Source organism: Acidovorax sp. GW458-11-26-14-TSB4, assembly GCF_059423865.1.
In genome coordinates, this window is sequence record NZ_JBWKYR010000011.1 from 1 (window position 1) to 111,691 (window position 111,691).

The window sequence follows — 111,691 nt, forward strand, 5'->3', positions numbered from 1 at the left end:
GCAAAATCGTGCCAAAGCGAGCGGCAATTAGTGCCAAAGCCTGCGTAAATCGGTGCCAAAGAGGTCGGCGCGCAATTGGTGTTGCCTTCGTGCGACAGAGCCCACAAGGAGGGGATGCCATTTCTAAAATGGGAATCGTTATCAATCTCATTTTACAAATCATGGCAATCGAATACCGACAGACGGCCCTCAGCGTGGGCATTGCGCTGGCATTTGGCCTGGCATCGCAGGGGGCGATGGCCCAAGCTGCGGCCCCCACCCTGGGTGAGGTGCGCGTGGACGCCAGTGCCGAAAAGGAATCGGCCACGGCCCCGGTGGTGGGCTACCGCGCACGCAACGCTGCCACGGCCACCAAGACGGATACCCCGCTCTCGGAAACACCGCAGTCCGTCACCGTGGTCACCCGCGACCAGTTGGTGGACCAAGGCGCCTCCAACCTGCAGGATGCACTGGTGTATGCGGCTGGTGTGCGCAGCGACGCCTATGGCCTGGACAGCCGCTCCGACGGCATGCGCGTGCGCGGCAGCTACCCGGACGTCTACCTCGACGGCCTGCGTCAGAACTACAACTGGTACACCAGCGTCACGCGTTCGGACACCTACACCCTGGAGCGCATCGAGGTGCTGCGTGGCCCGTCGGGCATGCTGTTCGGTGCCGGCACGGTGGCCGGCGTGATCAACATGGGCAGCAAGCGCCCCCTGCAGGAGGCGCAGCGCGAGGTGGGCGTGCAGCTGGGCAGCTGGAACCGGCGCCAGGTCCAGGCCGACCTGACCGGCCCGCTGACGCAGGACGGAGAATGGTCCTACCGCCTGGTGGCCCTGGCCCGCACGGCCGACACCCAGGTGGACCACGTGCCCGATGACCGCCGCCTGATCGCGCCCTCGCTGGCCTGGCGGCCCAATGCCGCCACCTCGCTGGTGCTGCAGGCGCACTGGCAGCAGGACCGCAGCGGCAGCACCTCGCAGTTCTTCCCCTGGTCGGGCACCCTGCTGCCCAACCCCAATGGCAAGCTGCCGTTGTCGCGCTTCATCGGCGAACCGGGCGACCACTACGACAGCGACCGCGAGTCCATCGGCTGGCTGTTCGAGCACCGCTTCAACGACAGCTGGACGGTGCGCCAGAACCTGCGCCTGGCGCGCAACGAAAACCGCGGTGTGTACCACTGGGGCGATTTCTACACGACCATCGGGGGTTTCGGATCCGACCCCGTGAACCAGCGCGTGCTGGGCCGCTTCTACGATGACTCCCTCACCCGCACGCGCATGGCCGCGGTGGACACGCACCTGCAGGGCAACCTGAGCACAGGCGCACTGCGCCACCAGGTGCTGCTGGGCGTGGACTGGAACCGCCAGACCGAAGACAAGGCCACCGCCAGCGCCTTCAGCACCATCGACGCCTACGCGCCGGTGTACGGCAAGCTGGTGACGGCGCCCCTGGAGGCCAGCCCGCGCAATGTGCAGCGCCAGAGCGGCATCTACCTGCAGGACCAGATGAAATGGGGCAACTGGATCGCCGTGGCCGGGCTGCGCCATGACCGCGCGGTGAACAGCCTGGACGGTTCGGCCGACGACCGCACCAGCGACACCACCAAGCGCCTGGGCGCGATGTACCAGTTGCCGGGCGGCTGGACGCCCTATGTGAGCTACGCCGAGTCGTTCAGCCCCGTGAGCGGTACCAACAAGCAGGGCCAGCGGTTCAAGCCGCTCGAAGGCGAGCAGATCGAGCTGGGCGTGAAGTACGTGCCCGAAGGCAGCGGCACCCAGTTCACGGCCGCGGTCTACGACCTCAAGGAAAAGAACCAGAAAGTCGCCGATCCGGTGAATGCCGGCAACACGCTGCAGATCGGGCAGACGCGCAACAAGGGGCTGGAGCTGGAGGTCAAGAGCCGCGTGGCCACGGTGTTCGATGTGATCGCCCACTACAACTACACCGATGTGGACGCCCAGCTGGAAGGCCTGCCCCGCCACCAGGCTGCGGCCTGGGGGGTGTACCGCTTCGCCATCGGCGATGTGCGCGGCTTCTCGGTCGGGGCGGGGTACCGCTGGCTGTCTTCGTTCCGTGATGGCTCCGGTCCCAGCATCCCTTCGGCCGGGGTCGTGGACGCGCTGCTGGCCTACGACAGCCCGCAGTGGCGCTATGCGCTCAACATCAGCAACCTGGGCGACAAGCAGTATGTGAGCACCTGCCTCGCGCGCGGTGACTGCTGGTGGGCCACCCGGCGCAACGTGGTGCTGAGCGCTACCTACAAATTCTGACGCGCCAACGAGAAAGCCCCGCAGGCCTTGCAGCCTGCGGGGCTTTTTTTTCATGGCGATCACAGGAGCCGCCGTGCGGCCTGCTCCTGTGCGCTGCCGGCAATTACATGCCCATGCCGCCCATGCCACCCATGCCGCCCATGTCGGGCATGCCGCCGCCGGCAGGAGCGTCGTCCTTCGGGGCTTCGGCAACCATGGCTTCGGTCGTCAGCAGCAGCGATGCCACGGAGGCAGCGTTCTGCAGGGCCGTGCGGGTGACCTTCGTGGGGTCCAGAATGCCCAGCTCGAGCATGTCGCCGTACGTGTCGTTCGAGGCGTTGAAGCCGAAGTTGCCCTTGCCGGCCAACACAGCGTTCACCACCACCGAGGCTTCGCCGCCGGCGTTGTTCACGATTTCGCGCAGGGGAGCTTCGATGGCCTTCAGCACCAGCTTGATACCGGCTTCCTGGTCGGCGTTGTCGCCCTTGACCGAGTCACCGACAGCTTGCTTGGCACGCAGCAGGGCCACGCCACCACCGGCAACCACGCCTTCTTCCACGGCAGCGCGGGTAGCGTGCAGGGCGTCTTCCACGCGGGCCTTCTTTTCCTTCATTTCGACTTCGGTGGCAGCGCCGACCTTGATCACGGCCACACCGCCGGCCAGCTTGGCCACGCGCTCTTGCAGCTTTTCGCGGTCGTAGTCGGACGTGGCTTCCTCGATCTGCACGCGCACTTGCTTGACGCGGGCTTCGATGTCAGCGGCAGCGCCGGAGCCGTCGATGATGATGGTGTTTTCCTTGCCCACTTCGATGCGCTTGGCCTGGCCCAGGTCGGCCAGGGTCACCTTCTCGAGGGTCAGGCCCACTTCTTCGGCGATGACCTTGCCGCCCGTCAGGATGGCGATGTCTTCCAGCATGGCCTTGCGGCGGTCGCCGAAGCCTGGGGCCTTCACAGCCACCACCTTCAGGATGCCGCGGATGGTGTTGACCACCAGCGTCGCCAGGGCTTCGCCTTCGACTTCTTCGGCAATGATCAGCAGGGGACGGCCGGCCTTGGCAACTTGCTCCAGCGTGGGCAGCAGGTCACGGATGTTGCTGATCTTCTTGTCGAACAGCAGCACGAAGGGGTTGTCCAGAATCGCGGATTGCTTTTCGGGGTTGTTGATGAAGTAGGGCGACAGGTAGCCGCGGTCAAACTGCATGCCTTCCACGACGTCCAGTTCGGAGTCGAGGGACTTGCCGTCTTCCACGGTGATCACGCCTTCCTTGCCGACCTTGTCCATGGCGTCAGCGATCAGCTTGCCGATGGTTTCGTCGGAGTTGGCGGAGATCGAACCGACCTGGGCGATTTCCTTGGAGGTGGTGGTGGGCTTGGAAGCCTTCTTCAGCTCGATCACCAGGGCCGTCACGGCCTTGTCGATACCGCGCTTGAGGTCCATCGGGTTGATGCCGGCGGCCACGTACTTGAAGCCTTCGCGCACGATGGCCTGGGCCAGCACGGTCGCGGTGGTGGTGCCGTCACCAGCGTTGTCGCTGGTCTTGGAGGCCACTTCCTTCACGAGCTGGGCGCCCATGTTCTGCAGCTTGTCCTTGAGTTCGATTTCCTTGGCCACGGACACACCGTCCTTGGTCACGGTAGGGGCGCCGAACGAGCGCTCCAGCACCACATTGCGGCCCTTGGGGCCCAGGGTCACCTTGACCGCATTGGCCAGGATGTTCACGCCTTCAACCATGCGTGCGCGGGCTTCGCCGCCGAAAACTACGTCTTTTGCTGCCATTTGGAGCTCCTGAAAATTAACTGAATCAATAACGACTGTCTTGGGGGAGAGGGGAAAGCGTAGCGAGCAGGTGCCAGGCTAGGCGCACGGAGCACAGCAACCGGAACGTACTTCCTGTACGTGAGGATTGCGAGCACCGCGCAACGACGCATGGCGCCTGCGCAGTAGCTTTACTTCTCCACCACGGCGAACAGGTCGTCTTCCTTCATGACCAGCAGCTCGTCACCCTTGATCTTGACGGTCTGGCCCGAATACTTGCCGAACAGAACGCGGTCACCGACCTTCACGTTCAGGGCGATCAGCTCGCCCTTGTCGTTCTTCTTGCCGGGGCCGACGGCCAGCACTTCACCTTGATCGGGCTTTTCAGCGGCGTTGTCGGGGATCACGATGCCGGAGGCGGTCGTGGTTTCGCTTTCGATACGCTTGACGATCACGCGATCGTGCAGGGGGCGAAGGTTCATTGCATTGCTCCTGGTTCAAAAATTACCGACAGTACGCAGCGCCTGGAAAGGCCAGGCGCCACCAAACTACATCCGGCAAGGAGTGTTAGCACTCCATTGCGGTGAGTGCTAATGATACGGGCATTTGTTGCCGTTTCAAGACATGGGGATGATTGGAAGGTGTCAAACACGCATCCATTTGTGGGATTGCGCCCCAGGACTGTCCTTCGTCCTTGGCATTCTTGGGTCTATCCACTTCTGGGGTTATATGTAACTAATGGTTTTTTTTGGTGCGTCCGGTCGCTTCTTTCTCGCACTGTGCAAGCCAGCGGCGCACCGCGCTGTCCAACGGTTCCGGATCCTTGCAGACCCGATCAACGCCCAGCTTCTGCCCTCGGATCACCTGTCTATGGCCCATGGCAATCCTGCCTCACCCCCTCGGGGTGGGGTGCAGGCGGTCAAACCTGGATACCTTGCGCTGTCTTGACGTTCATCACCGCCCTGCCGTGCACCGCGCGCAGGCGGTCCCTCGGTGCGCGGTCCGCAGCGGCCTGCCGATGTCTGCGGCACGGGCCTTGCGCCGGCTGCGGCGAGGCGCCGAACGTCCAGTCCGTCCTGTCTTTTTTATTCTTGTTGAGGGAACCGATGAAACAACCGATGATGAAGCGCAAGTCTTTGCGCACGATGGCAGCCCTGGGCGCGGCCGCACTGTGCGGTGCCTTTGCCATGGCCTCCGCGCACGCGGTGCAGCCAGCCATCTCGCTGGGCTATGACCATGCGCTGGTGCTGCGCGCCGACGGCACCGTCTGGTCCTGGGGCTACGGCAGCGGGGGCCAACTGGGCCTGGGCAACACCACCACGCGCACCTCGCCCACGCAGATCCCCACCTTGCAGAACGTGGTGCAGGTCGTGGCGCGGGGCAGCTTTTCCCTCGCGCTGAAGGCCGACGGCACGGTCTGGGCCTGGGGCGACAACTCGGGCGGGCGCACCGGCGGAAGCGGCACCATCGTGCCCGTGCAGATCAACGGCCTGTCCAACATCGTGAGCATCAACGCCGGCACCAACACCGCTGCGGCGTTCGCCACCGATGCCTCCGGCCAGGTGTACGCCTGGGGCAGCAACAGCGCTGCGCAACTGGGCACCGGGCAGACCAGCCCGGGCGGTAACCCCGTGCCGCGCCTGGTGCCCGGTGCCGAGGGCGCCGTTGCAGTGAGCGCGTCCGACGCGGCCGTGCTCTCGCTGCGCCAGGATGGCAAGGTGGTCGCCTGGGGCTCCAATGCCAACAAGGCCCTGGCTCCGGTGGCTGGCACCGCCACCGCGCCGGTGGTGATCGATGCCCTGAGCGGCGTGCAGGCCGTTGCATCCACCTCCATCAACATTGCAGGCCAGTACTACGCCCTCAAGAGCGACGGCACCGTTGTCGCCTGGGGCCAGGCCTCGACCAACGCCCCCTTCTGCGGCCAGAAAGGCCAACCCATTGCGTCGGGTTACGCGCTGATCGACATCTCCCTCATCCAGGGCCTGACGCGCATCCAGCAGATCGAGCCCGGCGAAGGCCACACCCTGTTCGTGGATGCCGACGGAGCTGTGCACGCCTGCGGCGTCAACGCCGCGGGGCAACTGGGCGACGGCACCCTGGTGAATCCTTCCAGCGAGGTGCCCAAGATCGCCCGCGTGGCGGGCCTGCCGCCCGTGGTGGCTGCGGCCGCCGGCTCGGCGGTTTCCGCAGCGATCGGCACGGACGGCAGCGTCTGGGTCTGGGGCAAGACCACCAACCTGGTCCCGGGTGGGGATGCCAAGGCCACCGCTCCTGTGCGCGTCATGGGCGCCAATGGCGCCGCTTTCAATGCAGGCCGGGTGGGAGACGCCGCTGGCACCTTCAGCGGAACCCAGACTGGACCGCTGTCCAACGTGACACTGGACGCGGCGGCCGCCATATCGCCCCTGCACCGGGGCAAGACGGGCCGCGTGTACGTGGCTGCGTTTGCAGGCTCCGCCGTGGTGTTCCTGGGACCCAACGGCTGGGTACCGTACACGGGAGGGGCCTTCCCGGCCTACCTGAGCGGCGCACTGCCGCGGTCGGTACCGGTGCGCATGGCCTCGGGTCTGAACCTCAGCGGCCTGGAGGGCGTGAACCTCGTGGTGGGCTACGGCGTTGGCGACGACACGGCGGCGGTTGCGGAGATGGTGCGCGCCGGGCGCTTCCAGGTCGTGCACACGCTGCACTGATCCACGGCTGCCGCTTTCTTCAGCACGGCGTTGCCAGCCGCGCCAGCGCTGGGTCCGGCCCCACTCTCCAGGACTTTTCCACAGCCTCATCCACACAGGCTGTGGACTGAGGCAAGGGCTGGCACCTTCTCAGAAGCTGTAGCGAGCCGAGGCGTAGAGGTTGCGCTCCTGCCCCGGCGTGAGGTAGCTGGCCAGGTGCAGATGGCTGGATACGAAGTAGGTCTTGTCGAACACGTTGCGCAGGGCCAGTTGCAGTTCCAGCTGGCGCCCGCCGTCGAGCGGCATGCGCCAGGTGTGCGACAGGTCCAGGCGCGCATAGCCCGGCAGCACCGTGGTGTTGTAGATGTCGGCATAGCGCGCGCCCTGGGCGTACAGGCCTGCGCCGGTGGCGTGCTCGGCGTTCCAGCGGTACTGGCCCCACAGGCTCAGGGCGTGGCGTGCCACGTTGGGGATGGTCTTGCCTGGGTACTCGGTGTTGTTGGTGAACTTGGCTTGCGTGTAGGCGTAGGCGACCTGCACCCGCACAGCGCGCGTGAGGTCGCCGCCGAGGCTCGCCTCCAGGCCCTGGGAGCGGCCGCGGCCGGCCACGGTCTTGTCGAACATGCTGGGTGTGGAGAGATCGCCCGAGAGCAGGTTGGTCTGCTCCAGCCGGTACACGGCCAGGTCGGATTGCAGGCGGCCGCCGTTCCACAGCGACTTCCAGCCCGCCTCGTATTGCCGGCTCTTGCGCGAGGGCAGCGACTGGCCCGATGCAGACGAGGCCTGGTTGGGCGCGATGCCGGTGCCGTAGCTGGCGTAGACCGAATCCGCGCCCGACAGCTTGCGCAGCACGGCCAGTTTGGGCGAGGTGTTGCTCTCTTGTACGCCGCGCGTGCCTGCAGGCCCGTAGAGGAAATCCTGCCGCGTGTGGCGCAGCCCGGCCACGATGCTCCAGTCGCCCCATTCGATGCGGTCTTGCAGCGACAGGGCCGTGCTGGCCAGGTCCTGCGTGGTGGTGGCGAAGGCAAAGCTGGCCGGCCGGGTGGTCAGTCCGTAGACGGGGTTGAAAACGTTGATGTTGGGGTTGTTGGCACTGGCCACGCCGGCCGAAGGCTGGTCCAGCGTCTCGGTCTAGCGGTCCAGCCCTGCGAACAGGTGGTGGCGCGTGGCGCCCCAGGTGTGCTCGTGGGTCAGGCTGGTGGCCAGGGCGTTGATGCGGCGCTGCGTGTCCGGCTCGTAGGCCAGCCGGCGCGCGAAGGTGCCCAGGGGCGCACCTGCCACGGCAGCGCCCACCGACTGGCGCACGGAGGTGCTGCTGCCGCGCAGGTGCGTGTAGTCCAATGCCAGGCGGGTGTCCGGCGCGATCGCCACATCGCCATGCAGGTCGACCAGGGTGTTGCGCGTGGTGGAGTTCGCCCAGGGCTCGCCGAGCTGCCGGTCCATCGGCACGGCCGCGGGGCGGCCGTTCACGCCGGGCAGGCCGTAGTCGGGCTGGTAGGCCTGGTCCGTGGCCTCCACGCCCAGGCGCAGGTGGTAGCGCTCGCCATCGCTCTTGGAAATACCGAGTTTGGCTCCGTCCAGCCGGTCCGGCACATGGCGCCATTCGCTGGCGGTGGAGCGGGTCACGACGAGCCGCGCAGCGAGCTCCTGTTCGGCCGAGAGCACGCGGTTGATGTCCACAGTGGCATCGAGCGCGCTGTGCGCGCCGCCGCCCAGGCTGGCCGAGCCGAAGTTGGCCAGCTCCGGCTGTCGCGTCACGATGTTGACGCTGCCGCCCGGCTCGCTGCGCAGACCCAGGGCCGCGCCGGGCCCGCGCAGCACGTCCACGCTCTCGGTGAAGGCGGGCACGAAGGCGTAGTTGGACAGGCGCACGCCATCGCGCAGCACGCGGCTCGATCCGGTGCCGCTGTCGGCCACGGCACCGCGCAGCACGAAGAACTGGCTGTGGCTGCCGTTGAAGCCCGAGTCGGCCTGAGCGCCGGGCACGTTGCGCAGCGCCTCCTGCAGCGTGGTGACCGACTGGGCACGCATCAGCTCGGCCGGCAAGGTGGAGACGGAGGCGGGCACTTCCAGCAGCGGTGCTGCGGTGCCCGTGGCCAGGCTGGCGGCACGCTGCTGCGCATCACGCGTGGGGGACGCGGTGACGGTGATGGGTGGCAAGGAAGCATCTTGCGCCGTGGCTTGCGATGCCGCCAGCAGGGCGACCATTGCATGCACGGCGTGCGCCGTGGCGCGAAGGGTGGAGGACATGGCCATGGCGTTCAGTGCTTGTGTTCGCCGTGGGCCACCGGTGCCGCCGTCGCGTTGAGCGGGCGCACGGGCGCCTGCACCTGCACCGATTCGCGCTTGCCGTCCTTGCCCTCGAAGACCAGGGTGATCGGCACGGTGTCGCCGGCCTTCACCTGCTGCGTGAGGTTCATCAGCATCACGTGGTAGCCGCCAGGCTTGAGCTCCACGGGCTTGCCCGCGGGCAGGTCCACACCGGGCACCTGGCGCATGCGCATCACGTTGTCCTGCATGGCCATCTCGTGCACCTCCACGGCCGGGGTGAGGGGTGAGCTGGCCGAGACCAGGCGCGTGTCCCGCGCGGCTTGGAGCTGCATGAAGGCGCCGGTGGCCTGCTGCTGGGGCACGGTGGCGCGCACCCAGGCGTCCTTGATGGTGACCTGGGCCTGGGATGCCGATGCCAGTGCGGCGAGAACGAGGGCGAGGGCGGCGGAGCGGGGAATGGAATGCATGGAGATGTCCTGGATGCGATGGTTGTGGGTTCAGGCGGATTGCTGCAGCAGCTGGCGCAGATCGTCGGCGCAGTCCTTGGCGCTCTGCTCGTGGCGCAGCACGAGGCGCGGCTTGCCTTCGGGATCGAAAACATAGCTGAAGGCCGAGTGGTCCATGGTGTAGGAGGCACCGGTGGGCACCTTCTTGTAGTAGACCTTGAATTCCTTGGCCGTGGCCTCGGTCTGCGCGGCGTCGCCGTGCAGGCCGATGAAGCTGGCGTCGAAGGCCTGGGTGTAGGACGCCAGCACGGCAGGCGTGTCGCGCTCGGGATCGATGGTGATGAACAGCACCTGCAGGCGCTGGCCATCTGCGCCCAGCAGTTGGCGTATCTCCGTGGCGCGGGTCAGGGCCGTGGGGCACACGTCGGGGCACTGGGTGAAGCCGAAGAACAGCATCACCGCCTTGCCGCGGAAGTCTGCCAGCGTGCGCACCTGGCCTTGGGCATCCCGCAAGGTGAAGCCGCGTGCGTACTCGGCGCCGGTGATGTCCATGCCCTTGTAGGCCACGGGAGCCTTCTTGCACGCGGCGAGCGTAGCCGCCAGCAGCGGCGACAGGGCCAGGGCCAGCAGGCCGCGGCGCCGAGGTGAAGGGCGCGCCGCTGTAGCGGCCGGGCGCGGTGGGGACGATGGAATGCGCATGGTGAAGATCTGTTGGGGAAGCGGGCGGCGACCTGCCGTGGGGCAGGCGCGGCGCACATCAGCGCTGTGCGCCGGCGGCTCAAGGCGTGCGCACGCATGCCCGCAGCGGGCACGCGAAAGCACAGGGTCAGGCGAGGGTGGCCGGGGGCCCGCGGGCGGGCAGGGGGGCGCCGACGATGGCCGCCAGGGCGGCTGCCACAGTGGGCGTGAGCGCATGGGCCAGGGCCTCGTGGCGCTGTGCAGGCAGTTGCGCGGCAGGAGGCGGTGCGCTGGCGCCCAGGCACATGGCGCAGTCCAGGGTGTGGTGTCCCAGGTCGGTGGCGGCGCCGTCCTCGCCCACCATCAGTTTCACGGTGGACCCCGTGGTGCAGACCAGTTGCAGGGCCTGGGGGTGGACTATGGGCGATGCGATGGCCGCGCCCACGGTCAGCACGAACCACGCCAGAACCAGGCGGGCCAGCAGGGACGAGGTGCGCAGCGCGTGCATGGCGGCATTATCGCCGCAGCCCTGTGCGTCCGGTGAGGGGTGGGGCAATATGTCCCACCCCCACGGTCATGGCTGTGCAGCGCGGCCGCGTCCTGCGGCCAGCACCATCAGCACGGCGGCCAGCACCAAGGCGCCGCTCAGCAGGTACAGGCTGAGCGTGAAGCCGCCCGTCGCCGTCTTGATGGCGCCCACCGTCACAGGCGCCACCACGCCGGCCATGCCGCCCAGGGTGGTGATGAGCGCGATGCCCATGGCTGCGGCATTCTTGCTGAGCAGGCTGCCCGGCACGGCCCAGAGGATGGCGAAGGCGCTGGAGATGCCGACCGAGGCCAGCGACAGGCAGGCCACGGCCGCCACGGGGCTGTGCATGAACAGCGTGGTGAGCGAGAGCCCGGCGGCGCCGATGCAGGCCGTCACAGCGAAGTGCCAGCGCCGCTCCTGCCTGCGATCGGAATGTCCGGCGATGAGCAGCGTGGCCACGATGCCGGTGGCGGCGGGCACCACCGAATACAGCCCGATCTGCATCACCGACAGGCCCATGGACTGCAGCATGGTCGGCTGCCAGAACGACATGGCGTAGATGCCCAGGATCACCAGGAAGGAGATGAATCCCAGCAGCCACACCTGGCCGTTGCGCAGCGCGCTGCCGAAGCTGCTGCGCGCGCCGGTGCCGCTGGCCGCCTGGTCGCGCGCCAGGTCATCCTGCACCTGGCGCTTTTGCGTCGGGGTGAGCCAGCGGGCGGCCTCGGGGCCGTCGTCGAGCAGCCGGTAAGCCAGCACGGCCAGCAGCACGCAGGGCATACCCTCCACCAGGAAAAGCCACTGCCAGCCGTGCAGCGACCCCACGCCATCGAGCCAGGTCATGGTCGCGCCCGCCAGCGGGCCGGCCACGATGGGCGCCGCCCCATAGGCCATGAAGAACAGGGCCGTGACCTTGGCCCGGCGCTGCGACGGAAACCACAGCGTGAGGTAGAACAGCACACCCGGCGCAAAGCCCGCCTCGAACACCCCCACCAGAAAGCGCAGCACATAGAACTGCGCCGGCGTGGTCACCCACAGCGTGGCCGCCGAGGCCAGGCCCCACAGCCCCATGATGCGCAGCAGCGTGAGCTAAGAACCTGTTCAAGGTCTTTTTGAAGCCGCGCAAGTCCCTTTTCGGGATGGGATGCTAGGCGCGGTGCGCAGTTGATAGCCCCGCTATCAACAAGCGCCGCAACGCCGCAGACCGCCCGAAAAGGCACTTGCCCTTCGGGTTGGAGTGAAATCGGGCGATTGGACGCCCCGGCTGCTTGCATGGGCACGAGCCCATGCGGCGCATCCGAAGCATCCACTCATCCCGATTGCACTCCAACGCGGCTGCAAAAAGACCTTGAACAGGTTCTACGGCCCACGCGCGCCAGCAGCATGTTGCTCGGTATCTCGAACAGCGCATAGCCGATGAAGAAGATGCCCGCGCCCAGGCCGAACACGGCATCGCTGAATCCCAGATCCGTTTTCATCTGCAGCTGGGCGTAGCCGATGTTGGTGCGGTCCAGGTAGTTGAAGACGTAGCAGGCAAAGAGGATGGGGATCAGCCGCCAGGCGATCTGCCGGTAGGTGGTGTCGTCGGCGGCGGTGGGGGCTGTGGCAGTGCCCGCCGGGGTGGGAAAGAGGGCGGTGGGGGAGTTCATGGCGTTTGTCTCGTGTCGTTGGTGTTGGAAAGCCGCGCAAGGAACCGCCCGGGGATCACCCGGGCTGCTGCAGCACGCCTGAGGTGGTGGTGCCCCAGAGGTGGCTGGTGGGCGCCCCCGGGAACAGCCAGTGCGGCGAGCATTCGCTGGACGGCACCACGTTGCTGAAGCCATGCGTGGCCGAGGTGCCCGCGATGGTCTTCTCCAGCACCATCGACAGGTACTGGTCCACGCTGCCCTCCTGGGTGTTGCCGTTCAGGATGACTTCGGAGCCGGTGGCCCGGGCATAGCGGCGGATGCCGTTGTGGCGCGAGGCCTCGGGCGCCCAGCTGTCGGCGCTCACGCCGTTCTCGCTGCTCACACGGATGCCATCCTGGGTGCGGTAGACCAGCGAGTGGTTGCCCTCGGTATGGCCCGGCGTGTGAACCAGCGCGATGCCGCGCCCGAGCAGCACGCTGCCGTCGAAGGGCACGATGCGTTCGGGCGCCACGCCCTGCAACCCCTCAGGGCAGTACCAGTCGGCCTGCGTGGGCAAGAGACCCGCCACGCTGGCCAGCTCCTGGCGGTGCACCAGCAGGCGGGCATTGGGCAGCAGGCCGCGCTCGCTGCCCGTGCCCAGCCAGCGGCGCAGGTTCTGGGTGTGCAGGTGGTCGTAGGTGATGAAGTCGATCTGCTCCGGCGCCACGCCCACCGAGGCCAGGGCCTGCAGCACGGTGCCGTGCACGGGCGCGATCACGCCGTGCAGGAATTTGGGCGTCTGCTCGCTCAGGCGCTTGAAGTACGGCGTCTCGCTGCCGGTTTCGAAGTCGGCGGGGGTGAACAGCAGGTGTTTGAGGCGCCCTTCGAAGTCCTCGAACTGCACCAGCAGCGTGCGCGCCAGCAGGTGCACCATGTGCGGCTTGAGCAACTGCTGCGAGTACACGCCGTTGAAGGCATACCAGGCCGGGTAGGGGATGCGCAGCAGGTCGAAGCTGCGCGCGTAGCGCACGGCCGGTTCGGCCAGGAAGCGCTCGCGGAACTGTTCGCCTGCGCGGCGCAGCGCGCGCAGCCGGTCATGCGGCGTGGGGGCGCTGCGTGCGCCGTCGAAGTCGGGGACCGGCTGCAGCAGGCGGTCCGGCGTGAGGGGTTCGGTCATCATGTTGATGGGGTCTCCTCAGTACAAAGAGCGGCCGCCCGAGATGTCGAAAACGGCGCCGGTGCTGAACGAACAGTCGGCAGACGCCAGCCAGGCCGCCATGGCCGCCACCTCGGCCGGCTCCACGAAGCGCGCCATGGGCACGCGCGACAGCAGGGCCTGGTGCAGTTGCGCACGGTGTTCCTCGGGAACACCGTCGAACACCCCGGTTTCCGCGGCAGAGGGTGTGATGCAGTTCACCAGCACGCCTGCGCCGGCCAGCTCCTTGCCCAGCGATTTGGTCAGCGCGACCAGCCCGGCCTTGGAGGCGGAGTACGCGGCATTCAGGCCATTGCCCTCCTTGCCCGCGACCGAGGCGATGTTGACCACGCGCCGCCCGAGCGCGGGGGCGCGTTGCCCGGCCAGGTCGGCCAGCATCTGCGGTACCAGCGCCCGGCAGCACAGGAAGGCGCCCGTGAGGTTGATGTCGAGCACCTCGCGCCACTGGACGGCGCTGTGCTCCCAGGTGGGCACCAGCGGGCCCAGCACGCCCGCGTTGTTCACCAGCACGGTGGCCGGACCCAGCGCGGCGGCGCTGGCCTGCGTGGCGGCGTTCACGGCGCCCTCGTCGCGCACGTCGGTGACGGCGGTGAACACGCGCCCAGGTGCGTCCAGCGCCTCTGTGGCAGCCCCCAGGGCGCGGGCGCCGATGTCCCACAGCGAGACGGTCGCGCCTTCGTCCAGATAGCGGCGGGCAATCGCCAAGCCGATGCCCTGGGCCCCTCCGGTCACCACCGCGTGGTGGCCCTGCAGGCGCCCGGTCATGCCGTGGCCTGCTCCGGTACCGGGGCTTTGCCCGCGGTGGCAGCCTGCCCGCCCAGCAGCGAGCCGATGATGCCCGGCAGCGCCGCAGGCGGCACGCCCACCAGCAGCTGGCGCAGCATGGTCAGCGTGTCGAAGTACACGCGCTCGCAGACCAGGTGCTCGGCCTCGTCGAAGAGGAAAAGCGCGATCATGCGGCAGCGAAAGCTGTTGCCTGTGGGCGGCAGCGCGCCCAGCGGCCCCTTGTGCGTGCCCAGCAGCCAGAACTCCACGATGACCGAATCGCCCGCATGGCGCAGCTGGATGATCTCGTGCCGCTGGTCGGGAAAGGCCTGGCGCGTGGCCGTGTAGTAGCGGCGCACGTCCTCGTTGCCGTCGTGCACCTCGCCGGTGGGGATCAGTTCGTAGTGCGGGTGGGGAAAGGTGCTCAGCACGGCATCGAAGTCTTGCCGCGTCTCGTCGGCAAAGTGGTCGAGCACGGTCTTCTCGCGGCGGGCGTTGCGCTCTGCGACGGGGGTGGCAGTGTTCGTCATGGGGATCCTTGGCGTGGGTTGTGGTGCAGGGATGCAGCGGTGCGCTGCAGCAGGCCCACTATCCGCAGAGCGCCGCGGCAAGACTGTCCGGTCTTGGCAATTGCGGCTTGGTACAAACCCGCGGGTGTCCGCCAGGCGTCGCCCGGGTGACCCATGCGCCCGCACAATGGCGGCGCCAGCCACCTCCTTCCCAGCGAGCGCACGCCATGCCATCCCTGCCTGAACCGGCAAGCACCGCCGGACTGCCGGCCCACCTCGGCCCCCGGGCCGACGAGCAGCTACGCTTGCCCGAGGAGGTGCAGCACGCACTGCTGCAGGTGGCCCACCGCCGGCAGTTGCAGCGCGGCGATTCGCTGTTCCTCAAGGGCTCGGCGCCCGACGCGCTCTTCGGCATGGTGCAGGGCGCGCTGCGCGTGAGCGTGGCCGCGCCGGACGGGCGCGAGGCCGTGATCGCCGTGCTCGAGCCCGGCCACTGGTTTGGCGAGGTCTCGCTGTTCGTGGGCCAGGAGCGGGTCTACGACACCTGCGCGGTGGAGCCGTCCGAGGTGGCCGTGGTGCAGGCGGCGGACTTCCACCACCTCATCGCCACGCAGCCGGCGCTGCACATGGCCTTCACGCGCCTGGTGTGCCTGCGCCTGCGCCAGGCCCTGGCCTGGATCGACGACGCCATCCTGCAGCCGCTGCCCGTGCGGCTGGCCCACCGGCTCATGACGCTCGATTCGCGCCCAGCCGGCGACGGCGCCAGCACCGTCCTGGCCGTCTCGCAGGAGGACCTGGCCTTCATGCTCGGCGTCTCGCGCCAGAGCATCAACCGCCAGCTCAAGCAGTGGGAGGAGGAAGGGGTGCTGCGCGTGGGCTACCGCGTGGTCGAGTTGCTTGACCGCGACCGGTTGGCGCGATGTGCGCAGCCCGGGTGATCAATCCGTCTTGGTCTCGCGGTCGTCCTGCGCCGTTGCCTCGGGCTCCAGCGCCTTGATCACCATGCGGCAGATCAGCTCCTCGGCCTTGGCATAGTCGCGCTCGGTCAGCGCGGGCTTGCCCAGCAGCAGTGCGAACTGGGCCTCCTGCTCGGCGTAGGCCTGGGTGACGGACCAGATGATGAACATCAGGTGCGTGAAGTTCACGCGCGCGATGCGCCCCTCGCGCGCCCAGCGCTCGAAGGTGCGCACCTCGGCCTTGAGCAGCGGGCCTACCCGCGCGGCGATGGCTTTGCCATACCGTGGTGCACCGGCAATCACCTCTTTGGTGAATACCTTCGCACCATTGGGGCGCTCGCGCGAGTAGCGCAGCTTGGCGCGGATGTAGCGGCGCAGCGCCTGCTGCGGGTCGTCGCCGTGGGACAGGTCGTCCATGCCGGCCAGCCACTGGGTGAGGATGTCGTCCAGCACGCGCTGGTACAGCGCTTCCTTGTTCGGGAAGTAGTACAACAGGTTGTGCCGGCTGATGCCGATGGCGGCCGCGATGTTCTCCAGGGAGGCGCCTTCGAAGCCGAACTGCGCGAAATGGTTCTCGGCCTCGGTCAGGATGCCCTGTTCCTTGAGCAGGCGCGACGCTGTGGGCGCCTTGGCGGCGGTTTCCGGGGCGGGCAGGCCGGTGGCGTCCGGGCGCCGCCGAGGTGGGGCGGAAGGGGGCTGTCGGGCATCGGTCATTGCACCATTGTGTGTCAATGTGGCTGGCAGAAAGCTGGCATGCGGTTTGCTGTAGGGATTTTACTAATTGGTAAATTTTTACTGGTTGGTAAATTGAATGGCAAACGCGGGGCACCGGCGCCGAGCAAGGCCCGGGCACCCGCACCCCTAGCGAGGCCCACGATGAAACCTCCGGAATTTGCGGCGGCATGCCCTGGTGCATTCCGCGCGCGCCCTGCATTGGCAGGCGCCGCGCACACCCCGTGCGCAGGATCCTGGCGCTGGCGGAGCACCCGCCCGGCGCCCGCACGGCACGGCCATGCCCCGGCCGCACACCCCACCCCGACCCTTCCGGAGGAAACCTGATGGACACACCCGCAAGCCATGCCTGCGGCATTCATGCCGCACGCCTGAACCTGGCCGACTATGCCGTGCGCTTCGGCGACGCCCACCCTCCGCTGACCCGGCCGCAGGCGCTGATCGAGGCCGAGCGCTGCTACTACTGCCACGATGCGCCCTGCGCCACGGCCTGCCCCACGGGCATCGACATCCCCTCCTTCATCCACCGCATCGCGCAGGACAACAACCGTGGCGCGGCCCGCGCCATCCTGGAAGCCAACCCCCTGGGCGGCATGTGCGCCCGCGTCTGCCCCACCGAGGTGCTGTGCGAGCAGGCCTGCGTGCGCAACACCAACGAGGACAAGCCGGTCGAGATCGGCTCGCTGCAGCGCTACGCGACCGACGCCTTCTTCGCCAAGCCCGGCGCTCCGCTGTTCCAGCGCGCGGCGCCCACGGGCAAGCGCATCGCCGTGGTCGGTGCCGGCCCTGCGGGCCTGGCCTGCGCCCACGGTCTGGCCGTGCGCGGGCACGACGTGGTGCTGTTCGACGCCCGCCCCAAGCTCGGCGGCCTCAACGAATACGGCCTGGCCAGTTACAAGACCACCGGCAACTTCGCCCAGAAGGAGATCGAGTGGCTGCTGTCCGTGGGCGGCATCGAGGTGCGCACGCACCAGCTGCTGGGCCGCGACATCACGCTCGACAGCCTGCTGGCCAGCCACGACGCGGTGTTCCTGGGCCTGGGCCTCGCGGGCGTCAATGCGCTGGGCATTGCCGAACCCACGGCCACGGGCCTGCGCAATGCGGTGGACTTCATTGCAGAGCTGCGCCAGACGGCTGACCTCTCCACCCTGCCCGTGGGGCGCAGCGTGGTGGTGATCGGCGGTGGCATGACGGCGGTGGACGCCGCCGTGCAGGCGCGCAAGCTCGGTGCCGAAGAGGTGACCATTGCCTACCGCCGCGGGGCGGACGGCATGTCCGCCTCCCATGTGGAGCAGGAATGGGCGCAGACCAATGGCGTCACCATCCGCCACTTCGCCGCGCCCAAGGAGGTGCTCAGCGCCGATGGCGCCGTCACCGGCGTGCGCTTTGCCGCCACGGCGATGGAGGGCGGCCGGCTGGTGGAGACGGGCGAGACCTTTGTGATCCCGGCCGACATGGTGCTCAAGGCCATCGGCCAGACCTATGTGCCCGAGCCCGTGGGCCAGGCCATCCAACTCACGGGTGGCCGCATCGCCACCGACGACGAGGGCCGCACCAGTCTGGCGCGTGTATGGGCCGGCGGCGACTGCCGCGCTGGCGGGCGCGACCTGACCGTGGAGGCCGTGGAGCACGGCAAGGTGGCCGCCGTCTCCATCCACACCACGCTGATCGGCGCTTGAGCCTTTCCTCCCCCATCGCTATCCATCGGAGCACCCCACCATGGCCGATATCCGCAGCAACTTCCTGGGCATCACCAGCCCCAATCCTTTCTGGCTGGCCTCGGCGCCGCCCACCGACAAGGAGATCAATGTCACCCGCGCCTTCGAGGCCGGCTGGGGCGGCGTGGTCTGGAAGACCCTGGGCGAGGACCCCTCGGTCGTCAACGTCAACGGCCCGCGCTACTCCACGCTGATGTCGCAGGACCGGCACGTGATCGGGCTGAACAACATCGAGCTCATCACCGATCGGCCGCTGCACACCAACCTGGAGGAGATCAAGCGCGTCAAGCGCAACTGGCCCGACCGCGCCATGGTCGTCTCGCTCATGGTGCCCTGCGAGGAGCAGAGCTGGAAGAACATCCTGCCCATGGTGGAAGACACCGGGGCCGATGGCATCGAGCTCAACTTCGGCTGCCCGCACGGCATGAGCGAGCGCGGCATGGGCGCCGCCGTGGGCCAGGTGCCCGAGTACATCCAGATGGTCACGGCCTGGTGCAAGCACTACAGCCGCCTGCCGGTCATCGTGAAGCTCACGCCCAACATCACCGATGTGCGCCACCCGGCACGCGCTGCCAAAGCCGGCGGGGCCGACGCGGTCTCGCTGATCAACACCATCAACTCCATCATGGGCGTGGACCTGGACCGCATGGTCATGAGCCCCAGCACCGACGGCTGGGGCTCGCACGGCGGCTATTGCGGCCCGGCCGTCAAGCCCATCGCCCTGAACATGGTGGCCGAGATCGCGCGCGACGCGCAGACCGCCGGCCTGCCCATCAGCGGCATCGGCGGCATCACCACCTGGCGCGACGCGGCCGAGTACATCGCGCTGGGCTGCGGCACGGTGCAGGTGTGCACGGCGGCCATGGTTTACGGCTTCAAGATCGTGCAGGACATGTGCGACGGCTTGTCCAATTTCATGGACGAGCATGGCTACGCGACCATCGCCGACTTCCAGGGGCAGGCCGTTCCCACTGTCAAGGACTGGAAGAACCTCAATCTCAACCACATCGACAAGGCCGTCATCAACCAGGACGCCTGCATCCAGTGCGGCCGCTGCCATGTGGTCTGCGAGGACACCTCGCACCAGGCCATCACTTTCAGCAAGGAGGGCGGCGTGCGCAGGTTCGAGGTCAACGACGCCGAGTGCGTGGGCTGCAACCTGTGCGTCTCCATCTGCCCCGTGCCTGAATGCATCACGCTGCGCAGCCTGGAACCGGGCGAGGTCGATGCGCGCACCGGCAAGGTGGTTACGGGCGAGTATGCGAACTGGACCACGCACCCGAACAATCCCCAGCGCGTGGCGGCTTGAAAAGAGGGACGGGGCGGTGTGCGCAATCGCAACGCGGTGTTGCATTGCATCTGGCGCGGCATGCTGCCCGCCGATAGCATCGCTCGCTTCTCCCGGAGCGTGGTGACCCCGTTCCCGTCCGCCATCTGCCCGGACCCGGAGTGCCGGAACTGGCAATGGCTTGTGTGCAACCCCCCCGAAGTAAATCTTTCACAGAGGAGTACAGGCATATGAACCACAGTACCGGCAGCGCCGCCCATATGGCGGGGCATCCGCCCGGCGCAGCGTCCAATCCGCTCGCCAACGAGGATCTGCTCCCCACCACGGCGGCCCAGCGCCACTGGACGTGGAAAGACTATGCCGCTCTCTGGGTGGGCATGGTGGTCTGCGTTCCCACCTACACCATGGCCAGTTCCATGCTGGACCAGGGCTTCACCTGGCAGATGGCGGTGTGGCTGGTGTTCCTGGCCAACTGCATCGTGCTCATCCCCATGGTGCTCATCGGCCGCGTGGGGCCGCGCTACGGCGTGCCCTTCCCGGTGCTGGCGCGGGCCTCCTTCGGCGTCAAGGGTGCCAACCTGCCGGCTGTGCTGCGCGGCCTGGTGGCCTGCGGCTGGTTTTCGATCAACTGCTATTTCGGCGCGTTGGCGCTGCACGGCTTTCTCAACATCCTGGGCATGGGCCTGGCGGGGCCGGCCGATGGGCAGACCATCAGCACCTCGCAGTTCATGTGCTTCCTGGCCTTCTGGGCGGTGCACATCTGGTTCATCTGGAAGGGGCCCGAATCCATCCGCCTGCTCGAAGTGATCGCCGCGCCGCTGATGATCGGCGCCTCGGTGCTGCTCGTCGTGGTGCTGATGATGAAGGTGCCTTCCGGCCAGCTCTTCAACCTGCCGGCCAAGGTGGTGGAGGGCGGGCCCAAGACCTGGGCGGCCCTGACGGGCCTGGTGGGCTTCTGGGCGACGCTGGCGCTCAACATCCCCGACTTCACGCGCTTTGCGCGTTCGCAGAAGGACCAGGTCATCGGACAGGCCATCGGCCTGCCCATTCCCATGGCCCTGTTCTCCATGGTGGGCGTGATCGGCTTCTCCGCCTCTGCCATCCTCTACGGCAAGGCGCAGCTGTTCCCCGACGGCCTGCTCACCCAGATGGGCAGCGTGGCGGCCGGCATCGGCCTGCTGGTGATCCTGCTGGCCAACCTTACGACCAATGTGGCTGCCAATCTGGTGTCTCCTTCGTACGATTTCAGCCAGATCGCGCCGTCGAAGATCAGTTTTCGCATGGGGGGGCTGATCGCAGCGCTCATCGGTCTCTTGTTCATGCCCTGGAAGCTGCTGGCCACTTCGGGCGGCTACCTGTTCACCTGGCTGGGCGGCTACGGCACGCTGCTGGGGGCCATCGCCGGCATCCTGCTGGTCGATTACTACCTGGTGCGCAAGACCGACCTGAAGGTAGACGACCTGTACCGCCGTGGCGGCGAGTACGAGTACAGCAATGGCTGGAACGTGCATGCGCTGGTAGCCTTCTTTCTGGGCGTGCTGCCCTGCCTGCCTGGCTACCTGGCGGTGTCGGGCGTTGTGGACAAGGGCTCGGTGCCCGGCCTGCTGCAGTCGCTGTTCGACTTTGGCTGGTTTTTCAGCCTGGCCGTCGCCGGTGCCTATTACTACCTGACCGCGAAGAAGCAATGACGTGATGACCGGCCCCGCCCGCGTGGCGGGGCTTCCTGCAACCCTGAAGGAGAGTCCCCATGAGCCAAACCCTTGTCATCCGCGGTGGCACCGTGGTCAACGCCGACCGCGAACAGCGCGCCGATGTGCTGTGCGTGGATGGCCGCATCGTGGCCGTCGGGGAGGACGCGGCTGCGCAGGCCCCGGCAGGCGCGCAGACGCTGGACGCCAGCGGCCAGTACGTGCTGCCCGGCGGGATCGACCCGCACACCCACATGCAGCTGCCGTTCATGGGCACCGTCACCATGGACGACTTCTTCACCGGCACCGCCGCAGCCCTGGCGGGCGGCACCACCAGCATCATCGATTTCGTGATCCCCGACCCGCAGGAGCCCATCATGGATGCCTACCGCAAGTGGCGCGGCTGGGCCGAAAAATCCGCGGCCGATTACAGCTTCCACGTCGCCATCACCTGGTGGAGCGAGCAGGTGCGCGCCGACATGGGCACCCTGGTGCAGGAGGAGGGCGTGAACAGCTTCAAGCACTTCATGGCCTACAAGAACGCCATCATGTGCGACGACGAGACCCTGGTGAACAGCTTCAAGCGCGCGCTGGAGCTGGGGGCCATGCCCACGGTGCACGCCGAGAACGGCGAGCTGGTGTACCTGCTGCAGCAGGAGGTCGCCAAGATGGGCATCACCGGGCCCGAGGGCCACCCCCTGTCGCGCCCGCCCATGGTCGAGGCCGAGGCCGCCAACCGTGCCATCGCGATTGCTGACGTGCTGGGCGTGCCCATCTATGTGGTGCATGTGAGCTGCATGGAGTCGGCCGACGCCATTGCCCGCGCCCGCGCGCGCGGCCAGCGCGTGTACGGCGAGGTCCTGGCGGGGCACCTGCTGGTGGATGAGAGCGTGTACCGCGACCCCGACTTCGCCACGGCCGCCGCCTACGTGATGAGCCCGCCATTCCGCCCCAAGGGCCACCAGGAGGCCCTGTGGCGCGGCCTGCAGTCGGGCCAGCTGCACACCACCGCTACCGACCACTGCACCTTCTGCGCCGCGCAGAAGGCCATGGGGAAGGAAAGCTTTGCCAAGATCCCCAACGGCACGGGCGGCGTGGAGGAGCGCATGGCGGCCATCTGGGACGGCGGCGTCAACACCGGGCGCCTCACGCCCAGCGAGTTCGTGGCCATCACCTCGGCCAATGCCGCCAAGCTGTTCAACATCTACCCGCGCAAGGGCTTCATCGGCGAGGGCGCCGATGCCGACCTGGTGCTGTGGGACCCCGAGGGCACCAAGACCTTCTCGGCCAAGACCCAGCACAGCAAGGGCGACTTCAACATCTTCGAGGGTCGCACCGTGCGCGGCATCCCCAGCCACACGGTAAGCCAGGGCCGGGTGGTCTTTGCCAACGGAGACCTGCGCGCCGAGCAGGGCAAGGGCCGTTACCTCAAGCGCCCGGCCTTCGGTCCCCAGTTCCAGGCTGTGCAAAAGCGCGCCCAGGACCTGGCCCCCACCGCAGTCGCCCGCTAACCGATGGAGAGCACCATGGATACCAAAGTCAAGACCGACATCGACAGCCTGCGCATCAACGGCGAGCGCCTGTGGGATTCGCTCATGGAACTGGCGCAGATCGGCGCCACGCCCAAAGGCGGTGTGTGCCGCCTGACGCTGACCGACCTGGACAAGCAGGGCCGCGACCTGGTGACCCGCTGGGCACGCGAAGCGGGCATGAGCGTGACCATCGACCAGATCGGCAACGGCTTCATGCGCCGCCCCGGGCGCAACAACAGCCTGCCGCCCATCATGACCGGCAGCCATATCGACACCCAGCCCACGGGCGGCAAGTTCGACGGCAACTATGGCGTGCTGGCCGGCATCGAGGTGGTGCGCACCCTGAACGACCATGGCATCGAGACCGAGGCACCGATCGAGGTCGCCTTCTGGACCAATGAAGAGGGCTCGCGCTTCGTGCCGGTGATGATGGGCTCGGGCGTGTTCGCCAAAGCCTTCACGCTGGAGCATGCCTATGCCGCCACCGACACCGAGGGCAAGACCGTCAAGGGCGAGCTCGAACGCATCGGCTACATCGGTGACCAGGTGCCGGGCGACCACCCCATCGGCGCCTACTTCGAGACCCACATCGAGCAGGGCCCGGTGCTGGAGGACCACGACAAGACCATCGGCGTGGTGACCGGCGTGCTCGGCATCCGCTGGTACGACTGCACCGTCACCGGCATGGAGGCCCATGCCGGCCCTACGCCCATGGCCTTGCGCAAGGATGCGCTGCAGGTCGCCACTCACCTCATGCAGGAGGTGGTGGCCTGCGCCCACCGCCACCCGCCGCACGGGCGCGGCACGGTGGGCATGGTGCACGTGCACCCCAACAGCCGCAATGTCATCCCGGGCCAGGTCAAGTTCAGCATCGACCTGCGCAACGCCACCGATGCACTGTGCGAAAGCATGGACCAGGACATCCGCGCCGTGGCCGCCAAGCTCAGCGCCGACACGGGCCTGGCGATCAAGATCGAGCAGGTCTCGGCCTACCCGGCCCAGGTGTTCCATGCCGACTGCGTGGATGCCGTGGCGCGCGCTGCGGCCAAGCTGGGCTATTCCAACATGCCGGCCGTTTCCGGCGCGGGGCATGACGCGGTGTACATGGCGCGCCTGGCGCCCGCCGGCATGGTGTTCATCCCCTGCAAGGACGGCATCAGCCACAACGAGATCGAGGACGCCAAGCCCGAGCACATCACCGCGGGCTGCAATGTGCTGCTGCATGCGATGCTTGAGCGGGCGGGTACCTGATCCCACCCAATGCCCGCCGGCGTTGTGGCTGCGCGACACGCCAGGCGGGCTTTACATTTGCCACTTTTACTGAGGCTGGGGAAGCCGTCCTGGCGTCGCCGCTTTTGTGCATGCGGCCTTGCAGGCTGCTGCGCCTATCGTTCAAATATGACAAAGCCGTGACAGACCGGGGTTTTGATTAAAAATTGGGCAATGCGGGTGTATCTTCTGGTTACGTCTTGTTCCGTATCCTGAAAGAGAGCGCCCGTCCATGAAATTGCGAACCCGGATTCTTTGGCTGTGCGCGGCCACCCTGCTGGGCCTGGTCGTGCTGTCCGCCGTGGCCCTGACCACGTTGTACCAGTCGATGATGAAAGAGCGCACCGCACAGTTGTCCAACCTGGTGGTGCTGGCCCACGCTGCAGCGCAGAAGTCCTACGAGCAGGAAAAAGCCGGGGCGCTGTCGCGCGAGGACGCGCAGAAGCAGGCCCGCAGCAACATCGGCAGCTTTGTCGAGAAGGACAAGTATTTCTTCGTGCGCGGCTTCACCAACGACGTGAACTATGTGCACCCCAATCCCAAGCGCATCGGCATCGTCGATGAAAAGGGTGGCAAGGAAGCCGGCGTGCGCTACCGTGCCGCGCTGCAAGGCAAGACCATCGGCACCGTGATCGCCAAGGGCACGCGCCCGGGCGCCAAGGACGAGGTCGAAAAGCTCTACGCCATCATCAAGTTCGAGCCCTGGGACTGGACTATCGGCTTTGGCGACTACATCGACGACATTGACCAGGCCTTCTGGCGCAACACCGCCATCCTGCTGTCCATCGGCGCCGTGCTGATGCTCATCGTCGCGCTCATGGCCTGGCAGATGCTGCGCACGCTGGTGCACCAGCTCGGCGGCGAGCCCCAGTACGCAGCCGAGGTGGTCACCCAGATCGCCGAGGGCAACCTGGCCGTGGAGGTGGTCACCCTGCCGGGCGACGAGACGAGCATCCTGCATGCCATCCGCGCCATGCGCGACAACCTGGCCCACCTGGTCCGCCAGGTGCGCGACAGCACCGATTCGATCAACACCGCCTCGGCCGAGATCGCAGCCGGCAACGGCGACCTGTCGGGCCGCACCGAGTCGCAGGCCAGCGCGCTGCAGGAGACGGCAGCTTCCATGGAGCAACTGACCTCCACCGTGCAGCAGAACGCGGCCAACGCGCGCCGCGCCGACGAACTGGCACGCGCCGCCTCCGACATGGCGGTTCGCGGCGGCGACGTGGTGCAGCAGGTGGTCGGCACCATGGGCTCCATCGACCAGTCCTCGCGCAAGATCGTGGACATCATCAGCGTCATCGATGGCATCGCCTTCCAGACCAACATCCTGGCGCTCAACGCCGCGGTGGAAGCGGCGCGTGCCGGAGAGCAGGGTCGCGGCTTTGCCGTGGTGGCCAGCGAAGTGCGCAGCCTGGCGCAGCGCAGTGCCGCCGCCGCCAAGGAGATCAAGGGTCTGATCGACGATTCCGTGGCCAAGGTGGGCATGGGCACCCAGCTCGTGGAGCAGGCGGGGTCGACCATGCGCGATGTGGTCGAGGGCGTGAAGAACGTGACCACCATGGTCGCCGAGATCAGCGCCGCCAGCGGCGAGCAGAGCGCCGGCATCGCCCAGGTCAACCAGGCCATTTCGCAGATGGACCAGGGCACGCAGCAGAACGCCGCGCTGGTCGAGGAGGCCCTGGCGGCGGCCCAGTCGCTGAGCCAGCAGGCGGTGGCGTTGGCGCAGACCGTGGGGCAGTTCCGCGTGGCTTGATCCCGCTCGGGCCTTTACAGCGGCAGGGCTCGCCCTGCCTTTGTCGTTTCCAGGTGCTATGCGGGCTGGGCGGAGCCGGTGAGCCCCAGGAAGTGGTCCAGCATGTGGAAGTGGTCCTCGAAGAATGCCTCTTCCATGCTGGCCAATTCGCTGATCGGCGTCCATTGCACCTGCTGCGCATCGTCATCGGCCTGTACCTTGGGAAACGGGGCGCTGCCCAGGTCGAAGTAGTGCGCATGCGTGAGCGTGCGACCGCGCTGGCTGCGGTCCGGGTGGTCGAACACGGCCACGGCCTGCAGCGCGGCGCGCATGGTGGCCTCGGGCAGGTTGCAGTGGGTTTCTTCCACCAGCTCGCGCAGGCAGGACTGCCACACTGTCTCGCGCTGCTCGATGAAGCCGCCGGGCACGGCCAACTGGCCTTTGCCGGGGGCGTGGGCGCGGCGGATCAGCAGCACATGGTCCTGGCAGCGCAGCACGGCGTCCACCGTCACGAACACCGGCGGGTAGGGCGCTGCGGACCAGGCTTCGCGGTAGCGGCGCAGCATGCGCCATTCTTCCTGCAGCGCCGGGAAATGCGGCGTCTGGGCAAAGGCTTCGAGAAAAGCCAGGGTGCTGGCAGGCATCTCGCCCTGCAGATCCGCCAGGCCCGCACGCGCCGTGTCGGGCGTGGCGCCAAAGTAGGCGTCGCGGATGGCGGTGGCGTCGATGTTGCCCTGGCGCTCCATGTGGATCAGCTCCCATCCCGGGAAGGCGCTCAGGTAGCTGCTGGTCGCGTCCTTGAAATGGCCCACCAGGCCGATGCGGCCGGCCTCGGGTGCGATGCGGGCCACGCCCTCGAGCACGGCCTGTACCCATATGGCTTCGTTGTAGTAGTCGCGCACGGGCAGCACCTGGAGGCGGGCGCGGTCGGCCTCGGGCAGGGCCGCCCGCAGCATCTGTTCGCGCTCGGCGGCGGTGAAGGGGTTCTTGGGTGAGCGGGCCTGCCAGGCCGAGCCCATGACCACGATGACGTGGCGTGCGCTGTCCAGAGCACGTTGCAAAAGTGCCATGTGGCCCTGGTGGACCGGCTCGAAGCGGCCGATGTAAATGGCGGTGTCGTACATGGGGCTCTATTGGATCAGACGTAGCGGGCCGCTATCGGCATCTGCCGACCGCTGCCGAACGCACGGGCGCGCACGCGCACGATGGGTGGTGCCTGGCGGCGCTTGTATTCGTTGCGGGCGACCATCATACGCACCCGTTGAACCAGGGCGCGGCCATCGGCCTGCTGCTCCAGCTGCTGCAGGAAGGCGCGTGCGGCATCGTACTCTGAGGGGGCCAGGCGGTCGCCCTCGATCAGCAGCTTGAGCACTTCGTCCAGCACAGGATAGGGAGGCAGGCTGTCCACATCGCGCTGGCCGGGGGCCAGCTCGGCCGAGGGCTCCTTGCCGATGATGGCCTCGGGGATCAGTTCGCGCCCGGCGTGGTCGTTGATGTGGCGCGAAAGGGCGAACACCTCCGTCTTGTACAGGTCGCCGATCAGCCCCAGGCCGCCGTTGGTATCGCCGTACAGCGTGCAGTAGCCCACCGAGATTTCCGACTTGTTGCCCGTGGTGAGCAGCAGGTGCCCGAATGCGTTGGAATACTCCATGAGGATGGTGCCGCGGATGCGCGCCTGCAGGTTCTCGAGCGGCAGGCCCTGCAGCGCCTGGCCGAAGCTTGCCTCGAACTGCTGCGCATAGCCCGCCACCAGCTCGGCGATGGGATGGGTGTGCAGCCGCACGCCCAGTTTGCGGCACAGGGCCACCGAGTCGTCGACCGATCCGCTCGACGAAAAGCGCGAGGGCATGGTCACACCCACCACATTCTCGGGGCCCAGCGCCTGGGCGGCCAGCGCCAGGGTCAGGGCGCTGTCGATGCCGCCCGAACTGCCCACCACCACCTGCCTGAAGCCGCAGCGCCGGGCGTAGTCCGACAGGCCCAGCACGATCTGCTGGCGGTAGAACTCCATCGTGGGCAGGCCCTGCGCGGGCACGGGTTCGGGCTTGTCACCTTCGGCCGTGAGGAAGCGGCCGTTGTCGAACTGCAGGGTGCGCACGTCTTCCACGAAGCGCCGGGCCTCGAAGACGAGGCCGGCCTCGGGCTCCACCGCGAACGAGGCGCCGTCGAACACGATCTGGTCGTGCCCGCCGATCTGGTTCACGTACAGGATGGGCAGGCCGTTGCGGCGCGAGGCGTCGCCGAAGATCTGGTGGCGCTGCTCGCGCTTGGCGATGTGGCTGGGGCTGGCGTTGATGCTCACCACCAGATCGGGTGCGGCATCGCGCATGCGGTCGAAAGGGTTGGTAGCGTAGTCGGCGCCGCTGTCGTTCCAGCCGTCCTCGCAGATCAGCAGGCCCACCTGGGCATTGCCGATGCGCAGCACCTTAGCAACGTCGGGGCCTGGCTCGAAGTGGCGGCGTTCGTCGAAGATGTTGTAGGTGGGCAGGAGCTGCTTGGCGTAGCGCAGGCGCACCTCGCCGGCTTGCAGCACCAGCAGGCTGTTGTGCAGGCGTTTGCCGGGCCCTTGTGCGGGCGTGGGCGCACCCACCACCCAGTGCAGGCCTGGCAGCTCGGCCGATGCCTGCTGCAGCGCGGCCAGCCCGGCGGCCACGCGCTGCTGGAAGGCGCTTTCGTCGAGCATGTCGCCCGGGTAGTAGCCGCACAGCGCGAGTTCGGTGAAGACCACCAGATCGGCCTGCTCGCTGGCGGCCTGGCGCGCGGCAGCGACCATGCGCGTGACGTTGCCTTCAATGTCGCCGACGGTGAAGTTGAGTTGTGCAAGGGTGATGCGGAGCATGGAAATCCTCGGGATTGCTTACGCCTTCACGTTGAAGACCTGGCGGAGATAAGCAAGGAAGGTCTCATCGTCGCACAGCGTCTTGCCGGGCGTATCCGAGAGCTTGGCCACGGGCTGGCCGTTGGCGCGTGTGAGCTTCATCACGATGTTCAGTGGCGTCTGCCCCATGTCGTTGGTGAGATTGGTGCCGATGCCGAAGCCCAGTTGCGTGCGGTCGCCGAAGTGCTGGTACAGCGCCAGCGCGCGCGGCAGGTCCAGCCCGTCGGAGAACACCAGGCGCTTGGTGTGCGCGTCGATGCGCAGGCGCGCATAGTGGGCCAGGGCCTTCTCGCCCCAGGCCACCGGGTCGCCCGAGTCGTGGCGCAGGCCGTCGAACAGCTTGGCGAAGTACAGGTCGAAGTCGGCCAGGAAGGCGTCCATGCCCACGGTGTCGGTCAGCGCAATACCGAGGTCGCCCCGGTATTCCTTTACCCATTCTTCCAGCGCCGTGTTCTGGAAGTCGCGCAGCCGCACGCCCAGGGCCTGGTAGGTCTGCAGGTATTCGTGCGCCATGGTACCGATGGGCACCAGGCCCAGGTCGCGCGCCAGCAGCACGTTGGAAGTGCCCTTGAACCACTGCGGAGTTTCCTGGGCGAAGGCCTGCACCACCTCGCGCTGCCAGGCACCGCTGTAGCGGCGGCGCAGGCCGAAGTCGAACAGCTCGAAGGGGTGGCGGTGCGTGGCCTGCCGTGCCAGGTCCTTGAGCGTCTGTACCTTCATGGCGAGGCGCCTGCGCCCTTCGGCAAGCGCCGTAGCGGGGTCGAAGCGACGGAAGTACAACTCGTTGACGATGGCCAGCACGAAGATCTCGAAGCCCATCACATGCACCTGTGGGCCGCGCGCCACGATGTGCAGCTGACCGTCTTCGGCCGATGCCTCGATGAAGCCGCGCTGGAACTGGAAGATGCGCAGGAAGTCGATGAAATCGCTCTTGATGTAGCGCAGGGCGCCCACGTAGGCCAGTTCATCGGGCTTGAAGCGCAGCGTGCACAGGTGGTCGAGCTCTGCATTCACCTCTTCGAGCAACTCGGTGAGCGGGTAAGCGCTCTGGTTGCGGCAGACGAAACGGTATTCGCTCTGCGTCTGCGGGTGGCCGTGCAGCAGGGCCTGCCACATGGTGAACTTGTAGAGGTCGGTATCGAGCAGGCTGTGAATGACGTGGTCGGACATGGAAGCTCCTTAGAACGTGTTTACGATCTTTTCGCGGCTTCGAAAAGATCGTAAACACGTTCTAAAAATCGTCGGTGCTGCGGGCCAGTTGCACGCCTTGGGCGCGCATGGCATCGAGAAACGCGGTGTGCTGGGCCTCGAAGCCGCCCACGGGGCTCATGCAGTCGGTCAGCAAGGTGATGCGCGCAGGCGTCCAGCCCGGTTGCAATCGGGGCAGGTGCTGCACGATGTGCTCGGTGGTCGCGCGCACGCAGTGGCTGCTGGCCTCGCCGGCGATGAACAGCCGGTCGGCCGTGCCCAGGGCCGCCAGGAGGCGGGTGTTGAGGGCCGTGTCGGGGTCGTCCGCATCGGGCACCTCGGCCTCGATGGCGCTGTAGTGCTCGGTGAAGGGGTTGGTGCCCTTGAAGACATTGCGTACCGCGCGCTGGCGCTGCTGCTGCCATGCACCGCAGGCGTCCAGCACCTCGGCGTGCACGCCCTGGCCCCAGCTGCCGACCTCGCAGTGCACCGGCCACACCATCAGGGTATAGCGGCCTTGCTGCTCCAGCGTGTCGAGGTACTTCAAGGTTTTTGGCAGCAGGGCGCCGTTGCGGGGCGCGAAGGCGCCGGCGCGCACCTGCGCCGCAGTGATGGGGCTGAAGGCCGACACGGCCTGCCCGTCGGCCTGCTGCCAGTAGCCAGGGTGGGCGATGTCGAACTGCTGGTGCGAATCGAGGGTGATGGTGATGCCGTCCAGCACCGCGCCGTGGGCGCGGATGAAGGCTGCTGTTCGCTGCATGTCGGCATGGGCGCCCGCGACCGGCAGCGAGGGCGCCGTGCGCAGGCCCGTGGCCGGATTGGTGGGTTGCCACGCGATAGGCAGGTCGCAGAAGTCGTTTTGCGGGTCGATCACCAGAAGCTGGGTGCTTAGTGCCATGGCTCTTCTCCTTGTCGATTGCTGCAGTGTAAATCAGTTAATTTAATTATGCAACTAAGATGGTTGGCGCCAGGTGGAGGACTGGCGGGCAGGGCATGCATCGCCGGTGGGCCAGCGCCGCCGCTGCACCTGCCGGGCTTAATTCATTGGACCGCTTGGGAGAAATCTGGCACAAACGAAAACTTTGTGCCTTGCTGCAACGGACCTTGGGGGGCTGGAGTAGGCAGCACACGACCACGATGGGGTGCGCCGCTGGCTGCCAAGGTTTGCTTGCCATCCGTCACACATGCTGACTACATTCGGCTACGGGGGATATCCATGTCATTGCGGCTCAAATTCAATCTGGTGCTGGCCTGCGTGCTGCTGGTGGCGGCGGCAGGCACGGGCCTGTACGTGCACCGCTTCCTGCAGAAAGCGGCGATCGAGGAGGTGCAGCACAACTCGCAGCTCATGATGCATGCGGCCATGGCCATCCGCGACTACACCACCGAGCTGGTCAAGCCGCACCTGGACGTGACGCTGGCGGAGCAGTTCCTGCCGCAGACGGTGCCGGCCTATGCGGCCACCGAAACGCTGCGCCGGCTGCAGAGCCGCTTTCCGGGCTATGAATACAAGGAGGCGGTTCTCAACCCCACCAACCTGCGCGACCGGGCCAACGAGTGGGAGGAGCGCATCGTCAAGGACTTCCGCGAGGGCCGGGCCGACCTCAAGAAGGAAGTCACGGGCGAAGTGGGGGAGGGCATGCACCGCACGCTGTACGTGGCACGCCCCATCACCATCAAGCAGACGCAGTGCCTGGCTTGCCACAGCACGCCCACTGCTGCGCCGCCCACCATGCTCAAGATCTACGGCGACAAGAACGGCTTTGGCTGGAAGATGGATGAGACCATTGGCATCCAGGTGGTGCGGGTGCCCATGTTCTACCCGCTGGAGAAGGCGCGCACAACCTTCAACACCGTGATGACGGCCTTGGCCGGCAGTTTTCTGCTGCTGTTCGCGGTGCTGAACCTGTCGCTGTCCTCGTTGGTGATTGAGCCCATGGCGCGCCTGAACCGCAAGCTCGAAGACCTGGCCACCAAGGACTTCCTGACCGACCTGGTCAACCGCCGCAAGTTCTTCGAGCGGCTGGAAACCGAGATGGCCGACACGCGCATCAAGAAGAGCAGCCTGTCGGTCGTGATGTTCGACATCGACTTCTTCAAGCGCATCAACGACACTTTCGGGCACGATTCGGGCGACGTGGTGCTCAAGGCCACCGCCCTGCGGGTGCGCGAGTTGCTGCGTTCTTCCGACTGCGCGGCGCGTTTTGGTGGCGAGGAATTCATCCTGCTGCTCAAGGAAACGCCGGTGGACGCCGCCATGGCCATGGCAGAAGCGGTGCGCGCGCGCATCGCCAGCGTGCCGTTTGATGCGGTGGGCCATGTGAGCGCCAGCTTCGGCGTGGCCACCTGGAACCAGGTGGAAGATGCGCACGCGCTGATCAAGCGCGCCGACACGGCGCTGTACGTGGCCAAGTCGAGCGGCCGCAACTGTGTGGTGCAGGCCAAGGACGCGGTCTGAACCTGCCGCCTGCAACGCCACGGAACGGTCAGGCCGTGGCAGCCTTGGCCTCGTCGTAGTCGGTCAGGTAGTCGCGGGCCAAAGAAGTCTTCTGCTTGTCCGTCAGCAGCTTGCCGGCCATCTGGAAGAAGCGATGTTCTTCTTCCTTGAGGTGGTGCTCCACCTTTTCGGCCAGTTTTTTCGCCAGGGGCAGCCAGGCAGGGGTGGCAGGGTCAGCCTTTTCCAGTGATTCCACCAGCTCATCGATCTGGTGGTGCTCCGAAATCGCGTGGCGCGACAGGTCCATGCCGGCGTCTAGCTGCATCAGCGGTGCATAGAAGTTGCGGTCTTCGGCCAGTTCATGGGCTGCCAGCTCGGTCTTGAGCTGCGTGAACAATTCATGCCGCTCGGGCGTATCGCCACTGGTCTCGGTCAGGCGGCGGTACAAATCGCGCTGGAGCTCGTGGCTTTCGCGCAGGGCTTCGAAGATGTTCGGGTCGCTCATGGTGCAAGTCCCCGGGCTCTTATTTCAGTGCCTTGCGTGCGGCGCCCACGCCGATGGCGGCCAGCACCACGAACAGGATGGCCAGCACCAGGAACAGCACGAACAGGACCTTGGCAATGCCGGCAGCGCCTGCCGCCACGCCGGTGAAGCCCAGGGCGCCGGCGACCAGCGAGATCAGGGCAAAGATGATGGCGTACTTGAGCATGGTGGTTCCTTGCAGTGGATGCAGCGGTGGCTGCGGAAGGGTGTGACTGAACGATACCGGGGTGCCCAGGGTGGATTCGTCGGCTGGGAGGGAGTGAGGATGTAGGAGGGCGCCGATGCTGCTGCCTGGCAGTGGGTTTGCCTGCATGGGAATGAAAAAAGCCGCAGCGCGGAGCGCTGCGGCTTTTGATGAATGGGTTGCGCTGGTCGCGCGGAGGGCTTACCGCCCTGCTGCTGCACGCAGTGCCGCCGCTTTGGCGCGACCCTTTGGGCCTTCACATCGCTGCGCGATATGAGCCTGCGCCGAAGAACTGCCAAACCGCGCTGGCCGCGCGGCAGGCCTTACAGCCCGGCTGCGGCACGCAGTGCCGCAGCCTTGTCAGTTCTTTCCCAGGTGAACTCGGGCTCTTCGCGGCCGAAGTGGCCGTAGGCGGCGGTCTTTTCGTAGATCGGGCGCAGCAGGTCCAGCATCTGGATGATGCCCTTGGGGCGCAGGTCGAAGTGTTCCTGCACCAGTGCGGCGATATTGTCGTCGGGGATCACGCCCGTGCCTTCGGTGTAGACGGTCACGTTCATGGGGCGGGCCACGCCGATGGCGTAGGCCACCTGGATCTGGCACTGGCGTGCCAGGCCGGCGGCGACGATGTTCTTGGCCACGTAGCGGGCGGCATAGGCGGCCGAGCGGTCCACCTTCGTTGGATCCTTGCCGCTGAAGGCACCACCGCCGTGGGGGCAGGCACCACCGTAGGTGTCGACGATGATCTTGCGACCGGTCAGGCCGCAATCGCCTTGCGGGCCGCCGATGACGAAACGGCCGGTGGGGTTGATCAGGTACTTGGTGTCCTTGAGCCACTCGCTGGGCAGCACGGGCTTGATGATCTCTTCGATCACGGCCTCAACGAAGCTCTTCTTCATCGTCTTGGCGGTTTCGCTCTGGTCGGGGTGGTGCTGGGTGGAGAGCACCACGGTGTCGATGCTGTGGGGCTTGCCGTCCACGTAGCGCATGGTGACCTGGCTCTTGGCATCGGGGCGCAGGAAAGGCAGGCGGCCGTCCTTGCGCAGCTGGGCCTGGCGTTCCACGAGGCGGTGGGCGTAGTAGATCGGCGCGGGCATCAGCTCAGGCGTCTCGTCGCAGGCGTAGCCGAACATCAGGCCCTGGTCGCCGGCACCGGTGTTCAGGTGGTCGTCGCTGGCCTGGTCCACGCCCTGGGCGATGTCGTTCGACTGCTTGTCGTAGGCCACCAGCACGGCGCAGCCCTTGTAGTCGATGCCGTAGTCGGTGTTGTCGTAGCCGATGCGCTTGATGGTGTCGCGCGCCACCTGGATGTAGTCCACATGGGCGTTGGTCGTGATTTCGCCCGCCAGCACCACCAGGCCGGTGTTGGTCAGCGTTTCGGCGGCGACGCGGCTGCGCGGGTCCTGCTTGAAGATGGCATCGAGGATCGCGTCCGAGATCTGGTCGGCCACCTTGTCGGGGTGGCCTTCCGAGACGGATTCCGATGTGAAGAGAAAGTCGTTCGCCATTTGAATAAACTCCTGTGTTCCGGCATTTGGGGCGTTGCCCTCACCCCGAAGGAGCTTTGGCGAACGCTTTAGCAGAAATATTTAACGTCGCCCTGCAAGTTGCTCATTTAACTCAGCGACCCCGTCATTTTAATGCCATCTTTGTTCCGTCTGTTTTCCGTGTTTCCACTGTGGCTGCTCCATGGCCTGGGCGCAGCCATGGGCTGGGTGGCATTTCTGGCCTCTCCGATCTACCGCGGCCGCTTTCGCGCCAATGCCGCGCTGGCCGGTTACCGTTTTGGTGAGGTGAGCGCCGCCATCGGCCATGCGGGCCGCATGGTGGCCGAGCTGCCGCGCCTGTGGCTGGGGGCACCGCTGCCGTTTCGCATCGAGGGCGGTGCCTGCGTGGAGGCGGCCTACGCCCAGGGCCGTGGCATCCTGTACCTGACGCCGCACCTGGGCTGTTTCGAGTTCTCGGCCCAGGCAGCCGCGCAGCGCTGGAGTGCCGAGCATGGCCCGATCACCGTGCTTTACCGTCCTGCGCGTCAGCCCTGGCTGGCCAAGGTGATGGAGACGGCGCGCAACCGGCCCGGCATGCTGGCCGTGCCGACCAATCTTTCGGGCGTTCGCCAGATGATCAAGGCGCTGCGCCGGGGCGAGGCCGTGGGCCTGCTGCCCGACCAGGTACCGCCCCACGGGCAAGGCCAGTGGAGCCCTTTCTTCGGCAAGGATGCCTACACCATGACGCTGGCCGTGCGCCTGGCCCACCAGACGGGGGCGGCCGTGGTCCTGGTGCGCTGCGAACGCCTTTCCTGGGGCCGTGGCTACGTGGTGCATTTCGAACCCCTTCCCGCCGCGCCGCTGGCGCAAGACCCCGACACCGCATTGCTGCAGATCAACCAGGCCATGGAACATTTGATACGACAGTCGCCCGACCAGTACCTGTGGGGCTACGGCCGCTACAAGGAACCCCGTGGGGAGGCTGTAGCCCCTGCTGTCGGAGAGGGCGCATGACGGGCCGTCTCGGGGTGTGGTTCATGCGCGTGCTGGCCTTGCTGCCCCTGCGCGTGCTGCGGGGCATGGGCTGGCTGATCGGCCAGGCGCTGTACCTGCTGGCGGCGCCGCGGCGCAGGGTGACGCTGCGCAACCTGGAGTTGTGCTTCCCGGAGTTCACCGAGGCCCAGCGTCGCCGGTGGGCGCGCGAAAGTTTTGTCGGCTTTTGCCAGACCTGGCTGGACCGCAGCTGGCTGTGGTTCGCGCCGCGCGAGACGGTGCTCCAGCGCGTGAAGCTGCTGGGTGCGCTGGACGAATTGCTGGGCGATACCCCCACCATCATTTTTGCCCCGCATTTCTATGGCATGGACGCGGGGGGATCGGCCCTCACCCTGCACACCGACCGGGCCTTCACCTCCATCTTCACGCCGCAGCCCGACCCGGCGGTGGACATGTGGATCCGCAACGGGCGCCAGCGCTTTGGCAACGTGCGCATGCTCAACCGGGGCGATGGCGTCAAGCCTATCCTGAGCGGTCTGCGCAAGGGCGGCCTCTTGTACCTGCTGCCCGACATGGATTTCGGGCGCAACGATTCGCTGTTCGTGCCGTTCTACGGGGTCACCGCGGCCACCGTGCCCTCGCTCTCGCGCTTTGCCCGGCTGGGCCGAGCCAAGGTGATCTCCATGGTCACGCGCATCACGCCCACAGGCTATGTGGCCGAGATCTCGCCAGCCTGGCCCAACTACCCTACCGAGGATGCCGAGGCCGATACGGCCTTGATGAACCGCAACCTGCAGTCGTACATCGACGTGTCGCCGGGGCAGTACTACTGGGTGCACAAGCGCTTCAAGACACGTCCCGAGGGCGACCCTTCCATGTACTGAGCGCTGAGTCAGCCCGCGCCCAGAAAGCGCGCCAGCGCGCTTTTCACGCGCTCGGGCTGCTCGTGCACCACCCAGTGGGAGGCACCTTCCACGCGGTCGATCTGCAACCGGGGAATCCAGTCTCCCAGGCCATCGAGCAGGCCGGGCAGCAGGGCGGGGTCCTGCATGGCCCAGACCACCAGGGTGGGCAGCGCAATGGTCAGCATGCTGTCGGGCAAGCTGATGCTGGCGATGGTGTTGTCTTCGCCGCGCGGCGGGCGCAAAGGGCTGGCTCGGTAGTAATTGCAGGCGCCCGTCAGGCCCTGCTGCCACAGGGCGCGGTACTGGGCGCGCATCTCTTCGGTCAGCCAGGCGGGCGCGCGGCCCTCGGGATCGTCGAAGAAGGCGAACAGGCGCGCAAAGTCGTTCTCGGCCAGCAAGGCCTCGGCGTCGGGCCTGCACAGGAAATGCATGTACTGGCTGTTGGCCTGTTGCGCCGGGTTGTGCTGCAGCTCTCGCAGAAAGGTGCCGGGGTGCGGCGAATTGACAATGGCCAGCCGCTTCATGAGCTGCGGCTGCTGGTTGGCCAGGTTCCAGGCCACGGCGCCGCCCCAGTCGTGGGCCACCAGGCATTCCAGCGGCTGGCCGGGGCTCACGGCCGCGACCAGGGCGACCAGGTCCTGCACCAGGTATTTGGCCCGGTAGGCCTCTACCTCGGCGGGGCTGCTGGACTGGCCGAACCCGCGCAGGTAAGGTGCCAGGCAGTGGTAGCCACCATGCTCAGGCCGGGCGAAATGGGCCAGCAGGGTGTCCCAGATGAAGGCACCTTCGGGAAAGCCGTGCAGGAACAGCAGGACCGGCCGGCCGGCGGTGCCGCTTTCGCGGCACTGCAGGGTGGTGCCATGGGGCAGGGTGATGGTGCGGGTCTGGATCATGGTGCTGTTGCTATCATTGGTGTAGCAGCCAGCGCGCATGGGCCCGACGCTGCTGCTCAGTCTTCCTCGGGTTCCTGGGCGTCGGCGCTGGCAGCGTCGGGCACAGGGTTCGCATCGCCGGCGGCCGGCTCGGCACCCGGCACCGGGTGGGCCCATTGCCACAGCAACTGGGCCACCTCGTCCACGCCCTGTTTCTTCAGGGCCGAGAACATCTTCACCTCGCCACCGCCAGCATGCAGTCGCGTAATCGACAGCACCTTGGCCTGCTCGGCCCGCGTGAGCTTGTCGGCCTTGGTGAGCACGATGAGGAATTTGAGCCCTTCTTCAACGCGGGGGCGCACCACTTCAAGCAGGGCTTCGTCGAGTTCGGTGAGGCCCAGGCGCGGGTCGCACAGCAGCACGATGCCCGTGAGGCCGGGGCGGCTGACCAGGTAATTGACCATGACCTGCTGCCAGCGCACCTTGTCCGAGCGCGAGACGGCGGCATAGCCATAGCCGGGCAAGTCGGCCAGCACGGCGTCCATCACGCCCTGTTTTCCCAGAGAGAACAGGTTGATGTGCTGGGTGCGGCCGGGTTTCTTGGAGGCGAATGCGAGCTGTTTTTGCTGGGTCAGCGTGTTGATGCAGGTGGATTTTCCGGCATTGGAACGGCCCACGAAGGCAATCTCCGGCACCGTGATGGGGGGCAGGTGGTGCAGTTGCGCCGCCGTGGTGAGGAATCTGGCCGTGTGCATCCAACCCATGGCGATCTTGGCGTCGGGTGCGGGCGGAAGAGAGCCAGCAACTGGCGCGATAGGGGTGGTCGTCATGAGTACTTGAGATGCGAGTGGGGCCTCATTGTAGAATCGCGGAGATTTGCGCACATAAACACACAGACCCTCGATATGAAGTTGCTCGCCTCTATGCTGATGGCTGCCGTGCTGGCAGCACCTGCTTTTCCGGCCTTTTCCGCGGGCGAGACACCCGCTGCGCCGCCCAAGGCGGCAGCCAAGCCTGACCTGGTCAAGGGCGAGGCGAGCTTCACCGCGGTGTGCGCTGCCTGCCACGGCGCAGACGGCAACTCGGCCATCGCGGCCAACCCCAAGCTGTCGCAGCAGCACCCCGAGTACCTGGTCAAGCAGCTGCAGGAGTTCAAGTCGGGCAAGCGCAACGACCCGGTGATGAAGGGCTTTGCCATGGCCCTGTCGGACGAGGACATGAAGAACATCGCGTACTGGGTGACTTCCAAGGCGGCCAAGCCCGGCTTCGCCAAGGACAAGGCCCTGGTCTCGCTGGGCGAGCGCATCTACCGCGGCGGCATTGCCGATCGCAATATCGCGGCCTGCGCTGGCTGCCACAGCCCCAACGGTGCCGGCATTCCAGCCCAGTACCCGCGCCTGTCCGGCCAGCACGCCGACTACACGGCCACGCAGCTCGTCGCTTTCCGCGATGGCAAGCGCGCCAACAGCCTGCAGATGACCCAGGTGGCTGCCAAGCTGAACGACCGCGAAATCAAGGCCGTGGCGGACTACATCGCCGGCCTGCGCTGATTGACTGATCCCCATCAAGTGCGGCCCGCATAGCACGGGCTGTACGGAACCAACCGCCAAGAACAAACCCAAAAAGGGCGGGTCCATCGAACCGATGGTCCCGTCCTTTTTTATTTGCGGGCCTAGCGTCCCCTCCCCCATGTCTGACAACACCCAGGGCGTTAGCGTCCAGTACGGCTCCAAGGCCCTGCGCGCAGGGATCGAGTTGCTGTCCTCGATGCGGTTCGCGATCTCGCTGCTGACGGTGATCTGCATCGCTTCGGTGATCGGCACCGTGCTCAAGCAGCACGAGCCTGCGGCGAACTACGTCAACCAGTTCGGTCCCTTCTGGGCCACCCTGTTTGGCGCCATCCAGCTCAATGCGGTGTACAGCGCCTGGTGGTTCCTGCTGATCCTGGCGTTCCTGGTGCTGAGCACCTCGCTGTGCATTGCACGCAACACGCCCAAGATCCTTGTGGACCTGCGCGTCTACAAGGAAAATATCCGCGAGCAGAGCCTCAAGGCCTTTCACCACAAGGCCGAGGCCGAGCTGCCCGAAGGCGCCGAGGCCGAGGCGAAACGCATCGGTACCCTGCTGGCCGGCGGTGGCTGGAAGGTGCGCCTACAGCAGCGCGACACCCCGGCGGGTGCCGGCACGGGCTGGATGGTGGCGGCCAAGGCGGGCGCGGCCAACAAGATCGGCTACATCGCGGCGCACAGCGCCATCGTGCTGGTGTGCGTGGGCGGGTTGCTCGATGGCGACCTGATCGTGCGTGCGCAGATGCTGCTGGGCGGCAAGACGCCGTATGCCGGTGGCGGCCTGATTGCCGACGTGAAGTCCGAGCACCGCCTGTCCGAGCGCAACCCCACCTTCCGCGGCAACCTGCTGGTGGCCGAGGGCACGCAGTCGAGCATCGCACTGCTCAACCAGTCCGACGGCGTGCTGCTGCAGGAGCTGCCGTTTGCCATCGAACTCAAGAAGTTCATCGTGGAGCACTATTCCACGGGCATGCCCAAGCTGTTTGCCAGTGAGATCATCATCCACGACAAGGCCACGGGTGAGAAGACGCCGGCCCGGGTGGAGGTGAACCACCCGGCCAGCTACAAGGGCGTGGAGATCTACCAGTCGAGTTTCGACGACGGCGGCTCGCACCTCAAGCTGCGCGCCGTGCCCATGGCGCTGGGAGCCAAGGCCTTCGATGTAGAGGGCGTGGTCGGGGATTCGACCCAGCTGACCAACAAGGGCGGCATGCCGGGCAGCGATGTGATGACCCTGGAATTCACGGCGCTGCGCACCATCAACGTCGAGAATTTCGGCGGTGCCGGGCCTGGCGCCAGCGGGGTGGATGTGCGCAAGGTGGATTTGCGCGAGGCGGTGGAGTCGCGCCTGGGCGCGGCCAACAAGACCGTGACCAAGAAGGAACTGCGCAACGTGGGCCCGAGCGTGAGCTACAAGCTGCGCGATGCAGCAGGCCAGGCGCGCGAGTTCCACAACTACATGCTGCCCGTGGACACGGGTGATGGCGTGCCGGTGTACCTGCTCGGTGTGCGCGAAATGCCGGCGGACCCGTTCCGCTACCTGCGCATACCGATCGACGACCAGGGCAGCATGGAAGGCTTCCTGCGCCTGCGCAACGCCCTGGCCGACCCGGCGGCGCGCGAGCAGGCGGTGCGCAGTTATGTAGCGCAAGCCATCGACCCGTCGCGCCCCGACGTGGGCGAGCAGTTGGCACAGTCGGCGATGCGCGCGCTGACCTTGTTTGCCGGCAATGGCATGGTCGATGGCAAGCCCACGGGCGGGCTGCAGGCGATCTCCGACTTCATGGAGGCCAACGTGCCCGAGGCCGAGCGCGGCCGGGCCGGCGAGGTGCTGATCCGCATCCTGAACGGCAGCCTGTTCGAGCTGGCGCAGCTGTCGCGCAAGAAAGCCGGCCTGGAGCCTTTGGCTCCGGACGACAAGACGCGCGGTTTCATGACCCAGGCCGTGCTGTCGCTGAGCGACGCACAGATCTACCCGGCACCCGTTGCCTTCGAACTCAAGGACTTCACCCAGGTGCAGGCCAGCGTGTTCCAGGTGGCGCGCGCCCCGGGCCGGAACATCGTCTACCTGGGCTGTGCCTTGCTCATTCTGGGCGTTTTTGCGATGCTCTACATCCGCGAGCGCCGCATCTGGGTCTGGGTAGCACCGCAGGATGGCAGGACACATGCCACCATGGCCTTGTCGAGCAACCGCAAGACCATGGACGGAGACAACGAGTTCGTAGCACTCGCAGAAAAACTGATCGGGGCCAAGCCCCTGCAAGGCAACCCATGAACACGGCCACCCGCAACACCACGATCACCCTGAACGAGGGGTATTTTTCGCGCCGCAACTGGCTGGACTGGGCATTTGCCGCCATCGTGGCGGCCGGCGGCCTGTTTGCGCTGCAGCGCTATGGCAGCTTCATGGATGGCTACGAGAAGGGCATTCTGCTGGGCACGATTCCCAGTGCCATCTGGCTGGGCTGGTTCTGGCGCCCGTTGCGCACCCTGATGCTGGTGGTGTCCGCGGTGGCGCTGATGGCGATCGGGCTGTACCAGGTCGATGGTGCCGGCAGCCTGGCGCGGGCCGACACGGTGTTCGGCCTCAAGTATTTTCTGTCCAGCCAATCGGCCATCCTGTGGATGAGCGTGCTGTTCTTCATGAGCACGGCGTTCTACTGGATCGGCATGTTCGCGCGCGGCGAGGGGCATGCGATGAACCTCATCGGCTCGCGCCTGGCCTGGGTCGCGGTGGGCATGGCGCTGATCGGCACCCTGGTGCGCTGGTACGAGAGCTACCTGATCGGACCGGACATCGGCCACATCCCGGTGAGCAACCTGTATGAGGTGTTCGTGCTGTTCTGCTGGATGACGGCAGCCTTCTACCTGTACTACGAGGCGCAGTACAAGACGCGCGCGCTGGGTGGCTTCGTGATGCTGGTGGTGAGCGCGGCGGTGGGCTTTCTGCTCTGGTACACGGTGGTACGCGAGGCGCACGAGATCCAGCCCCTGGTACCCGCGCTCAAGAGCTGGTGGATGAAGCTGCATGTGCCGGCCAACTTCATCGGCTACGGCACCTTTGCGCTGTCGGCCATGGTGGCCTTCGCCTACCTGATCAAGCAGCAGGCCACCGAGACGCGCTGGTACAAGCTGGCGCCGCTGTGGCTGTTGGGCGTGGTGCTGTGCTTCGAGCCCATCGTGTTCCGCCAGGGTGCCACCGAGAACGGCGGCGGTTACTGGATGGTGTACTTCGGCATTTCGGCGCTGATCGTGGCGGGCATCCTGTTCGGACGCAAGCGCATCGCAGAGCGCCTGCCTTCGTTCGAGATCCTGGACGATGTGATGTACAAGGCCATTGCCGTGGGCTTCGCGTTCTTCACCATTGCCACCGTGCTGGGCGCCCTGTGGGCGGCCGAGGCCTGGGGCGGCTACTGGAGCTGGGATCCCAAGGAGACCTGGGCGCTGATCGTCTGGCTCAACTACGCGGCCTGGCTGCACATGCGCCTCATGAAGGGCTTGCGCGGCACCGTGTCGGCCTGGTGGGCGCTGGTGGGCTTGGCGGTCACGACCTTCGCCTTCCTCGGGGTCAACATGTTCCTGAGCGGACTGCACAGCTACGGCACGCTGTAGGACAGGAGTGCGAGGGCAGGGGCATGGGGCGCCGGTACTGCAAAGATTGCATCCGCGGTGTAACCTGATCCGTATCTGGAACGAACTACGGGTAGTACCGCTCTACCCGTGGACGCATCCCCTACTGCCTGACCGGAGCCCTTATGCCTTTCCATTCCCGCCATTCGGGTTTCAACCACCCGCTTTCTTCCGAGATCACGCCGCGCGCCGCCTATGAAGGACGCCGCGACATGCTGCGCCTGATGGCCGGGGGTGCCGCAGGCGCCGCCCTGGCCGCCTGGGCCGGGCGCGAGGCCCTGGCGCAGGCGGCCGCTGGCGTGACGCCTCGGCCGGGCAAGCTGGCAGCGCTGCCGGGTGCCAAGTCGACCGTGGCGGGTGCGGTGTCGTTGGAAAAGCTGACCGACTACAAGGACGCCAGCACCTACAACAACTTCTACGAGTTCGGCACCGACAAGGCCGATCCGGCGCGCAATGCCCACACGCTCAAGACATTGCCCTGGACGGTGGAGGTCGAGGGCATGGTGAAGAAGCCGGGCAAGTACGGCATCGAGGACTTGGTCAAGCTCAGCGCCCAGGAAGAGCGCATCTACCGCCTGCGCTGCGTGGAGGGCTGGTCCATGGTGATCCCCTGGGTGGGCTATTCGCTGGCCGAACTCATCAAGCGGGTGGAGCCGCAGGGCAGCGCCAAGTACGTGGAGTTCGTGACCCTGGCCGACAAGGCCACCATGCCCTTCGTGGGTTCGCGCGTGCTGGACTGGCCCTATGTGGAAGGCCTGCGCATGGACGAGGCCATGCACCCGCTGACCCTGCTGGCCTTTGGCATGTACGGCGAGGTGCTGCCCAACCAGAACGGAGCGCCCGTGCGCCTGGTGGTGCCATGGAAGTACGGCTTCAAGAGCGCCAAGAGCATCGTCAAGATCCGCTTCACCGACAAGGAGCCGGGCACGGCCTGGAACAAGGCGGCGCAGCAGGAGTACGGCTTTTATTCCAACGTGAACCCCAATGTGGACCATCCGCGCTGGAGCCAGGCGACCGAGCGGCGCATCGGCGAGGATGGTCTGTTCGCCAAGAAGCGCAAGACGTTGATGTTCAACGGCTATGAGGCGCAGGTGGGCCAGCTGTACGCGGGCATGGACCTCAAGAAGTTCTACTGACCTCACAGCCGGGCCTGCCGCCGTGCGCAAACTGCTGCTCCACTCCTTGGCCAAGCCGGTGGTCTTTGTGCTGTGCCTGCTGCCGCTGGCATGGCTTGTCTATGCTGCGCTGTCCAACCAGTTGGGTGCCAACCCTGCCGAGGCGCTGATCCGATCCACCGGTGACTGGACGCTGCGCGCTCTGTGCCTGGTGCTCGCAGTGACGCCGCTGCGGGTCGTGACGGCCACGCCGCAGCTGGCGCGCTTTCGGCGCATGCTGGGCTTGTTCGTGTTCTTCTACGCCCTGCTGCACCTGCTGGGCTATGGCTGGTTCGACATGGGTTTCGAAGTGGCCGACATCGCAGTGGACATCGCCAAGCGGCCATTCATCCTGGTGGGCTTTGCGGCCTTCGTGCTGCTGCTGCTCATGGCGGCCACCTCCTTCAACCGTGCGATCCGCGCGCTGGGCGCCAAACGCTGGCAGACGCTGCACCGCACGGTGTATGCCGTGGCGGGCCTGGCGCTGCTGCACTTTTTCTGGATGCGCGCGGGCAAGAACGATTTTGGCGAGGTGGCGGTGTATGCGGCTATCCTGTCCCTGCTGCTGGGCTGGCGGGTGTGGCAGGCCGCGCGCAGGCGGGCGGTGAAGGCGGGCTCCGCCGCCGCCGCGTCGCGCTGAACCCGTGCTTCGTCGTCAGCCCACGGTGCGCAGGGCGGGGCGCATCTGGCGCGTCACAGGGTCGATATGGGCCGTGGGGACCTGGTAGGCGCGGTCGTCAAAGAGGTCGATGCCGCACATCAGGTTCTCGATCCAGTCGAAGAAGTCGTGGATGGCCCGCTTGCCGAGGATGGGTGCGCCGTGCTGCGGAACGAGCATGGAGATATCGAGCTGCCGTGCCATGCGCACCCACAAGCGCAGGATCTTGTTGGACACCATGTAGCGCCGGTGGAAGCCTTCCATGCGGGGAATGTGTGCAGCCAAGTCCGTGACGGGGATTCTGGCCTCGCTGCCTGACATCATCGAAACCGCCAGGTCGCCGGTGAACAGGATGCGGCTCACCGGGTCGTAGAAGTGGAAGTTGCCCTCCGAGTGCAGGAAGTGCGCGGGCAGCAGCACCAGCTCGTTGCGTCCCAGCGGCAGGTGGCCGCCACTGTCGGGCACGCCGATCACGCGGTTCTCGGTCTTGCCGACCTTGGTGAAGTGGGGCGCGAAACGCTCCCAGACGCGCGAGATCACCAGCGATGCCTTGGTGCTGGTCATCCAGCGGTCCAGCGAGGCAATGATGTCCGGATCGGCATGCGAGGCGATCAGGTAGGACAGCTTGTGCGGCGCGAAGTGCTTGGTCATGCCGATGAACAGCTCATTGAACGCGAGGTTGCCACCCGGGTCGATGATGGCGCCGGTGTCGTCGTCCACGATCAGGAACTGGTTGGCCTGCACTGCCTGCCCATCCTCCTCGATCAGGTCGGTGAACATCAAGCAGGCGTGGTTCTTGTCTCGGTACAGTTCGATGGCCATGGCAATGCTGCGGTGCTAAAGCCGCGACTGTAGGCCGGCGTTGCCGGGCACTGCTTGATGGAGATCAAGCGGTGGGCAATCAGGGGCTCCTCCGGGAGGGAGCCGAAAGGTCAGCGTGCCGTGGAGGCAGGCGCCTGGGGGGGCGACGTGGCTGTAGAAGGTGCCGCTCCCGGCGTGAGCGTTTCGGGCAAGGTGGCGCGCTGGGCGGCCGCGGGGCCGGAGGGCAGGTACAGCGGGCCGCGTTGGCCGCATCCTGCAAGGGCTGCCGCACTGGCAGCAAGGACAACGGTCCTGACTAGAATTTGGAATGCTTTCAACATGCGCAAATTGTAATGACTGACCTTGAATTCCAGGACCATGCCGAGAAACTGCTGGCGGCTGTCGAGCGCAGTTGCGATGAACTCAACGACACGACGGACGCGGACATCGACAACCAGCGCTCGGGCGGGATGATCACGCTGAGCTTTGCCAACCGCAGTCAAATCGTCATCAACCTTCAAAAGCCGCTGCACGAGGTGTGGATGGCTGCCAAGTCGGGCGGCTACCACTACAAGTTCGATGGCTCGACCTGGCGGGATACCAAGGGAGGCGGTGAGTTCTTCGCGCGCCTGACCGAGGATGCGCGGACGCAGTCGGGGATGCCGCTGGTCTTCTCGGCCTGACAGGCCATCGGGCAAAAGACAAGGGCCGCGCAAGGCGGCCCTCGATTCCTGCGCTCTGACCGTCAATTCCTGAACAGGTCGAGAATGCGGTTGCGCTCTTCTGTCGGCGGCGGCGCATGCGGAGCCACATCAGGGCCACCGGTGCTGCGCTGCTGTTCCTCCAGCCCGACGCTGGCGATGCCCGCATTGCGTGCATATTCCTCGTAGAACCATTCGCCGCCGACATTGACCACTCCGGGCGGTACGACGGGCTCGCTCACGGGGACTCCCTTGAGCGCACGCTCCATGAAGCTGATCCAGACCGGCAGGCTCAGGCCGCCGCCGGTTTCCCGGCTGCCCAGGTTGCGCGGCGTGTCATAGCCGATCCAGGTGACAGCAGCGATGGTCGGCTGGTAGCCGGCAAACCAGGCGTCCACCGAGTCGTTGGTGGTGCCGGTCTTGCCGGCCAGGTCCGGCCGCTTCAGGGTGCCTTGTGCGCGCGCGGCCGTGCCAGAGCGGGTGACTTCCTGGAGCAGGCTGTTCATCACGAAGGCATTGCGCGCGTCGATGGCGCGTGGCAGATCCGTGACGGCGGGTGGCGTGACTTCGGAGATGACCCGGCCCTTGTGGTCGGTGACCTTGGCGATGAGCCAGGGGTTGACGCGGTAGCCGCCGTTGGCGAACACGGAATAGGCCGAGGCCATCTGCAGCGGCGTGACCGATCCCGCGCCCAGCGCCATGGTCAGGTAGGCGGGGTGCTTCTCGGCATCGAAGCCGAAACGTGAGACCCATTCCTGCGCGGTCTTGGGGCCGACGGCCTGCAGGATCCGGATGGAGATCATGTTCTTGGACTTCGCCAAACCCGTGCGCAGGGTCATGGGGCCGTCGTACTTGCCGTCGTAGTTCTTGGGTTCCCAGGGTTGGCCACCGGTCGTGCCGGCGTCGAAGAACAGCGGGGCATCGTTGACCACGGTGGCGGGCGTGAAGCCTTTCTCCAGGGCCGCCGAATAGATGAACGGCTTGAAGCTGGAGCCCGGCTGGCGCCAGGCCTGCGCCGCATGGTTGAACTTGTTCTTGTCGAAGTCGAAGCCACCCACCAGAGCGCGGATCGAGCCGGTGCGGGGATCGAGTGCAACGAAGGCGCCTTCGACTTCGGGCAACTGGGTGATCTCCCAGGCGCCCTTGGGCGTCTTGACCACGCGGATCACGGCGCCGCGGCGGATCTTGATGTTGGGCGGTGCCTTGTCGCTCAGCCCGGACTGGGCAGGCTTGAGGCCATCGCCCGTGATCTCGAGGTTGTCGCCATTGGCGCGGGCGGCAACGATCTTGCGGGGGCCGGCTTCGAGCACCACGGCGGCCATCACGTCGCCGTTGTCGGGGTGGTTGGCCAGGGCGTCGTCCACCGCTTCTTCCACTTCCTGGGCTGCAGTGGGCAGCACCACGAACTTTTCCGGGCCCCGGTACTGCTGGCGGCGCTCGTAGTCCATGATGCCGCGGCGCAGTGCGGTATAGGCGGCTTCCTGCTCCCCGGCATTCAGCGTGGTGTAGACATTCAGGCCGCGGGTGTAGGCCTCGTTGCCATACTGCGTGAAGATGAGCTGGCGCGCCATCTCGGCCACATACTCGGCATGGATGCGCGTGTTGTCCGGACCGCTGCGGATCTTGAGGTCTTCCTTCTTGGCGGCAGCGGCTTCCTGGGCGGTGATGAAGCCGTTCTCTTCCATCCGCTCGATGATGTAGAGCTGGCGCGAGCGCGCGCGCTTGGGATTGCTGATCGGGTTGTAGGCCGAGGGGGCCTTGGGCAGGCCGGCAAGCATCGCTGCCTCGGCGATCGAAATGGATTTGAGCGGCTTTCCGTAGTAAGCCTCTGCCGCCGCAGAAAATCCATAGGCCCGGTTGCCCAGGTAAATCTGGTTCATGTAAATCTCAAGGATCTGGTCCTTGGTCAACATATGCTCCAGTTTGAATGTCAGTAATATTTCGTAAATTTTGCGAGTAAATGTTTTCTCTGAGGACAGATAAACATTGCGCGCCACCTGCATTGTGATAGTTGAGGCGCCCTGGCTTTTGACGCGGCCCAGATTGGCCAGGCCGGCGCGAATCACGCCCTTGTAGTCGACGCCGCCATGCTGGAAGAAGCGCGAGTCTTCGATCGCCAGCACCGCGTCCTTCATGACCTTGGGGATCTCCTGGATGGGTGTCAGGTTGCGCCGTTCTTCGCCGAATTCGCCCAGCAACGCACCTTCCGAGGAATAGACGCGCAGGGGCAGCTTGGGACGGTAGTCCGCCAGATCCGAAATGTCGGGCAGGTTGGGGTAGGCCACCGCCAGTGCCACGGCAATGGTCAGCAACAGGCCGAGCGCACCTGCGACCGCAAGGCCCGTGGTCCACAGTACGAAGCGAAGCAGCCAGCGAAGCCAGGTGGGGCGGGAGGGGGCGGAAGCGGCGGTCGAAGAGTCGGTTGGCTTTTGCTGGGGAGAAGTGGGCGGCGGCATATCGCTCCGATTGGTGGAGACACCATTATAAAAATCTCGGACCTCTTTCAGTGGAAACGGCCCGAGGGCTCCGACCAACGGTCTCGGCGGCCGCTTTACGGCCTTGCAATTGCGCAGAAGCCACTGAAGAGATCGTGTGGTTTTGGCAACGCTTCGAACGGTTCAGATGGGGAAAATTCTTTGCCGGTGAAGTACCTTACTGATAGCATTCATGTGAAGTGTTAAGTTTTGTTGCGTCATTTAGACAAGTTACAGGGGACCCATCTTGATCTCAACGGGATCTTTGTTCAGTCGCCAGTCTGCGCCTCTGCTGGGTATCGACATCAGCTCATCCAGCGTCAAGTTGGTCGAGTTGGGGCGGGACAAGGCGGGAGGCCTGGTCCTCGAGCGCTGCGCCATCGAGCCGCTGGAACGCGGCTGGATCACCGATGGCAATATCGAAAAGTTCGACGAAGTGGCGGAAGCCCTGCGTCGCCTCGTCAAGAAGAGCGGCACGCGCACCAAGAACGTGGCGCTCGCTTTGCCGCCTTCGGCCGTGATCACAAAGAAGATCACCCTGCCCGGTGGCATGACCGAGCAGGAGCTTGAAGTCCAGGTCGAGTCTGAAGCAAATCAGTACATTCCTTTCTCTCTGGACGAGGTGAGCCTGGACTTTTGTGTCATAGGCCCCAGCAAGAGTTCCCCGGGTGATGTGGAAGTGTTGATTGCGGCTTCTCGCAAGGAGAAGGTGCAGGATCGGCAGGGCCTTGCGGAAGCTGCCGGCCTCAAGCCCGTTGTCGTGGACATCGAGTCCAATGCCTCGCGTCTGGCTGCGGGCCGCCTGATCGAGGCCTTGCCCAACAAGGGCGTAGACGCCCTGGTGGCCCTGTTCGAGGTCGGTGCCGTCACCACCAGCATGCAGGTCATCCGCAATGAGGAAGTGGTCTATGACCGCGACCAGGCATTCGGTGGTGCACAACTGACCCAACTGATCGTTCGCCAGTATGGTTTCTCGGTGGAGGAGGCCGAGAACAAGAAGCGCAATGGCGATCTGCCCGAGGATTACCAAGCGGCCGTGCTGCGTCCCTTTGTGGACAACATGGCCCAGGAAATCGGCCGTGCTCTGCAGTTCTTCTTTACCAGCACACCGCACAACCGCATCGATCACATCGTCCTGGCGGGAGGGTCCGCTCCGTTGCCTGGGTTGACGGAAGCGGTCACGCAGCAAACAGGTTTCGCCTGCAGCCTGGCCAATCCTTTTGACGGCATGGAAATCGGCAACTCGGTGCGGCTCAAGAAGATGGTGCGTGAAGCACCTTCCTATCTGACATCGTGCGGCCTTGCCATGCGGAGGTTCCTGCAGTGATACTGATTAACTTACTTCCCCATCGGGAAGCCGCCAGAAAACGCCGCCGTGAAGGATTTCAGGCAACGATGATGGCTTCTGCCATTGTCGGCCTGCTGGTTGCGGGCCTGATCTACTGGGTCTTGCAGACCCTGATTGCAGACCAGCAAGCCAAAAATGGTGTCCTGAAATCTGAAATTCAAGTGCTTGAAGGCCAGATCAAGGAAATTGCGAATATCGAAGAAGAAATCGCTGCGCTGCGTGCACGTCAGAAGGCAGTGGAAGATCTTCAGGCGGACCGCAATCTGCCGGTCCACTTGCTGACGGAACTGGTCAAGCAATTGCCTGATGGCGTGTACATCACTACGCTGAAGCAAACGAATCAGTCGATCGCTTTGCAGGGCGTTGCCCAATCCAACGAACGGATTTCTGAGTTGCTGCGCAACCTGTCCAACAACACGCCATGGCTTTCAAAGCCAGAGCTTGTAGAAATTGTTGCCACCAATGTGAACCTGAGTGCCAGGGATGTACGTCGTGTCGCGTCTTTCAACCTTCGTTTTCAACTGGTAAAGTCCAGCGAAGCGCGTAAAGCGATGGAGGCTGCTGCAAGTGCGGCGGGAGGCTGAAATCATGGCAACAAAAAAAGCCCAAAAAATTGACGTTTCTGAGAAATTTGCCGATTTTCAACGCCAGTTCTCCAACCTGGATACCAAGGACCCATCGCTTTGGCCGCCAGTACCCCGGTATATATTGTGTGTCTTCATCGCAGTGGCCGTGGCCGCTGCATTGTGGTTCATCAAATTGACGGACTACGAAGCCGAGCTGAGGACCGAAGAAGCGACTGAACTGACGCTGCGCGAGGACTACAAGAAAAAGTTGCAAAAAGCCGTCAGCCTGGATGCGCTGAAAAAGCAGCGTGAACAAGTCCAGCAGTACGTTATCCAGTTGGAAAAGCAACTGCCCAGCAAAGCGGAAATGGCGGCACTCCTGTCCGACATCAACCAATCAGGCCTGGGCAGAAGTCTGCAATTTGAACTGTTCAGACCAGGCCAAGTGGTTGTGCGTGAGTATTATGCTGAACTGCCGATCGCTGTGCGTGTAACCGGGCGCTACCATGATATGGGGGCCTTCGCTTCCGATATCGCTCATTTGTCTCGGATCGTGACTTTGAACGATGTGGCAATTTCGACGCCCGCCCCCCAAAGCAAGGAGGCCGCCAACGGTAATCTGATAATGGATGCTACAGCGCGCACCTTCCGCTACCTTGATTCAGAGGAAATCCAGGCGCAACGCAAGACTGCAGGGGCGGGGGCTGCAAAATGAACTACATAAAAGGCACTCTTGCTCTTGCGTGCGTTGCTGTCCTGACCGGCTGTATTTCTTCCGGGGAAGATGAGATTCGCCAGTGGATCAGCGAAGAGCGCGCGCAGGCCAAGCCGCGCGTGACCCCACTGTCCGAGCCCAAGCAGTTCAAGCCGGAGCCTTATGGTTCGGATAATCAGCTTGAACCATTCAATCCGCTGAAGCTGACACAGGCGTTGCGGCGGGATTCGGCACAACTTGCCTCCAATGCGGCTTTGATTGCTCCAGAAATGGCACGCAGAAAAGAGCCATTGGAAGCGTACCCATTGGATGCCATTGCCATGGTCGGCAGCCTGCAAAGCAAAGGCAAGCCTGCGGCTTTGGTAACTGCCGACAAGCTGCTGTACCAGGTGGCGGTCGGGCAATACCTTGGCCAAAATTACGGGCGTATCACGTCCATTACCGAAACGGGCATCCAGCTGCGAGAAATCGTTCAGGACGCAACAGGTGATTGGACTGAAAGAACAACGTCGCTTGAGTTGCAAGAAGGGGTAAAAAAATGAAGCGAAACACATTTTGGACGATGCGGTTTTTCAATCGGAGCATGCTTCTCGCAACCTCGCTTGCAGCTTCTTCTGTTGTTTGGGCGCAAGGGGCAATTGAAAATATTTCTGGCGCGATGCAGGGGGGGGTGGAGATCGTCCGTATCGATTTTTCGGAGCCTGTCTCCGCCTTGCCCACTGGGTTTGTCACCCAGTCGCCCGCGCGCATTGCCCTTGATTTTCCCGACACTACCAGTGGCTTGGGTAAATCAGTGGTTCAAATCAATCAGGGGAACATCCGGTCGGCCAACCTCGTGCAGGCTCCGGGTCGTTCGCGGGTGGTTTTGAATTTGAAGCAGGCCGCGTCCTACCGCACGGAGCTGCAAGGCAAATCCGTGCTGGTGTATTTGGATACCACCATGGCGCCGGTGGTGGCTACAAACGGCTCGCAGACTGCGATTTTTTCAGAGAGCACGAATGCCGAAATAATGCCCATCAAGGACATTGATTTTCGCCGCGGTGCTGATGGGTCTGGGCGGGTCGTTATCACGCTGCCGAACAACCAGGTAGGTGTGGATCTGCGTCCTGTCGGCAAAGGTCTGACGGTAGACTTTTTGAAATCCTCCCTGTCCGAGGGGTTGCGCCGTCGCTTGGATGTCACGGACTTCGGAACTCCCGTGCAGATCATCTCCTCCACCCAGCAAGGGGACAGGGTTCGCATGGTGATCGAGCCGGTGGGCGAATGGGAGCACAGCGCCTACCAAAGCGATAATCAATTCGTTGTGGAAGTGCGTCAGAAGAAAATTGACCTTACCAAGCTGACGCAAGGACCCGGTTACAGCGGTGAAAAGCTGTCGCTCAATTTCCAGAACATCGAAGTGCGGTCCCTTCTGCAGGTGATCGCCGACTTCACCAACTTCAACATCGTGACTTCGGATACCGTCACAGGCGCGTTGACTCTGCGCCTGAAGGACGTGCCTTGGGACCAAGCGCTGCAGATCATCATGGATGCCAAGGGCTTGGGCATGCGCAAGAACGGCTCGGTGCTCTGGATTGCTCCCAAGGACGAGATTGACGACAGAACCAAAAAGGATTTTGAAGCGGCCTTGGCCATTCAGAAGCTGGAGCCATTGAGGACCCAGGCGTTTCAGATGAACTATGCCAAAGCCACGGATATGGTGGTGCAACTTTCCTCAACATCGAGCGGAAGTACTTCGAACCGCTTTCTAAGTGAGCGTGGTAGTGCCATAGCGGAGCCTCGGACCAATCAGTTGTTTGTGACGGATACTGCAGCCAAACTCGAAGAGGTGCGTCAGCTTCTATCGACCCTGGATGTGGCGGTTCGGCAGGTGATGATCGAAGCGCGTATTGTGGAAGCCTCCGATACATTTGGTCGCTCCCTGGGTGTGCGCCTCGGCGCAACAGACTTGCGCGCCGGGCGAGGCGGAGACGGTGGCTACTCCTTGGGAACCAGTGGAAATCGACTTGCTTTCGGAACCAATTACAGCAATGCAGTTGCTTCCACCTCTGCCGGGGGCGCGGTCAATACAAATGGTAACTTTGTCAATTTGCCGGCAACTGCGATCGGGGGCTACGATCCATCGAGCTTTGCAATTTCCATCTTCAATTCGGCTGCGAACCGATTCTTGAATCTTGAAATCTCGGCGCTTGAAGCGGACGGCAAAGGCAAGATTGTGTCCAGCCCTCGGGTGGTGACAGCAGATCAGACCAAGGCATCGATTGAGCAGGGGACGGAGTTTCCTTATCCTGTGACTGCGCCGAATGGTGGTACCGTGATTGCATTCAAGAAAGCTGTTCTCAAGCTGGAAGTGCTTCCACAGATCACTCCGGAAGGAAATATCATTCTTGATCTGGATGTCAATAAAGACAGCCCTGGCGAGGTATTGAACAACGTGCGCGCAATCAACACCAAGCACATCAAGACCCAGGTCCTGGTGGAAAATGGTGGGACCGTCGTAATTGGCGGTATCTTCGAGCTCTTTGAAGACAACAACGAGACCAAGGTTCCAGTACTTGGCGATATTCCAGGTGTTGGAAATCTGTTCAAGACGCGTACGAAATCAGCCAACAAGCAAGAGATGCTGATTTTTATCACCCCGAAGGTGATTACTGATCGCTCTGCATTCCGTTGAAGTTTTTTGAAATGGGAAAGAAAATGAAAAAATTATGGAAGAGCCTTCTCCTTGCTTCCGCAGCAGCGCTGGCGGCATGCGGCGGTGGAGGTGGCAGCGGAGGAGAATCCAATCTCCAGTACCGCATTACGTTGACCACGGCAAAATCGCAATTGCCTCTTAACATCGGAGGTGTTGGGGCCGGGTCAGGTGCTTCTGCACCCTTTACCACCACCTTGTATGTGGATGCGAGAGTCGGTTCCAACCCCATTCCTGGTGGCGATGAAATTTTTGGGTGCAATATTGTCCAGGGCTTGGATTCTGGTTCCCTTTACTATCTCGATGGTAATGAGGAGCACGAGGATGACAATGGCAATCCCTTGGCATACCGTTCGATTACGCTTGGCGCAAACTCTGGTGGTGCGTCCTTTCACTTCCATGCAGATGACCAAGCGGGCACGGCCCGCATCGTGTGCTCGGTGACCGATCCGCGCGACTCCAAGGTGTATACCGCGAGTGTGGATATTGTCGTGGGCGCCGCCACCGGCAAGGTCGCCAGCGTAAAGGGTGTGGTAGACGCGCCCCAGGTCCTGCTGTCCCGGGATGCCACTCCTCGGACCCCTTATAGAAACAATATCGGTATCCAGGCTTTTGTCAGGGATGACGCGAACCAGCCCATTCCTACGCCATCTGCCCCGAATCTCCAGGTCAGCATTCGACCGATTGGCCAGGCTGCAATCGGCGCGCGATTGCTGCAAGCAAACCAGTCGGGCAGCGTATTACAACTGCGCACAGTGGGCGGCATCGGCACGTTCGCGCTGAACAGCGGGCTTAACACTGGAGCCATTGTGCTGGAGTTTGTTACCGACCGGTTTGACAACGACATCACCAACGGTATTCAGGACCCGATTACCTCCCTGTATGCGGTACCGGTTGTCGACAATGTTGCTGCGGCACCATTGGCCCTGACCACGTTGGCTGACCAGGACGCGACTGCTTTCATACCATTTGCGACCGTATTCACTGTCCAAGGCGGCGTGGGTCCCTATACGTGGAGTGCCATTGGATTGCCTGGCGGCTTGAACATCAGCAGCGATGGCATCGTGAGCGGCGCACCCCAAGGCCCAGCCGGTGTTTACAGTGCAGTGATCACCGTGGTGGATGCGTTAGGCGCCAAGGTGTCCGGCAACGTGAAGTTCACGGTGTCAGGTGGAGCGACGGTTCCCAACCCTCTGAGCTTGAACGGTTGCGTGACCAACGGGACCGCCGCGTGCGCGCTGCCTCCGGCGAATGTCGGCGAGGCGTACCTGTACAGCTTGTCGGTCTCCGGTGGAAATACAGCGGATCCGGTGGTCTGGACCTTTGCTCCGACACCTCTGCCTGCGGGCCTGAGAGGCAGCAGTACCGGCAACAGCGGCGTGATCAGCGGCACCCCCACTGCATCGTGCAACGCCAGGTTCCTGGTAACGGCGACCCGCGGTACCGTGACCGTGACCCAGCAGGTGTCTGTGCAGATCGGCGCCAACACTGCGGCCTGCCCCTGATAGTCCAAGGGGCGCTTGGCGAGATTCGAAGTTCTCGGATCAGCTGAGCGCCCTGGCAGAAGAATAGAAACCCCGTGGATCCTTGGATCCACGGGGTTTTCTATTGACAGAGCTTGCAATGTCGTTCTGCGGGCGATTCGAACGGCATTCTGCGTAAACTACGCCCCTATGCTTGAAACCGCCGATCTGCTCCCCGCTTCCCCCGCCGCATCCCCAGCAGGTACTACCTCCCATAGAGTCGCCATTGACCTGGGCGATCGCAGCTACGGTATCGAAATTGGCGCAGGCCTTCTTGCCCGACTGCAGGAAGGCCTGGAGTTGCCCGGCGGCACGTCGGCCCTGGTGGTCACCAACGACACTGTTGGTCCGCTGTACGGGGCGCAGGTGGTGGAGGCGCTGCGCCAGCGCTACCCGGTCGTGCACACGGTGACGCTGCCTGATGGTGAAGAGTTCAAGGGCTGGGAAACCCTGCAGCGCATCTTCGACGCCCTGCTCACGCATGGCTGTGACCGCAAGGCCGTGCTGTTTGCCCTCGGCGGTGGCGTCATCGGCGACATGACCGGCTTTGCCGCCGCCACCTACATGCGCGGTGTTCCCTTCGTGCAGATTCCCACCACCTTGCTGGCGCAGGTGGATTCCTCGGTGGGCGGCAAGACGGCCATCAACCACCCACTGGGCAAGAACATGGTGGGTGCGTTCTACCAGCCCCGGCTGGTGGTGTGCGACCTGGCCACGCTCGATACCCTGAGTGCGCGCGAGATGAGCGCCGGCTTGGCGGAAGTGATCAAGTATGGGCCCATTGCCGACATGGCATTCATGGACTGGCTCGATACCTCCATGGACGCGCTGCGAGCCCGAGACCGGGCAGCGCTCGCGCATGCCGTGCGCCGCAGCTGTGAGATCAAGGCCTGGGTGGTGGGCCTGGATGAGCGTGAGGGCGGCCTCAGGGCCATCCTGAACTTCGGCCATACCTTCGGCCATGCCATCGAGGCAGGCATGGGCTACGGTGTGTGGCTGCATGGCGAAGGCGTGGGCGCAGGCATGGTGATGGCTGCTGAACTTTCGCGCCGGCTGGGTCTGGTGGACGATGCCTTCGTGCAGCGCCTTGTGGGACTCATCGAACGCGCAGGCCTGCCGACCAAGGGGCCGGACATCGATGCCTCCGACAATGCCGGCCGCTACCTGGAGCTCATGCGCATCGACAAGAAATCCGAGGCGGGCGAGATTCGCTTTGTGCTCATCGATGGCCCCGGAAAGGCCGTCGTCCGCGCGGCGCCCGACGCGCTGGTGCGCGAAGTGATCGACGCCTGCTGCGCTTAGCAGACAACCAGTGGGTTGGATTGAGTGGGGGGCTGGCCTTGTTTCTTTCTGCCGCCACCCCGCCAAACGCCGGTTACCGTTCCCGGCCACAATGGGCCTCATCTGTTGAAGACCAACCATCGCGAGCCTGTTGTTGAACCCCAGATCCGACCTTGCCGTCTATGCCAGCCACCCTGCATCGAGCCGGGGCCGGCGCCATCCCGAAACGCCTGCGCCGACCCGCTCGGAGTACCAGCGGGATCGCGACCGCATCGTGCACTCCACGGCGTTTCGCCGGCTGGTCTACAAGACCCAGGTCTTCCTGAACCACGAGGGAGACCTGTTCCGTACCCGGCTGACCCATTCGCTGGAGGTCGCCCAGCTCGGGCGCTCGATTGCGCGCTCGTTGCGCATTGACGAGGACCTGGTCGAAGCCATCTCGCTCGCCCATGACCTGGGGCACACGCCCTTCGGCCATGCGGGCCAGGACGCGCTGCACGAGTGCATGGCCGATCATGGCGGTTTCGAGCACAACCTGCAGAGCCTGCGGGTGGTCGACCAACTTGAAGAACGCTACCCGCATTTCGATGGCCTGAACCTGACCTTCGAGACGCGCGAGGGCATCCTCAAGCATTGTTCCAAGGTCCATGCCCAGCAGATCGAGGATGCAGAGCCCGGTGGGGTCGGCGGCCGTTTTCTGCGCCGTGAGCAGCCTGGCCTGGAGGCCCAGCTGTGCAACCTGGCCGATGAGATTGCCTACAACGCGCACGACATCGACGATGGCGTGCGTTCCGGCCTCATCACCATCGAGCAGCTGCGCGAGGTTCCCTTGTTCGACCAGTACCGCCATGCGGCCCAGGCGGCGCACCCCCACCTGAAGGATGCGGCGATGCACCGGCGCCTGCTCTACGAGGCCATCCGCCTGATGCTGAGCGCGCAGGTTTACGACGTGATCGATGCGACCTCGGCCGCTCTGGCGCAGGCAGCGCCTACCAGCGCCGATGCCGTGCGCCTATCGCCACCGCTGGTGCGCTTCAGCGAGCCCATGCGCGAACAGTCGGTCGTGCTCAAGCGCTTTCTTTTCAAGAACCTGTACCGCCATGCCCAGGTCATGGAAACCACGGGCCGCGCCCAACAGGTCGTGCGAGATCTGTTTGCGGCCTACCTGCAGTCGCCGCAGGAGATGAAGCCCGCTTTTGCGCGGCAAGCCAGCACGGACGACATGGCGGTGAAGTCGCGCGCCGTTGCCGACTTCATTGCCGGCATGACCGACCGCTTCGCCGGGCGTGAGCATCAGCGGTTGACGGGGCAGCGCTTGCTCGATTGATGGATGCCCTTTCTTTGGGGGAAGCGCGCGTCGGCAGGGTGCCCGTTAAAATCAGGGCCCTTCTTCTGTGCGCCTGCCGCACCCTTGCATGAATTCCCAGCCACCCACGCCTGCCGTCTCCCTGCCTGCCGTCCGCGACACCGTGCAGTGGCTGGAACGTGCCGTCATCGGCCTTAACCTGTGCCCCTTCGCCAAGGGCGTGCACGTCAAGGGCCAAGTCCATTACGCGGTCAGCGATGCCATGGACCGCTCGCGGCTGCTGGACGAACTGCGGGCCGAATTGCTCGCGTTGGCCAAAATCGCTGCCGATGTGCGGGACACCACGTTGCTGGTCGTGCCCACCCCGCTGCTGGCCGATTTCCTGGATTTCAACGACTTCTTGGGCCAGGCGGAAGACCTGCTCGGCGAACTGGAGCTCGACGGCACGCTGCAGATCGCCAGCTTCCACCCCCAGTTCCAGTTTGCGGGGACGGATGTGGATGAGGTGAGCAACTGCACCAACCGGTCCCCGTACCCCACGCTGCACCTGCTGCGCGAGGACAGCATCGACCGCGCCGTGGAGGTGTTTCCCGAGGCCGAGGCGATCTATGAACGCAATATCGAGGTGCTTGAAAAGCTGGGCATGAACGGTTGGCAGGCGCTCGATGTCGGTCCTGGCTGCTCCGATGCCCACAAGGCAGGGGGCGTGGCATGAACGCGCCCCGCAACCCCAATGCGGCTGGCAAGCAGACTGCCAAGGCGCCGGCGGCCTCACCTGCGGAGCAGCTAGACCTTCGCCCTGGCCAATCGCTGGAGCTGCTCAAGGAGCTGCACATCCTCACGCGCGAAGGGCGTATCAACCAGGACTCGCGCCGCAAGCTCAAGCAGGTCTACCACCTGTTCAACTTCATCGAGCCCTTGCTGGCCGGGCTGTCCACCGACGGCCATGCCCCGAGTCTGGCGGACCATGGCGCAGGCAAGTCCTACCTGGGATTCATCCTCTACGACCTGTACTTCAAGGCACGGGGGCAGGGCCATATCTATGGCATCGAGACCCGCAGCGAGCTGGTAGAGCGTTCCCGGGCCCTGGCCCGGCAGCTGGGCTTTGCCCGCATGTCCTTCCTCAACCTGTCGGTGGCCGAATCGGCCGATGCCGCCGAACTGCCCGCGCAAGTCGACGTGGTCACGGCCCTGCATGCCTGTGACACCGCCACTGACGACGCCATCGCCTTCGGTCTGCAAAAGCGCGCCCGGGCCATGGTGCTCGTGCCCTGTTGCCAGGCCGAGATGGCCGCCTGTCTGCGCCAGGGCAAGGCGCTGCAGCTGTCGCGCACGCCGCTGGCCGAACTGTGGCGCCACCCGCTGCATACGCGCGAACTGGGTAGCCAGGTCACCAATGTGCTGCGCTGCCTGTACCTGGAAGCCAGCGGCTACCAGGTCACGGTCACCGAGCTGGTGGGCTGGGAGCACAGCATGAAGAACGAGCTCATCATCGCGCGCTACACCGGCCAGAAAAAGCGCAGTGCTGCGGAACGCCTGCGCGCCATCCTGCGCGAGATGGGGTTGGAGCAGGCCATGTCTGCGCGGTTCGGATTGCAGCCAGAGGCAGAAGCCGGCCACAGCGCCGAAACGGCGTCGCCGTAGAGCGCTCGCCCGGCGCCGTCGACGGCGGGCACGGTATCGGATGAAAATGGGGACAGGTTTATCATACCTCTCCCACATCATCCGACCACCCGCTTTGCGCCATGGCCCGCCTGCCCCGACTGACCCTGCCCGGCTTCCCCCACCATGTGATCCAGCGCGGCAACAACCGCCAGGCAATCTTCCTGGACCGGGCCGACTTCGAGGCCATGCTCGCCTTGCTCGATGACAACGCGCGCAAGTTCCAGGTGGCCCTGCATGCCTATGTGCTGATGGACAACCACTTCCATCTGCTGGCCACCCCGTCCACGGACGATGGCCTGCCGCAGATGATGCAGTCCATCGGGCGCAGGTACGTGCGCTACTTCAACCAGCGCCATGGGCGCACGGGTACCTTGTGGGAAGGGCGCTACCGTTCCACGGTGATGGAGGCCGAGCGCTACCTGCTGGCCTGCATGGTCTACATCGACCTCAACCCCGTGCGTGCCGGCACGGTGCAGCGCGCGGTGGACTACCCCTGGTCCAGCCACGGCCACTGGCTGGGCCTGCGCACCGACCGGCTGCTCACCACCCACGCGCTGTACTGGGCACTGGGCAATACGCCCTTTGCGCGCGAGGCAGCCTATGCCGCACTGTTGCAGGCGGGCCTGGGTGAGAAGCAGCTGCACGCTCTCACGCAGTCCGCGCTGAGCGGATGGGCGTTGGGCGAGCCCGACTTCGTCGCCGGCCTGCAGAAGCTTACCCCCCGCAGGGTGACCAAGGCCAAGCCCGGCAGGCCGCCCATGCCGGTGACTCCCGAGGAGGCCTGACGCAAGTCGAACCAATGGATACAGTCCCATCTCAACTCAATTTTGATATGTCCCCAATTAATTCCGACTTTTTCGGTTGGTTAATTTAATAAGAATCTGACCCCAATTAATATGCTTGCCTTGCATGTTGCAATGCACTAACCTTGCCTTCCCTGCGAAAATTCATGAGGAGTGCGCCATGACCACGGCTGCCGAGATCCAGCATCTGCAACAACACGGTTTGTATTCAAAGTCCAACGAGCATGACGCCTGCGGGCTCGGCTTCGTCGCCCACATCAAGGGCGTCAAGCGCCACGATATCGTGACGCAGGCCCTGAAGATCCTGGAGAACATCGACCACCGTGGCGCCGTGGGTGCCGACAAGCTCATGGGCGACGGCGCGGGCATCCTGATCCAGATCCCCGACGCGCTGTACCGTGAAGAGATGGCCAAACAGGGCGTCACGCTGCCCGCCGCCGGCGAGTACGGTGTGGGCATGATCTTCCTGCCCAAGGAGCACGCCTCTCGTCTGGCCTGCGAGCAGGAGATGGAACGCGCCATCAAGGCCGAAGGCCAGGTGCTGCTCGGCTGGCGCGACGTGCCGGTCAACGTCGACATGCCCATGTCGCCCACCGTGCGCAAGAAGGAGCCCATCCTGCGCCAGGTCTTCATCGGCCGCGGTAACGACGTGATCGTGCAGGATGCGCTGGAGCGCAAGCTGTACGTGATCCGCAAGACGGCCAGCGCCGCCATCCAGAACCTCAAGCTCAAGCACAGCAAGGAATATTACGTTCCCAGCATGTCCAGCCGCACCGTGGTCTACAAGGGCCTGCTGCTGGCCGACCAGGTGGGCACCTACTACATGGACCTGCAGGACGAGCGCTGCGTCTCGGCCATCGGCCTGGTGCACCAACGTTTTTCCACCAACACCTTTCCCGAGTGGCCGCTGGCCCACCCCTACCGCTACGTGGCGCACAACGGTGAAATCAACACCGTCAAGGGCAATTACAACTGGATGAAGGCGCGCGAAGGCGTGATGGCCTCGCCCGTGCTCGCGGCCGACCTGCACAAGCTCTACCCCATCAGCTTCGCCGACCAGTCCGACACCGCCACGTTCGACAACTGCCTCGAACTGCTGACCATGGCTGGCTACCCCATCAGCCAGGCCGTGATGATGATGATCCCCGAGCCCTGGGAGCAGCACACCACCATGGACGAGCGCCGCCGCGCCTTCTATGAGTACCACGCTGCGATGATGGAGCCCTGGGACGGCCCAGCCTCCATCGTCTTCACCGATGGCCGCCAGATCGGTGCCACGCTGGACCGCAACGGCCTGCGCCCGTCGCGCTACTGCATCACCGACGACGATCTGGTCATCATGGCCTCGGAGTCGGGCGTGCTGCCCATCCCCGAGAACAAGATCGTGCGCAAGTGGCGCCTGCAGCCTGGCAAGATGTTCCTGATCGACCTGGAACAGGGCCGCATGATCGACGACGAAGAGCTCAAGGCCAACGTCGTCAACACCAAGCCCTACAAGCAGTGGATCGAAAACCTGCGCATCAAGCTCGACAGCATCGACGCTGCCGCTGATGCGCCCGCGCCCGAAGCTTCCACGCTGCCGCTGCTCGACCGCCAGCAGGCCTTCGGCTACACGCAAGAGGACATCAAGTTCCTGATGGCCCCCATGGCCCGCAATGGCGAGGAGGGCATCGGCTCCATGGGCAACGACAGCCCGCTGGCCGTGCTCTCGGGCAAGAACAAGCCGCTGTTCAACTACTTCAAGCAGCTGTTCGCTCAGGTGACCAACCCGCCGATCGATCCGATCCGCGAAGCCATCGTGATGTCGCTCAACAGCTTCATCGGCCCCAAGCCCAATTTGCTGGACATCAACCAGGTCAACCCGCCGATGCGGCTCGAAGTGAGCCAGCCTGTGCTCGACTTCGCCGACATGGCCAAGCTGCGCGACATCGAGAAGTACACGCAGGGCAAGTTCAAAAGCGTCACCATTGACATCACCTACCCGCTGGACTGGGGTCGTGAGGGGGTGGAAGCCAAGCTCGCCTCGCTGTGCGCGCAGGCGGTGGACGCCATCAAGGGCGGTGCCAACATCCTCATCGTCAGCGACCGCGCCGTGAGCGCCACGCAGGTGGCCATCCCTGCGCTGCTGGCCCTGTCGGCCATCCACCAGCACCTGGTGGGCGCAGGCCTGCGCACCACCGCCGGCCTGGTGGTCGAGACCGGCACCGCGCGCGAAGTGCACCACTTCGCCGTGCTGGGTGGCTACGGAGCCGAAGCCGTGCACCCCTACCTCGCCATGGAAACCCTGGCCGAGATGCACAAGGACATGCCTGGCGACCTGTCGCCGGACAAGGCCATCTACAACTACGTCAAGGCCATCGGCAAGGGCCTGTCCAAGATCATGTCCAAGATGGGCGTGAGCACCTACATGAGCTACTGCGGCGCGCAGCTGTTCGAGGCCATCGGCCTGAACACCGACACCGTGGGCAAGTACTTCACCGGCACGGCCAGCCGCGTGGAAGGCATCGGCGTGTTCGAGATCGCCGAGGAAGCCATCCGCATGCACAAGGCCGCCTTCGGCGACGACCCCGTGCTCGAAACCATGCTGGACGCCGGCGGCGAATACGCCTGGCGCGCCCGAGGCGAAGAGCACATGTGGAGCCCCGACGCCATCGCCAAGCTGCAGCACTCCACGCGTGCCAACAGCTGGAACACGTACAAGGAATACGCGCAGATCATCAACGACCAGAGCAAGCGCCACATGACGCTGCGCGGCCTGTTCGAGTTCAAGATCGATCCCGCCAAGGCCATCTCCGTGGACGAGGTCGAGCCCGCCAAGGAGATCGTCAAGCGCTTCGCCACCGGCGCCATGTCGCTGGGCTCCATCTCCACCGAAGCGCATGCCACCCTGGCCGTGGCCATGAACCGCATCGGCGGCAAGAGCAACACCGGCGAGGGCGGCGAGGACGCTGCACGCTACCGCAACGAACTCAAGGGCATCCCGATCAAGCAGGGCGACACGCTCAAGAGCGTGATCGGCGCCGAAAACGTCGAGGTCGACCTGCCCCTGCAGGACGGCGACTCCCTGCGCAGCCGCATCAAGCAGGTGGCCTCGGGCCGCTTCGGCGTCACGGCCGAATACCTGTCCTCGGCCGACCAGATCCAGATCAAGATGGCCCAGGGCGCCAAGCCCGGCGAAGGCGGCCAACTGCCTGGCGGCAAGGTCTCCACCTACATCGGCAAGCTGCGCCACAGCGTGCCCGGCGTGGGCCTGATCTCGCCCCCGCCGCACCACGACATCTACTCCATCGAAGACCTGGCCCAGCTCATCCACGACCTGAAGAACGTGGCACCGCACGCCAGCATCAGCACCAAGCTGGTGTCCGAAGTCGGCGTGGGCACCATCGCGGCCGGCGTCACCAAGTGCAAGAGCGACCACCTGGTGATCGCCGGCCATGACGGCGGCACGGGCGCATCGCCCTGGTCGTCCATCAAGCACGCGGGCGGACCCTGGGAAATCGGCCTGGCCGAAACCCAGCAGACCCTGGTGCTCAACCGCCTGCGCGGCCGCGTGCGCGTGCAGGCCGACGGCCAGATGAAGACCGGCCGCGACGTCGCCATCGGCGCGCTGCTCGGTGCCGACGAGTTCGGCTTCGCCACGGCGCCCCTGGTCGTCGAAGGCTGCATCATGATGCGCAAGTGCCACCTGAACACCTGCCCAGTGGGCGTGGCCACGCAGGACCCGGCCCTGCGCGCCAAGTTCTCGGGCAAGCCCGAGCACGTGGTCAACTACTTCTTCTTCATCGCCGAAGAAGTGCGCCAGATCATGGCCCAACTGGGCATCCGCAAGTTCGACGACCTGATCGGCCGCTCCGACCTGCTCGACATGCGCTCCGGCATCGCCCACTGGAAGGCCCGCGGCCTCGATTTCGGCCGCCTGTTCGCCCAGCCCAACGTGCCCGCCGACGTGCCACGCTTCCACGTGGACGTGCAGGACCACAACATCGAGCACACGCTGGACCGCAAGCTCATCGAACGCAGCCGCCCCGCCATCGACAAGGGCGAGCGCGTGCAGTTCATCGAAGTGGCGCGCAACGTCAACCGCTCCGTGGGCGCCATGCTCTCGGGTGCCGTGACCCGCGCCCACCCCGAAGGCCTGCCGGACGACACCATCCGCATCCAGCTCGAAGGCACGGGCGGCCAGTCCTTTGGTGCCTTCCTCACGCGCGGCATCACGCTGTACCTGATCGGCGACGCCAACGACTACACCGGCAAGGGCCTGTCGGGCGGCCGCGTCATCGTGCGCCCCAGCATCGACTTCCGCGGTGATTCCGTGCGCAACACCATCGTGGGCAACACTGTCATGTACGGCGCCACCACCGGCGAGGCCTTCTTCAGCGGCGTGGCCGGCGAACGCTTTGCCGTGCGCCTGTCGGGCGCCACGGCGGTCGTCGAGGGCACGGGCGACCATGGCTGCGAATACATGACCGGCGGCACCGTGATGGTGCTGGGCAAGACCGGCCGCAACTTCGCGGCCGGCATGAGCGGCGGCGTCGCCTACGTCTACGACGAAGACGGCCAGTTCGACACGCGCTGCAACATGTCCATGGTCACGCTGGAACGCATCCTGCCTTCCTCCGAGCAGGAGGCCACCGTGCCCCGCGCCATCTGGCACAACGGCCAGACCGACGAAGCCCAGCTCAAGAAGCTGCTGGAAGACCACAACCGCTGGACGGGCAGCAAGCGCGCGCGCGAACTGCTCGACAACTGGGCGGCATCGCGCAGCAAGTTCGTCAAGGTCTTCCCGACCGAGTACAAGCGCGCGCTGGCCGAGATTTATGAACGCAAGGTGCTCGAGGAGCCTGCCACCCCCGCGGTGGCCCCGGCTGCCAAGAACGTGGCCGTGCCCGCCAAGTAAGGCGCGGCCCCACCGAACACCCGCACAGCATTCATAGACAAGGACACGCAATCATGGGAAAGACCACCGGCTTCATGGAGTACGAGCGCATCGAAGAGGGCTACAAGCCCGTCGGCGAGCGCCTGAAGCATTACAAGGAATTCGTCATCGGGCTCGATGAGTCCCAGGCCAAGGTGCAGGGCGCGCGCTGCATGGACTGCGGCACGCCGTTCTGCAACAACGGCTGCCCGGTGAACAACATCATTCCGGACTTCAACGACCTGGTCTACCAGGCCGACTGGAAGAGCGCCATCGCCGTGCTGCACAGCACCAACAACTTCCCCGAGTTCACCGGCCGCATCTGCCCCGCACCCTGCGAGGCCGCCTGCGTGCTCAACGTGAACGACGACGCCGTGGGCATCAAGTCCATCGAGCACGCGATCATCGACCGTGCCTGGGAAGAAGGCTGGGTCAAGGCGCTGCCGTCCAAGCACAAGACCGGCAAGAAGGTCGCCGTGGTGGGCTCCGGCCCGGCCGGCATGGCCGCCGCCCAGCAACTGGCGCGCGTCGGCCACGACGTGACCCTGTTCGAGAAGAACGACCGCATCGGCGGCCTGCTGCGCTACGGCATCCCCGACTTCAAGATGGAGAAGTCGCACATTGACCGCCGCGCTGACCAGCTCAAGGCCGAAGGCGTCACCATCCGCACCAGCGTCTTCGTCGGCGCCGCCAAGGACGGTCTGGGCAAGGGCTCCAAGGTCACCAACTGGGCCAAGGAAACCGTCACCCCCGAGCAACTGCAGGCCGAGTTCGACGCCGTGCTTCTCACCGGCGGTGCCGAGCAGAGCCGCGATCTGCCCGTGCCCGGCCGCGACCTCGATGGCATCCACTTCGCCATGGAGTTCCTGCCCCAGCAGAACAAGGTCAACGCTGGCGACAAGCTCAAGAACCAGCTGCGCGCCGACGGCAAGCACGTCATCGTGATCGGTGGCGGCGACACCGGCAGCGACTGTGTGGGCACCAGCAACCGACACGGCGCCGTCAGCGTCACCCAGTTCGAGCTGATGCCCCAGCCGCCCGAAGTCGAGAACCGCCCCATGACCTGGCCCTACTGGCCGATCAAGCTGCGCACAAGCTCCAGCCACGAAGAGGGCTGCGAGCGCGAATTCGCCATCTCCACCAAGGAGTTCATCGGCGAAAAGGGCAAGGTCACCGGCCTCAAGACCGTGCGCGTGGAATGGAAGGACGGCAAGATGGTCGAAGTCCCCGGTTCCGAGAAGGTGCTCAAGGCCGACCTCGTGCTGCTGGCCATGGGCTTCGTGAGCCCTGTCGCTGCCGTGCTCGAAGCCTTCGGCGTCGAGAAGGATGCGCGCGGCAACGCCCGTGCCACCACCGAGTTCGATGGCGGCTATGCCACCAGCGCCCCCAAGGTGTTCGCGGCAGGCGACATCCGCCGCGGCCAGTCCCTGGTGGTCTGGGCCATCCGCGAAGGCCGCCAGGCCGCGCGTGCGGTCGATGAGTTCCTCATGGGTTACTCGGATCTGCCGCGCTGATCGCTGACAGGTCGAAGGCTAAGAGCGGCGCCCGAGCGGCGCCGTTTTTCATGGTGCGTGCTGCGGGAGGCACCGGGAAAAAACCGTTGCGCACGCGCGACGCTGGATGTAGGCACAATTGGAAGCAATGTCCCGCCGGGAATGCCAGACACTGGCGTACCGGATACCGTGTGCAATCCCGTATGGGAAAAATGCAAACATACATGTATGTATGTTTTCTTGTTCGGCTACCATCGCTGCTGTCTTGCGCGCATGGGCTGCCTTGCGTGCGGACAATCCTTTTTGATGCCTGCCCCCCTCTGTGTCATTGATGCCTGAGCCTTCGCCTTTCGCCGAGCTGCGCAACGTCACCTTCTCCTACGGTGACCGTCCCATCCTGCGCGACGTGTCGCTGACGGTTCCGCGCGGCAAGGTCACGGCGCTCATGGGGGCCTCGGGTGGGGGCAAGACCACGGTGCTGCGCCTCATCGGCGGACAGCAACAGGCCCAGCGGGGCGAGGTGCTGTTCGATGGCCAGAATGTGGAAAAGATGGACGCAGCCGCCCTGTACAAGGCGCGCCGGCGCATGGGCATGCTGTTCCAGTTCGGCGCGTTGTTCACCGACCTCGATGTGTTCGAGAACGTGGCCTTTCCGCTGCGCGAGCACACGGACCTGCCGGAAGAACTGATCCGCGACGTGGTGCTCATGAAGCTCAACGCCGTGGGCCTGCGCGGCGCGCGCGATCTCATGCCCAGCCAGATCTCGGGCGGCATGGCGCGGCGCGTGGCCCTGGCCCGTGCCATCGCGCTGGACCCCGAACTCGTCATGTACGACGAACCCTTCGCGGGCCTGGACCCCATCTCTCTGGGCACGGCCGCCCAGCTTATCCGCCAGCTCAACGATGCCATGGGGCTCACCAGCATCATCGTCTCGCACGACCTGGAGGAAACCTTCCGCTTGGCCGACCACGTGATCATCCTCGGTGAAGGTGTGGTGGCTGCGCAGGGCGCGCCCGACGAAGTACGGGCCAGCACCGACCCGCTGGTGCACCAGTTCGTGCATGCGCTGCCCACGGGGCCCGTGCCCTTCCACTACCCGGGCCCCACCGCAGAGCAGGACTTCGGTCCCGCAGGAGGGATTGGCCTGTGAGCTGGTACAACCCCTCCGACGTGGGCCTGGCCGTGCGCGGCAAGCTCGCGGACATCGGGGCCGCGGCCCATTTGTTCGCGCGCCTGGTGCGCCTGTTCGGTGCCACTTTCCTGCGGCCCTCGCTGGTGCGCGACCAGGTGCACTTTCTGGGCAACTTCTCGCTGGCCATCATCGCGGTGTCGGGCCTGTTCGTGGGCTTCGTGCTCGGCCTGCAGGGCTACTACACGCTGCAGCGCTACGGCTCGTCCGAGGCGCTCGGCATGTTGGTCGCGCTCTCGCTGGTGCGCGAGTTGGGTCCCGTGGTCACGGCACTGCTGTTCGCTGGCCGGGCCGGCACTTCGCTCACCGCCGAAATCGGCCTCATGCGTGCGGGCGAACAGCTCAGCGCCATGGAGATGATGGCCGTGGACCCGGTGCGCCGCATCCTGGCGCCGCGTTTCTGGGCTGGTGTCATCACCATGCCATTGCTGGCGGCGGTATTCAGCGCCGTGGGCGTGATCGGCGGCTGGATCGTCGGCGTGGTGCTCATCGGCATCGACCCAGGCGCCTTCTGGAGCCAGATGCAGGGCGGAGTCGACGTGTTCCGCGACGTGGGCAACGGCGTCATCAAGAGCGTCGTCTTTGGCGTCACCGTGACCTTCGTGGCCCTGCTGCAGGGTTACTCCGCCAAGCCCACGCCCGAGGGCGTGTCGCGCGCCACCACGCGCACGGTGGTGATGGCGTCGTTGGCGGTGCTGGGGCTGGACTTCCTGCTCACCGCCATGATGTTCAGCATCTAAGAAATAAGCAAAGAGATCGCAACCATGCAACGCTCCAAAAATGATGTCTGGGTAGGCCTGTTCGTGATGCTTGGCATCGCGGCGCTGGTCTTCCTGGCCCTGCAGTCGGCCAACCTGCTGACCCTCAATTTCCAGCGCGGCTACCAGCTCATCGCCCGCTTCGACAACATCGGAGGCCTAAAGCCCCAGGCAGCCGTGCGCAGTGCGGGCGTGGTGGTGGGCCGCGTGGAGTCCATCGCCTTCGACGACAAGACCTTCCAGGCGCGCGTCACGCTGGCCATGCAGGACCGCTATGCGTTCCCCAAGGACAGCTCGCTCAAGATCCTGACCAGCGGTTTGCTGGGCGAGCAGTACATCGGCATCGAGGCTGGTGGCGACGAAAAGAACCTCGCAGCGGGAGACACGATCACGGCCACGCAGTCCGCCGTGGTGCTCGAAAACCTGATTGGACAATTTCTTTACAGCAAAGCCGAAGACGGCAGTAAGCCCGCAGGGGCAGGTGGTAGCAAAAAATGATGAACAGGATGCAAGCGGGCACGGCCCGCCATGATGAACACCCCGCCGGCGGGCTCCTGCGCGCCGGGCGCGCCATGGCCGCAATGCTCGGGCTGGTGATGCTGGTCGGCTGCGCGAGCGGTCCCCGCACCGATCCGCGCGACCCGCTGGAACCCTACAACCGCGGCGTCACGAAGTTCAACGAGCAGGTCGACGCCATCGTGCTCAAGCCCGTCGCCACAGCCTACAAGGAGGTCACCCCCGCGCCCGTGCGCACCGGGGTAAGCAACTTCTTTGCCAACCTGACCGACGTCTGGTCCTTCGTGAACAACGTGCTGCAATTGCGCCTGGAAGGCGCCGCATCGAGCTTCATGCGCGTCAACGTGAACACCTTCTTCGGCCTGGGCGGCGTGCTGGACGTGGCCAGCGAGATCGGCATCGACCGCTACCGCCAGGATTTCGGCCTGACCCTGGGCCGCTGGGGCATGGACACCGGGCCTTACCTGGTGCTGCCCATCCTGGGGCCTTCCACCGTGCGCGACACCTTCGCCCTGCCGGTCGACATGGTGGGCAACCCTGTGCGCTATGTGGACCCGACCTCCGCCCGCAACTCGCTGTATGCCCTGCGCGCCGTGGATGCGCGTGCCAACCTGCTGCGTGCAGGTTCGGTCCTCGACAGCGCTGCCCTCGACAAGTACAGCTTCACGCGCGACGTGTTCCTGCAGGTGCGCAGCCAGGCAGGGGCGGTCCCGTACGACAAGGACAAGGACGACAGCGAACGCGAACGCGACGCCAAGGACGGCGTGCTGCCCGAGGAGCCACCACCCGCCGATGCCAAGACCCGCTGAGGGCCGAGCGGGGTGTTGCACTTGCTTGCAACCCGCTACCGGACAGAAGCACATGGCGGGCTCTTCGCGCCCACAATGAAATCAAGGGTGCCTTGCCCGCACCATGAAAGAAGACCACATGATGATGAACCGACGATTCCTGGGCCACATGGCCCTGGCCCTGGTGGCCGTGACTTCCCTGGGCCTGCCGCTGGCGGCCTCCGCTGCCGACGAAGCGCCCGACGCCTTGATCAAGCGCCTGTCCACCGACGTGCTCAACACGGTGAAGGCAGACAAGTCCATCCAGGGCGGCGACATCGCCAAGGTGATCGCGCTGGTGGACAAGACGGTCATGCCCAACGTGAATTTCCGCCGCATGACGGCCGCCGCCGTGGGCCCAGGCTGGCGCCAGGCCACGCCCGAGCAGCAAAAGCGCTTGCAGGACGAGTTCAAGATCCTGCTGGTGCGCACCTATGCGGGCGCTCTGGCGCAGGTCAACGACCAGAGCATCCAGGTCAAGCCCCTGCGCGCCGATCCTGCGGACAAGGACGTGCTGGTGCGCACCGAGATCGTGGGCCGGGGCGACCCGATCCAGCTCGACTACCGCCTGGAAAAGACGCCCGGAGATGGCGCCGGCTGGAAGATCTACAACCTCAACGTGCTGGGCGTGTGGCTGGTGGAAACCTACAAGGGCCAGTTTGCACAGGAAATCAATGCCAAGGGCGTTGACGGCCTGATCGCCTCGCTCGAGGCGCGCAACAAGTCCAATGCCGGCACCAAGGGCTGACCCGGGATCTGCCATGCCGGTTCTGGTCCTGCCGCAGGAACTGACGCACCGCCAGGCACCTGCGTGCCTGCGCATGCTGCTGCAGGGCCTGAAGGTGCACAAGGAGCCGAGCGTGGTGGTGGATGCCCAGGCGCTGGCCGTGTTCGACACCTCCGCGCTGGCGGTGTTGCTCGAGTGCAGGCGCGAGGCGCTCTCCGACCGCAAGACTTTCGCAGTGCAGGGCCTGCCCGCTGCGCTAGCCAGCATGGCCGGCCTGTACGGCGTGGCCGATCTGCTGCCCTCGGCCTGACGCCCCTGGCAGGGGCTCCCGGGGCCGGCACAGCACGTTTGTGCACCAGGCCGTAAAATCACGGGCTCATGCCCGCAGTCTCATTCCAAGCCGTCTCCAAGACCTTTGACACCCCCAAAGGCCCGTTCCAGGCACTCAGCCAGGTCAGCCTGGACATCGAGGAGGGGGAGTTCTTCGGACTGCTCGGCCCCAATGGGGCCGGCAAGACCACCCTCATCAGCATCCTCGCCGGCCTGGCCCGGCCCAGCGGCGGGCGCGTGCTCGTGCAAGGTAGCGACGTGCAGGCCAACTTCGCCGAAGCGCGCCGCAAGCTCGGCGTCGTGCCGCAGGAGCTGGTGTTCGACCCCTTCTTCAACGTGCGCGAGGCCCTGCGCATCCAGTCCGGCTACTTCGGCGTCAAGAACAACGACGACTGGATCGACGAGCTGCTGCACAACCTGGGCCTCACGGACAAGGCCAATTCCAACATGCGCCAACTCTCGGGCGGCATGAAGCGCCGCGTGCTGGTGGCCCAGGCCTTGGTGCACAAGCCGCCCATCATCGTGCTCGACGAGCCCACAGCGGGCGTGGACGTGGAGCTGCGCCAGACTCTGTGGCAATTCGTCGCCCGCCTGAACAAGCAGGGCCACACCGTGCTGCTCACCACCCACTACCTCGAAGAAGCCGAGGCCCTGTGCAACCGCATCGCCATGCTCAAGACCGGGCAGGTGGTGGCGCTGGCGCAGACCAGCGACCTGCTCAAGGCCGCCTCGGGCAATGTGCTGCAATTCAAGGCCGATGTGGACCTGCCGCCTGCGCTCGCGCGCCTGGCGCGCGTCACGGGCCGCATCGTGCAGTTGCCGGCGCACGACGCACGCGAGATCGAGGAGCACCTGTCCGCGTTGCGCGTGGCCGGTGTCGAGGTGCATGACATGGAGATCCGCCGCCCCGACCTGGAGGACGTGTTCCTGCAGGTCATGGCGGGTACCTCCTCGTCGCATCCTCCGCCAGCGCCTGCCGCGGCCCCTGTGGAGGTGCACGCATGACCGGCTGGCAGACCCTGTTCTACAAGGAAGTGCTGCGCTTCTGGAAGGTCAGCTTCCAGACCGTGGCCGCGCCGGTGCTCACCGCCGTGCTGTACCTGCTGATCTTCGGCCATGTGCTCGAGGACCATGTGAAGGTCTACGAGCGCATCAGCTACACCGCCTTCCTGGTGCCCGGCCTGGTGATGATGAGCGTGCTGCAGAACGCCTTCGCCAACAGCTCGTCGAGCCTGATCCAGAGCAAGATCATGGGTAGCCTGGTGTTCGTGCTGCTCACACCGCTGTCGCACTGGGCCTGGTTCGTGGCCTATGTGGGCTCGTCCATCGTGCGCGGGCTGGTCGTGGGGCTCGGCGTGTTCATCGTCACCATCGCCTTCGCACGGCCGGAGTTCGCCGCGCCGCTGTGGATCATCGCCTTCGCCTTCCTGGGCGCTGCGCTGCTGGCGACCCTGGGGCTCATCGCCGGCCTGTGGGCGGACAAGTTCGACCAGATGGCGGCGTTCCAGAACTTCGTGATCGTGCCCATGACCTTCCTGTCGGGCGTGTTCTACTCCATCCAGTCGCTGCCGCCGTTCTGGCAGACCGTGAGCCACCTGAACCCGTTCTTCTACATGATCGACGGCTTCCGCTACGGCTTCTTCGGCCAGAGCGACACCTCGCCCTGGCTCAGCCTGGGCATTGTCGGCGTGGCCTGGCTGGCGGTCAGCGCACTGGCCGTGCACCTGCTGCGCACAGGCTACAAGATCCGCCATTGAACCGGCATCGAACCGCCCCGGGGCGGTTCGATGTACCCTAGCGCCCCTGCACGGACGCAGACAACCACGCCCCACCATGACCGCCGACCAACTCAAAGACCTCATTGCCGCCGGCCTGGCCTGCGAGCACATCGACCTGCAGGGCGATGGCCGCCACTGGTATGCCACCATCGTCTCGGCGGAATTCGAGGGCAAGCGCCTCATCCAGCGCCACCAGCGCGTGTACGCCACGCTGGGCACGCGCATGCAGACCGATGAGGTACATGCCCTGTCGATGAAGACCTTCACGCCCGCCGAGTGGGCGGCGCAGCCGCGCTGATCCTCCAACCCCTTTTCATCCAGGTTTCGTGATGGACAAACTCCTCATCCGTGGCGGCCGCACCCTGCAGGGCGAGGTGCTGGTCTCCGGCGCCAAGAACGCCGCGCTGCCCGAGCTGTGCGCGGCACTGCTCACGGCCGAGCCCGTCACCCTGCTCAATGTGCCCCAGTTGCAGGACGTGAGCACCATGCTCACCCTGATCCGCAACATGGGTGTTGCGGCCGAGCGCGCCAGCGATGGCACCGTGCGCATTGACGCCAGTGCCCTGAACACGCCCGAGGCCCCCTACGAGCTGGTCAAGACCATGCGCGCCTCGGTGCTGGCCCTGGGGCCGCTCTTGGCGCGCTTTGGCGAGGCCACCGTGTCCCTGCCCGGCGGCTGCGCCATCGGCTCGCGCCCGGTGGACCAGCACATCAAGGGCCTGGCCACCATGGGGGCCGAGATCGTGGTCGAGCACGGCTACATGATCGCCAAGCTGCCCGCGGGTGCCACGCGCCTGAAGGGCGCGCGCATCACCACCGACATGGTCACCGTGACCGGTACCGAGAACTTCCTCATGGCCGCCGCGCTGGCCGAGGGCGAGACCGTGCTGGAGAATGCCGCACAGGAGCCCGAGATCGTGGACCTGGCCGAGATGCTGATCGCCATGGGCGCGAAGATCGAAGGCCACGGCACCAGCCGCATCCGCATCCAGGGCGTGGAGTGCCTCTCTGGCTGCACCCACCGGGTGGTGGCCGACCGCATCGAGGCCGGCACCTTCCTGTGCGCCGTGGCGGCCACCGGCGGCGACGTGGTGCTGCGCCATGGCCGTGCCGACCACCTGGACGCCGTGATCGACAAGCTGCGCGAGGCCGGTACCCAGGTGCAGGCGCTGGACGGCGGCATCCGCATCCAGAGCCCCGGCGCCGGCCAACTGCGCGCCCTGGGCTTCCGAACTACCGAATACCCGGGCTTTCCCACCGACATGCAGGCCCAGTTCATGGCGCTCAACTGCGTGGCGCAGGGCACCTCCACGGTGACCGAGACCATCTTCGAGAACCGCTTCATGCACGTGGATGAGCTGGTGCGCCTGGGCGCCCGCATCCAGACCGATGGCAAGGTCGCCGTGATCGAGGGCCTGGGCAAGCCCGAGGCCGCGCATCCGCCCCTGTCGGGCGCCACGGTCATGGCCACCGACCTGCGCGCCTCGGCCAGCCTCGTGATCGCCGGCCTGGTGGCAGACGGCGAGACGGTGGTGGACCGCATCTACCACCTGGACCGCGGCTACGACTGCATGGAAGCGAAACTGCGCGGCATCGGCGCCGACATCGAGCGCATGTCTTAGTGTCGCGAGTTGGAAATTCGTTGAATAAATCTACCGACAATCCCCGCCATGCGTCGTTACAAATGCTCGCCATGCCACCCGGCATGGCTGTGCTTCGCGCCTAGCCTGGCAGCGATTTCGGCAGATTTCTTTCTTCAACGAACTTCTAACTCACGACACTGGCGCCCCTTTTCAGAGAACCCGTATGACCATGATCACCCTCGCCCTGTCCAAGGGCCGCATCTTCGACGAGACCCTGCCGCTGCTGGCGGCTGCAGGCATCGAGGTGCTTGAAGACCCCGAGAAGTCGCGCAAGCTCATTCTGCCCACCAACCGCCCCGACGTCCGCGTGGTGCTGGTGCGTGCCACTGACGTGCCCACCTATGTGGAATATGGCGGCGCCGACATCGGCGTGACCGGCAAGGACACCCTCATCGAGCACGGCGGCCAGGGCCTGTACCAGCCGCTGGACCTGCAGATCGCCAAGTGCCGCGTGAGCGTGGCCGTGCGCAGCGATTTCGACTACGAGCGCGCGGTCAAGCAGGGCTCGCGCCTCAAGGTCGCTACCAAGTACACCTCCATCGCGCGCGACTTCTTCGCCACCAAGGGCGTGCACGTGGACATGGTCAAGCTCTACGGCAGCATGGAACTGGCGCCGCTGATCGGCCTGTCCGACGCCATCGTCGACCTGGTCTCCACCGGCAACACCCTGCGCGCCAACCACCTCGTCGAGGTCGAGCGCATCATGGACATCAGCTCCTACCTCGTGGTCAACCAGGCGGCGCTCAAGCTCAAGCAGGCGCCGCTGCGCAGCATCATCGATGCGTTTGCTTCGGCCACCGCAGCCCGCACCTGAACTGATTCCCCTCCTACTGCGATAGAAAACGCCATGCAAGCCCAGCCCGTCCGCCTCCGTACCGACAGCGCCGATTTCGAAGCCGCCTTCCGCGATCGCCTGCATTGGTCCGCCGACACGGACGCAGCCATCGAGCAGCGCGTGGCCGACATCCTGGCTGACGTGCAGGCCCGCGGCGACGCTGCGGTGCTCGACTACACGGCCCGTTTCGATGGCCTGGCCGCACCGGACATGGCGGCGCTGGAGCTCACGCAGGCCGATTTCAAGGCCGCCTTCGACGCCATTCCCGCCGCGCAGCGCGACGCCCTGCAGGCCGCTGCCCGGCGCGTGCGCAGCTACCACGAGGCGCAGAAGAAGGCCTCGGGCGAAAGCTGGAGCTACCGCGACGAGGACGGCACCCTGCTGGGCCAGAAGGTCACGCCGCTGGACCGGGTGGGCATCTACGTGCCCGGCGGCAAGGCGGCCTACCCGTCGAGCCTGCTCATGAACGCTATTCCCGCCCATGTGGCCGGCGTGCAGGAGATCATCATGGTCGTGCCCACGCCCGTGCGCGGCAGCGTGGCCACCGGGGGATCGGGCGCGCAACTGGCGTCCACCAAGGGCGAACGCAATGAGCTGGTGCTGGCAGCCGCCTACGTGGCCGGCGTCACGCGCGCCTTCACCATCGGCGGCGCCCAGGCCGTGGCGGCCCTGGCCTATGGCACGGCCACCGTGCCCAAGGTCGACAAGATCACCGGCCCGGGCAACGCCTACGTGGCCAGCGCCAAGAAGCGCGTGTTCGGCACCGTGGGCATCGACATGATCGCCGGCCCCAGCGAAATCCTGGTGCTGGCCGACGGCAGCACCCCTGCCGACTGGGTGGCCATGGACCTGTTCTCGCAGGCCGAGCACGACGAACTGGCCCAGAGCATCCTGCTGTGCCCTGACGCCGCCTACCTCGATGCCGTGCAGGAGGCCATCGACCGCCTGCTGCCCGCCATGCCCCGCGCCGAGATCATCGCCAAGAGCCTGAACGGCCGCGGCGCGCTGATCCACACCCGCAGCATGGAGGAGGCCTGCGCCATCAGCAACCGCATCGCCCCCGAGCACCTGGAGGTGAGCAGCACCGACCCTCACCGCTGGGAGCCGCTGCTGCGCCACGCGGGTGCCATCTTCCTCGGGGCCTACACCAGCGAAAGCCTGGGCGATTACTGCGCCGGCCCCAACCACGTGCTGCCCACCAGCGGCACGGCGCGCTTCAGCTCGCCGCTTGGGGTGTACGATTTCCAGAAGCGCAGCAGCCTGATCGAAGTGAGCGCGGCCGGTGCCCAGGTGCTGGGCACGGTGGCGGCGGAACTGGCCTACGGCGAAGGCCTGCAGGCCCACGCGCGCGCCGCCGAACTGCGGCTCACTCCCGTGCCGCCAGCACGGGGCTGACCGTATCCAGCTTCCGTCAGGCTGCGCGCAGCTGCATGCCGCCGGTGGCCGAAGCCGCTGTTGGGCGGCTGGCGGTGGCTGGCTGGCGGTGCAGCGCCCAGTTCAATAGAGCGGGGCGCTGGCCTTCGGCACTGACGCGAATCCGCACCGGGCCGGTGAACGACAGGCGCTGTCCGGCTTCGAGGAAATAGTCTTCGAGCAGCCCATCGCAGGTGACCCAGACGCGGCCTTGTTCCACTTCCAGCAGGGCGGTCTCGCCCGCGCGGAATTCGAGCGTCTGCACGGCCTGCGGTGGCGGCAGAGGTTGGCGGTTCCAGCGAAGGGCCAGGGCCTCGGGCCGGGCTGGCTGGACAGTGGGAGGACGGGGGCAGGGGGGTGGCAGGGTGTTCATGCCTTGTACTGTGCGCCGGCCCCCGCCGGGCCGCCAGCCACAGCCCGCGCCGAGCTGAAGCAGTACAGATGTGCTGCGGCAGCACTCTGTGTCGTACGGAATCGTGGCCATCTGTATTGCCTGCTGTTCGGCAGGCCAGTACAGAATGCACCCATGGACGCCCAAGAGACCACGCCCCTGTACCTGCAGATCGCGGCCCAGCTGGCCGAACTGGTGCGCAACGGCACCCTGGCCCGCGGCGAGAAGATGCCCTCGGTGCGCGAACTGGCGCGCCAGCGCGGCGTGGCGCAGAGCACCGTGGTTCAGGCCTACCACTGGCTGGAAGACGCGCGCCTGATCACCGCGCGCCCGCGCTCGGGCTTCTTTGTCGCGTCCCGCCCCGTGAACCTGCCCGAGCCCACCATCCCGCGCCCGCTGCGCCGCCCGCGCGAGGTCTCGGTGGACTGGCTGGGCCAGCGCATCATGGGCCATGCCCAGCCGGTGGACATGGTGTCCTTCAGCAGCGGCACGCCCGGCCCCGACATGCTCAACCCCGACAGGGTGCGCCGTGCCGTGGTGCGCGCCGTGCAGCGCAACCGCCAGCTGCTGTGCACCTACCCGACGTCCGCTGGGCACCCAGAGGCCCGGCGCGCCCTCGCGCGCTACGCCGTGGGCCTGGGCTGCAGCCTGGACCCCGAGAACATCCTGATCACCGGCGGCTGCATGGACAGCATCGCCCTGTGCCTGCGCGCAGCCACCCAGCCGGGCGACGTGGTGGCGCTGGAGTCGCCCACGCATTTCTCGTTTCTCGAAGTGCTGCAGGGCCTGCACCTCAAGGCGCTCGAGATTCCCACGCATCCGCGCCATGGCATCTCGCTCGATGCCCTGCAGCTGGCCCTCGATACCCAGCCCGTCAAGGCGCTGATGGTGGTGCCCACGCTGAGCAACCCGCTGGGCAGCTGCATGCCCCAGCCCGAGCGCCGACGCCTGGCGCAGATGGCCTCGCGCCATGGCATGGCGGTGATCGAGGATGCGATCTACAACGACCTGGCCGAGTCCGACGAGATGCGCCGCACCGTCAAGTCCTACGACACCACGGGCCATGTGATGCTCTGCGACTCCTTCTCCAAGACCCTGGCGCCCGGCCTGCGTCTGGGCTGGGTCGAGGCCGGGCGCTGGACCGAGCAGCTGCGCAGCATCAAGGACATGCAGGCCGGCGGCCAATCGGCCGTGCTGGAGCTGGCGCTGGCCGATCTCATCAACCAGAGCGGCCACGCCGCCGCCATGCGACAGTTGCGCGCTGCTGCGGCCGCGAGGCTCGATGGGGTGCGCCACATCATCGGCGCGCACTTTCCTTCGGGTACGCGGGTCAGCGATCCACCGGGCGGCATGCTGCTGTGGGTGGAGCTGCCGCGCGCACTCGACTCGGTGCAGCTGCACGAGGCTTGCCTGGCAAAGAACATCCTGGTTGCGCCCGGCACGGTGTTCAGCGCCAGCGGGCGCTTTCGCAACTGCCTGCGCATCGGGGTGGGCAGCGACTGGACGCCGTCGCATCTGCAGGCCTTGCGCACGGTGGGCGACATGGCCTGCTGCCTATTGGCATCCACGGGACGAAAAGCCGCCTGAAAATTTACACGAACTTCGTGTTGCACGAAGTTCGTGTAATATTCTACCCATGAAGAATGTCACCATCACCATGGACGACACCGTTGCCGAATGGGTGCGCGTCGAGGCCGCCAAGCGTGGCAGCAGCGTCTCGCGCCTGCTGGGCGAATGGCTGGCCGAAAAGATGCGCCAGGAAGACGCCTATGCCCAGGCCATGCGCGAGGCGCTGGGCTTCGAGAGCTGGGGCGCGTCCAGCGGCCCCTACGTGCCGCGCGAAACCCTGTTCCGGCGATGAGCAGCGGCACGGTCCCCCTCTTCGTCGACACCGAGCTGCTCTTGGCCAGCGTGGACGAGCGCGACCCCGCCCGCCAGGCCCGGGCGCGCGAATGGCTGGCTTTCTGCTGGCAGACGCGCTGCGGCCGCATCAGCTCGCAGGTGCTCAACGAGCTGTACAACCAGGCCATACAGCGCTTCGAGGGCCCGCGCACCGTGCAACTTGTGCGTGCCCAGGTGCGCCGCCTGCGCGTGTGGCTGCCGCCCCATCTCGACGCCTACGCGGTCGATGGCGCCTGGGACCTGCAGGACCGCTACCGCCTGGGCTACTGGGACGCGCTCATCGTCTCCTCCGCCCACCAGCAGGGCTGCCGCTACCTGCTGACCGAGGCCCTGCCGCATGACCAGCTGCTGGACGCCGTGCGCTGCATCAACCCTTTTCTTGTGGCCCCCAACGAACTGGACACCGCCGAATGACCACTCCCGCCAGCCTCACCGCCGCCCTGAACCGCATCCGTGCCGATGTGCGCGCCATGCACGCCTATGGCGTGCAGCCCTCCACCGGCATGCTCAAGATGGATGCCATGGAAAACCCCTTCCGCCTGCCGGCTCATCTGCAGGCGGCCCTGGGCCAGCGCCTGGGCGCGCTGGCGCTCAACCGCTACCCGGGTGAGCGCCTCAATGACCTCAAGACCGCGCTGGCGAAGTACGCCGGCATGCCCGAAGGCCATGGCATCGTGCTGGGCAACGGGTCGGACGAGCTCATCACCCTGCTGGCCCTGGCCTGTGCCCAGCCCGGCGCACGCGCCACCATGCTCGCGCCCATGCCCGGTTTCGTGATGTACCCGCTCTCCGCGCAGCTGCAGGGCCTTGATTTCGTGGGTGTGCCCCTCACCCCCGATTTCGAGCTGGACGAGCCGGCCATGCTGGCCGCCATTGCCCAGCACCGCCCCGCCATCACCTACATCGCCTACCCCAACAACCCCACGGCCACGCTGTGGGATGAGGGCGCCGTGCAGCGCATCGTCGATGCCGTGGGCGCCGTGGGCGGCTTCGTGGTCATGGACGAGGCCTACCAGCCCTTCGCCAGCCGCACCTTCATCGACCGCATGCGCGCCGAGCCCGCGCGCAATGCCCATGTGCTGCTCATGCGCACGCTCAGCAAGTTCGGGCTGGCCGGCGTGCGCCTGGGCTACCTCATCGGCCCGGCCGCCGTGGTGGCCGAGATCGACAAGGTGCGCCCGCCCTACAACGTGAGCGTGCTCAATTGCGAGGCGGCGCTGTTCGCCCTGGAGCACACCGACGTGTTCGCCGGGCAGGCGGCCGAGCTGCGCGCCCAGCGCACCCTGCTGGTGCAGGCCCTCAAGGCCATGCCGGGCGTCGAAAAATGCTGGGACAGCGAGGCCAACATGGTTCTATTGCGTGTGGCCGATTCCGCCACAACCTACGAAGGCATGAAAAAGCGCAAGGTCCTGGTCAAGAACGTTTCTACAATGCACCCATTGCTGGCCAACTGCCTGCGCCTCACGGTGGGCAATGCCGACGACAATGCGCAGATGCTCGCTGCGCTCCAAGCCTCCCTATGACTTCTTCTGCACTCGTACCTTCCGCACCGGCCGACTCCACGGCCGACCGCATCGCCGAGGTCACCCGCAACACGGCCGAAACGCACATCACCGTGCGCATCAACCTGGACGGCACCGGCCAGGCCAAGCTGCACACCGGCATCGGCTTCTTCGACCACATGCTCGACCAGATCGCGCGCCATGGCCTGATCGACCTGGAGATCGACTGTGCCGGCGACCTGCACATCGATGGACACCACACGGTCGAAGACGTGGGCATCACCCTGGGCCAGGCCTTCGCGCGCGCCGTGGGCGACAAGAAGGGTATCACCCGCTACGGCCATGCCTACGTGCCGCTGGACGAAGCGCTGAGCCGCGTGGTGGTCGACTTCTCGGGCCGCCCCGGCCTGCACCTGCATATCCCGTTCACGGCCGGCAGCATCGGCGGTTTCGATACGCAGCTCACCTACGAGTTCTTCCAGGGCTTCGTCAACCATGCGGGCGTGACCCTGCACATCGACAACCTCAAGGGCATCAACGCGCACCACCAGTGCGAAACGGTGTTCAAGGCCTTTGCCCGTGCGCTGCGCGCGGCGCTCACGCGCGATCCGCGCGCGGCCGGCACCATTCCGTCCACCAAGGGCAGTCTCTGATCTTCACCCGCTGAAAAAGGCCACCATCGCTTTTTGACCAAGCGCTGATAGCTATGAATATGGAAGCAAAAACCGTCGCCGTGGTTGATTACGGCATGGGCAACCTGCGCTCGGTCTCGCAGGCCGTGCAGGCCGCTGCCCAGGGCTCGGGCTGGACCGTGCTCGTCACCTCGCGCCCCGAGGATGTGCGCGCCGCGCAGCGCATCGTGCTGCCGGGCCAGGGCGCCATGCCCGACTGCATGCGCGAGCTGCGCGATTCGGGCCTGCTCGAATCGGTGCTCGAAGCCGCTGCCGCCAAGCCGATGTTCGGCGTCTGCGTGGGTATGCAGATGCTGCTGGACCACAGCGCCGAGGGCGACACCGCAGGCCTCTCGCTGATCCCCGGCGAGGTGCGCAAGTTCGATCTGGCGGGCCGTACCCAGCCCGATGGCAGCCGCTTCAAGGTGCCGCAGATGGGCTGGAACCAGGTGCGCCAGATGCCCCACGCGGGCGCGGTGCACCCGGTCTGGGCCGGCGTGCCCGACGGCAGCTACTTCTATTTCGTGCACAGCTTCTATGCGCGGCCCGAGAATGCGGCCCATTGCGCGGGCGAGGCAGACTACGGCGGTGTGTTCGCCGCGGCCGTTGCACGCGATAATATTTTCGCCACCCAGTTCCACCCCGAGAAAAGTGCGGAGCATGGCCTTGCGCTGTACCGCAATTTCCTTCACTGGAATCCCTGAAACCCCCAACCACCCTGTTCGGGCCGAGCCCGGCCTCGCCCTTTTCCACCCGAACCCACCATGCTGCTCATTCCCGCCATCGACCTCAAGGACGGCCACTGCGTACGCCTCAAGCAAGGCGATATGGACCAATCCACCACCTTCGGTGAAGACCCCGCCGCCATGGCGCGCAAGTGGCTGGAGGCCGGCGCGCGCCGCCTGCACCTGGTGGATTTGAACGGTGCCTTCGCCGGCGTGCCCAAGAACTTCACGGCGATCAAGTCCATCCTCAAGGAAGTGGGCGAGGACATCCCGGTGCAGCTCGGCGGCGGGATCCGCGACCTGGACACCATCGAAAAGTACATCGACGGCGGCCTGCGCTACGTGATCATCGGCACCGCGGCCGTGAAGAACCCAGGTTTCCTCAAGGACGCATGCAGCGCCTTCGGCGGCCACATCATCGTGGGCCTGGATGCCAAGGACGGCAAGGTCGCCACCGACGGCTGGAGCAAACTCACCGGCCACGAGGTGGTCGACCTGGCCAAGAAGTTTGAGGACTGGGGCGTCGAGTCCATCATCTACACCGACATCGGCCGCGACGGCATGCTCTCGGGCATCAACATCGATGCCACCGTCAAGCTCGCGCAGTCGCTGAGCATCCCGGTGATCGCTTCGGGTGGCCTGTCCAACATGGCCGACATCGAGCAGCTGTGCGCCGTCGAGGGCGAGGGCGTGGAAGGTGTGATCTGCGGCCGCGCCATCTACAGTGGCGACCTCGATTTCGCCAAGGCGCAGGCGCGCGCTGATGAACTCAATGGATAGGCCCATACGGGGCCGTTGACCACATGCTTGCCAAACGCATCATTCCCTGCCTGGACGTGACCGGAGGCCGCGTGGTCAAGGGCGTCAATTTCGTCGAGTTGCGCGACGCGGGCGACCCGGTCGAGATCGCCGCGCGCTACAACGCCCAGGGCGCCGACGAACTCACCTTCCTGGACATCACTGCCACCAGCGACGGGCGCGATCTGATCCTGCCCATCATCGAGGCCGTGGCCAGCCAGGTGTTCATTCCGCTCACCGTGGGCGGGGGCGTGCGCACGGTGGAAGACGTGCGCCGCCTGCTCAACGCGGGTGCCGACAAGACCAGCTTCAACTCCGCCGCCATTGCCAACCCCGAGGTGATCGACGCGGTGTCGGCCAAGTATGGCGCGCAGTGCATCGTGGTGGCCATCGACGCCAAGCGCCGCTCCGACGAGGACGCACAGCGCATCGGCGCTGACGGCCAACCCGTGGGCGCGGGCTGGGACGTCTACAGCCATGGCGGCCGCAAGAACACCGGCCTGGACGCCGTGGCCTGGGCCACCGAGATGGCGCGCCGCGGCGCGGGCGAGATCCTGCTGACCAGCATGGACCGCGACGGCACCAAGGCCGGCTTTGACCTGGCGCTCACGCGTGCCGTGAGTGACGCCGTCAGCGTGCCCGTGATCGCTTCGGGCGGCGTGGGCAACCTCGACCATTTGGCCGACGGCATCCAGATCGGCGGCGCCGACGCGGTGCTGGCCGCCAGCATCTTCCACTACGGCGAGTACACCGTGGGCCAGTCCAAGGCGCACATGGCGGCACGGGGCATCCCGGTACGATTATGAAAAGGGCACTCGCCACGGCCGCCATGGCCTTGTGCGTGGGCTGGGCTGCCATGCCCGCCAGTGCCCAGCAGGTGCCGGCGCCGTCCTACGCACGCGGCTACTTCGACCGCCTGCCCTGTCTGGACCGCATCGGCCGCTGCTTCGATGCCACCATCGGCGGCAAGGCCGTGCAGGTGATCACCGACAAGGCCGAGTTCGACAAGCTCAAGGCCCTGCTGGCCGAGCTCAACGAGAACGTGCGCGACGTCTACTGGATCGTGCGCGATCCCGTGGATGGCCAGGTGGCGCTGGACGTGCTCACGCGCCCCAACGCCATGGGCCTGCCCCATGTGGGGGAGGAAAAGGAAGAACCCGACGTCACGGTCTACGCGCTCGATGGCCAGGACCTGGACAGCGAGCCCGAGATGGTGGCGCGCCAGGACGTGCGGGTCAACGGCCAGCCCGTGGTCACGCAGCAGGACACGCTCACCCAGGACTTCCTGCCCCCGGGCCGCTATGCCATGGCCATCAAGTACCTGGGGCGCAAGAACTGGGACCGCAAATGGGTGTTCCTGACGGTCGCCAAGCCTTGATGCCTCGAGTGGGCCGCCACTGGTGTTGCCTACGCGGTCGGCCAGCGCGAATGCCTGAAGCCCTCTGCAGTGGGGGGCGGACCTTGCAGCGGCAGCCACAGTTGCACCACGGTGCCGCCCCGGTCACCCAAAAAAATCCGCGCCCGGCCGCCGAGCTGGCGCGCGCGCTCCTCGATGTGGCCCAGCCCGCGGCCCTGGTGCCCGTCGGAGCGCGCCTGCAGCCCGCGCCCGTCGTCCTGGATCTGCACGCACACCCCCGTCTCTGCGCCCTGCGTGGCCGACAGCGTGACGTTGCGGGCCCCGGAGTGCTTGACCACATTGGCCAGCGCCTCCTGCACGATCCGCAGTACATGCAGCGCGGCGGGGGCATCCAGCCAGGGCAGCGGCGGCAGGTCGTCCATGTGCCAGTGCAGCGTGATGCCGGCCTGGGCGAGGCGGTGGCCCACGCGCTGGCGCAGGGTGGCCAGCAGGGTGGTCAGGTCCTGGTCGATGGGCTCCATCGAGTCGATGGTCAGGCGCAGGTCTTCCAGGCACTCGCGCAGCACCTGGGCCATCTCGCCCTGCGACAGGCGGCCCTGCTCGATCTGGCCCAGCGATGACACCAGCATCGCGCCCAGGCCGTCGTGCATGTCGCGCGTGAGCCGCTGGCGCTCGGCCAGGCGCACGCGCTCGTTCTCCACCTCGGCCAGCAAGGCGAAGTTGGCCCGCAGCGCACGCTGCTGTTCGGCCAGTCTGTCCGCGAGCTCCGCGGCCGCGCCTTCGGCATGCTCCAGGGCCCCGATGTAGCGGCGGTTCACGGCGTACAGGAAGGCGCCCAGCACCAGCATCATGGCGTAGGGCATGAGGTACAGGCTTTCAGGGGACAGGCGCAACTGCAGCAGTGCCAGGTCGTGCACGCCCAAGCCCAGGCAGATGCACAGGGCCACGGCCAGCACCCGCAGTTCGCGGCTGCCGCGCCAGGCCGACCAGGCAATGAGCAGGGTCACGCCCAGCGCAACCAGCGTGTTGGCCGCGTGCAGCAGCAGCGGAGTGTCGAGCGCCCAGGGCAGGATGGGCATGGACGCTGCCGAGACCAGCAGCGCAAAGCCCAGCAGCATCCGCTCCACCAGCGGAAAGCCGCGCGCCGCGAAGCGCAGCGAGAACAGGTAGACCAGCAGCATGACCCAGGTCATGGACGCATCGGTGGCCCACCAGAACCAGCGCAGGGCGTCGAGGTCCTGCGGCAGCTCGATGCCGTAGTGCAGGTTGCGAAACCACCAGGCCAGCGATGCCAGCCCGAAGTACAGATAAGCCGTGTCCTGGCGTCGGCGCCACCAGAAGGCCAGGGCGAACAGCCCCAGCATGAGCAGTGTGGTGCTGGCCGCCAGCGGCACGGTGACCACCCAGCGCTGGCGGGCCGCCCAGAGGCCCTGGATCTCGGGCTCGGGGCCCATCCAGAGCCGGCTCAGGGCGTAGCTGCCGTCCGCACGCGGAGGCAGCGCGAGGAACAGATGGCAAGGGCCGGCCTGCCGGGATGCGGCGCTGGGCAGCCTGAGCACGATGGGCTGGTTCCACTGCGAAGGCCAGGCCGGGCTGTTGTCCAACAACTGCCGCGTGGCCTGGTTTGTGCGCAGCCAGACCTGCAAGGGGCCGCCGCTCACGCGGGGAAGGTACAGGGCCAGCGTTTCCTGGGCCTCGGGCACGGGGCATGCGGTGCGGTACCAGACCGTGGGCACGGGCAGGTTGACCGCTGCGCGGGTGGTGGGATTGCGCTGCACGGCCTGGGGCAGGTCGACCGGTTGCCATTGGCCTGCTGCATCCTTCCCCGGTGGGCCGATTGATGGGGTTGCCTCGGCAGCGGGGACCCAGCGCTCCACCTGGGTGACCATGGCGTCGGAGGCATCGGGGGCTGTGGGTGGGTGCTCCGCCTGTGCCCATATCGCCACCAGGGCCAGCGAGCATGCCAGGGCCCGCTGCAGCCAGCCGGTCGCCCAGGCGCGCAGCAGCCTGTCAGTCATTCATCAGCCCGCGCTTGCGGGCTTCATAGACTGCCTCGGCGCGCGAGTGCACCTGCAGCTTGCGGTAGCTGCGCTTGACGTAGGTGAGCACGGTCTGCTGCGTCACCCCCATCATCTGGGCCATTTCGCGGTAGCTGTAGCCCTTGGCGGCAAAGCCGAGCATCTCGCACTCGCGTTCGCTGAGCAGGCCCGCATCGGAATCGCTGGCCGCGGCTTCGGGTGCTCCCTGGCGCTGTCGCGAGGAGGCCGCCGGGGCCAGCCGGGTCAGCAGCCGCCGGGCGATCACCGGGCTGATGGGGCTGCCGCCCGCATGCACCGCACGCACCAGCTCGGCCAGGTCCAGGGCGGGCGTGTCCTTGAGCACATACCCGGTGGCTCCCGCTGCCAGGGCCTGCATCACATGGGCTTCGTCGCCGAAGACGGTGACCACCACGACTTCGCAGTGGGGGGCCACGTCGGTGCTGCGGGTGATCACTTCAATGCCGTTCAGGTCGGGCAGCCCCAGGTCCAGCAGCAGCACCTGCGGTTGGTGGCGGGCCAGCAGCGCCAGGCCCGAACCGGCATCGCCCGCGGCGCCGACCAGGCGCAGGTCCGGCGCGGCGGCGATGCTGTCGCACAGGCGTTGCCTGAACTGGGGATCGTCCTCGATCACGAGGACAGAGAGCAAAGCGGACATGGGCAAAGAGGCCTTGGGCGCGCGGCGGTGCGTTTCATGATACGCGGCGAGCGCTGTCACAGCTGCTTGCATCTGGTGCATTTTGTCCCTTGTTCGAGGGACAGACGCTGGGCGCCTGGCGCGGAAGAATCGACTCCACCTTCACCTCGCAGGAGTTCCTCCATGTCTGCTTTGCTTCGGACCATCGCGCTGGCTGGCGCCCTGGTGGGCCTGGCGGCGCCGGCCATCGCCGCCGTCCCGCACATCACCATCGGCGATTACCACATGCTGCTGCTCAACGCCGATGGCAGCGTCACCTCCTGGGGGCGCGGTGACTCGGGCCAGCTCGGCCGCGGCCAGGCCGACCGCAACAACCCCGCGCCTGCAAAGATCGCGTCCCTTGGCAACGACGTGGTGGCCGTGACGGCCGGTGGCGCGCTGTCGGCCGCCGTGAAGTCCGACGGCACGGTATGGGTCTGGGGCAATGTGTCGGACGGCCTGATCGGCTCCGACACCTCGGGCGGGCAGTTCCGCTACGAACCGGTGCAGGTGCCCGGGCTGTCGGGCATTGTCTCGGTGCTGGCCGCGACCAATGGCTATTCCCTCTATGCCACGGACAGCAGCGGCCAGATCTGGGCCTGGGGCTATGACAGCGGCAATGGCAACCTGGGGATCGGCCCCACCACACTGCAGCAGCGCGGCCAGCCCCTGCCCGTGGCAGGGGCCACAGGCATCGTGCAACTGGCCGTGACAGGCACGCAGATGATCGGGCGCAAGCAGGACGGCAGCCTGGTCGGCTGGGGCCGGAACAGCGTGCGCGACAACCCCCTGCAGGCGGTGACCGCGGCGTCAGACCCCTTGCCCGCCACGGCGCTCAAGCCCAATGGGTTGGCGTTCATCGATGCCACCGCCACCGGCAATGCGGCGGGCCTGTATCTGGGCATCAAGAACGGCCAGGCGCTGGCCTGGGGCGACACCAACTCCGGGATGTTGACCTGTGGCCAGGAAAGCGCGCTGGCTGCCACCCAGCCCTACACCATCAAGAACCTCGGCAACCTGCGCCAGATCGCTGCGGGTGGTGGTGCCGCGCTGTTCGTGGACGGGGCGGGCGCCGTGTTCGCCTGCGGCCAGGGGGAGCGGGGCCTGCTGGGGGACGGCACGACCGTGTCCACCAAGTGGGATTCCGTGCCGGCCAACGCCAAGGCGGGCCCGGTGCGGGTACAGGGCCTGCCCGGTCCGGTGTCGTACGTTTTCACTGGGGCCTTCGCCGCGGCCGCGCTCATGCCCGATGGCTCGGTCTACACCTGGGGCCGCACCGACAATGGGGTTCTGGGCAACGGGGTGACCACTGCCAACGGCATCGTGAGCACGCCCACGCGCATTGCGCCCAATGCCGGCGTGGACAACAGCAGCAATCCGGGCAATGTCGGCAACCCGGGCGGCACGAACCCGGGCACCGGCACGCCGGCGCCTGGCACCGAACCCGCCTTCAGCACGGCCCAGAGCGGCCCGCTGAACCAGCTCACGGCCAAGGCCGGTGTCACCCTGCCTGCCGCCCATGCGGGGCAGCCCGGCGCCATCTTCGTGGCCCTGCTGCTGCCCGATGGCCGCCTGCTCATGCTCGACGGCGCGACGGTCAGTTTCGTGCCCAGCCTGGCGGCCTTGTACACAGGCGCCCTGCCGGTGTCGGCCCCGGTGCTCGACATCAAGGGCATGGACCTGAGTGCCCTGGCGGGCAGCAACCTCTACCTGGGGTATGGCCTGGGGGTGAATTCCCTGGCGGCGCTCTACGAAATGCTGCGCGCGGGGCGCTACTCCAATGTCCTGACCTTGCGCTAAAGGGGCTGCGCTGACCCGGCCCGGGCCCCGCCTGCAAATGCCGGCGGGGCTCAGGTCTTTGGCCTGCGCGGGCGCTGGCAAGGCCATGTCCGGGGTCGGTCATTCAAATCGCCGACAATCCGGGCCATGAACTGGCTCAATGAAGTGAAATGGGATGCGCAGGGCCTGGTGCCCGTGATCGCGCAGGAGCAGGGCACGGGCGACGTGCTGATGTTTGCCTGGATGAACCGCGAGGCGCTGGAAAAGACCGCCGAACTCGGCCGCGCCGTGTACTTCAGCCGCTCGCGCGGCAAGCTGTGGTTCAAGGGCGAGGAATCGGGCCACGTGCAGACCGTGCACGAGATCCGGCTGGACTGCGACAACGACGTGGTGCTGCTCAAGGTGACCCAGCTGGGCCACGCGCCTGGCATCGCCTGCCACACTGGCCGCCACAGCTGCTTCTTCAGCGTGCTCAAGGGCGGCGCATGGACGCCCGTCGATCCGGTCTTGAAAGATCCCGAATCCATCTACAAGTAAGACCATGAGTTCCAACGATTCCCTCGCGCGCCTGGCCGCCGTCATCGAGAGCCGCAAGCCCGCCAACGGGGGCGACCCCGAAAAGAGCTATGTCTCGCGCCTGCTGCACAAGGGGCCCGATGCCTTCCTCAAGAAGATCGGGGAGGAAGCCACCGAGGTGGTGATGGCCGCCAAGGACGTGGACCATGGTGCCGATGCCAGCAAGCTGGTCTACGAGGTGGCCGACCTGTGGTTCCATTCCATGGTTGCGCTGGCCCACTATGGCTTGACGCCGGCCGATGTGCTCACCGAGCTCGAACGCCGCGAAGGCACCAGCGGCATCGAGGAGAAAGCCCTGCGCAAGGCGGTTGCGCGTGCCGGAGAGGAGAAAGGGTTCCCATGAACGACATCATCGACGTGCAAACCAGCGACCAGAAGGCCGAAAGCCTCAAAAACATCGGCTGGATCAGCTATGCGCTGCATCTGGTCGTGGCGCTGGGTGCGGTGCTGCCCGGCGCGCAGGCCAGTGCGCTGCTGCTGGTCATCGCGCTGGTGATCGACCTGGTCAAGCGCGGCGACGCACAGGGCACCTGGCAGGAAAACCATTTCTCCTGGCGCATCCGCTCCGTTATCTGGGCAGGGGTGCTGTATGCGTTGACCTCGTGGCTGTGGCTGGTCTTCATCCTGCCCGGCTGGATCGCCTGGGGCATCATTTCGCTGTGGTTCTTGTACCGCATCGTGCGCGGCATGCTGGCCATGAGCAAGAACCAGGTGGTGGATGCCTGAGCCCCATGCGCTGCGGCGCCTGAACCTGGCCCTGCAGGGTGGGGGCTCGCACGGCGCTCTGACCTGGGGCGTGCTCGATGCCTTGCTCGAAGACGGGCAGTGGCAGTTCGATGGCATCAGCGGCACCAGCGCGGGGGCCATGAACGCCGTGGCCCTGGCCCATGGCTTTGCCCAGGCCGCACAGGCCCACAAGGACCCGGTGGAGGCGCGTGCCGCGGGCTGCGCCCTGGCGCGCGAGTCGCTCGCCCGGCTGTGGGAGGGTGTGGGCTCGCTGGGCAGCCTGACCTGGGGCACGCCCTTGTCGGCAGCCAACCCGCTGATGGGCATGATGGCCCAGTGGTTCTCGCCCTACCAGACCAACCCGCTTGGATTCAACCCGCTGCGCCAGCTGCTTGAGCGCGAGGTCGATTTCGGCCTGCTGTGCTCCGGGCGTGCCAGCATCGAAAGCGTGGTTCCCCAGGTGTTCGTGTGCGCGACCAATGTGCGCACCGGGCGCGGCGAGATCTTCTCGGGCCCGCGCCTGAGTGCCGACGCCGTGATGGCCTCGGCCTGCCTGCCCATGGTGTTCAAGGCCGTGGAGATCGATGGCGAGCACTACTGGGACGGTGGCTATTCGGGCAACCCGGCGCTGCACCCGCTGATCTACCAGACCGAGGCATCGGACATCCTGCTGGTGCAGATCAACCCGATCGAGCACCGCGAGGTGCCAGGCACCGCGCAAGAGATCATGGAGCGCATGAACGAAGTCACCTTCAATGCCAGCCTGCTGGCCGAACTGCGCGCCATCGAATTCGTGCGCCGGCTGCTGGCCGAGGGCAAGCTCGATGCGCGCCGCTACAAGAACGTGCTGATGCACCGCATCGACGGGGGCGCGGTGCTGGCCCCTTTCGGCGCCGACAGCAAGGTGCGCGCCGATACGGCCTTCGTGCGCCAGCTGTTCACGCTGGGGCGCGATGCGGGCAAGGCCTGGATGAAGGCACACCGCCGGGATGTGGGCGTGCGACCCAGCATCAAGATCGCCGACAATGCGTGAATCTGCCTTCGTGCAGCCAGATTTCCGCTCTCCTTTTTCCACCATGCACGATCCGAACTGCCTTTTCTGCAAAATCACCGCGGGCCAGATTCCTTCGAAGAAGGTCTACGAGGACGAGGAGGTCTTTGCCTTCCACGACATCCATCCATCGGCGCCGGTGCACTTCCTCATGGTGCCCAAGCTGCACGTTCCGTCCATGGCCCAGGTGTCGGCCGAGCACGCCGGTGTGCTGGGGCGCATGATGGTCCTGGCGCCTAAGCTGGCCCAGGAGCAGGGTTGCAATCCCTACCCCGAGGGCGGTTTCCGCATCGTGGTAAACACGGGGGTTGAAGGCGGGCAGGAAATCCACCATCTGCACATCCACGTGATGGGCGGCCCCCGCCCGTGGCTCAAAGGCTGACGCGAACTGACGGTCTTCCACGATAGACCCCTGTACCAAAGCAGGGTGTGTGAACTCCGGTCACGGCCGGGGTCTAAAATGATTGCAATACGTTAGGAGATTTTCCATGGGCTCTTTTTCCATCTGGCACTGGCTGATCGTGCTGCTGATCGTCGTCATGGTCTTCGGCACCAAGAAGCTCAAGAACATGGGCTCGGACCTCGGGGGCGCCGTCAAGGGCTTCAAGGACGGCATGAAGGACGGTTCCACGGCCGAGAGCGGTGCCGTCAATCCGCCTGCTGGCCAGGTGACTGCCAGCCAGGCGGCTGACAAGACCACCATCGACGTCGAAGCCAAGCAAAAGAGCTGACCGCTGAGCGGACACCTGCTTCATGATTGATATTGGCCTGTCCAAGATGGCGCTGATCGGCGCCGTGGCGCTGATCGTCATCGGCCCCGAGAAGCTGCCGCGCGTGGCGCGCACGGTGGGCACCTTGCTGGGCAAGGCGCAACGCTACGTGTCCGACGTCAAGGCCGAGGTCAACCGGTCCATGGAGCTCGACGAGCTGCGCAAGATGAAGGACACGGTGGAAGGCGCCGCACGCGACGTGCAGCAGTCCATCCAGACCGGCGCCAGCGAATTCGAGAAGGACTGGGCTGCGGCGACGGACATGAGCGCCGCCGAGCCTTTCGAAACCTCGGTGGTGGTACCTGCCTACAAGCACCCGGGCAAGAACTGGCGCCTCAAGCGCGGCGCCACCCCCCAGTGGTACAAGTCGCGCAGCGGTGTGCGCACCAAGGCACAGTCCGGCGCCGCGCGCGTCGCCCGTTACCGGCCCCAGAAATTCCATTGACGATGCAGCGCTGCCTCTGGTGCGCGCTGCATGGGCGGCCCTCACGCCCCTGAAAATCCAACATGTCCGAAACTCCCTCCAAAGAAGACGAGCTGGCCGGCACCGAGCAGCCGTTCGTGCAGCACCTGATGGAGCTGCGCGACCGGCTGGTCAAGGCCATCATCGCCATCGCCATCGCGGCGGCGATCCTGTTCTTCTTTCCCGGCCCTGGCGCGCTCTACGACTTCCTGGCGGCGCCCCTGGTGGCCCATCTGCCCAAGGGCGCCACGCTGATCGCCACCTCGGTGATCTCGCCCTTCATGGTGCCGCTCAAGATTTTGCTGATGTCGGCCTTCCTGCTGGCGCTGCCTTTCGTGCTGTGGCAGGTCTGGGCCTTCGTGGCGCCGGGCCTGTATTCGCACGAGAAGAAGCTGGTGCTGCCGCTGGTGGTCTCCAGCACGCTGCTGTTCTTCGTGGGCGTGGCGTTCTGCTACTACTTCGTGTTCGGCCAGGTGTTCGCCTTCATCCAGAGCTTTGCGCCCAAGAGCATCACGGCCGCGCCTGACATCGAGGCCTACCTGAGCTTCGTGCTGTCGATGTTCCTGGCCTTCGGCCTGGCGTTCGAGGTGCCAATCGCCGTGGTGGTGCTGGCGCGCATGAACATCGTCAGCGTCGAGAAGCTCAAGAGCTTCCGCGGCTACTTCATCGTGGCCTCGTTCGTTGTGGCGGCCATCGTGACGCCCCCGGACGTGGTCTCCCAGCTCGCGCTGGCCGTGCCCATGTGCATCCTCTACGAAGTGGGCATCTGGGCCGCACAGATCTTCATCAAGCACACCAAGGCGCCGCAAGAGGCCGATGAAGCCGCATCGTCGTCGTCCTGACCGGAATCAGACCTGCAGCCCCCGAGGGGCATGAAGAAAGCAACTGCCGCGAGAGCGCCAGTTGCTTTTTTTATGGGTGTTGCAGGCGGCCCCATCCGGCATTGCAATGGCCGCTCCAGCCGTGGAAGCCGGCACGGCCCATGCCAGTACTCCCGCGCAAGGGCCGCCCCGCCGCGAAGGCGGCATATCCAGCGCCTGCGCTGGGGGCGCCCTCCTTTCAGGGGGAAGGCGCGAAGCGCCTCAGGGGTTACCTTCTCACATTGCGTTGCGGCCGGGGGCGCAGGCCCGGGGTGATGCTCAATTCCACCAGCGTATCGGCGCGCCGAACGTTGAACGGAGCGGCCGTGCCGGGCTTGAGGGCCGCCACGGCGGTGAGCAGCTCGGAGACATTGCCCACGTTCTTGCCGTCCACCTTCACGATCACATCACCCGGGCGCATGCCGGCCTGGGCCGCAGGGCCATCCTGCAGCACGCCGGTGATGATCACGCCCTCGGAGGCTTTCACGCCGAAGGTCTCGGCCAGCTCGGGCGAGAGCTCGTTGGGCTCCACGCCGATCCAGCCGCGCGTGACCTGGCCGTCCTTGACGATGCCGTCGAGCACCAGGCGCGCCGTGGACACCGGGATGGCGAAGCCGATGCCCATGCTGCCGCCCGAGCGCGAGTAGATGGCGGTGTTGATGCCCAGCAGGTTGCCATTGACGTCCACCAGCGCCCCGCCGGAGTTGCCGGGGTTGATGGCCGCGTCGGTCTGGATGAAGTTCTCGAAGGTGTTGATGCCCAGCTGGGTGCGCCCCAGCGCGCTGACGATGCCGCTGGTCACCGTCTGGCCCACGCCGAAGGGGTTGCCGATGGCCAGCACCTGGTCGCCCACGTCCAGGGTATCCGAGTTGCCCAGCACGATCACGGGCAGCTTGTCGAGTTCGATCTTGAGGATGGCCAGGTCGGTGTCGGGGTCGGTGCCGATCACGCGCGCGCGGGCGCGCCGGCTGTCGGTGAGCGTGACCTCGATTTCGTCCGCGCCTTCCACCACGTGGTTGTTGGTGAGGATGTAGCCATCGGGGCTGATGATCACGCCGCTGCCCAGGCCCGCCTGCTGTTGCTGGCCGCTCTGGTCACCGAAGAAGAACTGGAACCACGGGTCATTGCTGCGCGGGTGGCGCACGGCCTTGCTGGTATTGATGCTCACCACGGCGGGTGCTGCCTTGCGCGCCGCCGCGCTGAAGCTGCCGGCCGCGGGCTGGCCTGCGGCGGCCGTGCTGGCAGGTGCTTCAATGAGGGCGATGCCCGCACCGGAGCGCACGTTGCCACGCCCCAGCCAGCCGGGCTGCAGGGTGGCCACGACGAAATACGCCGCGACGAGCACCGTCACGGTTTGGGAAAACAGCAGCCAGATGCGCTTCATGGAGTGGGGGCCAGGGGGTCTACAGGGACCGCCATTGTGCGCCATTGCCTGCCGTGTGGCGCCGCGCAGGCTGGGTGGGCGCCTGAGAACGTGTTTACGATCTTTTCGGGGCCGCGCAAGTACCTTGCCGGGATGGGATGCAAGGCGCGGCAAGGCACTTGCCCGAAGGGTTGGGGCGAAATCGGGCCGATGAATTCGGAATGTTGGCGCCCCGGCTGCTTGCATGGGCACGAGCGCACGCAGAGCATCCGGAGCATCCACTCATCCCGATTGCGCAGCAACGCGGCCTCGAAAAGATCGTAAACACGTTCTGAGTGGCGGGTGGGGACATAGCGGGTTGCGATGGCACGGTCTAAGGGAAAACCCTAAAATGGCGCCACGACTGCTCCCGCTGCCTGTGTTCTCCTGTGGCCTGCTACCCGCGCGGCCACCCACGACAATCTCCCCCATCCGGAAACTGCCGACGAACGATGGCCTGCGGCATGCCACCGCTGCCGCCGCACCCCGCAGTCCTGTGCACGCATTTTCTGGAGCTTTTCCCATGACCTCGATCACCGCGGCGGACGGCACGTCCGCGTCCGCCGGCCTTTCCCATCGCCCCCTGAACCTCAGCGACTACAAGACCCTGGGCCTGTCCGCACTGGGCGGGACGCTGGAGTTCTACGACTTCGTCGTTTTTGTCTTCTTTGCCAACGTCATCGGCTCGCTGTTCTTTCCGGCCGACATGCCCGAATGGATGCGCCAGCTGCAGACCCTGGGCATCTTCGCCGCCGGCTACCTGGCGCGGCCGCTGGGCGGCATCGTGATCGCCCACTACGGCGACAAGCTGGGCCGCAAGAAGATGTTCACGCTGTCCATCTTTCTGATGTCCGTGCCCACCCTGGTCATCGGCATCCTGCCGACCTACGCCACCATCGGCATTGCGGCGCCGCTGCTGCTCTTGTCCATGCGCGTTCTGCAGGGTGCCGCGATCGGCGGCGAGATGCCTGGCGCCTGGGTGTTCGTGGCCGAGCATGCGCCGGCCAGGAACTACGGCTTCGCCATCGGCACCCTCACATCAGGCATCACCGGAGGCATTTTCCTGGGCTCCATCATGGGCGTGTGGCTCAACACCACCTACAGCCAGGCCGAGGTGCACGACTGGGCCTGGCGCATCCCCTTCATCCTGGGCGGCGTGTTCGGCCTGGCGTCGGTATACCTGCGCAAGTTCCTCGAAGAGACCCCCATCTTCCGCGAGATGCAGGCCCGCAAGGCCGCGGACCGGGAACTGCCACTCAAGACCATCCTGCGCGACCACCGCGAAGCCTGCGTGCTCGTGGCCCTGATGACCTGGGTGCTGTCCACGGCCGTGGTGGTGGTGGTGTTGTTCACGCCCGCCTACCTGCAGAAGGTGTTCCATATCGTGCCCGCCGCCGCGATGAAGGCGAATGCCCTGGCGACGGTGACGTTGACCATCGGCTGCGTGTTCTGGGGCTGGCTGTCCGATAAGGCCGGCACGCGCACGGCCATGGTGCTGGGCTGGGGCGGCTTGACCGCCACGGCCTACCTGTTCTACCTGGGCCTGCCCGGCACCGAAGCCTCGCTGGTCTGGTCCTATGCGCTGGTGGGCTTTTTCGTCGGCAGCATCTCGCTGCTGCCCGTGGTGGGCGTGCGTGCCTTCCCGGCGCCCGTGCGCTTCACCGGCCTGTCCTTTGCCTACAACATGGCCTATGCCGTGTTCGGCGGCCTCACGCCCGTGCTGATTTCCACCTGGCAGCAAGTGGACCCGCTGGCGCCGGCCCACTATGTGGCCGCCATGGGCGTGCTGGGTGCGGCCATCGGACTGCTGTGGCCTCTGGCCATCAAGGGCTGGCAACCGTCCAAAGCCTGAGGGTCTTGGCACAATCGGGGCATGAGTAGCATTCAGCGACAAGAACTCCTGGCCCTCTTCGACGGGCTGCTGCAGCCCGCGCGCTTCAAGGACTATGGCCCCAACGGCCTGCAGGTCGAGGGCAAGGAAAGCATCACCCGCATCGTGAGCGGTGTCACGGCCAGCCGCGCGCTGATCGAGGCCGCCATCGATGCGCGCGCGGACGCCATCTTCGTGCACCACGGCTTGTTCTGGCGTGGGCAGGACAGCCGCGTGGTCGGCTGGATGAAGCGGCGCCTTCAGCTGCTGCTGGCGCACGACATCAACCTGTTTGCCTATCACCTGCCGCTCGATGCCCATCCCGAGCTGGGCAACAACGCGCAATTGGGCCGCGTGCTGGGCCTGGCGGCCGATGCGCGCTTTGGCGAGCAGGACCTGGGCTGTGTGGCGGGTGCGCAGTTCGCCGATGGCCAGGCCCTGGCAGACCATGTGGCCGCAGCGCTGGGGCGCTCCGTGACGCTGGCGCAGCCCGAGGCGGCCACGCGCAGGCCGATCCGCCGCGTGGCCTGGTGCACGGGTGGGGCCCAGGGCTATTTCGAGCCGGCCATTGCCGCCGGTGCCGATGCCTTCATCACCGGGGAGATCTCCGAACCCCAGGCGCACCTGGCGCGAGAGACGGGCGTGTGTTTCATCGCCGCAGGCCACCATGCGACCGAGCGCTATGGTGCTCCTGCCGTGGCCGCACACGTGGCCCAGCAGGCGGGTGTGGAGCATCTCTTCATCGAGGTGGACAACCCCGCATGAGCGCTGCCATCGCCATCACCCAGGGCGACCCGGCCGGCATCGGCCCGGAGATCGTCGCCAAGGCCTTCCGCGACGCGCCCGGCGAGCTGCACGGCGGTTTTGTGGTGGGCGACCTGGCCACGCTGCGCCGGGCCGCGCAGTGCATCGAACGCCCTGGGCTGCCGTCCGTGCCCGTGGCGCAGATCGCATCGCCTGCCGAGGCCCTGCAGCTGCCGCCGCGCTGCATTCCCGTGTTGCCTCTGCCTGGCTTGCCAGGGCCGCAGCCCTGGGGGCAGATCGGTGCCGAAGCGGGCCGGGCTGCCGCCGACTGTGTGGTATGGGCCGCCCGCGCCGCGCTGTGTGGTGAGGTGGCAGCACTGGTCACGGCCCCCCTGCACAAGGAGGCGCTGTCGGCTGCTGGTGTGGACTTTCCGGGCCATACCGAACTGCTGCAGGCCGAGGCCGCGCGGCACCAGGGGGTGCCCCTGGCGGCCATGCCGGTACGCATGATGCTGGCCAACGATGAACTGCGCACGGTGCTGGTGAGCATCCACGTGTCGCTGCGTGATGCCATCGAGGCGGTGACGCTTGGCAACGTGGCACAGACGCTGGCGATCACCCACGCTGCATTGCTGCGCACACTGGGCCGCGCGCCGCGCATCGGCGTGGCGGGGCTCAACCCGCATGCGGGGGAGGGCGGGCTCTTCGGCAGTGAAGAGATGCAGGTCATCGCACCGGCCATCGCCGCCGCGCGGGCGCAAGGCATGGACGTGCATGGCCCGTTCGCGCCCGATACGGTCTTCATGCGTGCGCGCCATGCACCAGGGCACCCGGGCGAGTTCGACGTGGTGGTGGCCATGTACCACGACCAGGGCCTGATCCCCGTGAAGTACCTGGGCGTCGACAAGGGCGTGAACGTGACCCTGGGCCTGCCCCTGGTGCGCACCAGCCCCGACCATGGCACGGCCTTTGACATCGCCGGCCAGGGAATCGCCGACGCCGGCAGCCTGGTGGAGGCAGTGCGCATGGCGCGCCAGCTGGCGCGCTAGCCATGCGCGCGGGTGCTCAGGGTGCCCGGTTCTTGAGGCTGTCGCGGATTTCGCGCAGCAGGGCGATGTCTTCGGGCGGCGCGGCCGGCGCTGCTGGCGCGGGCGGGGTTTCGCGCTTGAGGCGGTTGATCTGCTTGATCATCATGAAGATGATGAAGGCCAGGATGAAGAAGTTCACCGCCACGGTGATGAAGTTGCCGTAGGCAAACACCGGCACGCCGGCTTTCTTCAGGGCGTCGAGTGTCATCGCGGTGCCGGCCGGCACATTGCCCAGCACGATGAACAGGTTGGAGAAATCAAGCTTGCCGAACACCAGCCCGACCACGGGCAGGATCAGGTCGGAAACCACCGAATCCACGATCTTGCCGAAGGCGCCGCCGATGATGACGCCCACTGCCAGGTCGATCACGTTGCCCTTGACGGCAAATTCCCGGAACTCTTGTGCAATGCCCATGGATAAACCCTCTTGATAATAGACAAGAAGGCGAGTATTGCCCAGGTCTGCCCCCTGTCAAGGCGGACTGCCCGCGTGGAATGACCCTTTTCACTCCGCTACAATTCGCGGTTGACCCCAATAGCGATGTACATCAAGGACCCCCATGAGTGACACCCCAATCGACTCCAGCAAAAGGACGTGGCTGATTGCGTCTGGCTGCGCTGGTGCGGTGGGCGGCGTGGCGACCGCCGTTCCTTTCGTGAGTACTTTCCAGCCCTCCGAGCGGGCCAAGGCGGCAGGTGCCGCCGTCGAGGTGGATATTTCCGCGCTCAAGCCCGGAGAGAAAGTCACCGTGGAATGGCGTGGCAAGCCCGTCTGGATCGTCAAGCGCACGCCCGAGCAGCTTGCCGAGCTGCCCAAGCTTGATGGCCAGCTGGCCGATCCGAAGTCCGAGCGCAAGCCCTCGGAACTCACGCCCGAGTACGCCCGCAACGAAGCCCGCTCCATCAAGCCCGAGATCCTCGTGGCGGTGGGCATCTGCTCGCACCTGGGGTGCTCGCCATCGGACAAGTTCCAGACCGGCGCGCAGGCGTCGCTGCCCGATGACTGGAAGGGCGGTTTTCTGTGCCCCTGCCATGGTTCCACGTTCGACATGGCCGGCCGGGTCTTCAAGAACAAGCCGGCGCCGGACAACCTGGAGGTGCCTCCCCACATGTACCTGTCGGACACCCGCCTGCTGATCGGCGAAGACAAGAAGGCTTGAGGGAGACACAAAAATGGCCCACGAATTCAAGGAAATCTCCCCCAACGCCTCGATAGCGGCGAAGACCACCAACTGGTTCGAGAACCGGTTCCCGACGGCCTTCGATGCCTACCGCGTGCACATGTCGGAGTACTACGCTCCGAAGAACTTCAACTTCTGGTATATCTTCGGCTCGCTGTCGCTGCTGGTGCTGGTGATCCAGATCGTCACCGGCATCTTCCTGGTGATGCATTACAAGCCCGATGCGGCCAAGGCCTTCGAGTCGGTCGAGTACATCATGCGCGATGTGCCCTGGGGCTGGCTGATCCGCTACATGCACTCCACGGGGGCCTCGGCCTTCTTCGTGGTGGTCTACCTGCACATGTTCCGCGGGCTTATCTATGGCAGCTACCGCAAGCCGCGCGAGCTGGTCTGGGTGTTCGGCTGCGCGATCTTCCTGTGCCTGATGGCCGAAGCCTTCATGGGCTACCTGCTGCCCTGGGGCCAGATGTCCTACTGGGGCGCCCAGGTGATCGTGAACCTGTTCGCCGCGATTCCCTTCGTCGGCCCGGACCTGGCACTGCTGATCCGGGGTGACTACGTGGTCGGTGATGCCACGCTGAACCGCTTCTTCAGCTTCCACGTGATCGCCGTGCCGCTGGTGCTGCTGGGCCTGGTCGTGGCCCACTTGCTGGCGCTGCACGATGTGGGGTCCAACAACCCAGACGGCGTGGAGATCAAGGGCCCCAAGGCCCCCAAGGATGCCAATGGCAAGCCCCTGGACGGCGTGCCTTTCCATCCCTACTACACGGTGCACGACATCTTCGGTGTCTGCGTCTTCTTGATGGCCTTCACGGCGGTGATCTTCTTCGCCCCCGAGTTCGGCGGCTATTTCCTCGAGTACAACAACTTCATTCCGGCCGACCCGCTGAAGACGCCTGCGCACATCGCGCCGGTCTGGTACTTCACGCCGTTCTACTCGATGCTGCGCGCCATCACCAGCGAAATGATGTATGCGCTGATCCTGTGCGTGGTCGGTGGTGCCGTGCTGGCTTCGGTCAAACTCCGGATCCCGAGCTTCATCAAGGCCGGTGCCGTGGTCGCTGCCCTGGTGGTGGCTGCGCTGATGCTGGCCATCGACGCCAAGTTCTGGGGCGTGGTGGTGATGGGCGGTGCCGTGATCATTCTGTTCTTCCTGCCCTGGCTGGACTACAGCCCGGTCAAGTCGATCCGCTACCGTCCCGACTGGCACAAGTACCTGTACGGCATCTTCGTGATCAACTTCCTGATTCTGGGTTACCTGGGTGTGCAGCCACCGTCGCCGATCGGCGAGCGCGTCTCGCAGGTGGGTACGCTGTTCTACTTCGGCTTCTTCATCCTGATGCCCTGGTGGAGCCGCCTGGGTACACCCAAGCCGGTGCCTGACCGTGTGACCTTTGCCGCGCACTGAGCGGGAGACAAGAACAATGAAGAAACTCATCCTCACGCTGATCGCAGCCCTGGGCATTGTTTCGGGTGCAGCGCAGGCCGCCGAAGGCGGCATCGCCTGGGACAAGGCGCCCAACAAGACCAATGACCTGGCATCGCTGCAAAACGGCGCCAAGATCTTCGTCAACTACTGCCTGAGCTGCCATTCGGCGGCGTTCATGCGCTACAACCGTCTGAAGGACATCGGCCTGACCGAGCAGGAGATCAAGGACAACCTGCTGTTCACGACCGACAAGGTCGGCGAGACCATGAAGGCGTCCATCGATCCCAAACAAGCCAAGGAATGGTTCGGCGCCAACCCGCCCGACCTGACCGTGATCGCGCGTTCGCGTGCCGGCCATGGCGGCACAGGGGCGGACTACCTTTACACCTTCCTGCGCACCTTCTACCGCGACGACACCAAGGCCACGGGCTGGAACAACCTGGCATTCCCGAGCGTGGGCATGCCGCATGCGCTGTGGCAGATGCAGGGCGATCGCCGTCCCGTGTTCGAGGAGCACGAAAGCCATGGCCACAAGACGCAAGTGTTCAAGGGTTGGCAGCAAGTGACTCCGGGTACCATGTCGCCCCTGCAGTTCGACCAGAATGTCGGCGATCTCGTGAACTACCTGCAATGGATGGCCGAGCCCGCGCAGAACACCCGCATCCGTGTCGGTGTCTGGGTGCTGATCTTCCTGGGCGTCTTCACGGTCATTGCCTGGAGACTGAACGCTTCCTTCTGGAAAGACGTCAAATAAACAGCCGGATCCATCTGCCCCATCTTTCTTTTTGGAAGATGGGGTCGGGTCTTTACAGAGTGGGCGCTTTTGGCTCCCACTCTTTTGATTTTTAGGAGCCTCACACCATGATGGTGCTTTACTCGGGAACGACCTGTCCCTTCTCCCACCGCTGCCGCTTCGTTCTGTTCGAAAAGGGCATGGATTTCGAAATCCGCGATGTGGACCTGTACAACAAGCCCGAAGACATCAGCGTGATGAACCCTTACGGCCAGGTGCCCATCCTGGTCGAGCGCGACCTGATCCTGTACGAGTCGAACATCATCAACGAGTACATCGACGAGCGCTTCCCGCACCCGCAACTGATGCCTGGCGACCCGGTGGACCGTGCCCGCGTGCGCCTGTTCCTGCTCAATTTCGAGAAGGAACTGTTCGTGCACGTGAACATCTTGGAGTCGCGCGCGACCAAGGGCAATGAAAAGGCGCTGGAAAAGGCGCGTGCCCACATCCGTGACCGCCTGACGCAGCTGGCCCCCGTGTTCCTCAAGAACAAGTACATGCTGGGCGACAACTTCTCCATGCTGGATGTGGCCATTGCCCCGCTGCTGTGGCGCCTGGACTACTATGGCATCGACCTGAGCAAGAATGCGGCCCCGCTGCTCAAGTATGCCGAGCGCATCTTCTCGCGCCCGGCCTACATCGAAGCGCTGACGCCTTCCGAAAAGGTCATGCGCAAGTAACGCGCGTGCGCCATCGTCCGTCCCTGAACGCCTGCCCCTAGCCCATGAATGCCACGGAATCCACGTCCACACGCCCCTACCTGATCCGCGCCCTGTACGAATGGTGCACGGACAACGGGCTCACGCCCTACGTGGCGGTGCGGGTGGACGATTCCGTGCAGGTGCCGCGCGAATACGTGAACGATGGCGAGATCGTCTTGAACATCAGCTATGACGCCACCAGCGCATTGCAACTGGGCAACGACTTCATCGAGTTCAAGGCCCGTTTCGGTGGCAAGCCGCGCGAGATCCTGGTGCCTGTGGGCCGGGTGATCGCCATCTATGCGCGCGAAAACGGGCAGGGCATGGCGTTTCCGCCACCGGTGGACAACCTCGTGGGCGGCGCCCAGCCGCAGGGCCTTTCGGTACCGGTGTCTGCGCCCGCCGAACTGTCCCAGGTGCCGCCGGTGGTTGCGGCGCCATCGGCATCTCCAGCGGATGACCGTGTGGTCCACCTGGTGCCGGGCGAGTCCCCCGCTGGCGATGGCAGCGATGGCAACCCGCCGCGGCCTTCGCCCTCGGGCGGTGGCAGCCGCCCGGCGCTCAAGCGGGTGAAATGAGGCCAGACACCCCTCGCTTCGTTTTTCGGGCTGTTTTTGCAGGATAAAATCCAGCCTTCGCCGGTTTAGCTCAGTTGGTAGAGCACCCGCCTTGTAAGCGGTAGGTCGTCAGTTCGATTCCGACAACCGGCACCATCTTTCTTCCTTTCCCTCCCCCCTTATTTTTCCGCCGCAAGGGCGGCATTCATCCGCATGTCGTGTGGGAAATGGATGCTGCAGCGGCACGCCTTGGGGTGACTGCTATATCCATTTGGCAGCTTTTTGACAAGCAACTGATTGGCGTTGGGCCTGTTTTTCAGGTTTGAACTTTCAGCCGAATGGAGTTAACCTCCCACCCCCGGCTGCGCAAGTGCGCCTGCAGAGCAGGCAGCAGTTGCCGGATCTTGGCCGCGGCGGCATTGCTCTTGACCAGCAGGCACCAGGTGCTCCCATCGATGGGGCCGGCCTGGACGGACTGGCGCAGGCCGGCAGGTAACAACAATTCAATGGCCTTGAGCCGATCGCTGGAGTCGCGAGTCATTGCGGTGAGCATGTGCAGCGTGGGGGATTCCTCGCTGGCTTGCTGAAGGGTGACGGCGTGGTGGCGGCGGGTCATGGGGATGCGCCGGTGGGCGTGGAGATGTCGTAGTGCACCTGATTATCACGGACGCCCGTTTGGCGCGCAGCCGCGCCATTCACTTGTCAGGAGTCCGCCTTGTGCTGGCGGGCCTGGTTCTTTCGCTTGGACTCATGGTGACGGCCGCCGGCATGTACCACTGGGTCTTCCTCAAAGGTGCACGTGAGGGCTGGCCGGTTTTCGGCACCCTCGTGCGCCTGGTGGTGAAGGACGAATTCGCCGAGCGCGACCGCTTCATGCGCGCCAACCTCGATGCCATGGCCAAGCGCGTGGGGGAGATGCAGGCGCGCATGGTGCAGCTCGAATCCCTGGGCGAGCGCGTGCTGGGGCTGGCGGGCATGCCACCCACCGAACTGCGCAGCGATGGGCGCGGTGGTGCGTTGGTGAGCGCCCACAACCTGAGCATGGAAGAGTTGCAGGCCACGCTCGATGACCTGGAGCGCCTGACCAACCAGCGTGTGGACCTGATGACGGTGATGGAGTCGCGCCTGTTCGACCAGCACATCCGCAAGAAGATGGTTCCCACGCACGCGCCCGTGGCGGGCAAGCTGCCTGGCTCCTCCTTCGGCTGGCGCATCGATCCGATCACGGGGCAGTCGGCTTTGCATACCGGGCTTGACTTCCAGGCCGACACGGGCACGCCCATCCTGGCGGCGGCAGGTGGCGTGGTCATCACGCAGGAGTACCACTCCGCCTACGGCAACATGATCGAGGTGGACCATGGCAACCAGTTGGTGACGCGCTACGCGCATGCTTCGCGTACCCTGGTGAAGCAAGGGGACATCGTCAAGCGCGGGCAGAAGATCGCCGAGGTGGGTACCACCGGGCGTTCCACGGGCCCGCATCTGCATTTCGAAGTGCTGGTGCAGGGGGTTTTCCAGGACCCGCAGAAGTTTCTCAGCGCCGGCAGCGCGGTGGCTGGCGGGCCGGTTGCCACCGCGCAAAGGCCGGGCCTGGTGGCTGCTTCCGGCAACCCTGCGGCAGGCAGGTAAAATCGCGGGTCCGGCGTTCGCCGCCCACGGCAGTGCAGTTCTTGCAATACCGGGCGGCGGACCCACCTGATCTCAATTCATCTTAGGGGTTTCGGTCGCTTCGCGCGCTGCTGGCAGCGGGTGGGGCGGTCCTGTTCGCATGGCCACCAACTTCCTTACCAAACTATTCGGCAGCCGCAATGACCGGCTTCTCAAGCAATACCGCAAGACGGTTGCCCGCATCAATGCGATGGAGCCCGACTACGAGAAGCTGACGGACGAGGCGCTTCGCGCCAAGACGCAGGAGTTCAAGGACCGGGTGGCCAAGGGCGAGTCGCTGGACGACATCCTGCCCGAGGCGTTTGCAGTGGTGCGCGAGGGCTCCAAGCGCATCATGAAGATGCGCCACTTCGATGTGCAGCTGCTGGGCGGCATGGCGCTGCACTTCGGCAAGATCGCTGAAATGCGCACGGGGGAGGGCAAGACCCTGACCGCCACGCTGCCGGTGTACCTCAACGCCCTTTCGGGCAAGGGCGTGCATGTGGTGACCGTGAACGACTACCTGGCCAACCGCGATGCGCAGTGGATGGGGCGGCTGTACAACTTCCTGGGCCTTTCGGTAGGCATCAACCTGCCCAACATGCCGCGCGAGGAGAAGCAGGCTGCCTACCGTGCGGATATCACCTACGGTACGAACAACGAGTATGGCTTCGACTACCTGCGTGACAACATGGTCTACGAAGCCGCAGACCGTGTGCAGCAGGGCCTGAACTTCGCCATCGTCGACGAGGTGGACTCGATCCTGATCGACGAAGCGCGCACGCCCCTGATCATCAGCGGCCAGGCCGAAGACCACACGGCGATGTACATCGCCATGAACAAGGTGGTGCCCACGCTCGTGCGCCAGGAAGGGGAAGCCGACCCGCGCACTGGCGAGGGTGTGACCAAGCCCGGCGACTTCACACTGGACGAGAAGACCCACCAGGTGTTCCTGACCGAGCAGGGCCACGAGACCGCAGAGCGCATTCTGGCCAGCCATGGCCTGATCGCCGAAGGCGCTTCGGTCTACGACCCGGCCAACATCACGCTCATGCACCACCTGTATGCGGCGCTGCGTGCCAACCACCTGTACCACCGCGACCAGCATTACGTGGTGCAGAACGGCGAGATCGTGATCGTCGATGAATTCACCGGCCGCCTGATGTCGGGCCGCCGCTGGAGTGATGGCCTGCACCAGGCCGTCGAAGCCAAGGAAGGCGTGAATATCCAGGCCGAGAACCAGACGCTGGCCTCGATCACCTTCCAGAACTACTTCCGCCTGTACAGCAAGCTGGCCGGCATGACTGGCACGGCCGACACCGAAGCCTACGAATTCCAGGAAATCTACGGCCTGGAAACCACGGTGATCCCGCCCAACCGTCCCAGCCGCCGCGACGACCAGCTCGACCGTGTCTACAAGACCACGCGCGAGAAGTACGAAGCCGCGATCAAGGACATCCGCGAATGCCATGAGCGTGGCCAGCCCGTGCTGGTGGGTACCACGTCGATCGAGAACTCCGAAATCATCGACCAGCTGCTCAACAAGGAAGGCCTGCCGCACCAGGTGCTCAACGCCAAGCAGCATGCCCGCGAGGCCGACATTGTCGCCCAGGCCGGCCGTGCCGGCATGATCACCATCGCCACCAACATGGCAGGGCGTGGTACCGACATTGTGCTGGGCGGCAACATCGAGAAGCTGATCGCTGCCGTCGAGGCGGACGGGTCGCTGGACGAGGCCGGTCGCGAAGCCCGGATCGCCCAGCTGCGTGCCGACTGGGCCGTGGACCATGAAAAGGTCAAGGCCCTGGGTGGCCTGCGCATCATCGCCACCGAGCGCCATGAATCGCGCCGCATCGACAACCAGTTGCGCGGCCGTTCGGGCCGCCAGGGCGATCCCGGCTCCTCGCGTTTCTATCTGAGTCTGGATGATTCGCTGATGCGCATCTTCGCGGGCGACCGCGTCAAGGCCATCATGGACCGCCTGAAAATGCCCGATGGCGAGGCCATCGAGGCCGGCATCGTGACCCGCAGCATCGAATCGGCGCAGCGCAAGGTGGAAGCCCGCAACTTCGACATCCGTAAGCAATTGCTGGAATACGACGATGTGGCCAACGACCAGCGCAAGGTGATCTACCAGCAGCGCAACGAAATCCTGGATTCGGCCGACCTGTCGGACATGATCGCTGCCATGCGCGATGACTGCATGACCGACCTGGTGCGCCAGTATGTGCCTGCCGAGTCGGTCGAGGAGCAGTGGGACATCCCCACACTGCAGAAGGTGCTGGCCGACGAGTGGCAAGTGCAGATCGACCTCAAGGCCATCGTCGAGGGATCGAGCGCCATTACCGACGAAGAGATCCTGGAGAAGGTGGTGCAGGCCGCCAAGGATGCCTTCGATGCCAAGGTGGAGCAGGTAGGCCTTGCCAACTTCACGCAGTTTGAGCGTGTGGTGCTGCTGCAGAATTTCGACTCCAACTGGCGCGACCACCTGAGCTCGCTCGACTACCTGCGCCAGGGCATCCACCTGCGCGGCTACGCCCAGAAGCAGCCCAAGCAGGAATACAAGCGCGAAGCCTTCGAGCTGTTCCGCCAGCTGATCGACCAGGTCAAGAACGAAGTCACCAAGGTGCTGATGACCGTGCAGGTGCAGTCGCAGGCCCAGCTGGACCAGGCGGCGCAGGACATGGAGAGCCGCGCCGAAAGCATCGCCAACGTGACCTACACGGCACCGACCGAGACCGGCGAGGTGGAAACCACGCTGGAGCAGCGCCAGGCCGCCGGTGCCCAGGAGTTGCCATTGCCCGAAGGCGTGCGGGTGGCACGCAATGACCCCTGCCCTTGCGGCAGTGGCAAGAAGTACAAGCAGTGCCACGGCAAGCTGGCCTGATTTTCTGACAGGTACAACACGGGCTTCGGCCCGTGTTTTCATTGGTGCGCCACGGTTTTCCGCATAATCGGACGCAAGTTTTCCTTCCGAAAGAGCTTCTCCCATGCCCGTTCATCTTCTTCCCCCCGTTGCCGCCGATCTGCATCCGATTGCCGGTGTCCGTATCGGTGTTGCCGAAGCCGGTGTCCGCAAGGCCAATCGCAAGGACCTCACCGTCTTCCTGCTGGACGAGGGCGCCAGCGTGGCGGGCGTGTTCACGCAGAACCGTTTTTGTGCCGCGCCGGTGCAGGTCGGCCGCGAGCACCTGGCTGGCGGGCAAGGCATCCGCGCGATGGTGATCAACACGGGCAATGCCAATGCCGGTACTGGAGCGGACGGCCTGGCACGCGCCCGCTCGACCTGCGTGGCATTGGCCAGGCAGTTGAACGTGGCGCCCGAGCAGGTGCTGCCTTTCTCCACCGGCGTGATCATGGAGCCGCTGCCGGTGGACCGCATCGAGGCTGGCCTGCCGGCGGCCATTGCCGATGCGCAGCCGGGCCACTGGGCGCGTGCCGCCGAGGGCATCATGACCACCGACACGCTGCCAAAGGCCTTCTCGGCCCAGGTGCAGATCGCGGGCACGACCGTGTCCATCACCGGCATCAGCAAGGGTGCCGGCATGATCCGCCCCAACATGGCTACCATGCTGGGCTTCATGGCCACCGATGCGGCAGTGCATCCCTCGGTCATGCAGCAGTTGGCGCGCGAGTTGGCCGATGGCTCGTTCAACCGCGTGACCATTGACGGTGACACCTCGACCAACGACTCCTTCGTGGTCGTGGCCACGAACAAGGCGGCGCATGCGCCCATCACCGACTTGGCCAGCGCCGAAGGCAAGGCCTTGCAGGCTGCGATGCTGCAGGTCGCGCAAAAGCTGGCCCAGGCCATCGTGCGCGATGGCGAAGGTGCCACCAAGTTCATCACGGTGCGCGTCGAAGGTGGCAAGACCGGCGACGAGTGCCGCAAGGTGGCCTACGCCATCGCCCATTCGCCCCTGGTCAAGACGGCCTTCTTCGCCAGCGATCCGAACCTGGGCCGCATTCTGGCGGCCGTTGGCTACGCTGGCATCGACGACCTGGACCAGACGGGCATCGACCTGTACCTGGACGACGTGCACGTGGCCGTGAAGGGTGGGCGCAACCCGACCTACCGCGAGGAAGATGGCCAGCGCGTGATGAAGCAAAGCGAGATCACCGTGCGCGTGCTGCTGGGCCGGGGCGATGCGGCTGACACCGTGTGGACCTGCGACTTCAGCCACGAGTACGTGACCATCAACGCGGACTACCGCTCCTGAGATCGCGAGTCCCCGGCCCATGAACCACGCACTGGAACACCTGATCGCGCGCGCGGAGCAACTGATCACGCGCATCGAAGCGGCCTTGCCGCAGCCCCTCTCGGCACCCGACTGGACGGCCTCGATCGCCTGGCGCTACCGCAAGCGCAGCAGCGGCCACGGCATGCTGGAGCCTGTGCGCCACGTGGCGGCGATGGCGCTCACCGAGCTCAAGGAGATCGACGGGCAAAAGGACAAGATCGAACGCAACACGCGCCAGTTCGTGGACGGCAAGCCTGCCAACAACGTGCTGCTCACTGGCGCGCGCGGTACGGGCAAGTCCTCGCTGATCAAGGCCTGCCTGAATGCCTTCGCCCCCCAGGGCTTGCGCCTGATCGAGGTGGACAAGGCCGATCTGACCGACCTGCCCGATATCGTGGACGTGGTCTCGGGCCGGCCCGAGAAGTTCATCGTCTTTTGCGACGACCTGAGCTTCGAGGAGGGCGAGCCCGGCTACAAGGCGCTCAAGTCCATCCTCGATGGGTCGGTCGCCGCCGCCACGCCCAACGTGCTGATCTACGCGACCAGCAACCGCCGCCACCTGCTACCCGAGTACATGGCTGAGAACCTGACCTACACGCACAGCGAGGATGGCGAGGTGCACCCGGGTGAGGTGGTCGAGGAAAAGATCTCGCTGTCGGAGCGCTTTGGCCTGTGGGTGAGCTTCTACCCGTTCAGTCAGGACGAGTACCTGACCATCGTGGCGCAGTGGCTCTCGTCGCTGGGTGTCGCGGCGGATGACATTGCGGCCGCCCGTCCCCAGGCCCTGATCTGGGCACTGGAGCGTGGTTCCCGCAGCGGTCGGGTGGCCTACCAGTTCGCGCGCGACTATGCGGGGCGCAACGGTGGCTGAGCCCGTGGCAGGCGAGGCGGCGGTGCGCAAGCACACCGAAGTGGCCGTGGGCATCCTGGTGCGCCCGGATGGCGCCTTGCTGCTGTCCACCCGCCCGCCAGGCAAGCCTTATGCGGGCTATTGGGAGTTTCCGGGCGGCAAGCTGGAAGAGGGCGAGACCGTGGAGCAGGCACTGCGGCGCGAGCTCGTCGAGGAACTCGGCGTGACCATCGGCCCTGCCGAGGTCTGGAAGGTCACCGAGCATGACTATCCCCACGCGCTGGTGCGCCTGCATTGGTGCAAGGTGCATTCATGGACGGGTGAGTTCGAGATGCGCGAGGGCCAGGAAATGGCTTGGCAGCAGCTGCCGCTGGTCGTCCAACCGGTGTTGCCGGGTGCCTACCCGGTGCTGGAATGGCTGTCCAAGGAGCGGGGTCTGGTCTTCGTTCCGCCAGAACCAGCCAGCGCCTGAATGACTCGATCAGTGCTGTAGCTTGGGATCGCCGTACTGGGCATCGGCAGGGGGCGCCTCGGCCGGCATGCGGAAGTCTTCGCTGGCCCAGGCGCCCAGGTCCACCTGCTTGCAGCGCTCGCTGCAGAAGGGGCGGTAGGCGTTGGCAGGACTGTAGATGCTGTCACCTCCGCATGTGGGGCAGACGACGATGCGGGCCGTGGTATCGCTCGATTTGGGTGGTTGGGCCATGGTGAGCGTCTCCTTCATGCGCACAGGGTGAGCTCGAACGCGGCATCCTCGGCGCAGGAATGCAGCCGGCCATCGGCTTCCTGTCGCATGAGCCGCACCGAGACGATCAGCCGGTTGCCGCTGATCTCAGGGATGAGCCCCAGCGACGGGTCCATGCGCAGGCGCAGCAACTGGAAGGTGCGGCCCTGGGGCAGGTTTTGCTGGAACTGGCCACGCTCTGCCGCCACCTTCTGCGGTACGCCGGAGTCGCGCAGCAGCTTGAGCAGCACGTAGATCGACTCGGCCAGGGGCGCGAGCGTGGAGGCCCATTCCTGCAGCGCATTCTGGCGGTAGCCCACGTCACGGTGCTGCCAGGCGTAGTAGGCGGGCAGATCGAACCCGCAGGTGCCGCCCGGAATGCCGACGCGGCTGCGGATGCTCATCAGCCAGTCGTTTTCCGTGAGGGCATGGCCGGACTTGCCATTCTGGGTATTCAATGCCGTGAAGCAATGGTCGAGCTGGGCAATGACAGCTTCCAGCGCGGCTTCCGAGATCGACGGGTTGCCCCGATAGCCTTCCAGCTGGTGCTTGTGCTTTTCGATGTCCTTGAGCACGTCCGACTTCAGGTCGGCGCGCGAGGCCACATCCATGATCTCGAAGATCGTGACCAGCGCAAAGTGGTGGTCCAGGGCGTGGGAGCGCGGGATCAGTTCGCCGAGCCGGCGAAACAGTTGCTCCAGACGCAGGTACGTCCTGAGGCGCTCATTGAAAGGGTATTCGTAAAGGATCACGCTGGCGGGTTCCCGGGGCTCTCAGGGGGTGTTCTGTGGCACCGTTGGCGTGCACCCCGCAAAGACAGGGCGCACCGGGCTGCGCATGCATCATAGCCCGAACAGCTGCCCAAGCTGCACGGCCTGGGCCTGCAATTGCGTCAATGTGCAGTGCGGGCCGTTGAACACCACGGCATCGGCCGCTGCACGGCGCACCGGTCGCTGGGCCTGGTGCGACAGGATGGCTTGCACGGCCTCCCGCGCAAGGCCGTTGCGCTGCACCACGCGCTCGATCTGGGTTTCCGCGGGGCAGTCGATCACCACCACGGCATCGAGCTGCCGGGCCCAGCGCCCGGATTCCACGAGCAGGGGGATGTCGTGCACGATCAGCCGCTTTCCGTCGTGCAGGGCTTGGCGGGCCTGCTCGGTGCTGTGCTGCGTCACCAGAGGGTGCACGATGGATTCGAGGCGCAGCCGGGCATCGGCGTCGGAGAAGGCCAGGGTGCGCATGCGGGCCCTGTTGAGCGCGCCCGCGGCATCGACATAGTCGGGGCCGAAGGTCTGGCGGATCGCGTCGATGGCGGTGCCGCCCGGGCCCGTCACGCTGCGCGCGATCTGGTCGGCGTCGATCAGCGCCGCGCCCAGGGAGGCCAGCAGCTGGCCGAAGGTGCTCTTGCCGCTGCCGATTCCCCCGGTCAGGCCGATGCGCATGCTCTACAGCCCCAGCCGACCCAGCACCGCCTGGAGAATCGCCTCAGGGGTGAATACCATCGAGGCCAGCCCGGCCCCTACGAGGAAGGGGCCGAAAGGCACATAGCCGCCTTCGCGCAGCTGGTTCCGGAATTTCATGGCCAGACCCACGATGGCGCCAATCACCGATGCCATGAGGATGATCGGCACCAGGGCCTGCCAGCCAAACCAGGCGCCGAGCGCGGCGAACAGCTTGAAGTCGCCATAGCCCATGCCCTCCTTGCCGGTGGCCAGCTTGAAGACCCAGTACACAAGCCACAAGGAGAGGTAGCCTGCGGCCGCTCCCGCTATCGATGTGGCCGGGGCCAGGC

General features: G+C 65.6%; 109 protein-coding genes, 1 tRNA gene and 1 pseudogene (1 of these 111 cut by a window edge). 75 read left to right on the top strand and 36 right to left on the bottom strand.

Translation table 11 applies throughout. From position 1 onward, the window contains the following. Nucleotides 1–161 precede the first annotated feature (161 nt). The gene (locus AC07X5_RS20745) at nt 162–2,255 is read left to right on the top strand and encodes a TonB-dependent siderophore receptor (RefSeq protein WP_494771660.1); all 2,094 of its coding nucleotides are present in this window, start codon (nt 162–164) and stop codon (nt 2,253–2,255) included. A gap of 103 nt (nt 2,256–2,358) precedes the next feature. Here AC07X5_RS20745 and groL read toward each other — a convergent pair whose 3' ends face one another. From groL to AC07X5_RS20760, 3 genes are all read right to left on the bottom strand, one after another. Continuing rightward, nucleotides 2,359–4,011 carry a chaperonin GroEL gene (gene groL / locus AC07X5_RS20750; RefSeq protein WP_494771661.1) on the bottom strand — a complete coding sequence of 551 codons (1,653 nt, stop codon included), beginning with the start codon at nt 4,009–4,011 and terminating at the stop codon, nt 2,359–2,361. A 170-nt stretch (nt 4,012–4,181) separates the two neighbouring features. Continuing rightward, entirely contained in the window at nt 4,182–4,472 is a 291-nt protein-coding gene (locus AC07X5_RS20755; protein WP_007854024.1) for a co-chaperone GroES, read from the bottom strand. Between the two features lie 437 nt (nt 4,473–4,909). Then, entirely contained in the window at nt 4,910–5,179 is a 270-nt protein-coding gene (locus AC07X5_RS20760; RefSeq protein WP_494771662.1) for a hypothetical protein, read from the bottom strand. On the opposite strand from AC07X5_RS20760, the gene AC07X5_RS20765 reads away from it, so the two are divergent. Then, nucleotides 5,178–6,680, top strand: coding sequence for an RCC1 domain-containing protein (locus AC07X5_RS20765; protein ID WP_494771663.1), 1,503 nt, complete (start codon nt 5,178–5,180; stop codon nt 6,678–6,680). The genes AC07X5_RS20760 and AC07X5_RS20765 overlap by 2 nt on opposite strands. Nucleotides 6,681–6,809: 129 nt before the next feature. Here AC07X5_RS20765 and AC07X5_RS20770 read toward each other — a convergent pair whose 3' ends face one another. From AC07X5_RS20770 to AC07X5_RS20815, 10 genes and pseudogenes are all read right to left on the bottom strand, one after another. Next, complete coding sequence (locus AC07X5_RS20770) at nt 6,810–7,760, bottom strand: TonB-dependent receptor (RefSeq protein WP_494771664.1); 951 nt, start codon at nt 7,758–7,760, stop codon at nt 6,810–6,812. A gap of 30 nt (nt 7,761–7,790) precedes the next feature. Further along, entirely contained in the window at nt 7,791–8,915 is a 1,125-nt protein-coding gene (locus tag AC07X5_RS20775; protein ID WP_494771665.1) for a TonB-dependent receptor, read from the bottom strand. Between the two features lie 5 nt (nt 8,916–8,920). Then, nucleotides 8,921–9,397 carry a copper chaperone PCu(A)C gene (locus AC07X5_RS20780; protein WP_494771666.1) on the bottom strand — a complete coding sequence of 159 codons (477 nt, stop codon included), beginning with the start codon at nt 9,395–9,397 and terminating at the stop codon, nt 8,921–8,923. Nucleotides 9,398–9,427: 30 nt separating this feature from the next. Then, nucleotides 9,428–10,075: an SCO family protein gene (locus tag AC07X5_RS20785; protein ID WP_494771667.1), complete on the bottom strand. Its 648-nt coding sequence runs from the start codon at nt 10,073–10,075 to the stop codon at nt 9,428–9,430. 127 nt (nt 10,076–10,202) lie between these two features. Next, nucleotides 10,203–10,562, bottom strand: coding sequence for a hypothetical protein (locus AC07X5_RS20790; protein ID WP_494771668.1), 360 nt, complete (start codon nt 10,560–10,562; stop codon nt 10,203–10,205). 66 nt (nt 10,563–10,628) lie between these two features. Further along, complete coding sequence (locus tag AC07X5_RS20795) at nt 10,629–11,654, bottom strand: MFS transporter (protein ID WP_494771669.1); 1,026 nt, start codon at nt 11,652–11,654, stop codon at nt 10,629–10,631. A gap of 287 nt (nt 11,655–11,941) precedes the next feature. After that, nucleotides 11,942–12,232: pseudogene (locus AC07X5_RS20800) on the bottom strand (MFS transporter); the annotation flags it as partial. A gap of 55 nt (nt 12,233–12,287) precedes the next feature. Next, nucleotides 12,288–13,370: an MBL fold metallo-hydrolase gene (locus tag AC07X5_RS20805; RefSeq protein ID WP_494771670.1), complete on the bottom strand. Its 1,083-nt coding sequence runs from the start codon at nt 13,368–13,370 to the stop codon at nt 12,288–12,290. 15 nt (nt 13,371–13,385) lie between these two features. After that, complete coding sequence (locus AC07X5_RS20810) at nt 13,386–14,171, bottom strand: SDR family NAD(P)-dependent oxidoreductase (protein WP_494771671.1); 786 nt, start codon at nt 14,169–14,171, stop codon at nt 13,386–13,388. Then, nucleotides 14,168–14,701, bottom strand: a complete 534-nt coding sequence (locus AC07X5_RS20815; RefSeq protein ID WP_494771672.1) for an ester cyclase — start codon at nt 14,699–14,701, stop codon at nt 14,168–14,170. Before AC07X5_RS20815 ends, AC07X5_RS20810 begins: the two co-directional genes overlap by 4 nt. Nucleotides 14,702–14,907: 206 nt before the next feature. Here AC07X5_RS20815 and AC07X5_RS20820 point away from each other — a divergent pair, with 206 nt between their 5' ends. Continuing rightward, nucleotides 14,908–15,618, top strand: a complete 711-nt coding sequence (locus AC07X5_RS20820; RefSeq protein WP_494771673.1) for a Crp/Fnr family transcriptional regulator — start codon at nt 14,908–14,910, stop codon at nt 15,616–15,618. Here AC07X5_RS20820 and AC07X5_RS20825 read toward each other — a convergent pair whose 3' ends face one another. Beyond that, a complete protein-coding gene (locus tag AC07X5_RS20825) occupies nt 15,619–16,350 on the bottom strand; it encodes a TetR/AcrR family transcriptional regulator (RefSeq protein ID WP_494771674.1) in 732 nt (243 codons plus the stop codon). 344 nt (nt 16,351–16,694) lie between these two features. On the opposite strand from AC07X5_RS20825, the gene AC07X5_RS20830 reads away from it, so the two are divergent. The 6 genes from AC07X5_RS20830 to AC07X5_RS20855 all read left to right on the top strand — a co-directional run bounded on the left by AC07X5_RS20830 (nt 16,695) and on the right by AC07X5_RS20855 (nt 25,619). Then, entirely contained in the window at nt 16,695–18,047 is a 1,353-nt protein-coding gene (locus AC07X5_RS20830; RefSeq protein WP_494771675.1) for an NAD(P)-dependent oxidoreductase, read from the top strand. A gap of 40 nt (nt 18,048–18,087) precedes the next feature. After that, nucleotides 18,088–19,395, top strand: a complete 1,308-nt coding sequence (gene preA / locus AC07X5_RS20835) for an NAD-dependent dihydropyrimidine dehydrogenase subunit PreA (RefSeq protein ID WP_494771676.1) — start codon at nt 18,088–18,090, stop codon at nt 19,393–19,395. Nucleotides 19,396–19,604: 209 nt separating this feature from the next. Continuing rightward, nucleotides 19,605–21,062, top strand: coding sequence for an NCS1 family nucleobase:cation symporter-1 (locus AC07X5_RS20840; protein WP_494771677.1), 1,458 nt, complete (start codon nt 19,605–19,607; stop codon nt 21,060–21,062). A 59-nt stretch (nt 21,063–21,121) separates the two neighbouring features. Next, nucleotides 21,122–22,573 (top strand): dihydropyrimidinase, encoded by a 1,452-nt coding sequence (gene hydA, locus AC07X5_RS20845; RefSeq protein ID WP_494771678.1) that lies wholly within the window; start codon nt 21,122–21,124, stop codon nt 22,571–22,573. A 15-nt stretch (nt 22,574–22,588) separates the two neighbouring features. Then, a complete protein-coding gene (locus AC07X5_RS20850; RefSeq protein ID WP_409955812.1) occupies nt 22,589–23,845 on the top strand; it encodes a Zn-dependent hydrolase in 1,257 nt (418 codons plus the stop codon). Nucleotides 23,846–24,095: 250 nt separating this feature from the next. Continuing rightward, the gene (locus AC07X5_RS20855; protein WP_494771679.1) at nt 24,096–25,619 is read left to right on the top strand and encodes a methyl-accepting chemotaxis protein; all 1,524 of its coding nucleotides are present in this window, start codon (nt 24,096–24,098) and stop codon (nt 25,617–25,619) included. Nucleotides 25,620–25,675: 56 nt separating this feature from the next. Here AC07X5_RS20855 and AC07X5_RS20860 read toward each other — a convergent pair whose 3' ends face one another. The 4 genes from AC07X5_RS20860 to AC07X5_RS20875 form a co-directional block, all read right to left on the bottom strand. Beyond that, entirely contained in the window at nt 25,676–26,722 is a 1,047-nt protein-coding gene (locus AC07X5_RS20860) for a bifunctional nicotinamide-nucleotide adenylyltransferase/Nudix hydroxylase (RefSeq protein WP_494771680.1), read from the bottom strand. A gap of 14 nt (nt 26,723–26,736) precedes the next feature. After that, on the bottom strand, nt 26,737–28,437 hold the full coding sequence (locus AC07X5_RS20865) for an NAD+ synthase (RefSeq protein ID WP_494771681.1): 1,701 nt from the start codon (nt 28,435–28,437) through the stop codon (nt 26,737–26,739). A gap of 18 nt (nt 28,438–28,455) precedes the next feature. Beyond that, nucleotides 28,456–29,646, bottom strand: a complete 1,191-nt coding sequence (gene pncB, locus AC07X5_RS20870) for a nicotinate phosphoribosyltransferase (protein WP_494771682.1) — start codon at nt 29,644–29,646, stop codon at nt 28,456–28,458. A gap of 61 nt (nt 29,647–29,707) precedes the next feature. Beyond that, a complete protein-coding gene (locus tag AC07X5_RS20875) occupies nt 29,708–30,562 on the bottom strand; it encodes a cysteine hydrolase family protein (RefSeq protein ID WP_494771683.1) in 855 nt (284 codons plus the stop codon). A gap of 318 nt (nt 30,563–30,880) precedes the next feature. Here AC07X5_RS20875 and AC07X5_RS20880 point away from each other — a divergent pair, with 318 nt between their 5' ends. After that, complete coding sequence (locus tag AC07X5_RS20880) at nt 30,881–32,122, top strand: diguanylate cyclase (RefSeq protein ID WP_494771684.1); 1,242 nt, start codon at nt 30,881–30,883, stop codon at nt 32,120–32,122. 28 nt (nt 32,123–32,150) lie between these two features. Here the strand turns inward: AC07X5_RS20880 and AC07X5_RS20885 are convergent, their stop codons facing one another. The 3 genes from AC07X5_RS20885 to metK all read right to left on the bottom strand — a co-directional run bounded on the left by AC07X5_RS20885 (nt 32,151) and on the right by metK (nt 34,334). Further along, the gene (locus tag AC07X5_RS20885) at nt 32,151–32,606 is read right to left on the bottom strand and encodes a hemerythrin domain-containing protein (RefSeq protein WP_494771685.1); all 456 of its coding nucleotides are present in this window, start codon (nt 32,604–32,606) and stop codon (nt 32,151–32,153) included. Between the two features lie 19 nt (nt 32,607–32,625). After that, nucleotides 32,626–32,811 (bottom strand): DUF1328 domain-containing protein, encoded by a 186-nt coding sequence (locus AC07X5_RS20890; protein ID WP_494771686.1) that lies wholly within the window; start codon nt 32,809–32,811, stop codon nt 32,626–32,628. Nucleotides 32,812–33,152: 341 nt separating this feature from the next. Continuing rightward, nucleotides 33,153–34,334 (bottom strand): methionine adenosyltransferase, encoded by a 1,182-nt coding sequence (gene metK, locus AC07X5_RS20895; protein WP_494771687.1) that lies wholly within the window; start codon nt 34,332–34,334, stop codon nt 33,153–33,155. A 132-nt stretch (nt 34,335–34,466) separates the two neighbouring features. Between metK and AC07X5_RS20900 the strand changes: the two genes are divergently transcribed. Both AC07X5_RS20900 and AC07X5_RS20905 read left to right on the top strand, forming a co-directional pair. Further along, nucleotides 34,467–35,327 carry a lysophospholipid acyltransferase family protein gene (locus tag AC07X5_RS20900; RefSeq protein WP_494771688.1) on the top strand — a complete coding sequence of 287 codons (861 nt, stop codon included), beginning with the start codon at nt 34,467–34,469 and terminating at the stop codon, nt 35,325–35,327. After that, nucleotides 35,324–36,190, top strand: coding sequence for a lysophospholipid acyltransferase family protein (locus tag AC07X5_RS20905; protein ID WP_409960410.1), 867 nt, complete (start codon nt 35,324–35,326; stop codon nt 36,188–36,190). Before AC07X5_RS20900 ends, AC07X5_RS20905 begins: the two co-directional genes overlap by 4 nt. Nucleotides 36,191–36,198: 8 nt before the next feature. On the opposite strand, the gene AC07X5_RS20910 is transcribed toward AC07X5_RS20905, so the two are convergent. Then, nucleotides 36,199–37,104 carry an alpha/beta fold hydrolase gene (locus AC07X5_RS20910; protein ID WP_494771689.1) on the bottom strand — a complete coding sequence of 302 codons (906 nt, stop codon included), beginning with the start codon at nt 37,102–37,104 and terminating at the stop codon, nt 36,199–36,201. Between the two features lie 56 nt (nt 37,105–37,160). Then, entirely contained in the window at nt 37,161–37,913 is a 753-nt protein-coding gene (gene yihA, locus AC07X5_RS20915) for a ribosome biogenesis GTP-binding protein YihA/YsxC (protein WP_494771690.1), read from the bottom strand. A 75-nt stretch (nt 37,914–37,988) separates the two neighbouring features. Here yihA and AC07X5_RS20920 point away from each other — a divergent pair, with 75 nt between their 5' ends. The 5 genes from AC07X5_RS20920 to msrQ all read left to right on the top strand — a co-directional run bounded on the left by AC07X5_RS20920 (nt 37,989) and on the right by msrQ (nt 44,075). After that, a complete protein-coding gene (locus tag AC07X5_RS20920) occupies nt 37,989–38,633 on the top strand; it encodes a c-type cytochrome (protein ID WP_409960407.1) in 645 nt (214 codons plus the stop codon). A gap of 139 nt (nt 38,634–38,772) precedes the next feature. Continuing rightward, nucleotides 38,773–40,926, top strand: a complete 2,154-nt coding sequence (locus AC07X5_RS20925; protein WP_494771691.1) for a cytochrome c biogenesis protein ResB — start codon at nt 38,773–38,775, stop codon at nt 40,924–40,926. Beyond that, nucleotides 40,923–42,263: a c-type cytochrome biogenesis protein CcsB gene (gene ccsB / locus AC07X5_RS20930; RefSeq protein WP_494771692.1), complete on the top strand. Its 1,341-nt coding sequence runs from the start codon at nt 40,923–40,925 to the stop codon at nt 42,261–42,263. The genes AC07X5_RS20925 and ccsB overlap by 4 nt, the downstream gene beginning before the upstream one ends. Before the next feature lie 143 nt (nt 42,264–42,406). After that, nucleotides 42,407–43,417, top strand: a complete 1,011-nt coding sequence (gene msrP / locus AC07X5_RS20935; RefSeq protein WP_494771693.1) for a protein-methionine-sulfoxide reductase catalytic subunit MsrP — start codon at nt 42,407–42,409, stop codon at nt 43,415–43,417. Between the two features lie 22 nt (nt 43,418–43,439). Beyond that, a complete protein-coding gene (msrQ, locus tag AC07X5_RS20940; protein WP_409960403.1) occupies nt 43,440–44,075 on the top strand; it encodes a protein-methionine-sulfoxide reductase heme-binding subunit MsrQ in 636 nt (211 codons plus the stop codon). Between the two features lie 15 nt (nt 44,076–44,090). Here the strand turns inward: msrQ and AC07X5_RS20945 are convergent, their stop codons facing one another. Continuing rightward, nucleotides 44,091–44,915, bottom strand: coding sequence for an oxygen-binding di-iron domain-containing protein (locus AC07X5_RS20945; RefSeq protein WP_494771694.1), 825 nt, complete (start codon nt 44,913–44,915; stop codon nt 44,091–44,093). A 110-nt stretch (nt 44,916–45,025) separates the two neighbouring features. Then, nucleotides 45,026–45,274, bottom strand: coding sequence for an LPS translocon maturation chaperone LptM (gene lptM, locus AC07X5_RS20950; protein WP_494771695.1), 249 nt, complete (start codon nt 45,272–45,274; stop codon nt 45,026–45,028). Here lptM and cyaY point away from each other — a divergent pair. Continuing rightward, nucleotides 45,248–45,577, top strand: coding sequence for an iron donor protein CyaY (cyaY, locus tag AC07X5_RS20955; RefSeq protein ID WP_494771696.1), 330 nt, complete (start codon nt 45,248–45,250; stop codon nt 45,575–45,577). The genes lptM and cyaY overlap by 27 nt on opposite strands. 62 nt (nt 45,578–45,639) lie before the next feature. Here the strand turns inward: cyaY and AC07X5_RS20960 are convergent, their stop codons facing one another. Further along, nucleotides 45,640–48,051, bottom strand: a complete 2,412-nt coding sequence (locus tag AC07X5_RS20960) for a penicillin-binding protein 1A (protein ID WP_494771697.1) — start codon at nt 48,049–48,051, stop codon at nt 45,640–45,642. 265 nt (nt 48,052–48,316) lie between these two features. Here AC07X5_RS20960 and AC07X5_RS20965 point away from each other — a divergent pair, with 265 nt between their 5' ends. The 25 genes from AC07X5_RS20965 (at nt 48,317) to hisD (ending at nt 76,374) form a co-directional block, all read left to right on the top strand. Further along, a complete protein-coding gene (locus tag AC07X5_RS20965) occupies nt 48,317–49,396 on the top strand; it encodes a pilus assembly protein PilM (RefSeq protein WP_409960399.1) in 1,080 nt (359 codons plus the stop codon). Next, nucleotides 49,393–50,001 carry a PilN domain-containing protein gene (locus tag AC07X5_RS20970; RefSeq protein WP_409960398.1) on the top strand — a complete coding sequence of 203 codons (609 nt, stop codon included), beginning with the start codon at nt 49,393–49,395 and terminating at the stop codon, nt 49,999–50,001. Before AC07X5_RS20965 ends, AC07X5_RS20970 begins: the two co-directional genes overlap by 4 nt. 4 nt (nt 50,002–50,005) lie before the next feature. Beyond that, the gene (locus AC07X5_RS20975; RefSeq protein ID WP_494771698.1) at nt 50,006–50,698 is read left to right on the top strand and encodes a type IV pilus inner membrane component PilO; all 693 of its coding nucleotides are present in this window, start codon (nt 50,006–50,008) and stop codon (nt 50,696–50,698) included. After that, a complete protein-coding gene (locus AC07X5_RS20980; protein ID WP_409960396.1) occupies nt 50,695–51,240 on the top strand; it encodes a pilus assembly protein PilP in 546 nt (181 codons plus the stop codon). Before AC07X5_RS20975 ends, AC07X5_RS20980 begins: the two co-directional genes overlap by 4 nt. Before the next feature lie 41 nt (nt 51,241–51,281). Beyond that, entirely contained in the window at nt 51,282–53,372 is a 2,091-nt protein-coding gene (locus AC07X5_RS20985; protein ID WP_494771699.1) for a type IV pilus secretin PilQ, read from the top strand. Further along, nucleotides 53,369–54,895 (top strand): putative Ig domain-containing protein, encoded by a 1,527-nt coding sequence (locus AC07X5_RS20990; protein ID WP_494771700.1) that lies wholly within the window; start codon nt 53,369–53,371, stop codon nt 54,893–54,895. Before AC07X5_RS20985 ends, AC07X5_RS20990 begins: the two co-directional genes overlap by 4 nt. A 168-nt stretch (nt 54,896–55,063) precedes the next feature. Beyond that, nucleotides 55,064–56,215 (top strand): 3-dehydroquinate synthase, encoded by a 1,152-nt coding sequence (gene aroB / locus AC07X5_RS20995; protein WP_494771701.1) that lies wholly within the window; start codon nt 55,064–55,066, stop codon nt 56,213–56,215. 133 nt (nt 56,216–56,348) lie between these two features. Then, nucleotides 56,349–57,521, top strand: a complete 1,173-nt coding sequence (locus AC07X5_RS21000) for a deoxyguanosinetriphosphate triphosphohydrolase (RefSeq protein ID WP_494771702.1) — start codon at nt 56,349–56,351, stop codon at nt 57,519–57,521. A gap of 88 nt (nt 57,522–57,609) precedes the next feature. Further along, nucleotides 57,610–58,215, top strand: a complete 606-nt coding sequence (locus tag AC07X5_RS21005) for a DUF1415 domain-containing protein (RefSeq protein ID WP_494771703.1) — start codon at nt 57,610–57,612, stop codon at nt 58,213–58,215. Then, the gene (locus AC07X5_RS21010; protein ID WP_494771704.1) at nt 58,212–59,144 is read left to right on the top strand and encodes a class I SAM-dependent methyltransferase; all 933 of its coding nucleotides are present in this window, start codon (nt 58,212–58,214) and stop codon (nt 59,142–59,144) included. Before AC07X5_RS21005 ends, AC07X5_RS21010 begins: the two co-directional genes overlap by 4 nt. Before the next feature lie 101 nt (nt 59,145–59,245). Further along, the gene (locus tag AC07X5_RS21015) at nt 59,246–59,950 is read left to right on the top strand and encodes an REP-associated tyrosine transposase (RefSeq protein WP_494771705.1); all 705 of its coding nucleotides are present in this window, start codon (nt 59,246–59,248) and stop codon (nt 59,948–59,950) included. A gap of 178 nt (nt 59,951–60,128) precedes the next feature. Beyond that, complete coding sequence (locus tag AC07X5_RS21020; protein WP_494771706.1) at nt 60,129–64,865, top strand: glutamate synthase-related protein; 4,737 nt, start codon at nt 60,129–60,131, stop codon at nt 64,863–64,865. A 53-nt stretch (nt 64,866–64,918) separates the two neighbouring features. Next, nucleotides 64,919–66,397: a glutamate synthase subunit beta gene (locus AC07X5_RS21025; protein WP_494771707.1), complete on the top strand. Its 1,479-nt coding sequence runs from the start codon at nt 64,919–64,921 to the stop codon at nt 66,395–66,397. Nucleotides 66,398–66,707: 310 nt separating this feature from the next. After that, nucleotides 66,708–67,526, top strand: coding sequence for an ABC transporter ATP-binding protein (locus tag AC07X5_RS21030; RefSeq protein WP_494771708.1), 819 nt, complete (start codon nt 66,708–66,710; stop codon nt 67,524–67,526). Beyond that, nucleotides 67,523–68,305 carry a lipid asymmetry maintenance ABC transporter permease subunit MlaE gene (gene mlaE, locus AC07X5_RS21035; protein WP_494771709.1) on the top strand — a complete coding sequence of 261 codons (783 nt, stop codon included), beginning with the start codon at nt 67,523–67,525 and terminating at the stop codon, nt 68,303–68,305. Before AC07X5_RS21030 ends, mlaE begins: the two co-directional genes overlap by 4 nt. A gap of 24 nt (nt 68,306–68,329) precedes the next feature. Next, nucleotides 68,330–68,821, top strand: a complete 492-nt coding sequence (gene mlaD, locus AC07X5_RS21040; RefSeq protein WP_409960663.1) for an outer membrane lipid asymmetry maintenance protein MlaD — start codon at nt 68,330–68,332, stop codon at nt 68,819–68,821. Beyond that, on the top strand, nt 68,818–69,648 hold the full coding sequence (locus AC07X5_RS21045; RefSeq protein ID WP_494771710.1) for an MlaA family lipoprotein: 831 nt from the start codon (nt 68,818–68,820) through the stop codon (nt 69,646–69,648). Before mlaD ends, AC07X5_RS21045 begins: the two co-directional genes overlap by 4 nt. Before the next feature lie 118 nt (nt 69,649–69,766). Next, nucleotides 69,767–70,414, top strand: coding sequence for an MlaC/ttg2D family ABC transporter substrate-binding protein (locus tag AC07X5_RS21050; RefSeq protein WP_409960661.1), 648 nt, complete (start codon nt 69,767–69,769; stop codon nt 70,412–70,414). Between the two features lie 13 nt (nt 70,415–70,427). Further along, the gene (locus tag AC07X5_RS21055) at nt 70,428–70,703 is read left to right on the top strand and encodes an STAS domain-containing protein (protein ID WP_409960660.1); all 276 of its coding nucleotides are present in this window, start codon (nt 70,428–70,430) and stop codon (nt 70,701–70,703) included. A gap of 68 nt (nt 70,704–70,771) precedes the next feature. Then, entirely contained in the window at nt 70,772–71,728 is a 957-nt protein-coding gene (locus AC07X5_RS21060; protein ID WP_494771711.1) for an ABC transporter ATP-binding protein, read from the top strand. Beyond that, entirely contained in the window at nt 71,725–72,480 is a 756-nt protein-coding gene (locus AC07X5_RS21065) for an ABC transporter permease (protein ID WP_409960658.1), read from the top strand. Before AC07X5_RS21060 ends, AC07X5_RS21065 begins: the two co-directional genes overlap by 4 nt. Before the next feature lie 76 nt (nt 72,481–72,556). Beyond that, nucleotides 72,557–72,799, top strand: a complete 243-nt coding sequence (locus AC07X5_RS21070) for a BolA family protein (RefSeq protein WP_428002426.1) — start codon at nt 72,557–72,559, stop codon at nt 72,797–72,799. A gap of 31 nt (nt 72,800–72,830) precedes the next feature. After that, the gene (gene murA, locus AC07X5_RS21075) at nt 72,831–74,123 is read left to right on the top strand and encodes a UDP-N-acetylglucosamine 1-carboxyvinyltransferase (protein WP_494771712.1); all 1,293 of its coding nucleotides are present in this window, start codon (nt 72,831–72,833) and stop codon (nt 74,121–74,123) included. Between the two features lie 190 nt (nt 74,124–74,313). Next, nucleotides 74,314–74,958, top strand: a complete 645-nt coding sequence (gene hisG / locus AC07X5_RS21080; protein ID WP_494771787.1) for an ATP phosphoribosyltransferase — start codon at nt 74,314–74,316, stop codon at nt 74,956–74,958. Nucleotides 74,959–74,991: 33 nt separating this feature from the next. After that, nucleotides 74,992–76,374: a histidinol dehydrogenase gene (gene hisD / locus AC07X5_RS21085; RefSeq protein WP_494771713.1), complete on the top strand. Its 1,383-nt coding sequence runs from the start codon at nt 74,992–74,994 to the stop codon at nt 76,372–76,374. Between the two features lie 16 nt (nt 76,375–76,390). On the opposite strand, the gene AC07X5_RS21090 is transcribed toward hisD, so the two are convergent. After that, on the bottom strand, nt 76,391–76,765 hold the full coding sequence (locus tag AC07X5_RS21090; protein WP_409960654.1) for a DUF2917 domain-containing protein: 375 nt from the start codon (nt 76,763–76,765) through the stop codon (nt 76,391–76,393). Nucleotides 76,766–76,918: 153 nt separating this feature from the next. On the opposite strand from AC07X5_RS21090, the gene AC07X5_RS21095 reads away from it, so the two are divergent. The 9 genes from AC07X5_RS21095 to AC07X5_RS21135 are packed head-to-tail and all read left to right on the top strand — an operon-like array spanning nt 76,919 to nt 83,759. Then, complete coding sequence (locus AC07X5_RS21095) at nt 76,919–78,370, top strand: aminotransferase-like domain-containing protein (RefSeq protein ID WP_409960653.1); 1,452 nt, start codon at nt 76,919–76,921, stop codon at nt 78,368–78,370. A 49-nt stretch (nt 78,371–78,419) separates the two neighbouring features. Beyond that, nucleotides 78,420–78,644, top strand: coding sequence for a CopG family transcriptional regulator (locus AC07X5_RS21100; protein WP_409960652.1), 225 nt, complete (start codon nt 78,420–78,422; stop codon nt 78,642–78,644). Beyond that, nucleotides 78,641–79,099, top strand: a complete 459-nt coding sequence (locus tag AC07X5_RS21105) for a PIN domain-containing protein (RefSeq protein ID WP_494771714.1) — start codon at nt 78,641–78,643, stop codon at nt 79,097–79,099. The genes AC07X5_RS21100 and AC07X5_RS21105 overlap by 4 nt, the downstream gene beginning before the upstream one ends. Beyond that, nucleotides 79,096–80,208, top strand: coding sequence for a histidinol-phosphate transaminase (gene hisC, locus AC07X5_RS21110; RefSeq protein ID WP_494771715.1), 1,113 nt, complete (start codon nt 79,096–79,098; stop codon nt 80,206–80,208). Before AC07X5_RS21105 ends, hisC begins: the two co-directional genes overlap by 4 nt. After that, nucleotides 80,205–80,840 (top strand): imidazoleglycerol-phosphate dehydratase HisB, encoded by a 636-nt coding sequence (hisB, locus tag AC07X5_RS21115; protein WP_409960649.1) that lies wholly within the window; start codon nt 80,205–80,207, stop codon nt 80,838–80,840. Before hisC ends, hisB begins: the two co-directional genes overlap by 4 nt. Nucleotides 80,841–80,893: 53 nt before the next feature. Next, the gene (gene hisH, locus AC07X5_RS21120) at nt 80,894–81,562 is read left to right on the top strand and encodes an imidazole glycerol phosphate synthase subunit HisH (protein ID WP_494771716.1); all 669 of its coding nucleotides are present in this window, start codon (nt 80,894–80,896) and stop codon (nt 81,560–81,562) included. A gap of 60 nt (nt 81,563–81,622) precedes the next feature. Then, nucleotides 81,623–82,363: a 1-(5-phosphoribosyl)-5-[(5-phosphoribosylamino)methylideneamino]imidazole-4-carboxamide isomerase gene (gene hisA, locus AC07X5_RS21125; protein ID WP_409960647.1), complete on the top strand. Its 741-nt coding sequence runs from the start codon at nt 81,623–81,625 to the stop codon at nt 82,361–82,363. A 23-nt stretch (nt 82,364–82,386) separates the two neighbouring features. Beyond that, entirely contained in the window at nt 82,387–83,187 is an 801-nt protein-coding gene (gene hisF, locus AC07X5_RS21130; RefSeq protein ID WP_494771717.1) for an imidazole glycerol phosphate synthase subunit HisF, read from the top strand. Next, nucleotides 83,184–83,759: a hypothetical protein gene (locus AC07X5_RS21135; protein ID WP_494771718.1), complete on the top strand. Its 576-nt coding sequence runs from the start codon at nt 83,184–83,186 to the stop codon at nt 83,757–83,759. The genes hisF and AC07X5_RS21135 overlap by 4 nt, the downstream gene beginning before the upstream one ends. Nucleotides 83,760–83,788: 29 nt before the next feature. Here AC07X5_RS21135 and AC07X5_RS21140 read toward each other — a convergent pair whose 3' ends face one another. Together AC07X5_RS21140 and AC07X5_RS21145 are read right to left on the bottom strand one after the other, a co-directional pair. Continuing rightward, nucleotides 83,789–85,756 carry a sensor histidine kinase gene (locus AC07X5_RS21140; RefSeq protein WP_494771719.1) on the bottom strand — a complete coding sequence of 656 codons (1,968 nt, stop codon included), beginning with the start codon at nt 85,754–85,756 and terminating at the stop codon, nt 83,789–83,791. Continuing rightward, nucleotides 85,749–86,432, bottom strand: a complete 684-nt coding sequence (locus AC07X5_RS21145) for a response regulator (RefSeq protein WP_494771720.1) — start codon at nt 86,430–86,432, stop codon at nt 85,749–85,751. The genes AC07X5_RS21140 and AC07X5_RS21145 overlap by 8 nt, the downstream gene beginning before the upstream one ends. 162 nt (nt 86,433–86,594) lie before the next feature. Between AC07X5_RS21145 and AC07X5_RS21150 the strand changes: the two genes are divergently transcribed. The 9 genes from AC07X5_RS21150 to tatC all read left to right on the top strand — a co-directional run bounded on the left by AC07X5_RS21150 (nt 86,595) and on the right by tatC (nt 92,657). Beyond that, nucleotides 86,595–88,250 carry an RCC1 domain-containing protein gene (locus tag AC07X5_RS21150; RefSeq protein ID WP_494771721.1) on the top strand — a complete coding sequence of 552 codons (1,656 nt, stop codon included), beginning with the start codon at nt 86,595–86,597 and terminating at the stop codon, nt 88,248–88,250. 117 nt (nt 88,251–88,367) lie between these two features. Beyond that, entirely contained in the window at nt 88,368–88,766 is a 399-nt protein-coding gene (hisI, locus tag AC07X5_RS21155) for a phosphoribosyl-AMP cyclohydrolase (protein WP_409960674.1), read from the top strand. Nucleotides 88,767–88,770: 4 nt separating this feature from the next. Continuing rightward, nucleotides 88,771–89,148, top strand: coding sequence for a phosphoribosyl-ATP diphosphatase (locus AC07X5_RS21160; protein WP_409960641.1), 378 nt, complete (start codon nt 88,771–88,773; stop codon nt 89,146–89,148). After that, nucleotides 89,145–89,531 carry a DUF4870 family protein gene (locus AC07X5_RS21165; RefSeq protein ID WP_409960640.1) on the top strand — a complete coding sequence of 129 codons (387 nt, stop codon included), beginning with the start codon at nt 89,145–89,147 and terminating at the stop codon, nt 89,529–89,531. The genes AC07X5_RS21160 and AC07X5_RS21165 overlap by 4 nt, the downstream gene beginning before the upstream one ends. Then, on the top strand, nt 89,524–90,564 hold the full coding sequence (locus AC07X5_RS21170) for a patatin-like phospholipase family protein (protein WP_494771722.1): 1,041 nt from the start codon (nt 89,524–89,526) through the stop codon (nt 90,562–90,564). Before AC07X5_RS21165 ends, AC07X5_RS21170 begins: the two co-directional genes overlap by 8 nt. Before the next feature lie 43 nt (nt 90,565–90,607). After that, nucleotides 90,608–90,964 carry a histidine triad nucleotide-binding protein gene (locus tag AC07X5_RS21175; RefSeq protein ID WP_409960638.1) on the top strand — a complete coding sequence of 119 codons (357 nt, stop codon included), beginning with the start codon at nt 90,608–90,610 and terminating at the stop codon, nt 90,962–90,964. 106 nt (nt 90,965–91,070) lie between these two features. After that, nucleotides 91,071–91,313 (top strand): Sec-independent protein translocase subunit TatA, encoded by a 243-nt coding sequence (gene tatA, locus AC07X5_RS21180; protein WP_409960637.1) that lies wholly within the window; start codon nt 91,071–91,073, stop codon nt 91,311–91,313. Nucleotides 91,314–91,335: 22 nt separating this feature from the next. After that, entirely contained in the window at nt 91,336–91,797 is a 462-nt protein-coding gene (tatB, locus tag AC07X5_RS21185; RefSeq protein ID WP_409960636.1) for a Sec-independent protein translocase protein TatB, read from the top strand. Nucleotides 91,798–91,859: 62 nt separating this feature from the next. Beyond that, nucleotides 91,860–92,657, top strand: coding sequence for a twin-arginine translocase subunit TatC (tatC, locus tag AC07X5_RS21190; protein WP_409960635.1), 798 nt, complete (start codon nt 91,860–91,862; stop codon nt 92,655–92,657). A gap of 247 nt (nt 92,658–92,904) precedes the next feature. On the opposite strand, the gene AC07X5_RS21195 is transcribed toward tatC, so the two are convergent. After that, nucleotides 92,905–94,059, bottom strand: coding sequence for a S1C family serine protease (locus AC07X5_RS21195; RefSeq protein ID WP_494771723.1), 1,155 nt, complete (start codon nt 94,057–94,059; stop codon nt 92,905–92,907). 541 nt (nt 94,060–94,600) lie between these two features. On the opposite strand from AC07X5_RS21195, the gene AC07X5_RS21200 reads away from it, so the two are divergent. Genes AC07X5_RS21200 through pdxA form a run of 3 tightly spaced genes read left to right on the top strand, consistent with a single transcriptional unit; the run spans nt 94,601 to nt 97,740 of the window. Further along, nucleotides 94,601–95,929 (top strand): MFS transporter, encoded by a 1,329-nt coding sequence (locus tag AC07X5_RS21200; protein ID WP_494771724.1) that lies wholly within the window; start codon nt 94,601–94,603, stop codon nt 95,927–95,929. 21 nt (nt 95,930–95,950) lie between these two features. Next, nucleotides 95,951–96,712, top strand: coding sequence for a Nif3-like dinuclear metal center hexameric protein (locus tag AC07X5_RS21205; RefSeq protein WP_494771725.1), 762 nt, complete (start codon nt 95,951–95,953; stop codon nt 96,710–96,712). Beyond that, nucleotides 96,709–97,740 carry a 4-hydroxythreonine-4-phosphate dehydrogenase PdxA gene (pdxA, locus tag AC07X5_RS21210; RefSeq protein WP_409960631.1) on the top strand — a complete coding sequence of 344 codons (1,032 nt, stop codon included), beginning with the start codon at nt 96,709–96,711 and terminating at the stop codon, nt 97,738–97,740. The genes AC07X5_RS21205 and pdxA overlap by 4 nt, the downstream gene beginning before the upstream one ends. 16 nt (nt 97,741–97,756) lie before the next feature. Here pdxA and mscL read toward each other — a convergent pair whose 3' ends face one another. Further along, the gene (gene mscL, locus AC07X5_RS21215) at nt 97,757–98,194 is read right to left on the bottom strand and encodes a large conductance mechanosensitive channel protein MscL (protein WP_494771726.1); all 438 of its coding nucleotides are present in this window, start codon (nt 98,192–98,194) and stop codon (nt 97,757–97,759) included. Nucleotides 98,195–98,339: 145 nt separating this feature from the next. Between mscL and petA the strand changes: the two genes are divergently transcribed. The 6 genes from petA to AC07X5_RS21245 all read left to right on the top strand — a co-directional run bounded on the left by petA (nt 98,340) and on the right by AC07X5_RS21245 (nt 102,596). Then, the gene (petA, locus tag AC07X5_RS21220; protein ID WP_494771727.1) at nt 98,340–98,939 is read left to right on the top strand and encodes a ubiquinol-cytochrome c reductase iron-sulfur subunit; all 600 of its coding nucleotides are present in this window, start codon (nt 98,340–98,342) and stop codon (nt 98,937–98,939) included. A gap of 13 nt (nt 98,940–98,952) precedes the next feature. Then, nucleotides 98,953–100,368 (top strand): cytochrome b, encoded by a 1,416-nt coding sequence (locus AC07X5_RS21225; protein WP_494771728.1) that lies wholly within the window; start codon nt 98,953–98,955, stop codon nt 100,366–100,368. Nucleotides 100,369–100,384: 16 nt separating this feature from the next. After that, the gene (locus tag AC07X5_RS21230) at nt 100,385–101,143 is read left to right on the top strand and encodes a cytochrome c1 (RefSeq protein ID WP_409957968.1); all 759 of its coding nucleotides are present in this window, start codon (nt 100,385–100,387) and stop codon (nt 101,141–101,143) included. Between the two features lie 107 nt (nt 101,144–101,250). Further along, on the top strand, nt 101,251–101,862 hold the full coding sequence (locus AC07X5_RS21235) for a glutathione S-transferase N-terminal domain-containing protein (protein ID WP_007854512.1): 612 nt from the start codon (nt 101,251–101,253) through the stop codon (nt 101,860–101,862). 44 nt (nt 101,863–101,906) lie between these two features. After that, nucleotides 101,907–102,461, top strand: coding sequence for a ClpXP protease specificity-enhancing factor (locus tag AC07X5_RS21240; RefSeq protein ID WP_494771729.1), 555 nt, complete (start codon nt 101,907–101,909; stop codon nt 102,459–102,461). A gap of 59 nt (nt 102,462–102,520) precedes the next feature. Further along, a tRNA-Thr gene (locus AC07X5_RS21245) sits at nt 102,521–102,596 on the top strand. A 160-nt stretch (nt 102,597–102,756) separates the two neighbouring features. Here AC07X5_RS21245 and AC07X5_RS21250 read toward each other — a convergent pair. Further along, nucleotides 102,757–103,056: a hypothetical protein gene (locus tag AC07X5_RS21250; RefSeq protein WP_494771730.1), complete on the bottom strand. Its 300-nt coding sequence runs from the start codon at nt 103,054–103,056 to the stop codon at nt 102,757–102,759. A 32-nt stretch (nt 103,057–103,088) separates the two neighbouring features. Between AC07X5_RS21250 and AC07X5_RS21255 the strand changes: the two genes are divergently transcribed. The 5 genes from AC07X5_RS21255 (at nt 103,089) to AC07X5_RS21275 (ending at nt 109,650) form a co-directional block, all read left to right on the top strand. After that, on the top strand, nt 103,089–104,069 hold the full coding sequence (locus AC07X5_RS21255; protein WP_494771731.1) for a M23 family metallopeptidase: 981 nt from the start codon (nt 103,089–103,091) through the stop codon (nt 104,067–104,069). A 139-nt stretch (nt 104,070–104,208) separates the two neighbouring features. Further along, nucleotides 104,209–106,974, top strand: a complete 2,766-nt coding sequence (gene secA, locus AC07X5_RS21260) for a preprotein translocase subunit SecA (protein ID WP_494771732.1) — start codon at nt 104,209–104,211, stop codon at nt 106,972–106,974. A gap of 103 nt (nt 106,975–107,077) precedes the next feature. Continuing rightward, entirely contained in the window at nt 107,078–108,307 is a 1,230-nt protein-coding gene (gene argJ / locus AC07X5_RS21265; protein WP_409957958.1) for a bifunctional glutamate N-acetyltransferase/amino-acid acetyltransferase ArgJ, read from the top strand. A gap of 19 nt (nt 108,308–108,326) precedes the next feature. Further along, nucleotides 108,327–109,199 carry an ATP-binding protein gene (locus tag AC07X5_RS21270; protein ID WP_409957956.1) on the top strand — a complete coding sequence of 291 codons (873 nt, stop codon included), beginning with the start codon at nt 108,327–108,329 and terminating at the stop codon, nt 109,197–109,199. Next, complete coding sequence (locus tag AC07X5_RS21275) at nt 109,177–109,650, top strand: NUDIX domain-containing protein (protein ID WP_409957954.1); 474 nt, start codon at nt 109,177–109,179, stop codon at nt 109,648–109,650. The genes AC07X5_RS21270 and AC07X5_RS21275 overlap by 23 nt, the downstream gene beginning before the upstream one ends. Nucleotides 109,651–109,659: 9 nt before the next feature. Here the strand turns inward: AC07X5_RS21275 and AC07X5_RS21280 are convergent, their stop codons facing one another. From AC07X5_RS21280 to AC07X5_RS21295, 4 genes are all read right to left on the bottom strand, one after another. After that, nucleotides 109,660–109,881: a DNA gyrase inhibitor YacG gene (locus AC07X5_RS21280; RefSeq protein ID WP_409957952.1), complete on the bottom strand. Its 222-nt coding sequence runs from the start codon at nt 109,879–109,881 to the stop codon at nt 109,660–109,662. A 14-nt stretch (nt 109,882–109,895) separates the two neighbouring features. After that, complete coding sequence (zapD, locus tag AC07X5_RS21285; protein WP_409957950.1) at nt 109,896–110,651, bottom strand: cell division protein ZapD; 756 nt, start codon at nt 110,649–110,651, stop codon at nt 109,896–109,898. A 90-nt stretch (nt 110,652–110,741) separates the two neighbouring features. Next, the gene (gene coaE / locus AC07X5_RS21290; protein WP_494771733.1) at nt 110,742–111,341 is read right to left on the bottom strand and encodes a dephospho-CoA kinase; all 600 of its coding nucleotides are present in this window, start codon (nt 111,339–111,341) and stop codon (nt 110,742–110,744) included. A gap of 3 nt (nt 111,342–111,344) precedes the next feature. Further along, nucleotides 111,345–111,691: the 3' end of a prepilin peptidase gene (locus tag AC07X5_RS21295; protein WP_494771734.1), read on the bottom strand. It continues 565 nt past the right edge of the window; only the last 347 of its 912 coding nucleotides appear in the window; the start codon falls outside the window, past its right edge; it ends in the stop codon at nt 111,345–111,347.

Coding starts and splice junctions, on each gene's coding strand:
- AC07X5_RS20745 (WP_494771660.1), top strand. CDS start 162: ATGGCAATCGAATACCGACAGACGGCCCTCAGCGTGGGCATTGCGCTG.
- groL (WP_494771661.1), bottom strand. CDS start 4,011: ATGGCAGCAAAAGACGTAGTTTTCGGCGGCGAAGCCCGCGCACGCATG.
- AC07X5_RS20755 (WP_007854024.1), bottom strand. CDS start 4,472: ATGAACCTTCGCCCCCTGCACGATCGCGTGATCGTCAAGCGTATCGAA.
- AC07X5_RS20765 (WP_494771663.1), top strand. CDS start 5,178: ATGGCCTCCGCGCACGCGGTGCAGCCAGCCATCTCGCTGGGCTATGAC.
- AC07X5_RS20760 (WP_494771662.1), bottom strand. CDS start 5,179: ATGGCAAAGGCACCGCACAGTGCGGCCGCGCCCAGGGCTGCCATCGTG.
- AC07X5_RS20775 (WP_494771665.1), bottom strand. CDS start 8,915: ATGGCCATGTCCTCCACCCTTCGCGCCACGGCGCACGCCGTGCATGCA.
- AC07X5_RS20780 (WP_494771666.1), bottom strand. CDS start 9,397: ATGCATTCCATTCCCCGCTCCGCCGCCCTCGCCCTCGTTCTCGCCGCA.
- AC07X5_RS20785 (WP_494771667.1), bottom strand. CDS start 10,075: ATGCGCATTCCATCGTCCCCACCGCGCCCGGCCGCTACAGCGGCGCGC.
- AC07X5_RS20790 (WP_494771668.1), bottom strand. CDS start 10,562: ATGCACGCGCTGCGCACCTCGTCCCTGCTGGCCCGCCTGGTTCTGGCG.
- AC07X5_RS20795 (WP_494771669.1), bottom strand. CDS start 11,654: ATGGGGCTGTGGGGCCTGGCCTCGGCGGCCACGCTGTGGGTGACCACG.
- AC07X5_RS20805 (WP_494771670.1), bottom strand. CDS start 13,370: ATGATGACCGAACCCCTCACGCCGGACCGCCTGCTGCAGCCGGTCCCC.
- AC07X5_RS20810 (WP_494771671.1), bottom strand. CDS start 14,171: ATGACCGGGCGCCTGCAGGGCCACCACGCGGTGGTGACCGGAGGGGCC.
- AC07X5_RS20815 (WP_494771672.1), bottom strand. CDS start 14,701: ATGACGAACACTGCCACCCCCGTCGCAGAGCGCAACGCCCGCCGCGAG.
- AC07X5_RS20820 (WP_494771673.1), top strand. CDS start 14,908: ATGCCATCCCTGCCTGAACCGGCAAGCACCGCCGGACTGCCGGCCCAC.
- AC07X5_RS20825 (WP_494771674.1), bottom strand. CDS start 16,350: ATGACCGATGCCCGACAGCCCCCTTCCGCCCCACCTCGGCGGCGCCCG.
- AC07X5_RS20830 (WP_494771675.1), top strand. CDS start 16,695: ATGGACACACCCGCAAGCCATGCCTGCGGCATTCATGCCGCACGCCTG.
- preA (WP_494771676.1), top strand. CDS start 18,088: ATGGCCGATATCCGCAGCAACTTCCTGGGCATCACCAGCCCCAATCCT.
- AC07X5_RS20840 (WP_494771677.1), top strand. CDS start 19,605: ATGAACCACAGTACCGGCAGCGCCGCCCATATGGCGGGGCATCCGCCC.
- hydA (WP_494771678.1), top strand. CDS start 21,122: ATGAGCCAAACCCTTGTCATCCGCGGTGGCACCGTGGTCAACGCCGAC.
- AC07X5_RS20850 (WP_409955812.1), top strand. CDS start 22,589: ATGGATACCAAAGTCAAGACCGACATCGACAGCCTGCGCATCAACGGC.
- AC07X5_RS20855 (WP_494771679.1), top strand. CDS start 24,096: ATGAAATTGCGAACCCGGATTCTTTGGCTGTGCGCGGCCACCCTGCTG.
- AC07X5_RS20860 (WP_494771680.1), bottom strand. CDS start 26,722: ATGTACGACACCGCCATTTACATCGGCCGCTTCGAGCCGGTCCACCAG.
- AC07X5_RS20865 (WP_494771681.1), bottom strand. CDS start 28,437: ATGCTCCGCATCACCCTTGCACAACTCAACTTCACCGTCGGCGACATT.
- pncB (WP_494771682.1), bottom strand. CDS start 29,646: ATGTCCGACCACGTCATTCACAGCCTGCTCGATACCGACCTCTACAAG.
- AC07X5_RS20875 (WP_494771683.1), bottom strand. CDS start 30,562: ATGGCACTAAGCACCCAGCTTCTGGTGATCGACCCGCAAAACGACTTC.
- AC07X5_RS20880 (WP_494771684.1), top strand. CDS start 30,881: ATGTCATTGCGGCTCAAATTCAATCTGGTGCTGGCCTGCGTGCTGCTG.
- AC07X5_RS20885 (WP_494771685.1), bottom strand. CDS start 32,606: ATGAGCGACCCGAACATCTTCGAAGCCCTGCGCGAAAGCCACGAGCTC.
- AC07X5_RS20890 (WP_494771686.1), bottom strand. CDS start 32,811: ATGCTCAAGTACGCCATCATCTTTGCCCTGATCTCGCTGGTCGCCGGC.
- metK (WP_494771687.1), bottom strand. CDS start 34,334: ATGGCGAACGACTTTCTCTTCACATCGGAATCCGTCTCGGAAGGCCAC.
- AC07X5_RS20900 (WP_494771688.1), top strand. CDS start 34,467: ATGCCATCTTTGTTCCGTCTGTTTTCCGTGTTTCCACTGTGGCTGCTC.
- AC07X5_RS20905 (WP_409960410.1), top strand. CDS start 35,324: ATGACGGGCCGTCTCGGGGTGTGGTTCATGCGCGTGCTGGCCTTGCTG.
- AC07X5_RS20910 (WP_494771689.1), bottom strand. CDS start 37,104: ATGATCCAGACCCGCACCATCACCCTGCCCCATGGCACCACCCTGCAG.
- yihA (WP_494771690.1), bottom strand. CDS start 37,913: ATGACGACCACCCCTATCGCGCCAGTTGCTGGCTCTCTTCCGCCCGCA.
- AC07X5_RS20920 (WP_409960407.1), top strand. CDS start 37,989: ATGAAGTTGCTCGCCTCTATGCTGATGGCTGCCGTGCTGGCAGCACCT.
- AC07X5_RS20925 (WP_494771691.1), top strand. CDS start 38,773: ATGTCTGACAACACCCAGGGCGTTAGCGTCCAGTACGGCTCCAAGGCC.
- ccsB (WP_494771692.1), top strand. CDS start 40,923: ATGAACACGGCCACCCGCAACACCACGATCACCCTGAACGAGGGGTAT.
- msrP (WP_494771693.1), top strand. CDS start 42,407: ATGCCTTTCCATTCCCGCCATTCGGGTTTCAACCACCCGCTTTCTTCC.
- AC07X5_RS20945 (WP_494771694.1), bottom strand. CDS start 44,915: ATGGCCATCGAACTGTACCGAGACAAGAACCACGCCTGCTTGATGTTC.
- cyaY (WP_494771696.1), top strand. CDS start 45,248: ATGACTGACCTTGAATTCCAGGACCATGCCGAGAAACTGCTGGCGGCT.
- lptM (WP_494771695.1), bottom strand. CDS start 45,274: ATGGTCCTGGAATTCAAGGTCAGTCATTACAATTTGCGCATGTTGAAA.
- AC07X5_RS20960 (WP_494771697.1), bottom strand. CDS start 48,051: ATGCCGCCGCCCACTTCTCCCCAGCAAAAGCCAACCGACTCTTCGACC.
- AC07X5_RS20975 (WP_494771698.1), top strand. CDS start 50,006: ATGGCAACAAAAAAAGCCCAAAAAATTGACGTTTCTGAGAAATTTGCC.
- AC07X5_RS20980 (WP_409960396.1), top strand. CDS start 50,695: ATGAACTACATAAAAGGCACTCTTGCTCTTGCGTGCGTTGCTGTCCTG.
- AC07X5_RS20985 (WP_494771699.1), top strand. CDS start 51,282: ATGCTTCTCGCAACCTCGCTTGCAGCTTCTTCTGTTGTTTGGGCGCAA.
- aroB (WP_494771701.1), top strand. CDS start 55,064: ATGCTTGAAACCGCCGATCTGCTCCCCGCTTCCCCCGCCGCATCCCCA.
- AC07X5_RS21005 (WP_494771703.1), top strand. CDS start 57,610: ATGAATTCCCAGCCACCCACGCCTGCCGTCTCCCTGCCTGCCGTCCGC.
- AC07X5_RS21010 (WP_494771704.1), top strand. CDS start 58,212: ATGAACGCGCCCCGCAACCCCAATGCGGCTGGCAAGCAGACTGCCAAG.
- AC07X5_RS21015 (WP_494771705.1), top strand. CDS start 59,246: ATGGCCCGCCTGCCCCGACTGACCCTGCCCGGCTTCCCCCACCATGTG.
- AC07X5_RS21020 (WP_494771706.1), top strand. CDS start 60,129: ATGACCACGGCTGCCGAGATCCAGCATCTGCAACAACACGGTTTGTAT.
- AC07X5_RS21025 (WP_494771707.1), top strand. CDS start 64,919: ATGGGAAAGACCACCGGCTTCATGGAGTACGAGCGCATCGAAGAGGGC.
- AC07X5_RS21030 (WP_494771708.1), top strand. CDS start 66,708: ATGCCTGAGCCTTCGCCTTTCGCCGAGCTGCGCAACGTCACCTTCTCC.
- mlaD (WP_409960663.1), top strand. CDS start 68,330: ATGCAACGCTCCAAAAATGATGTCTGGGTAGGCCTGTTCGTGATGCTT.
- AC07X5_RS21045 (WP_494771710.1), top strand. CDS start 68,818: ATGATGAACAGGATGCAAGCGGGCACGGCCCGCCATGATGAACACCCC.
- AC07X5_RS21050 (WP_409960661.1), top strand. CDS start 69,767: ATGATGATGAACCGACGATTCCTGGGCCACATGGCCCTGGCCCTGGTG.
- AC07X5_RS21055 (WP_409960660.1), top strand. CDS start 70,428: ATGCCGGTTCTGGTCCTGCCGCAGGAACTGACGCACCGCCAGGCACCT.
- AC07X5_RS21060 (WP_494771711.1), top strand. CDS start 70,772: ATGCCCGCAGTCTCATTCCAAGCCGTCTCCAAGACCTTTGACACCCCC.
- AC07X5_RS21065 (WP_409960658.1), top strand. CDS start 71,725: ATGACCGGCTGGCAGACCCTGTTCTACAAGGAAGTGCTGCGCTTCTGG.
- AC07X5_RS21070 (WP_428002426.1), top strand. CDS start 72,557: ATGACCGCCGACCAACTCAAAGACCTCATTGCCGCCGGCCTGGCCTGC.
- murA (WP_494771712.1), top strand. CDS start 72,831: ATGGACAAACTCCTCATCCGTGGCGGCCGCACCCTGCAGGGCGAGGTG.
- hisG (WP_494771787.1), top strand. CDS start 74,314: ATGATCACCCTCGCCCTGTCCAAGGGCCGCATCTTCGACGAGACCCTG.
- hisD (WP_494771713.1), top strand. CDS start 74,992: ATGCAAGCCCAGCCCGTCCGCCTCCGTACCGACAGCGCCGATTTCGAA.
- AC07X5_RS21090 (WP_409960654.1), bottom strand. CDS start 76,765: ATGAACACCCTGCCACCCCCCTGCCCCCGTCCTCCCACTGTCCAGCCA.
- AC07X5_RS21095 (WP_409960653.1), top strand. CDS start 76,919: ATGGACGCCCAAGAGACCACGCCCCTGTACCTGCAGATCGCGGCCCAG.
- AC07X5_RS21100 (WP_409960652.1), top strand. CDS start 78,420: ATGAAGAATGTCACCATCACCATGGACGACACCGTTGCCGAATGGGTG.
- AC07X5_RS21105 (WP_494771714.1), top strand. CDS start 78,641: ATGAGCAGCGGCACGGTCCCCCTCTTCGTCGACACCGAGCTGCTCTTG.
- hisC (WP_494771715.1), top strand. CDS start 79,096: ATGACCACTCCCGCCAGCCTCACCGCCGCCCTGAACCGCATCCGTGCC.
- hisB (WP_409960649.1), top strand. CDS start 80,205: ATGACTTCTTCTGCACTCGTACCTTCCGCACCGGCCGACTCCACGGCC.
- hisH (WP_494771716.1), top strand. CDS start 80,894: ATGAATATGGAAGCAAAAACCGTCGCCGTGGTTGATTACGGCATGGGC.
- hisA (WP_409960647.1), top strand. CDS start 81,623: ATGCTGCTCATTCCCGCCATCGACCTCAAGGACGGCCACTGCGTACGC.
- hisF (WP_494771717.1), top strand. CDS start 82,387: ATGCTTGCCAAACGCATCATTCCCTGCCTGGACGTGACCGGAGGCCGC.
- AC07X5_RS21135 (WP_494771718.1), top strand. CDS start 83,184: ATGAAAAGGGCACTCGCCACGGCCGCCATGGCCTTGTGCGTGGGCTGG.
- AC07X5_RS21140 (WP_494771719.1), bottom strand. CDS start 85,756: ATGACTGACAGGCTGCTGCGCGCCTGGGCGACCGGCTGGCTGCAGCGG.
- AC07X5_RS21145 (WP_494771720.1), bottom strand. CDS start 86,432: ATGTCCGCTTTGCTCTCTGTCCTCGTGATCGAGGACGATCCCCAGTTC.
- AC07X5_RS21150 (WP_494771721.1), top strand. CDS start 86,595: ATGTCTGCTTTGCTTCGGACCATCGCGCTGGCTGGCGCCCTGGTGGGC.
- AC07X5_RS21160 (WP_409960641.1), top strand. CDS start 88,771: ATGAGTTCCAACGATTCCCTCGCGCGCCTGGCCGCCGTCATCGAGAGC.
- AC07X5_RS21165 (WP_409960640.1), top strand. CDS start 89,145: ATGAACGACATCATCGACGTGCAAACCAGCGACCAGAAGGCCGAAAGC.
- AC07X5_RS21170 (WP_494771722.1), top strand. CDS start 89,524: ATGCCTGAGCCCCATGCGCTGCGGCGCCTGAACCTGGCCCTGCAGGGT.
- AC07X5_RS21175 (WP_409960638.1), top strand. CDS start 90,608: ATGCACGATCCGAACTGCCTTTTCTGCAAAATCACCGCGGGCCAGATT.
- tatA (WP_409960637.1), top strand. CDS start 91,071: ATGGGCTCTTTTTCCATCTGGCACTGGCTGATCGTGCTGCTGATCGTC.
- tatB (WP_409960636.1), top strand. CDS start 91,336: ATGATTGATATTGGCCTGTCCAAGATGGCGCTGATCGGCGCCGTGGCG.
- tatC (WP_409960635.1), top strand. CDS start 91,860: ATGTCCGAAACTCCCTCCAAAGAAGACGAGCTGGCCGGCACCGAGCAG.
- AC07X5_RS21195 (WP_494771723.1), bottom strand. CDS start 94,059: ATGAAGCGCATCTGGCTGCTGTTTTCCCAAACCGTGACGGTGCTCGTC.
- AC07X5_RS21200 (WP_494771724.1), top strand. CDS start 94,601: ATGACCTCGATCACCGCGGCGGACGGCACGTCCGCGTCCGCCGGCCTT.
- AC07X5_RS21205 (WP_494771725.1), top strand. CDS start 95,951: ATGAGTAGCATTCAGCGACAAGAACTCCTGGCCCTCTTCGACGGGCTG.
- pdxA (WP_409960631.1), top strand. CDS start 96,709: ATGAGCGCTGCCATCGCCATCACCCAGGGCGACCCGGCCGGCATCGGC.
- mscL (WP_494771726.1), bottom strand. CDS start 98,194: ATGGGCATTGCACAAGAGTTCCGGGAATTTGCCGTCAAGGGCAACGTG.
- petA (WP_494771727.1), top strand. CDS start 98,340: ATGAGTGACACCCCAATCGACTCCAGCAAAAGGACGTGGCTGATTGCG.
- AC07X5_RS21225 (WP_494771728.1), top strand. CDS start 98,953: ATGGCCCACGAATTCAAGGAAATCTCCCCCAACGCCTCGATAGCGGCG.
- AC07X5_RS21230 (WP_409957968.1), top strand. CDS start 100,385: ATGAAGAAACTCATCCTCACGCTGATCGCAGCCCTGGGCATTGTTTCG.
- AC07X5_RS21235 (WP_007854512.1), top strand. CDS start 101,251: ATGATGGTGCTTTACTCGGGAACGACCTGTCCCTTCTCCCACCGCTGC.
- AC07X5_RS21240 (WP_494771729.1), top strand. CDS start 101,907: ATGAATGCCACGGAATCCACGTCCACACGCCCCTACCTGATCCGCGCC.
- AC07X5_RS21250 (WP_494771730.1), bottom strand. CDS start 103,056: ATGACCCGCCGCCACCACGCCGTCACCCTTCAGCAAGCCAGCGAGGAA.
- secA (WP_494771732.1), top strand. CDS start 104,209: ATGGCCACCAACTTCCTTACCAAACTATTCGGCAGCCGCAATGACCGG.
- argJ (WP_409957958.1), top strand. CDS start 107,078: ATGCCCGTTCATCTTCTTCCCCCCGTTGCCGCCGATCTGCATCCGATT.
- AC07X5_RS21270 (WP_409957956.1), top strand. CDS start 108,327: ATGAACCACGCACTGGAACACCTGATCGCGCGCGCGGAGCAACTGATC.
- AC07X5_RS21275 (WP_409957954.1), top strand. CDS start 109,177: ATGCGGGGCGCAACGGTGGCTGAGCCCGTGGCAGGCGAGGCGGCGGTG.
- AC07X5_RS21280 (WP_409957952.1), bottom strand. CDS start 109,881: ATGGCCCAACCACCCAAATCGAGCGATACCACGGCCCGCATCGTCGTC.
- coaE (WP_494771733.1), bottom strand. CDS start 111,341: ATGCGCATCGGCCTGACCGGGGGAATCGGCAGCGGCAAGAGCACCTTC.